Origin of the sequence: Desulfovibrio sp. 3_1_syn3, assembly GCF_000145315.2 — a bacterium.
In the GTDB taxonomy this organism is placed as follows: Bacteria; Desulfobacterota; Desulfovibrionia; order Desulfovibrionales; family Desulfovibrionaceae; genus Desulfovibrio; species Desulfovibrio fairfieldensis.
In genome coordinates, this window is sequence record NZ_ADDR02000002.1 from 516,484 (window position 1) to 628,157 (window position 111,674).

Consider the following 111,674-nt stretch of genomic DNA (forward strand, 5'->3'; position numbering starts at 1 on the left):
GAGAGATTTTCCACCGGCGTGGTACCCCTGGCACCGGCAAAAGCCTGCTCAAGCGGCGTCATGAAACGCCGCAGAGGCGCGAGGTCCGTTCCTTCAGGCGCATACCACTGCTTTTGTCGGCCGTCCCAACGGGCTCCAAGGGCCTTGGCGGCCTCCTTGTCTTTGTAGGCCACATGAAGATAGGTTTTTGCCAGGGCCGGGTCTTGCGCCGGGCCATCGGAGGGCGCGGCCATGCCTACGTCCGGGGCATCCCGCTCCGCTTGCCTTTCCTTGGAAAATTCTTTGTTCATTTCCAACCCCAGAACATAGTCGCGGATATGCTCCGCATCCCGGCAGGCGCGCATGATTTCCAAGGGGTCGTCCTCCAGAATATGTACCCAGGACTTCACATAGGCCACATGTTGGCCGGGATCATGGCCCACGCCGATGTCCTGGCCGATCATCCAGGAGGAGATTTCCGCGCGTAGCTCTTCCTTGGCGTAGGCATGGGTGCCGAAGGGGCCAAAAACCCGATTCATACGGCTTTCATGGCCGGTCCAATGCCCAAGTTCATGCAGGGCCGTGGCGTAATACTTGTCTCCCTGGTCGAAACTGTCTTTGGGCGGTAAATGGATTTCGTCCGTCCAGGGACGATAAAAAGCGCGGTCATGCTGGTCATGCGTGATAACCGCGCCGGAATTGGTCAGCACGGCCTCGGCCTTTTCCTGCGGATCCCATGCAAAGGCTTTTTCGTGTTCCGGAAGCGGAGGGAAATTCTCCACCTGCTGCGCGTTGAAAACGCGCGCCATGCGCATGACAGGCCGTTCCAGCGACACGGTTTCACGCACGGGCTTGCCGTCTTCACCCAGGACCGGCTGTTTATTCTCATCCAGCTTGTCCTGTTCCTTTGTGAACTGGTAATAGACCACGGCCGTGGAGCGGCTGCCCGCCTTGATACGGTAGCCCGCGTCATTGGCCTGTTTCAGCGTCATCCAGCGCGGATCTTCATAGCCGGCCATCGCCAGATGCAGACGATTCACCCCCTTGTAGACCGTGCCGGAAAGAGGATTGCGCGGTGCAAGGTTCTGGGCCGGCGTCCAGGGCTTCTGCCAGGGAGCCGTGCCTTCCTCCAACATTTTGATGACCTTGCCGGCGAACTCCTCATGAAACGGAATCCGCTCTTTCTTATCTTCGGCCATCTTCCTCTCCTTCAGCCGCAAGAAGGGCGTCGTCCAGGATATCCTTCAGCGTCAGGGCGTCGTCCGGGAAAGCTCCCATACCTTCCGCCAGTTCAGGGTCAAGGGGCACGGCCAGGCCGTCCTGGGCCTGGTTGAAAGCATCCGTGGCCGCAGCATTCAGTTCTTCCTTGTTCATGACAGTTCCTCCAGGGCTGAAGCTCTCCACTTCAGAAGTTGAGTATTCACTGTTGATAAAATGGCCGCCTGTTCCTGATCATCCGCTGCGATGCCTGATACATGGTTGCGCAGGGCGGCAATGAGTTCAGAGTATAACAGCGTCCTGTTTTCCTCTTTGCATTGCCGCATCAGGCAGGACAAAATACTCTGAAGCCGTTCCCTTGCCTGTTGTGTCCAGTAATCATCCACGCTTTCCCTGAAAACATTGTCCATGAACAGCGCGACATCCTCTTGTTCATGGACTGTTCCAGCGCGGATGAAGGACATCTGATCACGATTTTTTTCCGTCATATCCGTCCTCTCTCCATAGTTTGATTAGAAGGTGCATACAGGCACGACCCTGGTCATGCCGGCCAAAGGAACGAGCCCGAAGAAACGGCCGTCAAAGCTGCCCGGATGCCCTGCCAGGGCCAGGGCCAGGCCGTCTGGGATCACGCCGGCGCGCAGCGAGCTTTCCGGCAACGGACGGTCCATACTGTCGTTACGCCTGGCCGGAGCCAACCAGACGTGGGCCGATCCGGCGGCGGACTTGATCTGTATGCCGTCAGGCGTGACCGTGACGGCATCACCGGGAAGCCCGGCCAGGCGTTTGAGCAAAGGCCGAAGTCCTGAAGGACAGGAGCCCGCCCCAAGGTAGCCGCGCTCCCTGGCCAGAGAGGTCCAGACCGGAGACTCCAGGCAAAAGGCGACGAGATCGCCGCGCTCCGGAGCGCCGGGCGCGATGCGGTAAATGCCTTTGGGCAGGGATGGCGTCGGGTTGAAACGGAGCCCCGCGCGATGCAGCAGCGGCAAAAGCAGAAAGAAAGCGGCAACAACGGCCAGCAGCGCCTTCATGGCCGCTCCTCCAGAAAGCTCTCGAAGCTGGCGGGCCGGACTTGCGCCGGCGCATCCAGCGGCTTTTCCTCCTGGGGTTTTTCCACCGGAGAAAACCATTCCACAGGGCGGGGAAAATACAGGGAATCCGTGATGCCGGCGGGATACTCCTCCGAAACGCCCGGCGCGGGCATCCTGGCGCGCTGCGAGAACGTGGGATCCTTGAAATACAGGATCTGCATTCCGAAAATGGGATACTGCCCGGCGGTCAGAATCAGCATGTCGCCGGGCTTGGTGATCTTGCCTTCACTGTCCTTTTCCGGGCTGCGCAGACGTCCACACTCATCCGGCGTCAGCAGAGGCCGGGCCGTTTCCGCCATATTGATGGAGCGGGTGCGCCCGCCCCTGCCGATGGAAATGGAGGTTTTCTTTTCCACCACCGTGGTCTTGCCGACCAGCTTGGAAAGCATCTCCGCAGTTTCCGACTTGTTGGGCGCATAAGCGATGCGCACATGGCAGTTGGCCATGATGGAGTTTTCCTTGCTGTACTCCTTGTTCAACTGTTCCGGATCCTGGACGATGATATATATCTTGCCGCCATAGCCGGCGATATAGGCGATGGCCTTTTCCATAATGGGCAACTTGCCCAGGCTGGTGAACTCGTCCAGCATGAGCAGAAGGCGGTGTTTGTAGCCCGCCTTACTGCTTCCGTCGGCAAACTCCATCTTGGCGCAGACGCGCCGGATAATCAGGTCCAGCATGAGCCGTATCAGCGGCCGCACCCGGTCTATGCCGTCCGGCGGCATCACCAGGTAGAGATCCACGGGATTGTCGGCATTCATGAGATCATGGATATGGAAATCGGATCGGGCCGTATTGATGTTGATGATGGGATCGCGGTAGATGGCCATGTTCACCAGGGCGGAAGACAGGACGCCTGATGCCTCGCTTTCCGCCTTGGAGGCCATTTCCCGCGCGGAGCTGGCGATAAAGATATGACAGGCATCGCCCACGCGCGCGTCAGCGTCCGGGGCGAACTCACGGAACAGCTCCGCGTGATCCGTGCCCATCATCTCATCCAGCAGCTCCGTAGTGGTGCGATCCGGATCAGACATCATGATGGTCAGTTCCTGGAGCGTGGGCATGCGGCCCTCCTTGTGCCGCACCATGACGCAGCAATGCAGGATCAGACCTGAGAAAAAGGCAAAGGCCGCCTTGGTCCAGTGGTCCGCCATGCCCTTGCCGTCGGGATCCACCAGCATCAGCGCCATGTTCTGCACGTCCTGGACGGCTTCCAGTTGTGCCAGGCGGACTTCATCCAGGGGATTGAAAGCGCAGCCGGATCCGGAGGAATCCGCAGGCGCAAAGCGCAGCACCGTATGTCCCTGAGACTTGCGCCAGCCGGAAGTCAGCGCCCAATTCTCTCCCTTGATGTCCAGTACGAGGCTGGACCCCGGCCAGGACAGCAGCGTGGGCAGGATCAGGCCGACGCCTTTGCCGGAGCGCGTGGGCGCGAAGCAAATAACGTGTTCCGGGCCGTTGTGGCGAAGATAGCGCAGGGTGTTTTTGCCGGCGTCGAACCAGCCCCCCACATAGACGCCCTTGCCGCCGAAATAGCCCATGCGCCTGATCTCGTTTTCCCGCGCCCAGCGTGCCGAGCCATGCAGGCTCCTGTTGCCCTTCAGTCGCCGGAAGGCCAGCACGCAGATCATGGCGAACATCAGCGGCACAATGAAAAATGCCTGGCCGACCGTCATGGCGTTGTCCATGACCACCGGGGAAATGCCTTCCCAGGTAAAGATGCTCCAGGGCGCGTAAACCGGGATGCCGAAAAGATTAAACCACGGCCGGCCCAGGGCCGACTGGAAGCCGTAGTCCGAGGCCGCCTTCAGCGTGGCCATGCTCATGCCCAGCAGCGCCAGCGCCGGCAGCAGGAGCAGCAGCCACCAGGGCGCGGCTCTGCGCCTGGGCGTTGATTCCTGAAGTCCGTATTCCTGTTGCGCCATGCTTCTCTCCAATAAAAACGTGTTACCGGGGATAACTGCCGCTGTGTGAAATTTCAGCGGGTTACTTGTATGGCCAGCCTGGTTCTGGATCTGCGACCGAAAGACCCTTTGTGTTACGCGGCGATCTTTTCCTTCCGGCAGGATTGCAGCGTCTGCGCGAAAGCCTGCCGGTAGGCATCCAGCAATTTTTTTGCGACGGCAGCGGCTTTTCGGGAAACGGCGGAATTGTGCGCGCCACGGTGCTGATCAAGGCTCACGCCATCCTTGCCGTTCAGCCATATGCCCAGAGTAGATCTTGTCCCGTCGGGCTCCTTCAGGGCGAAGACCCGGTATGTTCCCTGATGGCAGTGGACCGCATAACTGCTGATGCAGTGCGACATTTCAGAACCCTCCTCGGCCAGGGCCTTGCTATCCGTCAGCGGCGTACAGGCCACGCCGTCAATAACGGTTTCCGGGAGAAGCGAGTCCCATTTCAGGCGTTTGTCTTTTCCTTCCGGACGTTGAATTGCGACACGTCTGTGCCAGTCTTCAGATCTGCGCAGCAGGGAGGCCCATGAAGAATTTCTGTCCGGCAGGCCCTGCGCGAAGCCTTCCGCATGGAGGTAGTCCGCCATGAGCGTGAGATCCGACTCCGGATCATTCCGGAGCCATCGCCGCATGGCGGCAAAACCCCTCTCTTTCCATATCTGCGCGCAGTGCTTCAGAAAAACGCGGTAGAGCTGTCGCACAAGAGGCGACCCGGCCGGGAACCTGGTTCGGTTTGAAAAGCGGATGAGTTTCACATAGGCACAGACCGGCGCATGGATGCCGGCGCAATTGGCCAGGGCCAGATCCTCGATGACCGGGTTGTTTTTCACGCCCGCCCATTCGCGGACAATGAGCGACGAAGCTCTGGACAGCCAGCGCCATGGCGCGGCCGACTCGAAGCTGCGTAGTCTGTACCCCCAGCAGCATTCAGGCTGGACAGGCCTGCGGTCCAGGGCCGTGCTTTTTCTTCCGTCCCTGACCCAGAGCTTGCGTGAAAAAAGGTCATTCCGGCCCCATTGCTGCGGGTTAATCTCTCTCAGAACCGGAAGGAGGTTTCGGTGCTCTGCGGCCACCTTCAGTAGCGCCGGACGATGCCGGACATATTTCAGGTAGCCCGCAACGGTCCATTTGCGCCAATCCATGGCGAGCAAGGCGGAAAGCATCTCGCGGTCCACAAAATGATCCCACCAGACGGCCCGCAAGGCTTTGGCCCCGGAATCCGTGGAGGCATTCGTGAGCAGGCCCTGGCTCCTATGGAATTCGCCCTTCCGATTCCGGATCTCCCCGCCGAAGTATTTTCTGAAGAGAGCTCTGTATACTCTGGAGCTGGGCGCGCCGTTTTCTCCCGTCTCAGGGAGATCGTCGGCTCCGGCGGCGCGAAGAGCCTTGCCCAGAGCGTCCTTGCAGAGCCAGAAGCCCCAATCAAGCGAACGCGTCTTTTCCCCAATGGGGGCAAAGGGGATATCCGGCCATTTGTCCAGGTTGTCCGTTTCAAGCCACTCCCCGTTGCGCAGGTCGAATTCGAAGGTATGCAGCGCGCCATCCATTTTCCGCTCGATCCGCCAGAGATTGTAGATCGTCAGACGTTTCAGGCCGTTTTCATCAGAAAAGCGGCACATGCGGAGCAGCTTGTATCTGATGATGAAGTCTTTCGCCCGGCGGTAGACTTCCAGCAGATCCTTCCGCCCGAAAAGGGTGGAACGGGCTTTCTTCTCTGCACAGGATCCGTTCATGACAGATTCCTCAGCGCCGCCAACGGGTATAGGGTTCCTTGAAGATCACATCTTTGGTGACGACGATATTGAACTGGTAGCCGGGCCGGATCTCCAGCGTGGGCTTGATGCTCAGGTTCCGCTGAAGCAGCGTCGTGGTGGTCTGGCCGAGCTGCTGGGCCAGGGATGCCGTCATCTCGTCGGTCATGCGCGTTCCGTTGTCGGTTTTCGTACTGTCGTTCACGCCGTCCAGGGCGTATGCCATGCCGCCGGAAACCAGGGACATCATCAGCGCCGAGCCGAATATGCGCATGTAGTGATTGTTCACGTCGTCATTGAGGCCGGCCATGCCGCCCATGTCCGCGCCGGGCATCGCACCCAGGGAGATGGACGAACCGTCCGGAAAAATGAGACGGTTCCAGGCGATCAGGACGCGCTCCTGGCCATACACAATTCGGGAATCATAGATGCCGTAAATCCTGGTGCCCTGGGGAATAAGCAGGTTCCGGCCAGTGGCCGAGTCAAAGACGTGCTGGGAAACCTGGGCGATCATGTTGCCGGGCAGATCCGAGTTCACGCCCGTCAGCATGACGCCCGGAATGACCGCGCCGGTCTTCAGCTCCAGCGGCATGCCAGCCGTGCGCTGTTCCTGAAGTTGCCAGGAAGTGTCCTTGCGGGCGCGGTCAAAAAAGGCTTCCTTGTCCCGATCAGCGGCCGGGTCATAGTAGTTGTCGCTTCCGGCTGAAGCCGTCGCGGAAACGGCATTTTGACCGGCGGCCGACGCGGAGCCGCCCCCGGATGCGGCAACAGATACGGCAGCAGTGTTGGCATCGGTCATGCGCTTGGCGACCAGAGGCGCGCTGAGAGCGCTCATATACGCCTGCGTTTTGACGCGGCGGATGTTTTCCGCCTGCTGGTCCGGCTTCTCTTCGCGTTGGACAACCACCAGAGGCTCCGGCTTTGCCGGCTCCGGAGGCGCTGCAACGCCGCTCGTCTGATCCTTCTTGGGATCAAGCGCCAGGCCGCTCCCTTCCACCAGCCAGACGGGTTTTTCCTCTTCGCTCACAGCCGCCTTTTTGGCTTCTTCCTCTTCTTTCTTGGGGTCATGGGCAAAATTGACACTATAGATCAGCACGGCGAGCATCATGATGAGAACCGCCAGCAGAACGTAGAGCGGCCAGCGGCCCATTCTGGCCACCAGGGGCTTGGGCGACATGACAAGGGCGTTGGGGGATTCGTCGCTCATCGCTGAACCTTCCTGATGATCCGCACTTCTTCTTTTTTGGAGCCCACGCCCAGCAGAAGGGAAATGTCGTCGAACAGGCCGTCCACAACCAGGTTCTTGCCGTCCACGCGATAGTTGACCAGGACGTTTTCCCCATGTTTACGGGCCAGGAGCACGGGCATCTCCGTACTTTTCCGGGGCAGGTGGATGTAAATTTTCTGCCCGTCGTCAAAGACCCGCTCAGGCCTCCAGGAGGCCTTGCCTTTCACCTCGAAATTGAAGTTGAGGCCGGAGATATCGACCTCCTTCCCGTCAATGGTGGCTGTATTGCGCTGGATCTCCTGTTCCCTGGCGGCCTTCTTCTCCGCAAGCTGGAGTTTCATGGCGTCGGCATAGACAAAACCCACATACGGGGTATGTCCGGAGCGCTGGGAAATAAGTCGCAGATGGTAAATGCGGCGATCCGTGGTGACCACGGCGGTTGTTTCCAGCCCGGCGTCCACGGGCTTGATGAAGAGATGCGTGGTGTTGCCGGCAGTGCCCGTTTCCACCATCCAGCGAGCTGAATCGCCCACAATCACCTCATTGACCTTCTCCCCGGGCTGGAGCTCCACGTCACAGACCTGCATGGGACTCGCCAGGATGGTGGGCAGGGAAGCGCCATGCACGTAGACCAGTTTGCCGGACTGCGAGAGCACCGGAGCTGGGCCGCGTCCGGCCCAATCACGGCTCAGGTTGAGGGCCTGCCGCTCGCGTTTGCTCAACGGCACGGCGTCATTGCTGAGAAAGTCTGGAGGCGTGTTCAGGAAGTCAGGGGGAAGCGGCGGGGCCGTGGCCGGACCGGAAGGAGCGGACGCCGGGCCCCCCGTGGGGGCCGCGCCCGCACAAACTCCAGGGAAAAAGCAGCATGCCAGCAGCAGGGAAACAACAAACCTTTTCATGCGGAAAACTCCTATTGAGCTTTGGAAGCGGCCGGACCGGCGTTTTTAAATACGCGGCTGGCCGAAAGGCTGGTGATGTACACGCCGCCGGGATTGCGCAGCAGCACGGCTTCCGACGTGGGCGGGTTGATCTGGACGCTGACCGTGGCCTCGTAGGTATGGCTTTCCAGGGCCACGCCCGTATGCGCGCGGACTGTCTCCGTCCACTCCACCCGGTAAGACGTGGAACTCACGGGCAAAGGCAGGCTCTTGATTTCCACATGGACCAGCTTGCCGGACTTGGCGATTTCATAGGGATTGTTGGCCGTGAACCATTCCTTCAGAACCCCTTTGGCACTGCCGGCGACAAAGAAGCTCAGGCGTTGGATCATCTGCTTCTGAAGCTCAATGTCCGCCGTGACCGTGCGCCAGTCCGTGATGCAGGCGGCGATTTCCGCCTGGACCAGCCGCAGTGGGGCGGCGCTGGCCTGATCCGCGCGAGCTGTCACGGCGGCCTTGCCCAGCTTGTCCACCTCGATAATGTACGGGATGGCCTTGACCTGGTTCGCCTGGATCACATTGCCCATGATGGACCCGCCCAGGAGCATCAGGGCGATGAAGGCCGCCATGCGCCATTGCGCCGCGCGGTTGATATACGAGCCGTAACGCTCCAGCCATTCCTGGCGGGCATTGAGGTACGGGTTATGTCCTTCAGAGGGCTTGGGGGAGGACGCGGAAGCGTCAGTTTTCTCTTTTTTCTTGAACAGGCTCATGATGTTGTCCCTTGGCTACGGTATGACCCGATAGAAGCATTCCATTTTCGGAGTACAAATCCTCTCGGTTGGAGTATTTGCATAATCTTTATAGATTTCATGAGAAGGCGATCCATTGACGCTAACTGACTTTCAATAAATGTAACTTCCAACAGTTCTGGAGCCTCTAATTTCAATATGTCGATGATTTCTCGGATATCATTGACGCAATTCCAGATATTGCAGTTTGTAGTTTTTCCGGAAAGCACACGGTACAATTCACCGGCCTGTTTGCTGGAAATAGTCTGCTTGGGACAAGGAGTTAAAGGAACTGCATCGCCCCAATCACACCAGCTTTGTGGAAACCCAAAATCACATTTGCCAAACAAACCGCGACGGCGCAGTTCTTCATCTGGCATGCTGGGGTCTGCCAAGCCTGCTGGCCACACAACATCCTCACGGGTTAAAGCGGCAAGCGCCATACAGCCGTGGCATGTCTGGTGCTGCGAACAGTGAATGCCTTTCGCTTCCAACTGCTCCACTGAAAGCTGCTTACTCTTGCTCATGGGGTTGATCCTTCCCATCTTTTTCTTTTTTAAGGCGGGCGGCTTCGATCCGCTCCCGCAGAGACGAAGCAACAGTGCCGTTGCGCTGCCCCTTGTTGTGGCTGGCTTCACGGGTGGCGTTCCAGAGATTGCCGGCCGTGCCCTTGATCATGCCGCCCACACCCTGAGCGCCCTGGGCCTTTGCGGCTTGGGCGGCCCGGCCGATGTTGGCCACGCCGGATCCGGCGGCCATGCCCAGGCCGGCCATACCCGCGCCCATTGCTGTGACCGTGGAAGTAAGAGCATTCCCCGTGCTGACGTGCGAGCCCTGGATGATCCCGGCCACTACGTCGGGGAGGGTTTTGACAAGGCAGTAGAAAATGACGCAAAAGCAGATGGTGAGGCCAATCTGGTCCCAGCCCATATCTTCTGTTGTCTCAAGTTGTTGTATAAAATTGATGCCAACCCCCATGACGAGCTGCATGACCATCAGCTTGAAGGCCACGGCAAAGACATAGCGCAGGGCGTTGATGGCATAATCTCGCAGGAAGGAGGTCGCTCCAAGGCCAAGCAGAACTGATGAAGCACACATGGCCACTATGCATTCACATTTGATAAGAATAAGTTGCAGAGTGATGAGCGCAAAGCAGAAGAGAATTGCCATGCCTGCTAAAACATATACAACTAAATTGATAGGATTAATTCCTCCCATATCAAAAACATCTTGCGCCAGCTTAAGCCCGATAGTGAACGGTTTGTCAGAAGCATCGCTAATAGTTGTCGCCTCACCTGCAATTGCCTTCAGGCCATTGATGACGTTCCAGGTCCAGGTGTGATAGTTGTTGATGACAGCGAGGAAAAACCCGGCAGCCAACAGCACAAAGCAGAAGTTTTTGATTGTTTCGCGGATATCAGAAGTACCAAGAGCCATTTTTACACCCAGCCAGGCAACCTCAAGAACCGCACACCAATAGAAGAGAGCCTTCGCATACTTGAGCATGACAGATTCATATTTAGACAGCTCATTATTAAATTTTGTGACAATATCAGATACAATTGTATCACCTTGCGTTGCAGCAAGAACAATGCTAGTATCATTCCAATATAAAATGAAAAGGAGTGCTCCAATGAAGAAAGTCATTTTAATGATTCTCATTATTTTCATTTTTATTCCTTCAACTTCTTTCGCTTTTGATATCTGCGGATGGTGGCAATCACAAAAATATACCAATGCAGTTATAAAAATTACAAACAATAAAATTGCAGCATTTGATTATAAAATAATATCTGAAACTGATAACAAAATTGAAATGCTTGTTGACAAATCTAAAACTCCAAGTTTTTTTGAAAAAAAGAATAATAATATTATTACATTTACCAATACATTTGGTGAAAAAACTGATTATAAACTCGTAACACGTGACACCAATCTCAAAAAGAAGGATGTAAGAAAGCTCTGTGGCATAGATTAAAATGGATCAGAACGTGAGTTTGTGCCCAATCTTTTCTTGAGCATATATCTTTCGCGTTCCTGTCCCATCTGACTTTCCTTCTCTGCCTTTTCCTGGCTCGCCAGATCCGATTGAACTTTAGTTGCAATGAGTTCGCGGAGCTGGCGGGCCTCTTGTATTTGCAGGGCGGCAAGCTGATTACCGGCCATGAGCGCCTTCTGCTGGCCGTCAGGACTGGACAGCAGTTCATTCATGTAGTCTTCCAGCTCGCCGGACTCTTCCAGTTCCTTGAGCTGCTGGCCTGAGAGCTGGAACGTCGCCCTGGTGGAATTGTCCACGCGCCGGCTCCAACTGTCCCAGCTCGTGCGATAGGTCATGCCGCCCTGGGAAAGCATGCTCCTGGGCATGTTGGCCAGATTCTTCAGCTCCCCTTGCGCCTGATACAGACCGTCAAAAACGCTGCCCATGCCCATAACGTCGTTGCGCATAGTGGTCAGGGCGTTTGTGATCTTGCCCACTCTGGACAGTTCGCCGGCAATCTTCCGGATGATGTTCGCGGGCAGCATAACGGTGTTCTGCACCATATTGGTGTATTGCTCGATATTCTGCTGCACCATCTGGAGTTGGGCGGCAGTCTGCTCTATGGCTTCATCGTATTCCTTGAGCAGCGTTTTGAGCTGTTCAAGGCTGGTGGCCTTTTCTATGGCCTGCGTCACCCTGTCGCTGCAATTTGTGCAGTACACAACTTTGGCGTGGGCATTCATGGGAATACAAAAAGCCAAAAGGAAGATCAGAGGTAATGACGTACGCATATCTTTCTCCTTGGAGTTAAGCGGCGTTGCGTTCCTTGAGCCAGATCCAGGGCCAGTCTTTCCCATATTGGTTTTTAAGAGCCTTGATCCGGGCAATGCCTTCCTTGTCGGAAACGCCGGTGAAGGACAGCGCCACCGGACCCAGACCGAGCTGGAAGAGACGGCGGCCGGAAGGATTGACCATGTAGTAGTCCCGCTTGGGCGTGGCGTTGGCCAGAATCCCGATCTGGCGGTCATTGAGTCCGCAACTCCGGTAGAAGGCGTATTCGTCGTCGTTGCGGGCCTGCCTGTTGGGCAGATAGATGACCGTGGGGCAGGACGTCAGGATGACGTCCATGATGCCGCTGTTTTTGGCATCGGAAAGGTTTTGCGTGGCGATGATCACACCGCAGTTGGCCTTGCGCAGCACCTTGAACCACTCGCGGATCTTGTCTCGGAAAACCTTGTGACCCAACATGATCCAGGCCTCGTCCAGGATCAGGAGCGAGGGCTTGCCGTCCAGGGCCTTTTCGATCCGATGGAAGAGGTAGGTCAGCACGGGGATCATGTTGCGGTCCCCTTTTTTCATCAGCTCTTCCATTTCAAAGACGATGAAGTGCGATGTGCCCAGATTGTCCGTCCGTGCGTCCAGCAGCATGCCCATAGCGCCGCGTTGTGTGTAATAAGCGAGGGACTGACGGATGGAGATATCCTGTACGGCGTCCATGTAATGCGACAGGGTGCGCATGTGCTCCGGCTGCGTGGCCAATCCGGTCATGGCGTTGTGGATGGCCTCGCGGTGCGCGGGAAGCACGGCCATGCCCTGGAGTTCCAGCAGGCTTTCAATCCAGTTTTCCGCCCAGGCAATTTCCGTGGAGCCCTCACCAATGCGCTGAAGAGGCGTGAAGCAAAGACTTCCTTCCGTGGCGATCTCATAGTGGTCGCCGCCCGTGGCGTCGCAGAGCGGGAAAAGGGAATTGCCCTTGTCAAAAGCGAAAATGCGCCCGTGCTCATAGCGCAGGAATTGCGCGGCTATGGTGGCCAGCAGCGTGGATTTGCCGGAGCCGGTGGGGCCAAAGATGGCCGTATGGGCCAGATCGCCGTCGTGGAGGTTGAACCAGAACGGCGTGGAGCCATCCGTCAGAAAGACAGCCAGCGGTGGAGAGTCCGGCGGATAGAAGGGGCACGGGCAGACCGGGCTGCCCGTCCAGACCGATTGCAGGGGCAGCAGATCCGCCAGGTTCAGAGTGGTCAGCAGCGGACGCCGGACATTGGCATAGCTGTTGCCGGGCAGGCTGCCCAGCCAGGCTTCCAGGGCGTTAATGGACTCGATACGGCAGCCGAAGCCCTGGGTCTGGATCATCCGGCGCAGCTCGCGGGCATTGTCCTGGAGGACATTAACATCTTCATCCAGAAGAATGATGGTGGAGGACAGATAGCCCGCACCCACATAGCCGGACTGCACTTCGAGCTTGGCTTCTTCCGCGTCTTCACGCATCCGGAGGGCGTCGCGGTTGACCTTGGCGTTGGGATTGCTGAGAAACTGGTCCAGAAAGCCCAGAACGCGCTGGTTCCAGCCCTTGACGTAAGTCGTTATCTCTTTTTCGGCGTCATACTGGTCCAGGCAGATGAAGCGCGTGGAATAGCGAAGCTCAAAAGGCAAGGTGTCCAGGCCCGCAAACATGGCAGGCCAGGACTCTTGCGGCAGGCCGTCTATGGAGAGAACGGCCAGATGCTTTTTCTCCAACTTGTCTTCCAGGCGCGGAATCAGGCCGCCGACGAGATGGCGGCTGCCGAGCATGGCGTCCAGATACATGGGCGCGGTCGGAACCCGCACGGGTTGCAGGACGCCGGAAATGCAGGCTTGTAGGTGGGCCAGCAGGTCAGAGTGCAAAAAAGGACTGTCTGAGTCGTCGTACAGTTCATATTCCTGAAGGCGGGTCATGCGCAGCACGGCCGAACAGCCGTCTTCCAATTCAAGAAGCGTGTCCTTGAACGTCTTGAGGCCTTTTTCCAGGACTGACATGGTTTCCACGCCGACCTTGGCAGCGCCGGCCATTTTGGTCGCATTGTAGTTGGGCAGAAAGGTGGCGGTCAGGAAAGTGGCCGTGTTGTAGCACAGGCCTTCGCCAAAAAAGGCGCGGCGCTCATCCTCGATGGCCTGGGAAACGGGGTCTGGAAAATGCGAGCGCGAAGCGTCCGGGTATGCCCGCTGCCGTGTGCGGCAGGCGTCCACATGGAGCATCCAGCCGGTGCCGAGACGGGCCACGGCATTGCTGAACTGCTGCGAGACATAGGCGAGTTCATCCGGCGTGGCGCTGGCCGTGTCTTCCCCACGGATCTCCCAGGCGGCCAGGAAGGAGCCGTCTTTCTGGAGTATGATGCCCGGCTCGATCAGGGCCGCGTAGGTCAGAAGGTCAGGCAGGCCCTTGGCCTGGGAGCGGAAGTCCTGTAGCTTCAGCATGTTGTTGGCTCCAAAAAGAGAGGAATATTGATGCGGCTGATACCAGGCTTTATCAGGAAATGGCTGTTCATTTCTGAACTGCCGACTTTTCCAGAGGAAACATACAATCGAGTTGTCCCGCTTTTTGCAAACATCAATGCATATCTCCTGACTTTTCTAAGTGTATATACGACTTCAGTAATAACTATTGACGCGGCATTGATTATTTTAATTTTGTCATCAAAAACTATAAATGCTGCTTTTATACTTGGATTAACATTTTTCCTTGTTGCATTATTCTTATACTTGACATCGTTTATTTCTTTAATAAAGTTAAAAAAAGATATAATTAAATTGTCTATAGATAAAAATGTAAACATTGAAAAAATATCATATAAATTTGAAGATTCCATGACTGAAAAAATAATTTTTTCATTAACTCTATCAATATTTCTTTTCATTTCATTTATTTTATTTTTAATTTCAGCTTCAAATGTTATAGTAAAATAAATGTCAAACTAATAAGAAAAATTGTAAAAATTCCTGATGCTATACCGAAAAAATAATAATGTTTTCTTATCTCGACATATTCACATATATGTGCATTTGCAAATGACATACATGTCAAAATAAATAAAATTGTCTCGCCAAAAGTAGTAAGCACCATCAGTAAGCTGACGCCACAAATCAGTGCTTGAATCACAAACATGCATACGAAAAATAATAATCCGATCCGACAAAAGATGCCGTGATAATTCACACGCAGATATGGTTGCGGTGTGTCTTCCGCTGTCCGCGCCATCCTACTTTCCCCCCAAAATCTTCTTCACATGCCCGACGATGGAACGCGCGTAGGCCCTACCCCGCTCCGGGTTACGGTGCAGCGGCGTGTGATAGTAAGCTACGGCCCGCCAGTTGAGGCCGTGGCGCTGGATTTCCTGGGCCAGGATCCAGACGCCGATCTTGACGTTGTTGGCGGGCTCCAGCACCTGTTCCAATGGCCAGCCGTGCTTCCGGATCCAGTAGGAGTTGATCTGCATGATGCCTACATCGATGGAGCGCCCGGCGCGCATGGCCCAACGGGCATAGCGCAGGGCTTCTTCCTTGGAGCCGGCCAGCACGTCGCGGCCTGAGATATTGAGTATCCAGGGCTGGCAGCCGCTTTCCTGGCGGGCGATGGCCAGGGCCAGCACCTTAGGCACCTGATAGCGGGCGCAGGGCGCGTCAAACAGCGGTTCCAGTTCCTGCTGACGGTCCAGTAGCGCGCCGGCATGGGCCGGATGGCAGCAAAGCAACGCCATAAGAAAAAGCATGACGCCCAAGCCCTTATTGAAACTATAGATATTTTTAATCAAAGTACCTCCAAGCCCTCCACCAAAACCATAGACAAAACACTAGAAATACTAGTATGCATGGTATTAAATTGATATATAGTTCAAATAATATCCTCATATCATGCACAATAACTTTCATAATACTTTTCATCATTCACCCTATGGCGTTTCCACCTGCTTGATGCACATAGCCAGCACCATGATCCGGCCATAGTCCGCTTCCGGGAACACCCAGCCGGAATCATCGCCGTCGGTGCTTAATCTCTTGTTGGTAGTCTGGACACGCATGTGGACCTGCCATTCCGTGTCCGTCAGAGACGTTGCCCAGGTCTGAAAGGATGTGAGGGGCGGCGCTTCCGGCCCGGCTTCCGCGATGGAGGGCGCGGTGAAGATGGCCGGAGCCGTCCCTGTGCTGGGGGCGCAGACCGGCTTGGTGATCCGATCACCGTTTTTGGCCACGGTGACGTTTTTCAGCAGCGCGGAATTGCCGGAATCGCCGATGATTTCCAACGAGCCGTTCCGGCAGAGATAGAGGCCCTGAAGGCTGTCCAAAAACAACCGACCCTGTTCATCGGCGTTGGTGCAGCTTTCGTCCGTGATTTCCCTCTCCTCAAACTGGAGTTCCGAGACATTGCGGATGGCATGATCCGTCATGTCCAGTTCGGTCTGCATAGCGTTCAGTTCAGGCTGACCGGGCACGGCCACCCTGTAGAGGAAATCCTGGCCAAGAGCTGAAGAATCATAAGACGACACCGCTCCCAAGTGTCCGGCACCCGGAGAAGCAATACCCACGGATCCCAGATCAAGGATCCAGCCATTGCCGGCTCCTTGCAGCATGTTTTCCGTTTGTCCGGGCAACACTCCGGATGGAACATAACCGCCGGCACCGCCCACCAGGGCGGCGGCTCCGGGAACAGTCACGTTCCGGAATTTGTCCGTTTCGTTGTTCCGGCCGCCCGTTGTCAGGACAATGGCTTGCAGTGTACCACTTTGCGGCTGCCGGACATGGATCTGATACTCTTGCAGCCAGACGTTACGCGGCTGGAAGCCTTCAGCCAGGAAGCCTTCATTGATAAGATCCGCAATGGCTACAGACGGCCCGGCGCTGGCCGAGGCCTGCGCCAACAGCGTGTCCTGATGCCGGTTCACATATTGCCGGGCCGCCCGTGTCACCACCATCATATGATTAGCGACTATCCGCTGCTGAGTGGCCGTATGGCCGCTTTCCCACCAGCCGAGAAATCCCGGCATCATGATGATCAGGACAATAATTGCGCCGATTGTGCCGAACAGGTGCATCAATCCACCTCCGTTACGCTGACCAGATACCCGTTGGGGATGAAGCCCGGCACGGCTATGGCATTGCCGAGCACCGGAACCAGGCGACCGGAATCAGCCATGCCCAGGGCGAAACTGCCTTGGAAAAGCCGGCGCACGGCGGCAATCTCTTGCGGAGAAGCTTCGCCATAGACGTAGCAGCGGCCCGCATCCACACGGGCGCGCCATGCGCGCAGCGCGCGCCAGCTTTCGGGCATGTTCAGAGATGCAAGCGGGATGTCGCCGGAAAGCCCCCGGTGCTCATAGACGTAGCGGAAGACCTCGTTGCGGTAGACGGCATAGTTGACCGCCACGGCCCGGTATGAGGCATCTTCCTGGGAAATGTCCGCCATATGCGGCAGCAGGGCGAGCACTCCAAGAAGAAAGGCGAGCACGGCGAGGGCTTTCATGGCAATCTACCGCGCGGTATAGGTTACAGTGTTAGTATCGCCGCAGGCGTCGGTCACAGCCACGGGATCGGAGGGATCAATCTCAGCCCCGTTGACGCTCACGGCCGTCCATGAATCAGCCTGGAAACGGGCAAGCTGGGTACAATCCGCCTGCGGGATATTGGCCAGCTCAATGGAAAACTGCCCGTTGGCCTCATCAGCGCTCAGAGTAATATCGCCGCCCCAGGCGTTGCGAAGCGCGCCTCCTTTGATGAACGTGTCCGGTACAATGCCGGCCTTGATGGCGACATCATTGTCCAGGCCGTCATAGTTGGTGCCTGCAAAGAACTGTTGAGCCTGCATCCGCAGGATGATCAAACCTTCCTGTGTGCTGGCCACATTGGATTTGCTGAAGGCCGACGAGAGGCCGCCGGCGGAATAGGCCAGGATGATCAGGCCCACGAGCAGGCCGCCCAATGCTCCCAGAATGTGTCCCATTTCAAAAACCTCCTGTCTGAATCTGATCCTGAAAAGTTGTGCCCACGATGGCCACCAGAACGAGCTGGGCCAGAACAAGCAGTTGAACGACAACGCCGATGACGCGCGCGTAGCCGGCGACGCGCTCAGCGCCTTCAGTTATCCAGGTATCGGCGATTTCCATGATATGGGCCTGGAAACCGGGCATCCGGGCATAGACGCGCAGGTCGTCCACAATTTCCCGGCTGGGAAAGTCCATGCCGGAGGCCTGGAGCGCGCTCCCGAAATCCTCCCCGTGCCGGCTGTGCCGCAGGATGGCCGTGACAATTTCCCGCAGGTACGGGGAGGATTTCTGCTTCACCATATTTTCCAGGATCTGGGAGAGCTGATGCCCGGCCTGCATGCGGGTGGCGATGGTATAGAGCCAGACCGTGCCCACGGTGAGCCGATAGATGGACCAGGGGATGCAGCGGTCCGCAAGGCGGCGCAACTGGCCAGTCCATAACGGGAAGGAAAGACAGATGGCGACCAGCGCCGCCAGGGAACAGATACCGGTCAGGGCTCCGGCCCAGGAACCGACAAATTCCGAAAGCGCGTAAAGCAGATATGAAGCTCCGGTCCAGGAGCTGGGGTCTGAAACCATAACCAGTTGAGGCATAACCTGGACCGAGATCATGGCCAGCATGGCGATGCAGGCCGCAAAGTACATGCACGGCCCCGTAAGGCTCGACAGCAGACTCTTACGGATGAAGCCCCTGGCCTTGAGTACCCTGGCGGCCAGAGTCAGACCTTCGGCCAGACGAGCTGAGGTCTGGGCCGAAGCGATGAGCATGATTTCCTCCTGGCCGGCCAGACCGGCCAGGGCGTCGCCCAGAGTGCGTCCCTGGCCGACAGTCCCGATGATATGCGTATAGATATCCGCCAGGGGCGAACGGCTTTCCACGGCCTGCTCGCGCAGGCGTTGCAGGGATTCTTCCAGCGTCATGCGATTGCGAATCTGGGTGGCCAGCTTGCCCCAGACCCGCATGCGCACGTCCGCGCCGAACCACACAGCGGCAAGAATTTTCACAGTGGGGCTAAGCACGGCGCTTCCCCCGGTCCTGAGCATGCTGTTGGCGGGACCGTTCCGAACCGCGCGGGCGACGCGCCAGGTCCGCGTCAATGGGCATGGCCAGCATTTCTTCCGTGATGGCCGGTCCGATCACGCCCGTGGCAATGAGATGCCGTGCATGCTCCAGATAGGTCATGCCCTGGAGTTCCGAGAGCCAATAGCGCCTGGCATCATCCTGCTTCCTTTGGCGCAGCAGGGTCAGGAGCCAGGGATCCGCGGCGATGACTTCCGCCACGACCGTCTGCTTGTAAAGGCCGGGATGCCCGGACCCCTTGCAATGGTCGCAGCCGTGACCGCGCACGAAAATGCCCTCTCCCCTGGATCCGCCCCAGATGACTTCATCCGGCATGGTTCGCCGCAGGCGCGTGAGCAGATCCGGACTGATGGAATCTTTATGATCCCGCAACGGAATCTTGCAGTGGGGACAGAGCTTGGGCACCAGGCGTTGGAAGACCAGGCCGGAAAGTACAATCGGATCGCAGACGATGTTGAGCGGTTCCGCAAGCCTGGAGCGGAGTTGCACGTCCAGGCGCTGGATGATGCCCAGAGCATCAGCCGCGTGGATAGTGGCCCAGACGGCATTGCCGGACAGCGCCACCTCAATGGTGGCCAGCGCCGCTTCCGCATAGCGGATTTCACCGATCATGACCGTGTCGGTATCGTCTCGGTTTGTGCCGGCAATGGCGTTGGTATAGGCGTCGCCACGCTCGTCGCCTTCCTTGGAAATGACCGGGATCTGATACATACCCTTGATGGGCTTTTCCGGCGGATCTTCGATGGAAAGAAAGTTGTCACCAGGCCGCTCTTCTATGAGAGCTTCCATGCAGTGGGCCAGAGCCGTGGACTTGCCCGATCCCGTGGGTCCGGAAATGAAGACAATGCCCGTGCGCCCGGACAGCGCCCGGAAAAGTTCCGTCTGCGCCCTGGCTGTGCGCTCATGTCCTTCATGGTTCACAAGCGTCGCAGCCTGGTCCGTATAGCCGAGCTTGGCCAGACGCTCTTCCAGGGAGCCGGAAGCGCCTGTAGTGTCGTGCATGAGGCGCAGGGGCATGAAGGTGCCCTTGCCGTCCGGCGCTCCGTCGCATTCAATAGGCTCCGAGTGGATGCGCACGGAATACAGGCCTTGGGGCAGATAGTCCCGATTGATAATACGACCATCCAGGCGGGATATGGGATCAAAGGCCGGCGCGTCCTGGGCCGCGCCCAGATGCTCGTAGATAGTGCGGATCATGCGGCTGCCCGTTTCCACATCCAGCTCCATATCGTCGCGCAACAGCCCCAGCACCCGGAAACGGATGCGGACATGCGTTCCCATGTTGGCAACATGAATATCCGTCGCGCCGCACTCATAGGCGCGGGCGATCATGTCGATGGCCAACTGCTGAACCTCATTTTCGCCTATGCCGCTTCTGGAGGCGTAACGGGAAAACTCCGCGTCGAAACGGCTGGGAGGCACAAACTGAAAGTCGCTGACTCCGCATGATCGCAGAGGCATGACAAGGTTGACCACAGGCATCTGGCCTTGCAGCTCTTCCGAGATCATCAGGGCGTCTTCCACCAAGGCGACACGGGCGCGGATATGCTCCGGCAAGGCATTGATCAGAGACGTGCGGCTTAACATGAGCACACCTACTCAAAGGGGATAGATGAAAGTTTGCCGTTACGCCTGACGGAAACGCCCTGCCGCGTCACCTGGAGAATGCCGCCGCCGAAGGCAGATCCATTCTTCACAGTGACAGTGCGCCCTTCCGACGTGCGAATGGTGGCTGTGAGCTTGCCGGCCACGCCCTGGACTGACACCACCACAGGCTCGCGCCTGGGTGCGGCCACAGGAGCGGCGACCGGCTTTTCCTTGCTCTTGGGCGGCACCAAGTCAGGCAGGATGATTTCCGGCTTTTTGGTCCCTTGGGACAGATCCTTCAGCCGCTGTTCCAACTCCGCGATCCGCACCTGTTGTTCCAGGATGATTTTTTGCCCGCGATAGCGGGACAGTTCCCCCAGCGTACTCGGCGAATTTTGCGCCTGATGCACCATTGGGCTTTTCCCGGCGGCTTCCTTCATCGCTTCGCGGGGCGTCGCCGCCGTATCCTTCGGCTTAGCTGGGGTTTTGGGCTTGGCGGCTGGCTGGGCCGGCCTGACGGCCGGCGGAAGCGACGGAGCAGGGCCTGGTCCGAACTTCTGGAAAAGGATGAAGCCGGCTACGCCAAGGCAGGCCAAGCCGAGTATGCCGGCCGCAAGCATCTGGAGCTTCTTTTTAGTGTCTTGCATAAATGCTCCCTTTCATGGACCAGCCGTTATTGAATGTGATGGATTCAATGCTCAGGCCGGGGATTTCCGCCAGCATGGCGAAGAGGCCTACGCCGTCAGGCCCGGTCCTGGGCTCCATCAGCAGATCCGGAATGCCGGAAAGCTCCCAATCGGCCTCATGCCACGGGGCCAAGACATTCACCTTGTCGATGGTGCGCTTTTTCTGGGCCTTGAACTTGGGCGGATTCAGTTTTGTAGCCGTGGACTGCGTTATTTCCGCAAGCAGGCCCAGGGATTCTTCCCTGTTCAACAGCATGGAGTGGTCCGTGCCGATTCCGTCAGGGCGTCGGGAATCCACAGGCCTCAGCGTGATGGAGGAACGCGCTGTGCGCAGATCCTTTTCATCCAGGCGCGCCCCGTCCGGCAGGCGGATAAAGTCCGCTCCACTGGCGTGTTTCCATTCCAGATTCACCCTGTTGCCATTGCAGACGGCCGATTGCAGTTCCCAGCCATTGGAAGACAAAGGCAAATCCATCATCACCGGCAGGCAGGCCGCCGCGAAATCCGTGGCCAGGGGTTTTTCCTGCCAGGCCATCGGAAAGAATTCTTCCGGATGATTTTCCAGATCCGCCTTGCGCTGGATCCTTTCCTGACGCACCTGGCGGGCCTCTTCGCGCGCGGCCCGATCCGCGTAATAGCTCCAGAGAAAGGCAATGCCGAGTATAATTGTCAGGATTGCGGCAAGACCGGCCACGCGCCGGACAGTGCTGTGCGAGGCCAGTTTCTTCAGGTTCGAGAGGTGCCCTTTGCCGAGCGCCCATTTTTCCAGCGGTGTGAGCCGCACCCGGTCTTCCAGAAACATGGCGCTGGCCATCGGGCTGTCTCCCATCTCCGCTTGCAGCCCGGCGATCTTCTTCATCAGGGCCAGAGCGTCCTTGGCTTCCTGTTCGGAGTAGAAAACCTGATCCCCGAATTCGGCCACAGCGCCGTCGATTCGCAGATGAAGCCACCAGAATTCTTTCCCTTCCGTGGAGCGGAGGCTGAAGAGTCCAAGAAAATCAGGCGGCACATCAAGGCACGGGCAGAGCACGGGCACGGGCGCATACCGCGCCCAGGACTCGCCCGTAGCGCCGAAGCCGAACTGGACGCCCTGTTTGCCATGACAGCGCGCTGAAACGTCAAAGGTGTCATCCATCTCCTGTGCCTGGGCCAGCAACGCCTTGTGTCCGGCAAAGCGGCGTTTGGCGGGAGGCAGCCAGCGCAGGCCCACGGCCCAGGGATGATTGTTGATGATGACCAGTTCCATCGTTAATCCTCAGTCCCGCCGCCGGCGGCTTCCACCTCAATGGTGATGACCAGTAGAGTCTTGCCGTACTTGGCTCCGCGCCCAAAATTGAGCAGGCCCAAGGAGTTGGCCAGTTTTTGTGACTGATCCTGAAATCCGGCCAGCACGAGAGTCTGCCCCATCTGCATGGTGCTACGCTGACTGAATGCGCGCGTACTGGTTTTGGGCAGTTGTACCGTCAGATCGCTGGTGGAGAACTCGGTCAGCTCATCCAAGCTGGAGAGGTTGATGCTGTACTGGAGGAGCACACGCCGACGATCCAGGATATGCGGGATAATGGTCATGGCGAAACCCGTTGTGACTTCGCCGGGCGTAATCTCCGTGGTCTGCCCATAGTCGGATTGCGATGAGGATGATCCCGCCAGATAGGCAATGCGCTTGATAGCCTGAATGGGTACGGGCTGGTTCGAGAGGATCAAGCCGCCGCCGGAAGTGACCTGTGTGGCGTTGCCCCACTCCTTGAGGGCTTTCAGAACGCCCGTGGAGTTCTTCAGCTTACCGGAAACGATGGTGGCCGAGGCCGAAGACGGGCTCCCCAGAGAAGCAAGGCTGCCGGCGACGATGGAGACATTATCGTTGGCAAAAAGCACCTGAAAATCCAGGCCCGCCTCGTTTTCGTCGGTGACTTCCAGCGCCCAGACATGCACCGTCAATGCGACCTGGCGGGACAGCCTTTTGTTGATTTCGGCAATATAATTGCTGACCTGGCGGACATTTTCCGCCCGGTCACGGACTGTCATGGTTCCGGCGGCCTGGTTGCCCACCACGCTGCCTTCCGGCGAGAGCAGAGCCTTGACGGCCTTCTCCGTGTCCGCCCAAATGTCGAATTTGTAGTCCGTGGTGTTGGCTTGCGCCGTCTGGCTGGATGTATCCGACGTTGCCACTGTCGCATTGACATTGGAGCCGCCAATGCTGGAGCGCGTCGTTTCCCGCGACTTGTTGGTGATATTGTCCTTATATTCCCGCTTGCCCGGCGCGCCCAGAATCGTGAACGTCCGGACCGACAGCCGGGAGAAGACGACGGTATTTGTCTTGGCGTCGAAATCCCAGCCATAGCCCGAAGCAATGGCTACGTTGTCCAGCAGGCCGCGCAGAGAGCCTTCATAGGAAATATTGAGCAGCCGTGACGTGCCGCCGGCAGCGGGCACGTCCAGCAGATCCGGCAGGGCCAGGCCGCTATCGCCCGAGCCTGATTGGCCGGCTCCCTTCTTCTGGCCGCCGGAAAGCGGAGCCGGATCCGCGCCCACCTGGACGGTCAGCGGCGTCATGTCCGCTATGGCTGCGGCAATGTTGGCCAGAGTGCCGCGCTTGCGCAGCGTCACATGAGTGTTAAGGGCCGCCTGGGACTGCTCGTCGGCCCGGATCGGCACGGCCTTCACGCCCACGTAGGGTTCGGCCACCACATCCACGGCCTTGGAGCGTGAGAGCGTGGTGAAGTCCCGGCCCTTGCCCTCTATGAGGTCCTGGTCCGGCGCGCCCTTATGGGCGCAGCCGAACAGGATTACGCCAACGCCAAAGAGAAGAAAGGCTATGCTGCGAAAGATGCGGTTCGTTTTCATTGCATCATCCAGTTGAATTGATTTTTCAGTGCTTATTCGTTAAATTTTACCTGCGAATTGTATCGGAAAATCAAGCATATTCTTCAACTCTTCTCTGGCTTCATCAGAGATTTTGTATTTCTCACAAAAATCATACAATGCGTCATGCGATGGCATAAGATCATAAATATCGTCGTGCTTGACAAAAGCGTTATCCATAGCTTCTGACCCACCGTGTTTATTCACGAAATCAAACAGGCCCCTGGTGCATGGCCAGCAGTTCACTTCCCACGATTCACGGAGATTTTTGAAGCAATCCTCATAGGCTTCATCTTCGCTTTCCCCGATGCCCCAGATGTTCTTTTTCTGAATCTTATCCAGAACGACGACATAGTATTCCTTCTCTTCATTATCGCTCATTGCTTGACTCCACGCTTGTGCCGCAGTCCGCCTTCCTCTTCATGCGGGCGCGGCATGGCTGCCTGGCTTTCCTTCGCTGCGCGTAACGGAGATCCGACTTCCCCAATAATGGGCAAGGCATTGTTGGGCAGCATGGTTGTGGGAAGGCTTCCGTTCCAGCGCTCCGCTTGCAGCAGATGCACATAGGCCGGGTTTTTGGCCATAGCCGCCGACTTCGCCTCAATGGCCCTGGCTTCAGCCTCGCCGCGCAGTTGTATGGCTTTTGCGTCGGCTTCCGCCGCTACGATCTTCGCATCAGCATCGCCCTTGGCCCTGATCCGCTTCATATTCGCTTCAATTGCCGTGCGCTTTTCATTTTGAAGCACTTTCTGCACTTCAACTTCCGCACGCATGCGCTCTTCCACGGATTTCTCATAGGAATTTGAAAAATCAATATTTTCAATCTGCACGGATTTAATATCTATCCCCGTGCCGTTAAATACTTTGGAAAGGCTCACAAACATTTTCGCCGTGAGTTCTTCACGATTCTGGACAATATCCACAGCATTGTATTTGCCGAAGACATCTTTGGGCTGGGCCATGAGCTGGGGAATAATGATCCGCTCCAGGTAAGATTCGCCGTATTTTCCGTAGATCGAAGCGACAAAGGCCGGGCTCAGGCTGAAGTTGAGCGATATTCCCGCCTCAGCCGCCTGAATGTCCTTGCTGTAAACCTGGAGCGTGATGGTTTCTTTTTGCGTGCGCACGCTCATCTTGATCACAGAATCAATAAAAGGAATTTTGAAATGAAAGCCGGGTTCGGCCACGTACTTCACTTCGCCAACCCGCAGCACAACTGCCCTGACGCCCTGGTCAACAGTAAAGAAGGAGCCATAGAGAACGGTCAGAATACACAGCATCAGGCAGCAAGGGCCAATGAGGGCTTGTCTGATCTCTTTGGAAGAGCCCTTTTGACCTTCATTTCCATCGCCACTGACGTGAGTCTGAATGCCGCGTTGAACACTGCGATATTTTTCTTTCCAGCTCATTTTTCTCTCCTCAAATACACTTGTGCTTATACGTTTTGCGTGTTACCTTTATGGTATGATACTAAGCTATAAAGACAGCCGGGCGGAAAGCCTCTTTTTGGGCATCCGCGTGGCTGGTCTGCCGCCGGATATTCAGCGCGCCGCCATGCGCAAGCTCAAAATCCTGCACAACGCTTTTTCTCTGAACGACTTGCGCATTCCCCCTGGAAATCGGCTGGAGGCCCTGAAAGGCGACCGGGCCGGGCAATACAGCATCCGCATTAACAGCCAATGGCGCATCTGCTTTGCATGGAACGAGGGAAACGCGCATGGCGTTGAAATCGTTGACTACCATTAGGAGGCCATGATGTATGACCGCATGCCGCCCGTGCATCCGGGCGAAATTTTGAATGAGGAATTTTTGAAGCCTATGGGCCTGAGTCAGACGCGTCTGGCTCTGGACACGGGCATGCCGCAGAGCCGTATTCAGGGCATCATTGCCGGAAAGCGCGGCATCTCCGCAGATACGGCAGTGCGGCTTGCCGCCTATTTCGGCAACAGCGCGGAGTTCTGGCTCAATTGCCAGATCAGCTATGAGCTGGACATGGTGGCCTATTCCGGCAAGCGCGCTGAAATTCTGGCTCGTGTACATCCTCATTCCTCCGCCTCTAGTGCTCCGATACTTCCATGACCTTATTGCCTTGGTAGATGGTCACGCGCAGGGCGAGGCCATTGGCCTGGAGGGCCGCGAAGAAGTTCTTCACCGCATCCACGAAGACACCGGAGAAGGTCGCGGAACTCCGCATTTCATAGTCATTTTGCGCATTCCAGATCAGGCTGTAGCCGGCTATGGCGGCCCAGCCTTCCATCAGGCCACGCAGCATTTCACCCTTGTGGATCTCCCAGACGGGCACAGCCTCGATGGCCGTGGCGGCTACCGGCGTGAGGGGTTCGCTGGAGGACGCGGCAGGAGCGGGAACCGCAACAGGAGGTTCCGCAATCGGCGTGACGGTGGGCTGAGGAGCGGGCGTAGCGGGTATGCTCACGGCGACCGGCGTATAGGGCACGGGGGCATTGGCCTTGGGCTTTTCCAGGGTCAGCGCCGGGGAGGTCTGCGCACGGCTGGGCAGAGATACGGGTTCCGGCGTAGGCGCGGGCGTTGCGGCTTGGGGAGCGGGCTGATCTTCGGGAACATCAGCAGGCGAGGGAACAGCGGAAGCTACGGGAATGATGCCGGTGGGCGGTTCAGACAGATAAACCGGAGAACCTTTGGCCAGCGTTGCGGTGGGGCCGACATCATTCCAGCGGCAGAATTCCTTTACTGAAACTCCGTTCCGTCTGGCCACAGCGGCGGCAGTGGCCGTTTTGCGTACTGGATACACCCGGACACCCGCAGCCTTGGCCGTCATAGCCGCAGTGGGTGCCTGATCAGGAGCGGCCGCCTGGGGAGCGCGCTCCGGGAGCGAACGAGATTCCAGCGGGTGCTCTTCCGGCACGGGGGTTGAAAACGGCGGCTCCGTGCCTTTGAAAATCTCGCGGGTGAAGCTGAATATCTGCCCGTCAGAGCAGGCTACCTGTACATATCCCAGCATGGGGGTGCCGTCGGCTTCCAGCGTATCCAGCCTGTAGCTCACGCCAAGGCCGGAGGACGTCAGGGCAAAACCGTCCGCCCGGAGCTTTTGCTCCAGCACGTCACCGAAAACACCCGGCGCGCGGTCCAGGGCAACGGACGTATGCGCAGGCGCATGCCGACGGCTCAGTTCCTCCGCCGTCTGAGCCGCAAAGGCCTGGGCGTCCGCACCGTAATCCGCGCTGAGGGCGTCAAAGGAGCCTGAACCGCTCTTGTGCATCACGCAGCCGGAGGCAAAGAGCAGACAAAGTATCAGAGCGCGTGTTGTTTTCTTCATTGGAGTAATCACTTTGCCTTGAACCCTTCCAAAGCCCGCCAGCGGCTGGCTTTGGCGCTGTAAAAATCCTGCTGTTTTACATGCCGTCTCCAGACCTTGCTCATGAGCGGATCCGCTTTGGCCATGCGCCGAAGTACAAAGATGCTGACAAGCCAGAAGCTGAAAGCCGTTACCGCTGAGATCAGCGTCAGGCCGCCAACTCCTACAAGCAAGGCGATCAGAACGCTGCTCATGGCAAGTTCCCGTTCCGCGCCCAGCACGAGATTTGGGCGATGCAACGCCTGGTGGACAGGGATACTCCGGGTTTCCATCAGATCACCGCTCCGGAAAAGCTGAATGTGGAAGTGACGATGCCGCCCGCAAACGCGATGAGGGTAATACCGGCCACAACCCCAAGCAGCATTTTGAAGGCCCCGCTGACATCATCCCGGTTCATGAGGTAGATTATCCCGCATATACCCACGGCTGTGATGCTGATGTATTTGCCCGCAGGGCCGGTAATGGTATTGACCACTTTCTCAAGCGGGCTGGAAAACTCCGTGATGCCGCCGCTGGCCAGTGCCAGCTCCGGGCAGACTCCAAGGAAGAAAATCAGAAGAATGAAGAAAAAGGCCTTATACATTGTGCCCCCCATTTTCACGCAGCAGAATAGAGGGGCGTTGTTTCGTAACGTCCCTCTTTTGCATTGAATTTGTTGACGGAAATAATGGAGGCGAGACGGCGCGTGTTCTCGCGCGTCTTCTCCATATGGATGATCAGGTCAACGGCGCGGCCGATCAGCTTTTGCTTGGGGCCGACGCCCGCTTCTTCCACCAGCTCTTCCAGGCGTTCCAGAGCCTCTTCCGCGCTGTCAGCGTGGAAGGTGCCGATGCCGCCCGGATGGCCGGTGTTCCAGAGCTTGAGAAGTTCCAGGGCCGCCGCGTCTCGCACTTCGCCTACAATGATGCGACGCGGCGCGTAGCGCATGCTGACCTTGGCCAGTTGGCGCATGCCGATGCCGGCCAGTTCCGACGTCAGGAAAAAAACGGCATTGGGCGCGCGGGATTGCAGTTCCGCCGTGTCTTCCAGAATCAGCAGACGATCATGCGGGCAAAGTTTGTCCAGTTCATGAATGATGGCATTCACGAATGTCGTCTTGCCGCTGGAGGTTCCACCCACCACAACGATATTTTTTCGGTCAAGAATGGCGGCACGGATAATGGGCGGTACTTCCGGCGTTATTACTCCCTGCGCCAGGTATTCCTGCATGGTGATGACCCGTGACGCTTTCTTTCGGTCCGAAAAAGATGCGCCAGGTCCAACCAGGGGCGGGAACGTACCCTCAAAACGGGAGCCGTCCAGCGGAAAACTTCCTTCAACCACTGGATGAAGGGCGTCCACCGTGATGTCCAGGGCGCTGGCAACCAGCGAAAGGATCTGCTTGCTCTGAGCCGGCGAGAGCTCGCCAATGCACTCTTGTTCCTGGCCATAGCGCTCAATCCACAGCTTGCCGTCCGGGTTGAGCATGATCTCAATGACCGTCTCATCCCGTAGCGCCTCCATGATCAGCGGGCCACAGTTGTATTCCAGGCTTTCCAGCAGGCGCTCATCCATGCTGCACCGCCTTCAGGACAAAGACGGCCACATTGACCAGGGCGGAAAGCGCCATGACGGCCGTGCAGAGGTACAGCGTGGATTTGAATTCGGACAGCGTGGACGCGAAGTCCGAGGCCGCGTCCCGGATGCCGTTGATAGTCACGTCGGACAGCGTTTTCTGTAATTCGGACACGCTGTTTTCCACGCCCTGGACGTAGGCCGCCGTCTGTTCGCCCATGAAAGCGGCCAGGGCCTTTTCATGCTTTTTCTGGAGTTGTGTCTGGGCTCCAAGGAAAGCATTCTGGATCGTGACCATCATCAGCAGCGGATCGTCCTTGGGCACGGCCAGATCGTGCTTCCTGGCCAGCAGCGCGCGCACGTCCTCCACGGACAGGCCGAAGCCGTCCGGCAGGCACTGATCAGGTTCGGGCGCGGGCGGAGATTGCGGCGCGTTGTCAGCAACGGCGGAAGGAGTGATCACTTCATCCGGCCAGTCCTGCGGAGTTTCTTCAGGGGGCAGATCGTCGCTCATACGCCCGCCTCCTACAGGATGTCCGCCTGCTCAACGCAGGAGAGAATCTGGTTCCAGTAGCGCCGCAGGCGCGCCTTGACCGCGATGGAAGTGGAACTGCCGTTGATCCCGGCCTCGAAGCTCTGGCGCTTGGCAAGCAGTTCTTCCAGGTCCTTGCCGATCAGCGCCCGGTTGCCTTCCGGCAGCCGGATCAGGGCGTGAAACTGGTGCGCGTGTTGCGCATAAATCTTGAAGTCCTCAAATCCTCTGGTCCCATTGTCGATGGAAATTTCTCCAAAGAACGGGTTGAGCCAGACAATCAGAGGGGAAGCAGGGAAACCTTTGGCGAGTTGATCCAGCCCCTGGAGCGTGTCGCCCAGAGCCTGGCCGCCCGTGACAATGGAATGGAAAAAAACCGAATGCCCGGCCTCGGCCAGCAGCGAGAGGACATCGTTTTCCTGAAGGTATGCGCCCAGGGCGATGAAGGAGGAAGCGCCGTTATCGACAATAACGTGCGAACCTTCCGGGGCCATTGCGAGCGCCTCAAGCAGCGTGTCGAATTTGCGGGCGTCAATGTTCCCGTCCTTCATGACGTCCAGCGAGGTCACACTGAACTCTTTGAACGAGGTCAGCGTGGCGTTTACCGGGTCCGTATCGTAGGCAATGACATCTTTTCCGAAATGCCGGAGAGCCTGATACAGCATGACGGCGATCATGGACTTTCCCACCCCGCCCTTCCCTTGCAGTATAAAATGAATTGTGGCCATTGGATTTTTCCTTGCTTGTGGCCCTGCTACATCAGCGCGTCAGGGTCGGATTTGTCTTTGCCGAATTTCGAGGATTGCTTGTCCCCGACGACGATAGGGCCGTTGCAGGCCGGAACTTTTGTTTGCCCCGATACGTCTGGAGAAGCGGCGGCATCGTCTCTGGGAACGGACGGCGCGCTTGCAGGCGGAGGAGCCGTGGAGGATTGAGCCGCCGGGGGTAGCTTTGCAGGCTTGCTTCCATGTTCCGGATCCGGCTTTGGCCGACGCCCCCCGTGGGCATAGCCCCGGAACGCGCCGTAACACATAGTGATCTTTCCCTCTTTCTTGAGCAGGTCATAGGCGCTGGCATAGGTATGCCCTTGGGCGAGCAGAGCCATGACGTTCTCTTGCACGGCAAAAAACTCGACCCGCGCCATACCATGTCTAAGCCGTGGCATGGGCACCTCGTTGCCAGCCCTGGAGGAACGAAAGCACTCCCACGTCCGAGGAACTGGACGCTTGTGCGACAGTCGGAGCCTTGCCGAGCCGATAGAGCAACGACCACAGCCCCCAGGCCGGGCCGCGTTTCCGCTGGCCATCGGCAAAGTGCGAGAGGAAATTTTCAAAGAGGGGTCTGGCCGCTGCCAGGGCCGGATCTGTGCGGTGCTGATCTTCCAGGCGCTGCATGCAGCTCCGGACCTGTTCGGCTTTTTCTGGAGTGATGGCCGGTTCGGTCACAGCAGTAACGGGGGCCGCTGGTGCTTCATCCGCCCAGCGCTGGCCACGGAGCCAGTTCACGAGATAGGGGACAAAGCGGCCATGTTCCCGGTTCCAGCCCGTGGAGGCCCGGAATCGCTCCAGGGCTGCCAGCAGATGATCCAGGGCCGGAAGCGCGCCGCGCCGCCAGAGCTGATGCCACACGGAGCGGGCGGGCTCTTTGGCATCCTTGCGCGGATAGGCAGCAAAGAACTGCTCAAACAGGCCGTTGGCCGCCTGGAACGTCGCAACCTTGGTACGTCGCTTTTCCCTGGAAGAAGAATCCCCCCACCCATCGGCTTGTGGGCATGGGACGGGCGTTGTGCTTGGGAAAGGCTTGCGAGCGGAGGGTGCTGACTCGCGGCCTGCCGATGCGTGGGGGGAAAGGGGGGTATTCTTAATACTCTTATTACTCTTATATATGGGCGAAGAATTTTCGCCCTCCATGCGAATATTTTTCGCATGGTCAGATGAAAATTCTTCGCCCTGATCGTTACCGCCGTCCTGGTCGTGACCGGACTCATCCTGAGCGATGAAAAAGCGTACCCGCCGGCTCAGAAGCAAACGGTAGACGTTGCGGCCATCCTCCTGTTGCTCAATGCTGATATACTGAAGCGCGGCGAGCGCCCGGAGGTAATGCTGAATGGAACGCACAGTGCATTTGCAGGCCTTGGCCAGCGAGAGCTGCGAGGGCCAGCAGAGGCCGCCCTTGTAGGCTTTACGGAACAAAAGCAGGTAAAGCAGGACCGGCCCAGGGCGCACGGCGGCGTCACGGCAGATGAAATCGCCGAAAAATTTATCGGATACCCGCAGAAAGTATGCGGAAGGATTCAGGGTTTCCATGCGTTACCGCCCTCTTTTTGTGGCGGGAAAAAGGCAAAGAAGTAGCCCCCCAGGCTTGACGCCTGGCTCTCTTGCGGGTAATGTCACTCTATCGTGTTTTGAGAGAGTGACCCCGCGAGGGGCGGCCGTGCATGGTATTGGCGTACCGTGCACGGTTTTCTTTTGGCTTTTCCCTAATTCATATGTTCCGTTGCCTCACAGCATTGTGTTCAATTCGCTTCCATTCCTCAGGCGCAAAAACAGATCAGGCCGACGCCGCCAGAGCCGTCACCGGATACTGCGCGGCAAGCGCCTGCTGCATCTGGGGAGAGAGCAGGTGCCGGAACCGCTGGGCAACGCGAATAGTTGCGCGTTCATGGGCCTTGTCCATCTCCTCCGCCACGACCTGCAACGCATACTTGACCACGGCGGGATTCTTGGATTCATAAATATCGTCCAAAAGCAGTTCATTCGTGTTTTCCTGATGCCTCTTCATATTGTCCTCCTTATATTGGCTGCTCATCAGGACGGAGCCACCACGCTCCGACGACCGCCTGGAAGGGCGGTTTCGCTGGCTGAAGTTACGCGACGGTGGCGTCTTCTTCCTCATATTCCTCCTGCTCAATTTTTTCTTCGATCCTGCCCACGACCTCGTTGATGCGTTTAGCGGCCACAGGATCGGCGCACAGCAGGAACAGCCCAGTGGCTGCGCCATCCTCCTCCAGAGCATACTTGACGGAGCGCATCCCCGACTTTCCAATCTTGTCAATGACTGTGGCGAGGCTGTCCTTCTCCACATCAACGCCGACCACTTTCAAGAGATCAATCATTGCCGCTATACCTCAGATGACGGCATATCTTCGAGAAACGCGCCCAGAGCGTCCGCCAGATCAGGATCAAGCGGCACGGCAAAACCTTCCTGGGCTTGGGCAAAGGCATCCGTGGCCACGGCGTTCATCAGTTCCTTATTCATTGCTGCCTCCTTCATGGGCTTGTGTGGATACAAAACGGGAGCGGGCATTTTCCAGCTTTTCTTTCAGATACCCGTTGATTTTTTGCAACTGATCCAGCGCGTTAAAGTGTCGCTGGCCTTCGCCAGTGCATATCCAGTGCGGAGCAAATGCGAACTGCTCCAGCAGCGCCAGCAGAATCTCCGCTCTGATTTCTCCACGGCGGCGACTGTCGGAAATGAGCGCCTGGGGAATTCCGAGTTCCTGGGCCAAATCCGCTTGTCCGTCGCAGCCCGTAGCTTCCAGAATGCGGGCATAGGCCTCAGGAAAGGCGATTTCCATCACTGTTCTCCTCATGTTTACCGACAAACGTTTTTTTAATACTGACCGCCCTGCTACAGGCCTCAACTCTTGGGTCACAACCCTTGCCAGGCCAGGGACGGGGAAAAAATTGTGTCGGGCTTGGCTCCTTCAGATCTAGCAGTTCAGCCAGGCAGTTGAGAAAGTAGTCGGTATCGCCCACCCAGCTTTCTATGAAGAAGGCCCGCTCCTTCACTTCCGGAAATTCATCAAACAGGAACTGGAGCAGTTGCCGGTTCTCGTCGATCTGTTTCCAGATCCCCCGGCCACAATCAAATTTTTCACAGAAGAATCTGACGCAGGCCAGCCGTGCATCTTTATTACGTAGCTGCCTGTTACAAATCTCTCGCACGTCATCCGTCTCTTGACGCCAGTAAGAGACTTCCCACTCCAGCCGTTCCACCAGGTTCTGTAATCGTTGAAGCTCGTTTTCCATTGTCAGGCCCCTATACTCAGAACCATACCGGATTCGTCTATCGGGCGGTCCAGACTGACAGTCTCTCCTTCGCGGTAGCCAGCCCGTATACTGGCTTGGTCGCTGCTTGCTTTACAGGCACGCGCCCAGGAAATGTCATATTTTTGCCGGAGATAAGCCTCTACTGCGCCCTGGCGGGACTGAACGAGAGCTTTTTCCTGGACTATCTTTTGCTGACGATCCTGGGCCTGCTTTCTCAGGCGCTCATATACCGTCAGCGAAAACCCTTGAAGGAACGCCGAGCGTCTGGCTCCCGCGAATCCATGTTCACGGGCCTTGCGCGATGCAAATTCCATCAAAAATTCAAAGAGCTGCCGGGCAATATGACAATCTGGCACTGTTCCCACAAAACTTACTGCCCTGCTGAACTTGCTTACAGGAGAGAATATGCCCTCTACGCTGAAATTCTGTTCAATGGCTAGCACCAGAAATTTGATGTGCGTGGGAATATAACCCGTGCGCAGGACATAATATTCGCTTTCGTCGCAGTCATACTCCTCATTCAGATCACCCATGTCAGACATTGTCAGATGATACTCGCACAGAAGCTCCTGAGCCTTTGCGGCGGCAGCCTGCGCCTCGCTCTCAAAAGGAGAGTTGGCGGCAAGCCGCAGAAGCTTTTTTACCTTCTTAATGATTTCAGTCTGCTTTTCTGTCATGACTGAATCCCTTCAGGCGCAATCTTGTAAAATACCATCCAATGCGTTTTGAGATTCGCCGTGGTCGTGTGCCCAAAAATCGGGCGTTGCGGAAAGCACGCCAGGACTTGGTGCACGCTGATTTGCGTTTCAGCCCATTTGAAAATCAGAGTCCCGCCTGGCTTGAGTACCCGCCAGCACTCCGAAAAACCGGCAGCCAGATCCTCACGCCATGTGCCCTTTGTCAGCTTTCCGTATTTTTTCCTTTGCCAGGACCGAGGTCCACACCGATCAAGGTGCGGGGGGTCAAAGACCACCAGATGAAAAGAGTCGTCAGGGTGGGGAAGCACCCTAAAATCGGCGATGGAGTCCGGGGAGACCGTGAATATGCGACCGTCACAAAGCACATGCTCTTCCCGGCGGATGTCGCTGCACAGTACGCGGGGATCATGCTTGTCAAAGTAAAACATGCGACCGCCGCAGCAGGGATCAAGAATCTGCGGTAGATAGCCCAAAGGCTTGGCGATGCTTTCAGACTGCTTTTCCGTCATGGCTGAGTCTCTTCCCCAACGTCAGGCAGTAGCAGCGGGGGGAATTAAGGTCATTTGGTTCGGCGGTTTCCTCAATGCTCATCAATTCAAAATCCATCGTTGTGCTAGTATATCCGCGCCTGAACCGCACTGTGTCGTATGACTTGGCGAACAGCCGCCGTGTCCAGTACGGCTTGATTTCCCGGTATTCATGACGTTTTTGGCCCGTAGATATTTTATCGTACCAGTGATGAGTCAGCACAAGGTCGAGTACAGACATCATTCCTCCACGGCCCGGCGGGCGGTTTGCACCATATCGCTTTCCCTGAAGGCATCCGCGTGGTCACAGAATTCATCTTCCTCGGCAGAACACCAGCAATTGAAGTGAGCTGGAGTAATATAGCTGTCAATTTCACGAAACAGAGAGAGCGCTTTTTCAATATTTTGAACATCTGCCTGCGCTATACTATCTTTCTCTTTCCGCTCCTCTTGCAGGATACCCTCAAGGATCTTTTGGGCAGCCTGTATATGATTGAAACACTGGCTGTAGCGATCCAGACGATCACGATAACCTAAAGGCTTTTCACTCGTAGCGGATTGCTTTTCCAGCATGGCCGTCTCCCTTCACCTCAAAAAATTTTGACCATTCCCTCAAAAATCGTTTGTCAAGTAAAATTTTTATGACTATTCTTGTAGTAATGTCAATAATTTCATCATGTTATGCTAATATCGCCAGAAATTATCAAGAACTTAGCAAAAGCAAAAATGGGGGTTATGCCACGTCGGCATAACCCCCATTTTTTATTTAATATTTCCCCGTATTTCTATTTTGTTGTCGTCACTGGCAAGGAAAATGGTGCTTTTTGCGCGGAATGTACTCAAGTACATGAGCAGCAAAAAGCGCCAGATGACGCCGCCAGCGCCAAAAAGGCTGGTTTTGACGGATAATCTCGTCAAACAAGAGGTCAGCAAAAGCTGAAATTAGATGCGTCTGCCCTGCCTTGGCCGGTCAGGCCGTCTGCATGATCCTCCGGCCAGTGGATTTTACCGACGCTCAGGCCGTTGCGGCGGGCATGCGTCCCAGCAGGCGGACCAGCAAGGCGCGCCTGCTTTTATCCGAAGGAGGTGTATTGGGGTGCAGATATTGCATTTCCATGCAGAAAAACAAAAAGAGGCAGCTCAAGCCCGCGAAGGGGGCGAGCAAAGGCACCAGAAGGGCAAGAGCCAGAGTGATCAGGGCGGTGACGGCAAAGGTTTTCAGAGCCGGACGGTAAACGCCGTCGGCAGCCAGGCGTTGCGCGGCTTTCTGATTGGCCCGGAACAGGAACACAAGCGGCAGCACGCAGGCCAGAGTGAGCGGCGCAGCGCCCGGCGGGTCCGTCAACAGACAGAGCAGAACCAGAAGGCCCCAGAGGCCGTCGAGGAGCAGGCCTCCCCAGCGCAGGGTGAGGGTCATGTTCGGACGCGTCGGCACCAGTGCCAGCATAAGGCAGTTGCAGGCGAAATAGCTGATCAGAAACGGCGGGAAATCCCAGCGCAGGCCGAGCCAGATCAGCCCGAGATTAAGGGCGACGCCGAGCCAGCGCGTCCAGCGCAGCATACGGTAGCCCGAGAGCAGCAGAAAAATGAACATGGCCGCCGCCAGCGCGACAAAAGGGCCGCTGAACAGCACGCCTCCATCGGCCAGCAGGCATAAAAGAATCAGGGCCTGAGACGTCGCGCCGCCGATGTGCAGGGCGAATTCGTTGAGCAGGGAGGCGACGGCCGCTCCCAGCGTCATCAGAATAAATGCCTGCAGAAGCAGAAAGAAGATGCGCATAACTGGCTCAGAGCAGATTACCTTTGAAAGGCTTTGCGTTTCAAAGGGTTCATTCCGTCAAAGGGCGCGATTATCGCTGCTGTCGACCCCCGTATAACGGGGACAGCCCTTCGGGCTGCCTTCGGTCGCTTTTCCGGAATCCACGCCGCGTCGCTCTCAATGCCTGTACGCCCTTTGGGCTACCGGCACGGCCCTACGGGCCGCCCGTCGGGTCGGCCTTCGCGGCGTGCCTCACCGTGTTCGGCATTAAAGCATTTCAACGTTGAAATGCTCTAGGTTGCCGTCGCCTCCTGGGTGTCGATCCAGGCGTTGGCTTCTTCCAGGTGCAACGTGCCCGCGTACAGGGCGCGGCCGCTGACGGCACCGGCCAAACGGCTGTCGCGGCTCAGGGGATAGAGTTTCCGCACGTCTTCCAGCGTGGCGACGCCGCCCGCGGCGATGACCGGCACGCGGGCGGTATGGGCCAAATGGCTCAGGGCGGCCAGATTGACGCCGCTCTGCATGCCGTCGCGCTCAATGTCCGTATAGATGATGAAGGCCGCGCCGTCGTCCTGAAGCCGGGGCAGCACGTCGTCCACAGTCAGGCCGGTGTCCGCCACCCAGCCCCGGCTTTTAAGGCGTCCGGCCTCGGCGTCCAGCGAGACGCCGATTCGGCCGGGAAAGGCGCGGCAGAGGCGGGCGAACAGTTCGGGCTGCTCCAAGGCCAAGGTGCCGATGATCAGGCGGGTCACCCCGGCCTCCAGATAGGCGCTGGCCGTGGCCTCGTCGCGGATGCCGCCGCCCAGTTGCACGGGAATGCTGAGCTCCCGGCAGATGCGCTGCACAATGGCCCGGCTCTGCGCCGCGCCGTCAAACGCGCCGTCCAGGTCCACCACATGCAGCCAGCGCGCGCCGCGCGCCTGCCAGGTGCGGGCCGCCTCCACCGGATCCTCGGCGAAAACCGTGGAGTCCTGGGCGCGGCCCTGCTTGAGGCGCACGGCCTTGCCGTTCTGAATATCCACCGCCGGGAAAATGATCATAAGCCCAGATCCTTGACCGCTTTGCGCATGCCGTCCACGGTGAGGTCTTCGGCCGTGACCCAGGTGCCGCGGCGCTTGAAGAAAGAACCCACAGTGAGCAGGTTTTCCGTCAGGCCCACTTGCTTTTCCTCAAAGATGGAGCGGTTCATCAGCGAGCCGTCGTCCACCTTGAGTAAAAAGAACTCCACGCGCACGTGGGCCGACTCGGTAACGCCCGCCTTGGAGCCTTCGCGCTGGTGCCAGTCCAGCACCTGGGGGATCAGCAGCAACTGCGCGCCCTGCTTTTTGCCGTAGGCCACCCAGAGGGGCAGGGCCTGGGGCTGCTCGGAACTGTGAAAGGTGGTCAGATCCGGCGGCAGATTCTGGCGGGCAATGAAGGTATACTGGCGTTTGGTGCCGCTGATCAGCACTTCGCGCAGTTTCATGTCCAGAGCCGACAGCATATCGGCGGGAATGCGGCCCTGGTCTTCAGGGATGCGGCCCACAATGAGCTGGCTGGCGTTGGTGGGCTGGGTAAAGGGCGCCACGGAGATTTTGTAGGTGGAGGAAATGGAGCGCGGCACCTCGGCCGTGCTGCGCGGCCGCCTGGCGCAGGAAACGGCCAGGACCAGGCAAAGCAGAATCAACAACGATATATGCAGGCGAGTACGCATTAATCAAGGCCTCCCTTGGTGCTTCTGATGGTTGTGCCCTGGCGCTGCACGGCCTGGCGCAGGGCCAGGCCCAAGCCTTTGGCGGCCGATTCCAGCAGATGGTGGCCGTTTTTGCCGTATAAAAAGGCAATGTGCAGATTGCAGCGGGCGCTGCTTGCCAGAGCTTTGTAAAATTCACGCCAGAGGTCTTTTTCCTCTCCGGCCATGACCGGCGGCAGCAGCTCGTCGCCGCGCCATTCCAGCCAGGGGCGGCCGGAAAGATCCACTGTAACTTCGCTGAGCGCCTCGTCCATGGGCACGCGGCCGTAGCCCACGCGGGCGATGCCCGCCCTGTCGCCCAGGGCTTCCAGCAGGGCGCGGCCCAAGGTCAGGCCCACGTCTTCCACGCTGTGGTGGGCGTCCACGTCCAGGTCTCCCTGGCAGGAGAGCTGCAAGTCCATGCCCGCCCAGAACATGCTCAGGGTCAGCATGTGGTCCAGCAGGCCGAAACCGGTTTGGATCCGGGTCTTGCCCTCGCCGTCCAGATTCAGGCTCAGGCTGATGCGGGTTTCCGCGCTGTGCCGCTCTTGCGCGGCTTCACGCGGGGCGTGCGCGCTCATGCTTCCTCCGCGTTTTTTTCATCGCTTTCAGCCTGGTTTTCGGCGTTTTCCTCGGACTCGGGTTTTGTCTTTTTGCGTCCGAACGTGGCTGCCACCAGAATACTCAGTTCATAGAGCACCAGCATGGGGCAGGCCATCAGGAGTTGCGAAACCACGTCCGGCGGGGTCAGGATGGCGGCCACCACGAAGATGGCCAGGATGGCGTAACGCCGGGCCTTGCGCATCATGGTCGCGGTGATCAGGCCCATGCGCGCGAGGAAAAAGGCGAACAGCGGCATTTCAAAGATCAGGCCGAAGGCCAGAATCAGTTTGAGCACAAAGCCCAGGTAATCGCTGACCTTGGGCATGGCCACGATGCTTTCCGTGGCGAAGCTCACAAAAAAGCTGAAGGCATAGGGAAAGACCACGAAATAACAGAACGCGCCGCCGGCCATGAAAAACAGGGCCGAAAGCACGGCCACCGGGATGATGTAGCGTTTTTCCTCTTCATACAGGCCGGGCGCGATAAAAGACCAGACCTGATAGAAAATGACCGGGCTTGCCACAAAGACACCGGCCACGAAGGCGATGTACATGCGGGTGAAAAAGCCTTCGGGCAGGGTGGTGTAGATGGCGTGTGAACCCTTGGGCAGAACGGCCAGCAGCGGGTCCACCAAGGCGTTGAAAATGGGGTCCACCACGGCCCAGCAGGCCAGAAAACCCAGGCCCACGGCAATGCAGCAACGCACCAGGCGCACGCGCAATTCGCCCAGATGATCCATGAGGCTCATGGGTTTGCCCGCGGCTTCCTCGCCCTCTCCGCCTTCTGCCGGGGCCGGGCTGCCGTCCGGCCTGGGCGCGGGCGGTTCAGCGGGGGATCCGGCGGGCGTGTCCGTGGGAGGGGAGGGCGGCAGCGGCGGCGCGCCGTTCATGCCGTCGGCAGCGGCGGCATTGGGCTCCGCCGTATGGGCCAGCTCGGCGGCCAGTTGGGCGGCCACGTCCGGAGACGGCGCGTCAGCGCCGCCCGTATGATTGGTTTCGGTGGCGGGCGCGTCGGGTTGCCATTCGGGCCCGGAAAACGTGGAACTTTCAAAATCCGCGAAATCCGCGGCGCCCGTTTCGTTCTCCGGGCCGGATTTTTCCGCGTGTTCAGCCGGGCTTACGGCCGCCGTGCCGCTTTCAGACCCCGAGGGCCTGTCAGTCGTGGCGGCAGCGTCCGCAGGAACAGCGGGGGCGTCGCTTTCCACTACGGCTTCCGGGGCGCGCAGCTTGTCTTCCGGGCCGCTCATGCCTTGCCGCCGTTGTCAGGGGCCGGAACGGCATTGTCGGCTTTGGGCGCGGCGGCTCCGCTCTCGGCTTCGGCTTTGGTCCTGGCCAGGGCTTCGGCCAGAGGGCTGCCCGCCGGTGGCTCCGGCGGCGCGGGCGTCACGTCGATGGTGGGGCCGGTTTCAGAAGCTTCCGGAGCCGGGGTTGCCGTGGCCGCGGAGGGAGCCTTTGTTTCAGCCTGAACCGTCGCGGCTTCCGTGCCGGAGGTTTCCGGGGCAGTTGCTTCTTCCGTCGGCGTTCCTTCGCCGGACGCAGTGCGCTCCTGCCTGGCGGCCTTGGCCGCTTCAGCCTCGGTCGCTGTTTTGGCGGCTTTTTCCGCCGCCTTTTTGCGGCGCTCTTCGTCCTCTTCCTGCGCTACCTCGGCATTGAGCGTGCGCTGAAAGTCCGTGGAAACGCGCCGGAATTCTCCCATGGCCTTGCCCAGGGTGCGCGAGATGCTGGCGAGGCTTTTGGGCCCCAGCACAATCAGCGCCACCACCAGGATGACCAGAAGTTCCGTGCTGCCTATGCCGAACATAGAGCCTCCTTATTCCCACTCAATGGTGCTGGGCGGCTTGGAGGAAACATCGTAAACCACGCGGTTGACGCCCTTAACCTCATTGATGATCCGGCCGGACATGCGCGCGATGAGATCCGCGGGCAGGCGGGCCCAGTCAGCGGTCATGGCGTCCACGCTGTCCACCACGCGCAGGGCGATGACGTGCTCGTAGGTGCGGCCGTCGCCCATGACGCCCACGGTCTTGAGCGGCAGCAGCACCGCGAAGCCCTGCCAGACTTTGCGGTACCAGCCGGATTCGCGCAGTTCCTCCTGCACGATCCTGTCGGCCAGGCGCAGGATGCCCAGGCGTTCCTCGGTGATTTCGCCCAGCACCCGGATTGCCAGCCCCGGACCGGGGAAGGGGTGCCGCCAGACAATGGAGTCGGGCATGCCCAGCTCCGCCGCTACTTTGCGCACTTCATCCTTGAAGAGTTCGCGCAGCGGTTCGATGAGCTTGAGCTTCATGGTATCGGGCAGGCCGCCCACATTGTGGTGGCTTTTGATCACCGCGCTGGGGCCCTTGTGCGAGACGGATTCAATGACGTCGGGGTACAGCGTGCCCTGGGCCAGAAAGTCCACCTGGGGCAGTTTTTTGGCTTCCTCGTCGAAGATTTCAATAAAGGTGTGGCCGATGATCTTGCGTTTTTTCTCCGGGTCTTCCACGCCCTTGAGGCGGGAGAGGAAGAGCTCCTGGGCCTGCACGAAATCGAGATTGAGATCAAAGTGCTCGCGCAGGTAATTGACCACTTCCTCGCCTTCGTTCAGGCGCAACAGGCCGTTGTCCACAAAAATGCAATGCAGGCGCTTGCCGATGGCCCGGTGCAGCAGAACCGCCACCACCGTGGAGTCGATGCCGCCGGACAGGGCGCAGACCACATGCCTGTCGCCCACCTGTTCGGCCATTTCCTTGACCACGCGCTCCACAAAGGAGGACATGGTCCAGTCCGGCGTGATATGCGCCACCTTGAACAGGAAATTTTGCAGAACGCGCTCGCCGTCCACGCTGTGGTGCACTTCGGGATGGAACTGCACGGCGTAGATTCCGCGTTTTTCGTCGGCCATGGCCGCCACGTCCAGGGTGGGCGTGCGTCCCGTCACCGCGAAGCCCGGCGGCGGGGCCAGCACCTTGTCGCCGTGGCTCATCCAGACCCTGGAAGGGTTCCGGGCGTCCAGGCCGTCCCAGAGCGCGCAGGGCGCGCTGAAGGTCAGTTCCGCCGGGCCGTATTCCCGCGTCAGGGACTGGGCCAGTTGCCCGCCCATGTTCTGAGCCAGAAGCTGCATGCCGTAGCAGATGCCCAGCACCGGTACGCCCAGTTCCAGAAAGCCCGGATCCAGGGCCGGGGCGTCGGCTTCGCCCACGCTGGCCGGTCCGCCGGAAAGAATCAGGGCCGAGGGATGCATTTCCGCCACCTGCGCGGCGGTGGTCACACAGGAATGGATTTCGGAATAGACCCCGGCCTCGCGCACGCGGCGGGCAATGAGCTGGGTGACCTGGGAGCCGTAGTCGATGATAATGACTTTGCTGTGCGGCATGTTCCATCCTCGCCCTTGCGGGCTAGTTCTCGATGCGGTAGTTGGGCGCTTCCTTGGTGATGACCACGTCGTGCACATGGCTTTCGCGCAGACCGGCGGCGGAAATCTCGCAGAAGGTGGTATTCTGGAAAAGGTCGTCCAGAGTCTTGGCTCCCACATAGCCCATGCCCGAACGCAGGCCGCCCATGAGCTGGTACACGGCATCCATGACCGGGCCCCGGTAGGGCACGCGGCCCACAATGCCTTCGGGCACCAGCTTTTTGGTCTTTTCCTGGAAGTAACGGTCCGAGCTGCCTTCCTTCATGGCGTCGATGGAGCCCATGCCGCGATAAATCTTGTAGGTGCGGCCCTGGTAGAGAATGGTTTCGCCCGGGCTTTCCTCGGTACCGGCGAAAAGGGAGCCGATCATCACCGAGTGCGCGCCCACCACCAGGGCCTTGACGATGTCGCCGGAGAACTTGATGCCGCCGTCGGCCACGCAGCAGCGGTCCATTTCGCGCGCGGCGCGGCTGCCGTCCGTGACCGCCGTGACCTGGGGCACGCCCACGCCCGCCACGATGCGGGTGGTGCAGATGGAGCCGGGCCCGATGCCCACTTTCACGCTGTCGGCCCCGGCTTCCAGAATGGCGCGCGCGCCTTCATAGGTGGCCACGTTGCCCGCGATGAGCTGGCAGTTGGGGAAGCTCGACTTGACCTGGCGGATGGCGTTGAGCACGTTGACCGAATGGCCGTGGGCCGAGTCCAGCACCAGCACGTCGGCCCCGGCTTCCAGCAGCTGTTCCGCCCTGGCTTCGGAATCCTTGCCGATGCCGATGGCCGCGCCCACGCGCAGGCGGCCGTTGGCGTCCTTGCAGGCGTTGGGATATTTCTGGACCTTGTCGATGTCCTTCATGGTGATGAGGCCGCGCAGGCGTTTGTTTTCATCCACCACCAGCAGTTTTTCGATGCGGTGCTCGTGCAGATGGCGCTTGGCCTCGGCCAGGGAGGTGCCCATGGGCACGGTGATCAGCTTGTCGCTGGTCATCACGTCGGCCACGCGCACGGCCTGGGCGTCTTCCACAAAGCGCACGTCGCGGTTGGTCAGGATGCCCACCAGGCGTTCGCCGTCCACCACCGGCAGGCCCGAAACGCGGAAGTCGGACATCAGATCCAGGGCTTCCTGCACGGAATTGCGCGGTGAAATGGTCACCGGGTCCAGGATCATGCCGCTTTCGCTCTTTTTCACCCGTTCCACTTCCAGGCGCTGGCGATCCACGGGCATATTCTTGTGGATGATGCCGATGCCGCCCATGCGGGCCATGGAAATTGCCATGGCCGATTCCGTCACGGTGTCCATGGCGGCGGAGAGCAGGGGGATGCGCAGGGGGATGGAGGGCGTGAGCCAAGTCGTGATGTCAACGGCGTCGGGGGTTACTTCGGAATAGCCGGGAATCAGCAGAATGTCGTCAAAGGTCAGCGCCTTGCCGCGATTGGTGAACATGACTTCCTCGTAATGGGCTAAAATAATTGCATAAACTTTAGCAAATTATCTTATCCGCTTGCGGGGCCTCTGTCAATGAGGGTCGCGCGTCCGGATCAGGGCAATCGAATGAATAGAGCGAAAGAGAAAAATACTCTTGCGCCAGCCTTGTTGTACCTTTGCGGTTATTTTGCAAAATCCGCCTTTTCCGCGCGGGCGGCGTTATCGGCGCGTTTTTGCTGCTCACATACGTGAGTATGTTCCGCGCAAAAACGCGCCGCTGCCTTGCCCGCACGAAAAAATCGCCAATTTTGCAAAATTCCCGCAAAACCAGCCCCCCGCTCACTTGCCGACTGCGTCGGCTGCGTTCGCGGGAATGAGGAAGGAAGACACGCTGCTGAAAGCAAAGGAATATCCGACGATTGAGGCATTCATTCGTCTGCCCCGCGTTTCAGCCCTGCCCGGACGGGATGGCCCGCGCCCGCGTGCCTAACCGGCGGGCTGAATTTTTCCTTGCCTTTTGTCGAGGTCTGGTATAAAAATTTTTACAAAAAATGGATACATTCATGCGGATAACTATGCAGCAGCCTATTTCCTCCCGCAGCACCTGCCTGTACGCCGTGTCCGGCGTCTTGGGCCGTGCCGTGCTCGCGGCGGACGCCGCCCGCTCTTTCGCCTGTCCGGCTGCTCTCTCTCTCTCTCTCTCTCTCTCTCTCTCTCTTTATTAAGTAAGTGTAATTTTCAACCGTTGCGGCGGTTGACCCGACATTTCGGCCCGGAAGCGCGTCCTGTGCGGCGTGTTTTCGGGCTTTTCGCGTTTTCCGGCGGCGTCTGCGCGCGCCGGAAGGCGCGGCAACATTTTTCTCTTGCGCATGGGGCGCGGAGAATCTCCGGGCTGGCCCGGCAATTATAACGAGAAGGAAGGCGGAAGATGAAGAAGATTCTGACAGTTCTGCTGGCGGCGGGCATGCTGCTGGGCGCGGCCTCGGGCGCGTCGGCCATCGATTTCAAGGCCAAGGGGCAGTGGCTGATGGGTTTCGGCGTGGGCGACAAGAATCTTATGAGCCATTATCGCAATCGTGCCGGTGAAAAAATCAAAAAGAACACCAGTGATACATTTAATGCGACTCAACGTATCCGTCTGCAACTGGAGGCTGTGGCCTCCGAGTCTTTGTCCGGTACAGTGCAGTTCCAAATCGGCAACCAGCCGTGGGGCAAGGCCGACAAGGGTGCCGCGTTGGGGGCCGACGGGGCGAATCAGATCGGGGTACGCCAGGCTTATATCGACTGGATGGTGCCGCAGACCGATCTCAAGGTGCGCATGGGCCTGCATGAGGTCATTCTGCCCAACAAGGCTGGCGGTACCGCAGTTATGGATGCCCCTGTGGCGGGCGTGGTGGCCTCCTATCAGTTCAACGAGAATCTGGGTCTGACCGCTCTCTGGATGCGTCCGTTCAATGACAACTACAGCCAGGAGACGAAGAACAGCGATGGGACGTCGCGTGTATGGGGTTCTGATCCTGATAATTATTTGGATAACATGGATCTTTTTGGTCTGATGGTCCCGGTGACGCTGGACGGTTTTGAAATCACTCCCTGGGCCATGTATGGCATGAAGGGGAAAAATACGGACAAGTTCAACGCCTATAAAAATGGTTTCGCCGACGGTAATCCCTATTACACACTGGCACCTTATGCCGGTCTCAACGGCTATCCGGGAAATCTAGGCGGTACCGGTAAAGCGTACGGTTCCATGTTCTGGGCTGGCCTGCCTTTCGCTATCACTGCCTGGGATCCCTTGAATATCGAAGTGGATATTAACTACGGCTATGTGGAGTCTATGGGGCGTTATACAGCCTGGAAGGGCGGTTACAACGATGTGCCCATGGCCAGTAAACGCAGCAGCACCGAACGCCAGGGCTGGTTGGCCAAGGCTCTGGTGGAATACAAGATGGACTGGGGCGTGCCCGGTATCTTCGGCTGGTACGGTTCGGGCGACGACGGCAACCCCAAAAACGGTTCTGAGCGTATGCCTTCCATCGCGCCTTACGGCAATTTCACCTCCTTCCTGGGTGACGGCGGCCCTTATTCCTGGGGTGGTGCCGGCGGCAACGACATGGGAGCGCTGAGCTATGCGGGTACGTGGGGCATCGGTCTGCAGATCCGCGACATGAGCTTTGTGGAAGACCTCAAGCACACCTTCCGCGTGGCCTACTGGGGCGGCACCAACAGCACCTCCGCCGTCAAGTATATGGCAACATCATATGCGTGGGACGATGGCCGGGGCAACTATGATGGTCCGTATCTGACCACCAATGACGGTTTGCTGGAATTCAATCTGGTCAACGAATACAAGATGTACGAAAACTTCAATGTGTATCTTGATCTGGGCTACGTTGCCAACTTCATGGACAACGACACCTGGAAGAAGGCTGGCCAGCGCAACACCAGCTTTGAAAAGCAGGATATGTGGAAGGCGCAACTGGTCTTTGGCTACAGCTTCTAGAGCAGATTAGCTTTGAAATTTTACAAATTTCAAAGTCGGCATTCCGGCAAAAAACGTGGTTATCGTTGCTGTCGATCCCCGTATGGCTCCGTTGTCGCCAACGGGGACAGCCCTTCGGGCTGCCTTCGGTCGCTTCGCCGGAATCCACGCCGCGTTGCTCTCAATGCTTGTACTCCCTTTGGGCTACAGGCACGGCCCTACGGGCCGCCCGTCGGGTCGGTCTTCGCGGCGCGCCGCACCGTGTGCGGCGTTAGAGCAATTTCAAAGTGAAAATGCTCTAAGCCTCGTTTCGTCCGGCAACGGACAAAAATTCGGGGAGGGGCGTGCGCCCCTCCCCGGCAGCCGACGTCCCATCAGAGGGGTGGTCCCTTTGAGTCGGCGGCCCCGCCCGCGCCCGTCTGGTTCCTTCCTCTTGGGCGCGCGCGGGGTTTTTGCTGTTTCAGCGCCGCGGCCGAGCCTTACCGCACCGGCGTGTACGCAATGCTCGAAACCTCGTCCGTGGCTTCCAGCTTGAAGATGACCGGGCGCAGGCCGTCGTTGCAGCTACAGATGGCCACGCCCGGCGTTCTGATCCAGTCGCCGTAATAAAAGACGCCCTTGCCCGCGCCGTGGGCCAGGGCGAAGGCATACTGATAGACGGCTTTCCAGGCCTCGTCACAGAAGCCTTCCGGCTTGGCGTAGTCGGCGTAAAAGACCTGTCCTTCCCTGTGCATGGGACAGGCGTCCAGGCCTTCCGCCCCGTATTGGGCGGCAAGTTCCGCGTCAAAGGTGGTTTTCAGAACCGTGATTTTTACCTTGTTCATTATTGTCTCCGTGCATCGAGCGGGTGCAAGCGTTGGTGGGGCTAAGCCGCATACGGCTTTATCTGAAAAATAGACGCCGTGCCGGAGGCTGTCAACGCCGCGTCAGGGTCATTCTGTTCTCCGTCTGTTGTTTTATTCTGCCCTGCGGGCATGGAGATTTTACGCCTTCCGGCGTTTGGGCCGCCTATCGTTGCTGTCTTTATCCGTACGGCTCGCAAGCTCGCCTACGGCTAAAGCGCGCGGCGCGCGGCAGGGGGCCGGGGACGGCTGTCCCCAGGCCCCCTGCAACCCCCTGCCCCTGCTCTGCGTTGTAGCGCGTTGACGCGGCGTCCCACGGGTCTTGCTCGCGGGGCTCGCTGCGCCCCGAAATCGCCGCGCGTCAATTTTCGGCAGCGGACGGAGTTTTGACTCGAAGCCCAGCCGTCAATGGCAATTGCGCGGCGCGAAGGGAGGCTTCAGCCGTTGGCGGCAAGGCCGCCTTACGGATGAAGACAGCAGCGATATCGCCTGAGCGTAGCGAAGGAAGCTCCCGCAGCAAACGCCGCGCTGCCCTCGGAAACCTACAGCGCTGGAAAACCCAAGCGGGGTATAGGGGTTGCAAGGGGGGCGAGGGGCGGCAGCCCCTGACCCCCTGCCCGCGCCGGAGGCGGCCCAAGCCACAACGTGGCGAAAAAAGCCGTGCCCGCAGGGCTCGAAATACCTCATTCGTATAACAAGCCCATAAAATAATTGCTTTTGAACGCTAACCTACTATAAATACAAAATAATTATTCATACAAGCGGAGAACGGAAGGACCCTGCAACGCCGCGCTCCCTGACTTGACGAAGCGCCGCAAACAGCCTATGAATCTCCACTTCGTCCGCGTGTCGCGGCGCGAAAACAGACGCTTTGTGGCTGCCGTCCCCTACAGGGGCGCGGCGGCGGATGCGGGGTCTTCATGTTCGAGAGCCTTTCCGACAGACTTTCCGGCGTATTCCGCTCTTTCGGCGGGCGCGGCCAGCTCACCGAGGAAAACGTGCAGGCCGGCCTGCGCGAAGTGCGGCTGGCGCTCCTGGAGGCGGACGTCAACTTCAAGGTCGTCAAAGACTTTGTGGAAAGCGTGCGCGAAAAGTGCCTGGGGCAGGAAACGCTCAAAGGCGTGAGCCCGGCCCAGCAGGTGGTTAAAATCGTCCATGACGAGCTGGTTTCTCTGCTGGGCGGCGAAACCACGGGGCTCAACCTGCAGGGCCGCGAACCGGCGGTGATCATGCTGGTGGGCCTTCAGGGCTCGGGCAAGACCACCTCGGCGGGCAAGATAGCCAATCTGCTGCGCAGGCAGAAAATGCGGCCCTATCTGGTCCCCGCGGACGTCTACCGCCCGGCGGCCATCGACCAGCTCACGGTGCTGGCCAAGCAGCTCGACATGCCCTGCTTTCCCTCCACCACGGAGATGAAGCCCGTGGACATCGCCACGGCGGCCTTGGCTCAGGCCCGTGAGGAGCAGGCCACTGTGCTGCTGCTGGACACGGCCGGCCGCCTCCACGTGGACGAACCCCTGATGGAAGAGCTTTCGGCCATCAAGGCGGCTGTGCAGCCGCAGGAAATCTTGTTCGTGGCCGACGCCATGACCGGCCAGGACGCCGTGACCGTGGCCGAGGCTTTCAATGAGCGCCTGGGCCTGACCGGCGTTGTGCTGACCAAGATGGACGGCGACGCGCGCGGCGGCGCGGCCCTGTCCATCCGTTCGGTGACCGGCGCGCCCGTGAAATTCGTGGGCGTGGGCGAAAAATTATCGGAGATGGAGGTCTTCCATCCCGACCGTATCGCCGGGCGAATTCTGGGCATGGGCGACGTGCTCACCCTGGTGGAAAAGGCCCAGTCCACCATTGACGCCGAAGAGGCCGAGGCCCTGGCCCGCAAGATGCAGAAGGCCAGCTTCGACCTGGAAGATTTCCGTACCCAGATGCGCCGCCTAAAAAAATTGGGTTCGCTGGACAGCATTCTGAAAATGATTCCGGGCTTGGGCGGCCTGCGCGAAAAGCTGGCTGAGGCCAACGGCGCGGTGCCGGAAAAGGAGATGGCGCGCACCGAGGCCATCATCAATTCCATGACCATGCGGGAACGCCGCAATCCGGATATCCTCAACGGCAGTCGCCGGGCGCGCATCGCCAAGGGCGCGGGCGTGACCGTGGCCCAGGTCAATCAGATGGTGCGCCAGTTTGAGCAGATGCGCCAGATGATGAAAGGCATGATGGGCGGCAAGGGCGCTAAGGGAGGCCGTCCGGCCATGCCGAAAATGCCGCGCGGCATGCCGCCGGGCATGATGCCCCCCGGCATGGGCATGCCCGGTATGGGCGGATTTCCGGGCATGGGTGGAATGGACGGCATGGCTCTGCCGGGCGGACGGCCCGGAGGGGCGAAATCCGCCGCTGCCAAGAAGCGGAAAAAGAAAGAGCGCCAGAAGCGCAAAAAGAAATAGGGAAAGTTGCTTAATGGGCTTTTTGCCTTTTGCCTGCGTCAGGCTCACCCCGTGCGAAGCTTATGTTGTCCTGGTACACTGCGTTCCGCCCGGCATCGGCCTTTCTCGGTAAAAAATAAAAATCCTCATTAAACAACGCTTCGCAGGGCCTTATGCGGCCTTGGAAATCGCGTTTCCCTCTTGCCCTTTTACGGGCGCGACGCTAACATAAAACCAAAGGGAGTTGGACTCATGGCTGTGAAGTTGAAATTGACCCGTCTCGGCAGCAAAAAGCACCCCTTCTACCGGGTGGTGGCCGCCAATGACGAGACCCGTCGTGACGGGCGTCCGCTGCAATTGCTGGGTTACTACAACCCGATGACCAATCCGGCGGAAGTGAAACTTGACGCGGATAAAATTAAGGAATGGCTCGCGCGCGGCGCCGAACCCACGGACACCGTGCGGGCGCTGATCAAAGCGCATCTGTCCTAAATCTTACGCTTGCGATGCTTGCTTGCGGCGGATCAAACCCGCCGGGAAGCATCTCGCGGCAAGGATTTGCCTGCAACTCCTTGCGGGCGGTTCGGCTTTGAAAAAGTTGAATTGCTCCAGAGCAGATCAACATTGAAATGCTCTATAAAACCTTGTGGAAAGGCGGGGAACCGCCTGCCGCAAGCGTTATGCTGTTGCGGGACCAGCCCGGAGGACAGTGCGGCACGGGAAAGACGGACGGATAGCTGCCGATTGCTCCGAAGGTTGCGCGTTATTTAATCCTTGCCCGCGCTGCCCGCGGGCAGCAAGGTATCTTTGGGAGGTACGCGATGAAGGCTCTGATCGAATATATTGCCAAGTCTCTGGTGGATCATCCCGAAAAAGTGCAGGTCAGCGAAGTGGAAGGCGAGCAGACGTCGGTGCTGGAGCTCAAGGTTTCCAAGGAAGACTTGGGCAAGGTCATCGGCAAGCAGGGGCGCACGGCCCGCGCCATGCGCACTATTTTGAGCGCGGCATCCACCAAGTCGAAGAAACGTACGGTTCTGGAAATTCTGGAGTAGCTTCGGCTTCCATGGCGGATATGCTGATTCATATGGGCACGCTGGCGCGGCCCCACGGTATTAAAGGGGAGATCTGCATCGACTGGCATGCGGACTCCCCCTTGCTTTTGGACGCGCCGCTCTGGCTTCAGGCCGGGGATGAGCCGCCCCGGCTCGTCCGGGCCCTGTCCTGCCGCCGGCACAAGGGCCGCCCTCTGCTTCTTCTGGAAGGCGTGACGGACCGCACGGCGGCTGAGGCCCTGCGCGGACAGAAAATTCTGGTGTCGCGCGACAGCCTGCCTCCGCCGGACGAGGATGAGGCCTATCTGGAAGATCTGCTGGGCTGCGAGGTGTTCTTGCCAGACGGCCGCCGTCTGGGACGCCTCGACCATGTGGAATATCCGGCGGACCAGGAAATCTGGGTTATCGTCACGGAACAAGACCAGGAAATTCTTTTTCCGGCCCAGCCCTGTTTTATTGTTGGTTTTGACCTGGACGCCCGCACCGTGACCATTGATCCGCCCGAAGGTTTGTTGGAAATTTATCTTAGAGCAGATTAACTTTGAAATTTTACAAATTTCAAAGTTGGCATTCTGGCGAAAAATGTGGTTTTCACCAGAATCCACGCCACTTCGTGGCGACTGCCGCCTTCGCGTCAGCAGAGCAATTTCAAAGTGAAATTGCTCTAGCTGAAAAACTGTTGCTGATTTTTCGCGTTGTTTTTCCTTGGCATCCGGGTTTTTGTTTGCCGGCAAGGCAAGCAAGCGGCGCGCCGCAGTGGAGCGTAGCCGCCTACGTGACCAAGGCGCGCCGCGACGCTTAACGAAGCCGGCAACAAAAAGATGGATGCCAAGTGCCTGAACTGCCCGAAGTGGAAACAGTAGCCCGCACCCTGCGCCCCCAGGTACAGGAGTGCCTGATTGAGGGGGCGGAAGTTCTGCGGTCCGGCAGCCTGCATCCCTTGAGCCTGCCCCCGGCCACTTTGGCGGGCCGTCGTATCGCGGACGTGGGCCGCAGGGGCAAACTGCTGCTGGTGCATCTGGCCCCGCCGGAGAGCGGGCGCACTCCGGAAGAGACCGCCCCGGATCTGCTGGCCGTGCATTTGCGTATGACAGGCCGTCTGATGGTGTACGCGCCGGGCACGCCGCCCGGTTCCCATACCCGTTGTGTCTTTGATCTGCGCACTCCGGACGGCGACCGGCGCCGTCTCTTTTTCGACGACACGCGGGCTTTCGGCCTGGTGCTGGCCGCCACGCCGGAGATTTTGCAGGCCTGGGATTTCTGGCGGGAGCTGGGACCCGAGCCGCTGGAGATCGGCGAGCGGGAGTTCGCGGCCCTGCTGCGAAGCCGGGGCGCGGCGCTCAAGGCTGTGTTGCTGGACCAGAAGGTCATTGCGGGCATCGGCAACATCTACGCCGACGAATCCCTCTTTCAGGCGGGCCTGGACCCGCGCCGCAAGGCTTCCAGCTTGAGCCCGGCTCAGAGCCGTTGCCTGCTGGCGGCCCTCAAGGACGTGCTGCGCCGCTCCATCGCCCAGTGCGGCAGCTCCATCCGTGATTACCGCGACGCCAACGGCGATGTGGGCGCGTTTCAGAACAGTTTCGCGGTCTATGGCCGGGGCGGCGCGGCCTGCGTCCGTTGCGGCCGCCCGCTGCAAAAGATCCGCGTGGCGGGCCGCGCCACCGTCTGTTGTCCGCACTGCCAGAAGTAAATCCGGTCAGCCCCGCGCAAGACAACGGCCCAGCTCAAAAGCCTTTCGGCAGTCCAGAGGGAACTGTGTTTCCCTTTGGAGCGCCTTCTCCTGTTCGGAAAAGCATTCCACCATATACTTGCTGTAGTCGCTGAACTGATAGGTGTCGTTGATGTAGAGCACGGCGGGCCTGGAGAAACTTCGTTCAATAAAGAATTCCGTGCTCCCCAGCTTTTCCGGGTAGTGCTGCTCCAGCATAACCTCGCGCGTCACATTCATGGTGTAGATGCAGGCCGTGGCCGGTTTTTTGAGAGCCAGTGAGGAATAGTCGCGGTCATAGGCAATGCAGGGAAACAGCAGGCGTTCCAAAAAAGAGCGCATCATGCCGGTTATATTGTGAAAATAGACGGGGGAACCGAAAATGATCCCGTCCGCCTCACGGCATTTTTCCAGCACCGGCGTCAGGCCGTCGCGCACGGCGCAACGGCCATAGTGCTTCCCTCCCTTGTGCTTGCATTGAAAACAACTCACGCAGCCCGTATCACTGTAGTCGTAAAGGTGGATCATTTCCGTCCGGACGTTTTCTGCGCCCGCCGAAGCCGCGCCGTCCAGGGCGCTTTGCAGTATGGTGGCGGTATTCCATTTTTTTCTGGGGCTGCCGTTGACGGCGCAGATGCGCATGTCTTTCTCCTTACGCGTTGTGGTTGTGCAGGCTTTTGTGCCTGAATATCCTGAAGCGGACGGGAAAAAGCAAGTACGCAGTTTTTTCTTACCTGGTTGCAACTGCTGCTTGCCAACAGCAAGACGGCAGCGGAGGCGGAGGGATTGTATGAGTGAACCCGAAAACGTCGGTTATGACATAACGTTGCCCGCGGTCAATATTTATGAAGTGCCGTGCCCTATTCTGCGCGCCTTGGAAGTCATCGGCGGCAAGTGGAAATTGCCGTTGCTCTGGCATCTGGCCGATGGGGCCGTGCGTTTCAATGCCCTGCATCGCGAGGTGAGAGGCATCACCCATATGATGTTGAGCAAATGTCTCAAGGAATTGGAGGGGGACGGCCTGCTGCGCCGGAGCGAGTGCGGCGGTAAAGTCCGGCATGTGGAGTATGCCTTGACCGAGCGGGGCAGGCGATTGCTTCCGGCCCTGCGGGAGTTGTACCGCTGGGGAGAAGAGCAATTGTCACAGGACGGCGGCGGGCGGACGGGAGATGCCGGGCAATCCTAAAGCATTTTGAGTGGTACATGCTTTAGAGCAAGTTTACTTTGAAATTGCTCTGGCGGCTGCATATGCAGACGCCCGCCACGAGCGTCAGCCGTTGGCGGCTATGCCGCCTGACGGATGACGACAGCAGAGACAGGCGTAAGCGCAATTTATTTGCGCGGTTGCCTCGCCCGTTAGCGAGTCTTCGAGCTTTACGGGCGAGGACAGCAGGGCTAAACGCCGGAGGCCGACCCGAAGGGCGGCCCGCTGGGCCATGGCCGTAGGCACGCGAAGCGCGCCGTACGGACATCGAGAACAGGGCGAGCGGCTTAAAAACTTTGAGAATGTCAATTCTCAAAGGTAATCCGCTCTAGACCTCAGGCTCAACTCTCAGGGCGGACTGCGCGTACGCGCATCGGCCCGGTCCACGGCCAGCTGACGCTGATCTGCCCGGATTCGCCGGTATGGAGCAGGGGAATGCCGTGCCGTGCCAGCCAGGCCCGCAGGCGCGAGCCCGGATAGTTGTAACGATTCTGAAAACCACAGGAAGCCAGCACCAGTTCCGGTTGCACGGCCTTGTAAAAGGCGGCCAGAAAACTGCGGTCCGAACCGTGGTGCGGGGCCAGCAGCACCTGGGCGCGCAGATCCCGGCCCGATGCCAGCAGACGGCGCAGGCTGCGACGCTCGGCGTCGCCGGTGAACAGGGCCAGCCCTTGGCCGTGACGGGTCAGGCGCAGAATCAGGGATGCCTCGTTGCCGGTCCAGGCGGCCTCCTCTTCGTCGGCGGCACGCGGCGGGTGCAGCACTTCCAGACGCAGGCCCAGAGCCGGATCGCCCACAATCAGCACATCTCCTTCCGCCAGAATGCGGCCCGCCAGGCTTTGCCGCAGTTCCCGCCACATGGGCCCGTGCTGCCCGGCGGCCTCACGCCCGTTATGGAACAGGGCCGACACCTGAAAATCTTCCAGCAGATAAAAAAGACCGCCCAGATGGTCCAGGTCCGGATGGCTGCTGACGACGGCGCTCAACCGGGGCGCGTCGTTGTATGCCAGCACCGGCCCCACCAGGGCTTTGCCGGGGTCAAAGCGGGGCGAGGCGCTGCCGCCGCCGTCCAGAAGCAGGCGCAGATGGCCCGGAGCGCGCAAGGCCAGGGCCTGCCCCTGGCCCACATCCAGCACGTCCAGCCGGGTGTCGCCGGAAAAGCGGCCTTCCAGGCGCAGCAAGGGCCCCACGCAGAGCAGGGCCAGACCTGCCAGCAGCAGTCGGCGGGCCGCCTCCTTCCCTGTGGGCGATGCTTTGCCCCGTCCGGCCAGGCAGGCCAGAGCCGCCAGCAGGGCGGCAAAAGCGGGCAGGGCCGTCCAGTGCGGCCGCAGCAGGACGGGATTGTGCAGCAGGCCCAGGCCATTGAGGCCCGCCAGCCCGTCTGTCAGCCACTGGCAGGGCAGGGCGGCCAGATCCAGAACCAGCCGCGCGGTCCCGTCCAGGTCCGCGCCCGCCAGAAGCAGGCCCAGAGCCGCGCCGGGCAGCACCACAAGACCGGCCACGGGCAGCCAGAGCACATTGAGCGGGAACCAGAAGCCCGCATTGCCGAACAGCAGGAGGTTCAGCGGCAGCAACGCTATCTGAATCAGCAGGGAAATCAGCAAAATGCGCGCAAGCCAGCGGCCGAGCCCGTGTATGGCCCGTCGCCGGGGGGATTCGGCTTTATGCGCGGACGGCGGCAGGATGCGGCGCAGCCAGGGCAGGGCAAGGCCGATGACCGCCACGCACAGGGCCGAGAGCTGCAGGCCCGTGTCCAGTATGCTCAGCGGCGCGACCAGGCAGATACAGAGCAGGGCGGCGCAGAGCACGTCGAGGGAGGTGCGCGCCCGGCCCCGCGCCAGCCAGAAGGCCAGGATGAAAAGCATGCACACGGCCCGCAGCAGGGAGGCCGGAGCGTTGCCCAGCCAGAGGTAGGCCAGGGCGGGCGGACAGGCCGCGGCCACGGCCAGGACCACGCGCGGCTGCCGGAGATACAGGGACGGACGAAGGCGGGCGGCGGCCAGCACGCAGAGCAGGCCCAGCAGCCCGGCCACGGCCAGATGCTGGCCGGAAAGCGCCAGACTGTGCGCCAGGGTGGCGGCGGCGAAATTGTCCAGGGTGTTTTGCGTCAGATATCGGCGGTCCCCGAACAGCAGAGCAGGCAGGATGGCCTTGCCCTGCGGCAGTTCCGGGGCGGCGGCATCCTCCGTCAGGATTTTTGCCTGATGCTCCGTCTGTCCCCCAGGCAGGAGCGCGCTTAAAAACGCATGTCGCAGTTCCTCACGCCGGCGGGCCGCCAGCGTGCCCCGGCCGGAGGCTTTTGGTTCGCCGCGTTCACCCCGGCTCCAGAGCCGCCAATATACGTTTCGCGCGGCCCACCATATTTCCCGGTCGGCGAGGCCCACGTCGGCAAAGCCATGCATGGGACGCGGGCGGCGGTTCAGACAGATTTCCTGTCCGGCCAGGGGGCGGAAAAGGGGGGCTTCCCAGGTCCAGGCCACAAGGCCCGGCAGAACAGCGGTGGTGGAACTTCCGGCGGGATGGACCCGCTCCAGCAACAGGCGCAGGCGTTGATCCGGCAGGTCCTGTACGTCCCGCACCCGGCCGCAGAACCGCGCCGGGGCTTTGTCCGCATCCGCCGCCAGCCGGGCGGGAGACGCGTCGGCTGACGGGTCCGGCGGCGCAAGCTGCCAGCGGGCCACGGCCAGACCGCCCAGAACCAGAGTCGCGGCCAGGGTCAGCCGGGCACCGCGCCAAAGGCGTTTGTCCGCCAGGGCCAGCAGCAGGGCGCAACACAGGGCGGGCAAGAGCCAAACCGCCGCCGCCACGCCCGCGATCCAGAAGCCGAGATAGACTTGCCAGAGCAGTGGCGCTTGCAGGGGCGGGTGGCGCATGGCGCTCCTCGGCCTTTCGCGGGTGGATTACGTTTTGTTGAAACAGCGGGCGTTGAGGGCTGAGCCTAGGCCAGTTCGCGGGCCAGATCCCGTTCTTCCGCACGCCGTTTGAGCGTATCACGGTGGTCGTGCAACTTCTTGCCCCGGCCCAGGGCGATTTCCAGCTTGACCTTGCCGCGTTTGAGATAGACGCGCACCGGCACCACGGTCAGGCCCTTCTGGGCCACCAGGCCCGCCAGCTTGGCGATCTCACGGGCGTGCAGCAGCAGGCGGCGCGGCCGGTCCGGCTCCTGCGGGGCGTAGCCGGCGTTGGCGTAGGGGGCCACATGCAAAGAGAGCAGCCATGCTTCGCCGCGTTTGAATTCAACATAGCTGTCGATGAAGTTTACCTTACCGGCGCGGATGCTTTTGACTTCCGGGCCGGTCAGAGCGATGCCGGCCTCCAGAAACTCGGAAAGTTCGTAGAGATGACGGGCCTTTTTGTTGGCGGCAATGGTGGAAGGCGGTGTTTTCTGGCTCATGGCTGATTGTGGCTCGAAAGGCTTGTGGTGTGGAAGGCCAGCTCCGGTCCCAGAGACTGGTGGAGCTTTTCACGCACCATACGCTTGGAGGCCATGACGTCGGTGCTCATCAGAACGCTGTGGGCCAGCTCCACGCAGGTTTCGGCATTGAGCTGGCGGATCATATGTTTCATACCCGGCACAAAACGCGGCGCTGCGGACACCGCATCCACGCCCATGCCCAGCAACAGGGCCAGGCCGCAGGGGTCCGAGGCCAGTTCACCGCAGACCGAAACGCCGATGCCCTCGCGGTGGGCCGCGTCTATGACCCGCTTGAGCGAGCGCACTACCGCCGGGTGCAGGGGCTCGTGCAGATAGCTCACATGGCGGTTGTTGCGGTCAATGGCCATCAGGTAGTGGATCAGATCGTTGGTGCCGATGCTGAAAAAATCGCATTCCCGGGCCAGGGCGTCGCAGACCAGCACCGCCGCCGGGGTTTCCACCATGATGCCCAGGGGCAGGTCCGGCGCGTGGGCCAGGTTCTGGGCCTGCAATTCCTGGCGCAGTTCCTGCAAAATGCGGCGCACGCCCTGCACTTCGGCCAGGCCGGAAATCATGGGCAGCAGCAAAGCCACGTTGCCTGTCACCCCGGCCCGCAACAGGGCCCGCAACTGGGTGCGGAAAATGCCCTGATGCCGCAGGCAGAAGCGGATGCCCCGCAGGCCCAGCGCCGGATTGGGTTCCTTGAGGGCCGCCTGGGAACGCAGCATCTTGTCCGCGCCCGCGTCCAGCGTGCGGAAGACCACCCGGCTCGGCGCGGCTTTGGCCGTCACGGCGGCGTATTCCTTGAACAACTCCTCTTCCGTGGGCAGATCGCCCCTGAGATAGGCGAATTCCGTGCGGTACAGGCCCACGCCGTCGGCTCCGCACTCGGCCAGGGAATCCAACTCTTCCGGACTTTCCAGATTGGCCTGCACGTCCACGCGCACGCCGTCGCACATCTCGGCGGGCCAGTGGGCCGTGAGCCGGGTATGGCTTTCCCAGGCCGTGTATTCGTCACGGCGGGCCGTGTAGAGGGCCAGATCCCCCTCGTCGGGACCAAAGAGCACGCAGCCGCCCAGGCCGTCCACAATAATCCTGTCGTCCTCACGCGCCGTGTCCAGCAGGCCGGTCACGCCGACCAGGGCCGGAATGTGCAGGCCGCGCGACAGGATGGCCGTGTGCGAGGTGGGCCCCCCCTCGGCGGTCAGAATGCCCAGCACGCCGTTCAGATCAAGTTCCATGACGTCGGCGGGCGAGAGATCCTCCGCAGCCAGCAGGCTGGGGCCGTTGCCGCCGCGCCGGGGCTTCGCGCCGGCCAGACATTCGCGCAGGCGCAGACCCACGGCCCGGATGTCCTGGGCGCGGTCGCGCAGATAGGGATCATCCATGCCCCGGAACAGGGTGCAGAGCTCTTCCACCGTATGGTCCAGTGCCCAGGAGGCGCAGATCTGCTTGTGCTCGATGCGCGCCAGAGCGGCGTCCAGCAGCTTGGGGTCGCGGGCCAGTTCCATCTGGGCCGCGATGACGTCCCGGTATTCGGCCAGCTCCTCGGGCACGCCGCGCATGGTCGTTTCCAGAGCGGCGCGCACGCTGGCCGCGGCACTGCGCAGGGCTTCCTGCTCTGTTGCGATTTCGTCCGGGCCGATGCGGCGCTTGTCGCTCGGGCGCGTGTCGTGCATGAAACGGATGGAGCCGATGGCTATGCCCGGGGAAACCGGGGTGCCGAATAAAACCGCGCGGGCCATGTCATTCCTGCAGGGTGGTTAAAAAACGGGCCAGGCCGTGAAGCGCTTCACGGGCGTCGTCGCCTTTGGCCAGGAGGATCAGTTCCGCATTGGCCGGCGGCGCCAGAGAAAGGATGTCCAGCATGCTTTTGGCGTCAACCTCGCCCGTTTCGCCGATGAGCTGGATGTCGGCCGCGTAACGCTGGGCTTCCTGGGCCAGGCGGGCGGCGGGCCGGGCGTGCAGGCCGCCGCGCAGATTGAGCGTGAGCCGCAGGGCGAGCCCGCGCGGGGTTTCTTCGATGACGTCTTCCATGCGTATACCTTGGAGCAGGGGTGTTCTGAAATCGGGGATAATTTCAAAACATACGCTGCCTGCAATCTGCGGCGGATATGCGCTCCCGCCTTGCTTTGCGTCAGTTTTCGCTGCCGCCGGAGCTTTTCAACAATTTACAGCGGGTGACACTTGAAATGCTCCTGTCTCCCGTCGTTTCGACGAAAAGGGGCGCAAGCCCGTTTTCTTTCGGGCGGGATCATCTTACATGCTGATGAGCCCCTCGTCCATGAGAATGAGCGCGCCCAGAACGAGCGCCCAGAGCAGGATGCGCGGCAGGCGCATTCGCCCTACCAGCCAGGCCGCGCCCAGTATGGCGGCCGTGCCCGATCCGTAATGCAGCCAGGGAAAGGGGGCCTTGTGGGGGAGTGGGAGTTGCCAGACCACCAGGGCCACCACGACCGCGTTGAGCATTTTGAGACGGTCCACCCAGTTGATGAGGTTCAGGCGCTTGAGCCGCGCCAGTACGGACATGCCGTGGCGCAGTCCGGCGAAAAAGGCCAGAATCCGGAAGAGCAGCAACAACGCCAGAAACAACGCTGCCAGGGCGGCAGTAAGCCAGATCTGCCCGGCCAGCAGCAGGCAGACGCTGACCAGCGCCCAGAGCGGCAGCAGGGTGCCGCTGAAAAAAGAATCCCCCAGGGCGGAGAGGGTGGTCGCCAGGGTTTCGCGCACCACGCCCACGGCGCCTTCCGGCAGGGAACCACGGGCGATCTGCTCTTCCAGGGCAAGCACGATGCCCACATAAAGCGGGACCATGAAGACGTGGGTATTGCTGTGCCCGCCGTAACGGGCAAAGGCGCGGGCCCTGGCCGAGCTTTCCGGATAGAGCCGGTTGAAGGCCGGAGCCAGCACAAAGGCAAGGCCGATCTGCTGCATGCCTCTGGCGGTGACGGCCGCGTTGATGCAGCAGGTACGCGCAAGGCAATTGAGGACAACACGTCGGGGAAGCATGGCATCCCTCAGCTTCAATGTTGGTCTGCTTCAGGGCCTTTTACCATTGAAATCGTCGCCGCCATGCGCAAGGCTTTTCATCGCCTGACGGATTTTTCAGTGCTTCCCCGGAGCAATTTCACTGTGAAATTGCTCTGGCGGACGGGATCAGGGCGTACAATTCCTTGCCGTTCCAGCCGCGCACGGCGCTCTGAACCCGGCGGGCCACGTCACGGGCCTTGCCGCCACGCGCCAGTTCCGCGCGCAGCAGGCTTTCCACTTCCTCGCGCGGCGTGCGTTCCGTCACTTCGGGCGGGCCGATGATAACCGTGATCTCGCCCAGCAGTTCGTCGGGCAGATCCATACTATTTTCCAGACGATTGAGTATAAATTCCTCATGAGTTTTGGTCAATTCACGGCAGACGGCCAGATCTCGCGGGCCCAGGATGCGGGCCGCCGTAGCCAGGCTTTCCTTGAGGCGGTCCTTGCGCTCGAAAAAGATCAACGAGCCGGGCACCTGGGCGTAGGCCGTGAGCAGGGCTTCGCGCCCGGCCGTATCGCGGGGCAGAAAACCCAGAAAAGTGTGGGGCAGGGGCGCGATACCGGCCGCGGACAGGGCGGCGGCCGGGGCGGAGGGCCCCGGCACCGGGGAAACCGGCAGACCTTCCTTGCGGCAGGCCCGCACCAGGCGGTAGCCGGGGTCGGCCAGCAGGGGGGTGCCCGCGTCGGAAATCAGGGCCAGATCGCGGCCTTCGCGCAGCAGGCGCAGCACTTCTTCCTGGCGCTCGGCCTCGTTGTGGTCGTAAAAACTCAGGAAGCGGCGGCCCTGAATGCCGCAGAGACGGCAGAGCTGGGCCGCCCGGCGGGTATCCTCGGCCAGGATCAGGTCCGCGTTTTCCAGAATTTCGCGGGCCCTGGGCGACAGGTCACCAGGGTTGCCAAGAGGCGTGGCTACTATCCAGAGACGGGGTGAAGTCAAAGGCATGGCGGTAATGCTCCGCGCTGAAGGTGTCGCCGTGGCGCAACAGGCAGACCACGTCAAAGCGGCAGGGTGCTTGCCAGGCGTCGTGCGCCGCCAGCCAGGCCTGCGCCGCGCGCGTGAGGACACGCTGTTTGGCCGGGGTCACGGCCGCTGCCGGGCCACCGCGCTCGTCCGACCGCCGGGTTTTGACCTCCACAAAGACCAGAACGCCGCTTTCGCGGCAGACCATATCCAGCTCCAGGCGGCCCTGCCGCCAGTTGCGGTCCAGCAGCTCAAAGCCCGCGCGCCGCAAAAGCGCGGCCGCAACCTTTTCGCCGTCCCGTCCCAGGCGGATGTGGTCCGGCGCGTCCTTGCCCGGCGCGGGAGGCGTTCGCGGGCCGGTTTGCCGGGAAAAAAGCCATTTCAGCACAAGCTGCCCTGCAGCGGGGCGGCGGCCTGGGGCAACACCCCCCGGAACGTCAGGCGGTGCTGCGGGCAGGGGCCCAGACGGCGTAAGGCCGCATAGTGGGCTTTTGTGCCGTAGCCCTTGTGCTCCTCCAGGCCGTAGCCGGGCCAGCGGCGGCCCAGATGCAGCATGAGCCGGTCACGAAAGGTTTTAGCCAGGATGGAGGCGGCGGAAATGACGTCTTCGCTCTTGTCCCCGCCCACAACGGCTTGCTGAAGCGGCGGCGGGGCAGTGTGCCCGGTGCGCCAGAACAGAGTCAGCACCGCGTCGGGCAGAACCTTGTTGCCGTCGATGAGCAGGCGGCCGGGCGTAAGGCGAAGCACGCCCACGGCCCGGCTCATGGCCTCGAAGGTGGCCTGCAGAATATTGATGCGCTCGATGCGCCGGGGCCAGACCACGCCCAGCCCCCAGGCCAGAGCGCATTCCCTGATGCGCGGGGCCAGGATGTCGCGCGCTTTGGCGCTCAACGCCTTGGAATCCGTAAGGCCGGGCAGCTCGTAAACAGCGGGAAGGATGACGGCGGCGGCCACCACCGGCCCGGCCAGACAACCGCGTCCGGCTTCGTCGATACCGGCCACGGGTCCGGACCGGCGGCCGAAAGGAATGTCTTCCGGGCCAAACAGGCCGGCCTGCGCGGCGTGTCCTTTCACGGCTGCCTCAATTTCGATGGTTGCGGTAGGGGCCACAGACAAAAAACCACGCTTTAGCCGACAGAATGGACAAAAAATCCATTCTGTCGGCTAAAGCGAGCATTTACGCTGTTGCCATCAGCCCGTGCATCGGCACCGGGCTGATGCGACGCCGCCGACGGCAAAAAGGCGCGAATTCCGATCAGAAGCGGCCGCGCGGCTTGATACGGGCCGCCTTGCCCTTGAGGGCGCGCAGGTAGTAGAGGCGGCTGCGGCGCACGCGGCCCTGGCTGACCAGTTCCACATGGTCGATGAAGGGCGAGTTGATCGGGAAGATGCGTTCCACGCCCACGCCGTCGGAAACCTTGCGCACCGTGAAGCTGGCGTTGGTGGTGCCGCGCTTGATGCGGATCACGTTGCCCTGGAAGATCTGGATGCGCTCTTTTTCGCCTTCCACAATGCGCAGGTGCACTTTGACCGTGTCGCCGGAGCGGAACGCGGGCATATCCATGCGCATGTTTTCCTGTTCGATTTTCCTGATGATGTCCATCGTGAACTCCTTGCAAACCCGCGGGCGGATTGTTGCGTCGTTGCGAAGCGGCCCGCTGTGTGCGGCCCGTGGTTTCAGCAGTAGTCGCCTAAAATTCTGTCGGCCAGGATGGCGGCCGCGCTGCGCACCGAAAGATGATTGTAACCCAAAAAACGCAGAGGCCTCAATTGGCCGTCGCAGCGTTCCAGCACTTCCGGGGCCAGCCCCTGGGCTGTCCCCAAGCAGAGCAACACCGGCCCTTCCCGGCACCAGTCGCGTACCCGGCCGGGCGTCAGCGGCGCGGGCGCGCGCTTATGCGCGGGCCAGACGGCGGAACTGGCCACCAGCCTGGGAGGCGCGCCGGCATGCTCGCGCAATTGCGCCACAGCCGCGTCCAGTGAGACCGCCGGGCGCACCAGCTCCAGGGCTCGCGCCCTGTCCGGATTGCCCCGGCCGCCGGGACCTCGGGTCCAGTGCCGCAAAATATCCTCAAGCACCCGCAATTGATCCTCCAGCGGCGTGACCGCATAGAAGGGCCCCATGGCATAGCTGCGGGAAATTCGGGCTATATCGTGAATGTCCAGGTTTGTCAAAGAGGAAGCGCCGGAATTTTTTTCTCCGAGCAGGACCGGATAGTGCATGAGGCAGAAGGAAAGGTTGCGGCCGGGCCTCTCGCGCGGCTGGCCGGCCAGGACTCGGGCGTCCTCGCGGTCCAGGGGGGCGTCGTCCAGCATATCCGGGCGCGCCGCCAGGGTGGCGGCCAGAGAGGCCGCGCGCCGCCAGGCCGCGATACGGGCGTGGTCCCCGCTGAGCAGCACCTCCGGCACGGGCAGGCCTTCCAGCGTCTCGGGCCGGGTATAATGCGGATATTCCAGCAGGCCGTGGGAAAAACTCTCTTCCTCGCCGGACTCTTCCTTGCCCATGAAACCCGGCATCAGCCGGGCCACGGATTCGACGACGGCCAGGGCCGCCGTTTCCCCGCCGTTGAGCACGGCTTCGCCCACACTCACCGGTTCCAGAGGAAAAAGTTCCAGCAGGCGTGCGTCCAGGCCTTCATAGCGGCCGCAGACCAGGGTAAGATCCTCTTCCAGGGCCAGTTCGCGCGCCAGGGCCTGGTTGAACGGGCGGCCGCCCGGCGTCATGAGCAGCATCCGGCCGGGGCGTTCGATGGAACGCAGGGCCCGGGCCACGGGTTCGCCCTGCATGACCATGCCCGGCCCGCCGCCGTAGGGCCTGTCGTCCACATGGCGGTGCTTGTCCGTGCTGAAGGCGCGCGGGTCGTGAAAGCTGAACGTCACCACGCCGGTTTCGCGGGCGCGGCCCATGAGGGCGGTACTCAGAGGCGAATCAAAAAATTCGGGAAAGAGCGAAATCAGATGAAAGCGCGGCATGGCCGGCAGAGTGCCGCAAAAGGACGCGGCTGGCAAGACGCGCTGTCAGGATTGGGATATTTCGATAGATTCTGGGATGGCACGATTACATAAATTGTACGATTTGCGTTATTATACGTGGAAATCTGTATTTTTAGTAAAAAATTATTTTATATAATAACACGATTCGATAATTCGAGTAAGTTGACAAATGTTATTCTTCATATCATATAATCAAATGAGTGACTGTGGGCTAAAATAAATCTAGTTATCTGCATAATTATGAATAGGATGGGGGAAATGGTGACCGATAAGAATGCCTGGATCCATGAACTGCTCTATATTTCCTATAAAGATTTGCCCTTGCCGGATGTATTAAAAATTGTTTTTGAGTTTCTATCTGTTCATATGCCTATTACCTATTTGGGAATTTATAAGTTTTTTTCAGGCACAATGACAAGGATTGCGATATATTCACCATATGAAAACCTCTTGCTCTCACCTGAGGTTTTCCGAATTCCGGATGAATTTGTGACAGCGGTCCGGCAGGATAATGACAATTCCGGGACATGGGCAGGCTGCCGGGTTACCTACACGGAGGGGGATTCCCCCCATGAAAAAATAACCAAGATGCTCCACCCGTCGGGCGGCACGGGTATTTATATGCCGCTTGACTATTGGACTAATTATCATCAGTCACGATTCATCAGCCTGCACTGTGTCGGCGCATGTGACTATACGCAGGAACAGGTGGACCTTTGCGAAGAGATCAGAAAGCCGTTGGGTGCCGCGTTGCATGACATCTTTGACCGGGAATCGGGAACACGCTCCCGCACGCCCGGCGTCTTCCCCCAGCGGGTTGAAAGCCAGGGCCAGGCACAGGTTTTTCACAGCCTGGACGAACATATCGCGCAGTACATCCGTCACGTCATCCAGCATACCAACGGGCGCATCAGCGGCAAAAACGGCGCGGCGTCCATCCTGGGGCTGCCGCCCACCACGCTGTGGTCCAAAATGCGCAAACTCAAGATCAACAGCGGCCATTTGTGATCTGTCCGGCGGCCAGCCAGCGCAGGCTGACCGCCGGAGTCGTGCACTCGTCGTTTCGTGCCAGGCAGAGCCAGTGGCCTGGGCAGGCCAGAACCCGCCAACGCAGATTTTGGCTGTGGAAACGCAGCAGGCCCGTGCGTCCTCCGTACCGGCCGCTGCAAATCAGGGCCGGGTCATGGCTGAGCCCCAGCCCCAGCGTCTTGAGCACAGCTTCTTTAATGGCCCAGCGTCGCAACGCGTCGCGGGCCGTTTTTTTTGTATCACGGTCCGTAAAGGCCCGCGCCGCCGGGGGCGGGCTGTCCAGCGCCTCGGCGTCCAGCCCCAGGCCGGGATGCCGGCCGGGCGCATCCAGCCGGGCATCCGGCTCACAGGGGCCGCCCGGCATGCGCTCCAAAGCGCAGAAGGCGGCCCGGCCGCTGTGGCTGAAACTCACACCCCAGCCGGGGAGCAGCGGGCGGCCTGCCATATCCCTTTCAAGACACAAATCCGGATGTAACGCGTCCTGGCTCTGAAGGCCGCGCAGCAGCAGCAGGCGCGCCAGCAGGCGGGAGACCCGCGCGGCCAGCGCCTGGCCGTCCGGGGCAAAGCGCTGGATATGGGCCATCTGTTCCGGCGCAAGCCAAGGGGCCAGCGCCGTTTCCCAACGCAGGCACAGGTCGCGCAGCCCGGCAGGGGACACGTCGGGCAAGGCAGCGCCCAGAATCAGGACGACACCCTCCAGGCACTGCTTGCCCGCTATTTTCCCCATGCGGGCAGCCAGTGCGCCAGCCAGGCGGGCGCGCCTTCCTTCCAGAGCCAGAAGGCCAGACCCGCAGCCAGCAGAACCAGAACGGTCAGGCCCGCCGCCAGCAGCCGACCCAGATACTTTTTGCGCAGCAATTGCGCGTGCAGGCTGTAGGGATCGTCCAGAGAGCGGTGCGCGCCGGGCGGCAGCTGGCCCACGGCCGTGAGGGCCGCGCCCATGACGATGTTGATGGGCGCGCCGTTGTTGACGGCCCAGCCCGAGGCGTCCAGCAGGGGGCCCAGGCTGCGGCGGCGCAGCTTGAACCAGGCCAGGAGCATGGACGGCCCGGAAATGCAGGCAAAAAGGATCAGCAGGGCCACGGGCCACCACCAGCCCAGGGAAAAGACGGAATTGGCGATGTAGGCGAAGGCCGCGCTGACCACGCTGATGCCCACGCTGAAGGCCGCGAAGATGCCCGCCCCCTTGGCGAAGTCAAAGCTCGCCTTGGGCGGCGTGCCGGAGGCCGCGGCCGAGGCGTCGGCCTTGATGTCCTTGTCCAGGACGGTGACAGCCTTGCTGGAGGCCTTGCTCAGGGCGTCGTCCTTGGCGGCCACCAGTTTCTGCAACTGGTCGGCCACCAGGTTGCCGAAACGTATGTACGGGGCCCACATGGCCTCGCGCAGGCTGATGGGATTGCGCACCAGGCGGAGCACGCCGGTGTCCCAGTCCCGGCCCGCGTTGTCCACGAACACGCCGTGGCGGCCCTCAATAAGGGCGTCGGTGCCGCCCGCCGTCAGGGCCGCGGCGATGACGGCGGTCTTTTCCTCGCCGTTGTTGTTCGTGCGGCGGCATTGGCTGTAGACCAGGCAGAGATGGCTTTGCGAGGCCAGGCGCACGTGGGTGTCCAGGTCCGTCACCGGCACGCAGAGAAAGCAGGCCCGGCTGTCCAGATAGAGCGTGCCCGCCAGAAAGATGGCCCGCCGCTCCGGATCGTAAAAATCCGCAAAGGACACGAAATTCATCAGCAGGGTATAGAGATGGATGTGCAGCAGGGTCAGTTTTTCCAGGTCGCGCACCGCGGCCATGCGCGGCGCGGCCAGATCCCGCCGCACATACTCGGCAAAGGACTGCTCCACCTTGCCGTCGAGCAGGGCGTCCAGCTCGGCGGCGGAGAGTTTGTCCAGGGCCTCTTCCGGAGCCGTGGGCAGAAAGGCGCGTTGCAGGGGATCGTCCTCCCCGGCCAGAGCCAGAGGCGGCAGGCCGGGAAAATCCACGCGTTTGGCGTCGTCCGGCGGGCGCTCATAACCGGGCTTCTGGGCCAGCAATTCGGCATAGGGCGCGAAGCGCTCCTGAATGGCGCGCCAGTTCTTTTCGCTCAGGCTTTCGGCCGGGGCGTCCGAGGCGGATGCTCCGGTGGAATCGGCCGCATCCGACGTCGGAGCCGGGCAGCCGCCCCTGCCTTCAACGGGCGCGGTGGGGTGGATCAGCGGGGCCAGCAGTTGGCGGAAGGCGCTCAGATCGTCATCCCAGGCCGGATTGACGCCGTGCGCCAAGGGCAGGGGCTGATCCGGAGCCACCCGTGCCAGCGGCAGACGGGCCAGGGCTTCCAGTGAAAACAGGGCTTGGCCGCCCTCGTCCGAGGGCGTGAGTTCGTCATCTTCGTTGAGGGCCGCCAGGGCCTGCGGGGCAAAGGCCGCCATGCGGCAGCGATTGAAATAGTCGTCGATCTTGGGACCCAGGCGTTGCAACAGGGTCCAGGCGGCGGAGGTCTCATGGCCCAGGGGCAGGGCTGCCTGATGCACGCTTTGTCGCCAGTCGCGGGCCGCGCGCAGCCGGTCCAGAAAAACTCCGGCCAGTTCGGAATTCAGGCCGGGACGGCCCGAATCGTCGCGTTTGCCGCCCACTATCGAGAGACCCAGGCGGATGAAGCGGGCGGTCCGCTCATCCCCTTTGTCCACGGAAAGCGGCGGCACGACCCCGTCGCCGTTGAAAGCATAGTCCGTGACGGCGGCCAGGGCCGCTCCGGCCAGCTCCGGAGAAATTTCCCCGGTCTCGGCCCGGCCGCCCTTTTCCTGTACCAGGCGGGCGGCGGCCAGCAGCTCCGCGCCCTGGGGCGTGTCGTCGCGCAGATTGTCCAGGGGCAGGCCGGTGCTGGGTTGTGTGAGCCGGGCCGGATGTTTGACCCGCTCGCAGACCCAGGCCACGGCCTCCAGAATGTCCGCCGAGCGGATGCGGCCGTCATGGTCCGTATCCAGCAGGGCCAGGGTGCGGGCGTCGAATTCCAGGCCGCTCGTGGGGCAGCTCAGGGCCATCCAGAGTTTGGGGTCCAGTTGATCCAGTTGCCGCCATTCCTCATCCGTGCTCAGAAGCACCTGATCCAGGCCGCCCATGCGGCGGAAGGAAAAGATGGGGCCGGTGGAGGCGGCGGAAGTGTCAGTCGTGTTCATGTGCGCTCCATATATAAAAAGGGCGTCCGCAACGCCCCTTCCTGTTTCCGTATCGTTTCCGTAAAGCCGCGCGAGGAACGGTCCGGCGTGCCCGGCCGCGCAAGGCGGCCGCCGGAGGTCTCGTTTGCGGCTCTTGAAGATAAATGGTGGCAGGAAAAAGAAAGAGAGTCAACAAACGTGCCCCTGCCCCGCTGTCCGCGCCCGCGGCCCATGTTGACTTCCGATTGAGTTATGGTACCCCCTATAGAGCATTTCAGTTTGAAACGCCGCGCGCTTCACGCATGGTCCGCGTACGTGCGTTGAAATTGTGTTTTTACCGCCGCCACAGGATATCGCCTCAACCGGATCTCCTCCCATCTTGAGCCGTTTCCGGCTTCCGCTTCCCCCTGTGGCGGACACGCAATCCGCCATAATTCCCGTGATACGGAGTCTCTATGAAAAATCGCAATGTTTTTTTTGCCCTTGCCCTGGCAATATTGCTGCTCGTGTTCGGTGTCTGGCTGCTGACCTTTTTCCGTTCCACGCTGGTGACCAAACGGCTGGCCGCGGAAGACGTGGGAACCTCGAAACAGAGCTTTGCCGCGCCGTCGGGCCAGCCGTTTTTCAATCCGCCGCGCCCTGAGGACGCGCCGGAAAGCATCCGGGCGGAAGTGATGCTCGGCTACAAGATCATGACCGAAACGAAAAAGTACGCCGGGGAATACGTCAACAATGATTTGTCCTGTTCCAGCTGCCACTTTGACGGCGGCAGAAGTCTGAACACCATTTCGCTGGTGGGTGTGGGCGCCACGTATCCGCGCTTCCGCAGCCGCCAGGACTATACCGTGGATCTGGCCATGCGCGTGCAGGACTGTTTTCAGCGCAGCATGAACGGCGTGGCACCGGCCCTTGACAGCCAGGTCATGCAGTCTCTTCTGGTCTATATGCAGTGGATATCCAAGGATATTCCCATTTATGCCAAGCTGCCCTGGGCTCTGCCGAGCGATCTGGGCAATCCCCACAAGCCCGACGCGGCCAACGGCGACAAGGTCTATGCCGACGTCTGCGCCCGCTGCCACGGCGACAACGGCCAGGGCACGCCCATCGCGCCGCCGCTCTGGGGCGACGGCTCTTACAACGCCGGGGCGGGCATGCACCGCGTCAGCACGTTCTCCGTCTTCGCCTGGCGCTTCATGCCCAAAAACGCGCCGTCCCTGACCCAGGAGCAGGCCCTTGACGTGGCCGCCTTCGTCAACGGGAAACCCCGGCCCAAATTCGTGTCCACCGGCCCCGACAAGATCAAGCGGGTCATCCCTCTGCCGGAGGGGAAGTGAGCCATGATCTTTCCCATCCTGCATATTCCCGGCCTCGGCGACGGCATGACCATCGCCCTTGACGCCGTCCTGCATGTGTTCATCAGCCACGGCCTGGCTATCGGCCTGGCGAGCATGCTTGTCCTGTTCCAGACATTGACCTGGCTGGGCAAGGGCGCGTTCTGGGCGCAGATCAGCCGCAGCCTGCTCGGCCCGGTCGTGGTCATCACCACCTCCATCGGCGCTGTCACCGGCGTGGGCATCTGGTTCATCACCGGCGCCCTGGCCCCGGAGGGCATCGGCTCGCTGATTCACCTCTTTTTCTGGCCCTGGTTCATTGAATGGGGCGCGTTCACCACGGAAGTGGTGCTTCTGCTGATCTACTACTATCTCTGGGACCGGCTGGCCCAGGACAAGCCGGGCGTTCTGGCGGCTCTGGGCTGGGGCTACGTGGCCGTGGCCGTGAGTTCGGCCTTTCTGATTTCGGGCATTCTCGGCTTTATGCTCACGCCCGACGGCTGGCCCTGGGGACAGACCTTCCGCGAGGCCTATTTCAACCCCACCTTTATCCCGCAATTCCTGCTGCGCGTGGCCGGCGGCCTGAGCCTGGGCTCGCTGTGTCTGCTGGGCTGGACGGCCTGGCGCTACAAAGGCCCCCGTGAGGACCGCAACCGGGCCCTGCGCCTGACGGGCGCGGTCTTTCTCGGCGCGGCCCTGGTCACGGCCGTGTGCGCCTTTGTCTATTTTTCCAGGGTGCCGCAGACCTATCTCACCCACTGGAAGTTCGCGGTGGCCACCTCCTATTTGTCCCAGTTGCCGTATTTGCTGCCCGCGTTCAACGGTCTGGCCGCGCTCTGCATTCTGGCCACGGCCCTGGCCGCGCTGTTCCGGCAGCGCCGCTTGTGCGGGCTGCTCTGCATCCCCACCGTTATTCTCTGCGTGGGCCTGGTGATGGAGTTCGAGCGCATCCGTGAATTCGTGCGCGGTCCCTATCTGCTGCCGGGCTATATGTACGCCAACCAGATTCCCATGGCTGAAAATCTGGCCCTGGACGACAAGCATGAAGGCCTGTTGCCCCGCATGCACTGGATCAACAACGACGCCGGTCTGTCCCCGGAAAACAGGGCCGGTCGGGCGCTGTTCGCGGCCAACTGCGGCGTCTGCCATACCGAGGACGGCATCAACGGCATCCGTGAGCGCCTTGCCGGGCGTACGCTGGAAGGCATCAACGCCATCACCGGCATCACCCAGAATCTGGCGCCGTTCATGACGCCGTTCACCGGCTCCGAGCAGGAACGTCTACTTCTGGCCAACTACCTGTACTCATTGGCCAACCAAGATTCGCGCCTTCACGGGCAGAGCCCCAAGGAGAAGTAGACATGACCCAATGGAACGATCTTTTTCTCAGAATGCCCCTGCCGGAATCATGGCAGAACGGGCTGCTTTTCGTCAGTTTCGGCGTGCATCTGTTGTTCGTGCTGCTCATGCTCGGCACGGCGCTGCTCGGCCTGTTGTTTTTCCTGCAAAAATGTCTGACCGGAGAGGGCGGCGCGCAGCTCTGGAACAAGCAGATCGTGCACACCCACCTGGGCCTCAAGAGTCTGGCCGTGGTGCTGGGCGTGGCCCCCTTGCTCATCGTGCAGGTACGCTATTCCCACGCCTTTTTTACGGCCACGGGCCTGTTTTCCTATGCCTGGCTGGCCATAATTCCGCTGCTGATCGTCGCTTTCCTGCTGATCGACGCCTTCGGGCACAAGATTGAGGTCAATACCTGGCTGGCGTTCATCTGCGGCGTTCTGGGCGTGGGCGCGTTGCTCACGGTACCGGCCGTTTTCACCGGAGCCCTGGCGCTGATGGAGCGGCAGGCCCTCTGGCCCGCCTTCGCGGCCGAGGGATTCAGCCCGGACGGCGCGTTCGCGGCGCACTGGCTGTTGCGCTATCTGCACATCCTGGGGGCGGCGCTGGTTTTCGGCGCGGCCTTTCACCTTTTCTTTTCCACCAGAAAACACCCGGAAAAAGCGCCTCGCCTGCGCAACTGGCTGTTCGGCGCCACCCTGGCCCAGGTGGTCATCGGCCTCCCCCTGGTTTTCTCCGTGGCCGCGGATCTGAACTGGTCCATCCTCTGGGCCGTGACCGTGGGGGCGGCGGCCGCCATGCTGGCGCTCTGGGCCCTGCGGCCCGCCGCCGCGCCGTCGACGGCCATCGGGCCGCGCAGCCTGCTGGTTCTTCTGCCGGTGATCTTTGTCGCCATGCTGGTGGCCCGGCAGTTTCTGCAAGACCGGGTTCTGGCGCCGGGCCATGCCCAGGCCGTGGCGGTGCGCGAGGCGCGCTCCAAAGCCTTGGCTCCCTTCCGGCAGCAGGCTCTGGCGGCCTTTACGGTCAAGCTGGAGACGGTCTATGACAACGGCGAAACCATCTATGACGGCGCTTGCCAGCCCTGCCACGGCACGGCCGGACACGGGGACGGCCCCGTTGCCGGCCGCCTGCTGGTACCGGCTGCGGATCTCGCCGCCATCCGGGCGGACCGGGAGTATATCTACGGCATCCTGAAAGACGGGACGCCCGGCTCGGCCATGCCCTATTTCCGGCTGTACGACAAGGAAAAGCTGGACAAGGTGCTGGACACGCTTTCCACGCGTTTTTCCATGTTCGCGGCCGCGCCGAAACCCGCGCATGAGCCTGACCTGGAGGCCCAGACGGTCTGGGAGGAAACCTGCTCCGTATGCCACGGCACGGACGGCGCGCCTACTCCCTTCGGCCGCACGTTACGGCCTGAGCCGCCGGATCTGCGCCGCTTCTCCCTGACGCCCGAACGGGCGTTGACCATCATTACGGAGGGCTATCCGGGAACCGTCATGCAGCCTTATCGGGCCCTGCCCGAAGAGGTGCGCCGGGATCTCGTCGCCATCAGTAATTCATTCCGTATCGTTCCCGACAGTAAATAGAAAAACGCCATAGAGACGCTCGAATCGCGCCCCTTGCTCCGGCCGCACGCCGGACAGGGGGCGCGTTGCGTTACGCGTGCCGGAATGCCCGGCACGTTGCGGATGGCGGTACGGGATGCGTATGTCAGAGCACTTCACGTGGTAAATGCCCAGGTGCGGAGAAAGCTCAGCATGTGTCGCCGGGATTGCGCAGGCGCTCGGTGAATTTTTCGGCGGGCATGGGCCGGGCAAAGACATAGCCCTGCACCATATCGCAGTTGGTGTCCTTGAGGAAGTTCACCTGCTCCAGGGTTTCCACGCCTTCGGCCACGGTAGCCATCTGCAGCTCACCGGCCATGTGCACGATGTTCTGGATCACGACCTTGTCGCGGCCGTTGGACTTGAGCGAGCGGAAGAAGGCGCCGTCCAGTTTGAGCACGTCCACGGGCAGGTCCTTGAGAATGTTGAGCGAGGAATACCCGGCCCCGAAATCATCAATGGCGCAGGAAAAGCCCGCCTGGCGCAGCTCCTGGACAGCGGTACGCAGCAGTTCCACGTTCTCGATGAAGATGCTTTCCGTGAATTCCAGCTCCAGCAGGCCGTCGGGGATGTCGTACTGTTTCTTGATGCCGATGTAGGTTTCCACAAAGCCCAGGGTATAAAACTGCACCCGTGAAACGTTCACGGCCAGGGGACAGGGGGCCAGACCGGCGTCCAGCCATTGCCGCAGCAGGCGGCAGACGGTTGTGAACACGTATTGATCCAGCTGGATGATAAAACGGTTTTTTTCAAACAGGGGGATGAATTCGGCGGGCGGCAGAAAACCGTGGTCCGGGCTCTGCCAGCGCACCAGCGCCTCCCCTCCGGCCAGCTCCAGGCTGTCCAGGCGGTATTTGGGCTGGATGTGAACCTGGAATTCTTCGTCGCGCAGGGCTTGGCCCATGCGCATTTCCAGTTCCTTTTCGCGCAGGATCCTGACGCGCATGCCGGAATCATAGAAGTTCCAGGGCGGCGCGCCCTTGGCCTTGATGGCCTTGAGGGCGATATTGGCGCGGTCCAGCAGATCGTTGATGCCGGTGGCCGCGTCGCCGTCCTCCGCGCAGCAGATGCCCGTGCGCAGCTCTATATGGTAGCTCCCGGCCTGGGAACGCACGTATCCATTGAGCGCACGCAGCAGCGCGTCGCAATAGGCCGTCAGTTCCTGCTTTTTGTCGTAGGGAAGCAGAACCACGAAATGATCCCCGCTCACGCGCGCCGTGAGCGCGCCGGGGCGGGCCGACTCGCCCAGGAGGAGGGCGAGGCGTTGCAGCAGCGCATCTCCGATATTGTAGCCCAACACCTCGTTGACGACCTGGAAGTTCAGGATGTCAAGGGCAAGCACGGCATAGCGCGGCGCGCCAGGGGTCTGCAACAGCGTGTCGCCGTCGATTTTGAATTTGGCGAAGTTCCGGATGCCGGTGAGCGTGTCCGTAAAGGCCAGGGCGCGGATTTCCCGCTGATAGCCGCGCTTAAGGCGGCGGTAGATGAAAAAGACCGCGAGCAAACCGGCGAAAAGCAGCCCGCAGAGGAACAGCGTCCGCAGGATGATTGCGTTGGCCTCTTTCATGATCACCGCATTGGGGATGATCGAGACGAGATACCAGCCTTCCAGATCCGGCATGGGGACGTAGCAGAAGACGTTTTCGCCGTCGGCGTCGTTGAACACGGCCACGCCGGTTTTGCCGTTTCTCAGGGAGTCGCGGAAGGATTCAATGACCTCGGGCTGGTTGCCGTTTCCGTTGATGATGTCGAAGAGGCTGGTAAAGGTTTTATTGCTGGCCGGATGCAGCGACCGCATGATGATTTCGCCGCCGGGCAGGGTCACATAGGCGAATCCCGTGTTGTTGTAGAATGAAAGCGCGTATGCCGCGTACAGGCTTTCCACGTTGTAGCCCTTGAACAGGTTGGCCCTGCGTCCGTCGGCAAACTCCACCGGCGCGTAGATGGTAAACGTGCGCCGCCCGGTGCCCCGGTTGTGGTATGGGGGAAGTATGCCGCCTTGTTTTTTCAGGTCCTGGACAAGTTTCCTTTCCTCGGGGGTGAGGGTGACGGCCAGCCCGGTATCCGTATAGCCCGTGCCGTTCTCGAAGATCAGAGCCGCGAGGTTGCCCGTGCCGGAGAGGTAGGTTTGCAGCTTGCCGATGATCCGTTGCTCGTCGGAGGACTTGCCCTGCTCCAGGTCCAGGGCCAGCATGCGCAGCAGTTCCAGATCTTTGACGGCGTTGCGCTGCAGGGCGCTGGCGCCCCGCGCGGTGCTTTCCATGACGTGCTTGACGGCGTTGTCCCACAGGGATTGCTGGACGAAGCTCATGAAGTTCAGCGCCGCGGCGCAGAACAGCGTGAAAAGCAGCGCCAGGGCGGCGGCGATAAAGATGTTCTGCTTTTTGGGGCTGATCATTCGGAACGTCCCCGGCGGAGCGTCCGCATGGTTTCGGCCGTCGCCTCCCCGGCGCCGCCGCCGGACAGGAATACGTCCAGGCCCGCCTCCAGGCCGTCCTGGAGCGGCCATGCCAGGCGGATGTCTGATTTGAAGACCACATTCCCGGCGCGCAGACTCTCGGCCAGCGGCCTGATCGCCGCGTCAGCCGGTGGGGGCGCGTCGCGCAAAGGGCTGAGAAGGCCTTGTGCGTCGACATAGCGCCGGATGCTGTCGGGGCTGGTCAGATACGCCACCAACTGCACGGCCTGCGGAATCTGCGGGCTTGACGCGCTGACGGCAAGCGGCGTGTCCAGGCTCAGTACCGTCACGGGCGCGTCTTCTCCCAGCGGCAGGGGGAAGACCTTGAACTGAAATCCGAGCCGCGCCTGGGCGAGACCGGAGGAAAGCCATGCGCCGCCGATCATGAAGGGGCGCCTGCCGCCGCAAAACAGCCCGCCGGGATAGATAGGGCCGATTCCCCTGACGTCCTCCATACAGATGTAGCCCTTGTCCCGCAGCAGGGCCAGAAGGCTGAAAGCTTTGCTTACGGCCTGCTCCAGGCGGTCCGGGGAGGCGTTGAGCGCGGCGGGAAAGGCGGCGGTGTTTTTCCGCATGGGGCCGCCGGGCGGCGTCAGGCTCACGGCGGTCAGAACGATTTTCAGAGCTTCCCTGTCGGCGCTGATAGGGGTAATGCCCTGGGCGCGGAAGGTTTCGCAGGCCGCCAGAAAGGCCTTGCCGTTCCGGGGCGTGCTCACGCCGTATCGGGCCAGCAGGTCCAGATTGGCGAACAGGCCTCGGGCGCCCAGGCTGGTTGTGGCGATATAGGCGCGACCGTCCACCTGCATTTGTTCAAGCACCTCCGGACGGTAAGCGGAGAGCGCGGGCAGGCCGGACAGGTCCGCAAGCCGCCCCCGGCTTTGATAGGGCCGCAGGCAGTCCGGCGGCAGCATGAAGACGTCGTCCACGCTGTCATCTTTTTTGAGGCGTTGATTGAGCAGCTGGGAATAGGCGTTGAGCGTTACGCCCTCATAGCTGACGAGCATATCATTGTGCGCCGTGCTGTAGCCGTTCAGAATCTGTTCGATGCAGGCCTGATTTTCAGCGTCGTACTGAATTCCGAGAAAGGTGATCAACGTTTTCTGCGTCAGGGCGTCGTCATACTCCATATTTCTGTTGCCCACGTGAAACAGAAAGCCGGACAGGAAAAAAGAGCTCAACGCGATGAGCAGCACAAGCGCTATCCTGTGCGGGCCGGGCTTGGCAGTGTCAGGAAAAAAGTTATGCCGTCCGCGCATTACCTTTTCTCCGAAAAGTATGGCGGGCCGTGCATTCTGAATAGACGGTCATGATTTCCAGAATTGCAAAAAAATAAGTAACGATTTTGCATAAATCTACGATAAATGGAGAAATTCCGATATATGAGGATCGGCTTCTATTATCCTTAACGGACGCCTGATGCAAGCATTTGTTCGAAGTCAAGTCCTGCGGCAGGGCATTCTGTTCCGCCTGTGGCGGCCGTTTTTTTCTGCCGGGCGTATGAACGACAGCGTCCACCGTTGTACTGCCATTTTCGTCCGTCTTGCCATAACCCGGCGGCTGGCTTATCAGAAAGGATAATTTTTATTTGGTATTAGTGGGAGGCAAGTATGGCGGAACGGGCGCTTGCGCCGCTGGACGGGTATTTCCCCATCCCGGTCGCGTATTTCGGCATGGTACTGGGCATCATCGGCATGGGCTCGGCTTGGCGTTTCGCCGCGCAGCACTGGGCCTTGCCCGCTGTTGTGGGCGAAAGCCTGATGGCGCTGGGGGTGGCCGTCTGGCTGGCTCTTACCTGCGTGTTCATCTATAAATGGCTGTTCCGCCGGGCGGCGGCGCTGGCCGAGGTGCGTGACGCCATTCAGTGCTGTTTCATCAGCCTGTTTCCCGGCACCACCATGCTGGTGGGCGTGGCCGTGGCTCCGTATGCCCGCCCGCTGGCCTTCTGGCTGATCGTGCTGGGCACGGTGGGCCAACTGGCCTTTGCCGCCTACCGCAGCGCCGGGCTGTGGCGGGGGCAGCATACGCCCGAGGCCACCACGCCGGGCGTCTATCTGCCCACGGTGGCCAGCAACCTGATCAGCGCCATTGCCCTGGGCAGCCTGGGCTACGGCCATTGGGGCTTTCTCTTTCTGGGCGCGGGCATTTTTTCCTGGCTCAGCCTGGAGCCGGTGATTCTCGCGCGCCTGCGCACCATGGGCGAACTGCCCAAGCCGGTGCGCCCGACCATCGGCATCCAGCTCGCGCCGCCCCTGGTGGCCTGTACGGCCTATCTTTCGGTCAACGGCGGGGTGGCGGACATTTTCGCCCAGGTGCTCTTCGGCTATGGCCTCCTGCAACTGATCTTCCTGGCCCGGCTTCTGGTCTGGACCTTTGAGCAGCCCTTTTCCCCCTCCTTCTGGAGCTTCTCCTTCGGCATTTCCGCCTTGTCCGCGTCCGCGCTGCGTTTTCTGGCGCACGATCCGACCAGTCCCATTTCGCTGCTGAGCTGGCCGATCTTTATTTTTTCCAATCTGGTTATCGGGCTTTTGATCATCGGCACCCTGATCCGTATCGTCCAGGGCAGGTTTTTGCTGCCCCGGCCTCGCTAGGGTCTGTTGCCGTTATGCCTTTTTGCCCGCCTGTCGTGTAGCGGCTTTCTTGTGTCGTTCACGGCGAATAACAGTGCCTGACATCTAAATAAGATATACCCGGCTTGCGCGATGCGTTCTTGAGACTTGAGAAGCGCGCGCGCCGGGTGTACACAACAAAGATTACGCGCACGACCCGGCGCGCCGCACTCCGGCGCGGGATTCCGGCCCTTCGGCGCGGCGCATCCCAAGTCAAGGATATATCCATGCACGATCACAGCGAGTATCTGAACCGCATCCTGTTGAGCCGCGTCTATGACGTGGCGGTGGAAACGCCCCTGGACGAGGCCGTGAGCCTGTCGCGGCGGCTGGGCAACAAAGTGCTGCTCAAACGCGAGGACTTGCAGCCGGTCTTTTCCTTCAAGCTGCGCGGCGCATACAACAAGATGGCCCGCCTTTCGCCCGAGGAACTGCGGCGTGGCGTCATCGCCGCCTCGGCGGGCAATCACGCCCAGGGCGTGGCCCTGTCGGCCCAGCGCCTGGGCTGCGAAGCCACCATCGTCATGCCCGTGACCACCCCGGCCATCAAGATTTCGGCCGTGCGGCGCCTGGGCGGGCAGGTGGTGCTTTCCGGCGAGTCCTTCAGCGACGCCTGGCGGCACACCCAGGATCTGATCGGCCAGAGCGGCGCGGTGTTCATTCCTCCCTTCGAGGACCCGGACGTGATCGCCGGGCAGGGCACCATCGGCATGGAAATTCTGCGCCAGCATCCGGGCGAGATCCACGCGGTCTTCGTGCCCATCGGCGGCGGCGGCATGGCCGCCGGAGTGGCCGCCTACATCAAGCACCTGCGCCCGGAAATCCGGGTCATCGGCGTGGAGCCCGTGGATTCCGACGCCATGCGCCGCTCGATCATGGCCGGGTATCCGGTGGAGCTCAGCGACGTGGGCCTGTTTGCCGACGGCGTGGCCGTGAAGCTGGTGGGCGAGGAGACTTTTGCTCTCTGCCGCGATCTGCTGGACGACATCATCACTGTGGATACGGATGCCATCTGCGGGGCCATCAAGGACATTTTTGAAGACACCCGCGTGGTGGCCGAGCCCGCCGGGGCCTTGTCCCTGGCCGGTCTGCGGGCCTATGCCGCCAACGGCGGGGTCAAGGACGCCACCCTGGTCGCCATTGTCAGCGGCGCGAACATGAATTTCGACCGCCTCGGCCATGTGGTGGACCGCTCTGAAATCGGCGCGGAACGCGAAGCCCTGCTGGCCGTGACCATTCCGGAACAGATGGGCAGCTTCCGGCGGCTCTGCACGGCCATCGGCAAGCGCAGCATCACCGAGCTGTGCACCCGCTTCGCGGACCCGGAAAGGGCGCGCGTGCTGGTGGGCATCAAGATTCAGGGCAAGGGCGACGTGGCCGAGGTGCTGGCCGATCTGCGCGAGCAGGGCTTTACGGTCATTGATCTCAGCGACAACGAGCTTGCCAAGCTGCATCTGCGGCATATGGTGGGCGGCAATGCCCCGCAGGTCGGCAATGAGCGCCTGCTGCGCTTTGCCTTCCCCGAGCGGCCCGGCGCCTTGCTGGACCTTATTGACGCCATGCGCGTGGAATTCAACATCACCCTGTTCCAGTACCGCTATCACGGGGCCGACTTCGGCCGGGTGCTGATGGGCTTTGACGTGCCCGATGAGCAGAGAGAGGCTTTTGAGGACTTTTTGGCTCGGGTGGAGCGCATGGGCTACCCGCATGTGGATGAGTCGGACAACCCGGCCTACAAGATGTTTCTGGGCTGGCACGACGCCTAGAGGGGGGCGTCAGTTTTGTCGTTCCCAAGTCATTTCTACGCTCTATTGCCGGGTGTTGCGGTTATGTCCAGGCCGAAAGTCTAAAGGCCGCAAGCCGCTCGTGGGCGGTTGTGAACACCCGGCATGGCCCAGCCGTATGCCTCGCCGCTTCCAGAGTGCCGCTCTGAGGCCACACCCTGTACCATTCCCTCAAGGTCATTCTGTTCTCCGCTTGTAGGCAGAGGAATTGTGTCTTTAGAGTAGGTTACCTTTCTTAAAGATAATTGTTTTAGTGGGCTTGTCGCACAGGCGACGTTTCTTGCTGCCCTGCGGGCACAGTGTCTTTACGCCTCCCGGCGTTTGGGCCGCCTATCGTTGCTGTCTTATCCGTACGGCTCGCAAGCTCGCCAACGGCTGAAGCCTCCCTCCGCGCCGCGCAATGCCATCCGCTGATGGTGGTTGAGAAGGAGATGTTCAGCCGTTGAACGTTGACACGCGGCGATTTCGGGGCGCAGCGAGCCACGCGAGCAAGACCCGTGGGACGCCGCGTCAACGCGCTACGACGTACAGCAGGGGCAGGGGGTTGTAGGGGGCCTGGGGACAGCCGTCCCCGGCCCCCTGCCCCGCGCCGGGGAGGCGGCCAAAACGGCGCACGCCGTAAGCACCCGTGCCCGCAGGGTTCGAAATTCCTCATCCGTATGACAAGCCCATAGAACAAGTACCCTTATAAGGTAATACCCTATAAATAAAGAATAATTCTGCCTACGAGCGAAGAACGGAATGCCCTTGCATTTCCTCTGACTCCTTGACTCGTGTCACGAGCTGTGCTCTTTATTTCGCATACGGTGCTTGAAAACACCTTCGCAGGCGGTTTGCCGATCCCGAAAGTCTTTGGCTTTTCTTTTGCCTTGCCGAAGGAGTTACAATGTCCCATCATCAGAGCGCCGCTCCACAGCCCCAATCGTCAACGCCTCCCCCTCAACGCCCTTCCGAACTGGCGGAACGGATCGAACAGTTCCAGAACGCCGCCCGTGCCCTGCTCGCCGTATATGAACCGGCGGGACAAGGCGGCTGCGCGCCCGCCGCGCGCCCGAGCCCGGACTCGCCCGGCGAAACCCGCTGCTATTATTTTTCACCGGGAGCGGTGCAGCACGAGCGCAAACTGCTGGAACACTACCACGCGGAAGACTTTCGCGGCCTTCTGGCCCGAACCTATATGCTGCTGGCGGGCGTGGTCAAAATAATGAAAAGCACGCACCATGACGTGCGCGTGAAAGGGGACGCCATCGCCAGCCTGGGATGCCTTCTTGAGCAGACGTGCAGCCTGGTGCTGCGGATGCGGAACGTCTACGACAGGGTGGAAAGGGTACGCCCGTAATCTTTCAAGAAGCCCCCGGTCGGAAACGGCCGGGGGCTGTTTCCAGAGCGGATTACCTTTGAAAAGTTACTTTGCCCTATCTTCCCAGCAGGGCCTTGGCCTCGGGCGTCACGCCGCTGAGTCCGGCCACAACCTTGTCCGCGCCGATCCTCTCGGGGTCCTGGGAGATGATGATCAGAATCCGCTCCGGCGTGGTATTGACCATGGTGACGGCCCGGCCTTTGACGGTCTGGTTGCGGGGCACGCCGGTGAAGGTCCAGAACAGGCCTTCCTTGCGCGGCTCGGAGGCGTCGCCCTGCAATTCGGTCATCTTGCGGGCGAAGTCCTCGGCCGTGGCCTTGGGCGTGTTGGGCAGCAGATAGATGCTGACCTGGGCCAGAAAGCGCTCCTGCTCCCGGTCCTGTTTGCCCAGCACCAGCATGTATTCGTCCTGGCTGCCGCTGCTGAAGGCCGTGCGCTCCTGGCCGTCCCAGCCTTCCGGCAGGTCCGCGCTGAACTGGGCGAAAACGCGGTTTTCGGCCTGGGCCGCGCCTGCGCAGCAGAGCAGAAGCAAAAATGTAAGAAGACAGCGCGCCATATGGTCCCTCCGTGGCAGCAATGGGGAAAAACGGGGCAGGCCCTGAACGCCAGGATAAACGCTGAGAAGCCGGGGGGCAAGCCCGGCGGTCAGAGGCTGTGAAAGCAGACGCCCCCGCCTATTCGGCCCACTGGGCGATGGCCGCGAAAATGAGGCGATCCACCTGGTTTTTGTGGGCGTCCAGGCGGCCTTCCTTGCGTTCTTTGGCCAAGGCCAGGTGCACGGCCAGCAGATTGTCCCTGGCTTCCCGCCGGACCTCGCTCTCCCTGCCGAGACTCAGGCGGCAGACCCAGTCCAGGCTGGGACTGCGCGCGGCCAGCGCCGTAACGTCCTCGAACAGGATCACTTGCCAGAAGGTTTCCCAGTTGATGAACATTTGCCGCAGAAAGGCCTGCTGGCGCTCCTGGTCCAGGGGGCTCCAGCGGGCCAGGCAATAGGCCGCGAGCGCCTTGCGTAACGGCGTGTCCTCCGGGTCGGCGTGTTTGAGCAGCCAGGCCCGCAGGGGGCCGGGGGCTTCCAGGCGCGCGGCATAGAGCATGGCCGTGGCGCTGACGCCGGGGTCGGGATCGGCGAAAAGGGGCAGCAGGGCCCGGGCCAGTTTGCGGCCGCTCACCGGCGCGGACGGCAGCAGGGAGGCCCGGCGCAGGGTGCGCGCGCCGCGCCATTTGGCGTCGGCCGCCATTTTGAGGTCCGGCGTGCCGTCGCGGGCCAGGTCGCGCAAAAGGCTGAGCGTCAGGCTGTCCTCGGAGCGGCAGAGGGAATTTTCCAGGGTCAGCAGGCGGGCCAGATCGCGCGGGTCGTCCGGGAAGGCGCGCACAAATTCCCAGGCCGCGTCCGGAACGGCGGCCTCGCCGTTCCAGGCCACGACGGCGGCCAGCTTGAGCAGGCGGATGTCCGGCCCGTCGCCGGGCCGCAGGCTGTCCAGCGCGGCGCGGCCTTTTTCGGGCCAGGCCATGTTCCAGGCCAGCAACAGCGCGCCCGCGCTGACAACCGGGTCAGGAGAGCGGGCCAGTTCCAGAAAATCCCGGCAGGGCCAGGCGTTGACGGCCGCATAAATGCTGTCCGCGGCCCGGATGTGCCGCACGGGGTCCACGGCGCGCAGGCGTTGGCGAGCGGCTTGGCGCAGGGCGCGGTTGTCGGCCTGGGCCAGGCCCAGCAGCCAGTCCAGGGGGGCGTCGCCGGTCAGGCGCATACCGGCGGCAAAGGCCGCCTGGTCCGTGGGAAAGGCGGCGATAAAGGCCCGCTGGGCCTCGCTGTCGTCCGGTCGGCTTCGGGCCGGGGCCAGAACGGCCAGCAGCCGGGCCGCCGCCGTCATTTCCGCCAGGGCCGCGTCAGGTCCCGCATGGTGTTCTCCCACGGCCGCCGCGCCCCGCGCCGCAGGAAGGCCGGTCAGGCAGCAGAGCAGCCCCCAGAGAACTCCGCAGGTCAGGCAGAGAACAGGGGCGCGGCACAGGCCGCGCCGTTCGCGCTGTTCCGAGGAGCGGGGCATTGCTATCCGTGGCCCGCCAGCCGCAGGATATGGGGCAGGCTTTCCCTGAGCGCCAGCAGAATGAGTCCCAGGCCGATGAGCCAGGCCCGGCGCAGCGGTCTGGGCATGGCCAGCAGCGCGCCCCAGCAGGCGATGGCCGCCGTGAGCGGAATCAGGGCGTAGATCTGGGGCATAAGCCGGTCCGGCACCGCGCCGCGCAGCAGGTAGCCCAGGGCCAGGCCCCAGCGGTCCAGGCAGAAGGGGATATAGCCGATCGTGGCCCAGAGGGCGCACCAGCGCGCGGCCCGCTCAAGTTCATTCTCGCCGAAACCGGCGGCGGCCGCGTCCCGCCGCGCGCGCAGCAGAAAGAGCAGGGCCAGGGCCCCGGCCGGGGCAAAGGCCATGAAATAGTTGTGCAGGGCGTCGGCAAGGATAACGGATGCCACCTGGCCGAGGTCCATGCCCGACGGCAGGGCGGCAAAGGGCCAGTAACGGCTGATCCAGGTGGCGAAGAAACACAGGCCGGCCAGTCCGCAGAGCCACAGGCGGCCCTTGACGTCGCCCGCCGTGTAGCGGTCCTCTTCCGGCCTGCGGCGGACCGGGGGCAGGGGCACGCGGGCGCAGGCGCGGCTGAGCAGCCCGGCCCAGAGCATGCCGGTCAGCCAGAGCAGCAGCGTGAGGCTGTAGGGCAGCATGACCGGGGCCCAGGGCGAGAGCGCGCCCGGCGCGTGGCCCGTGTCGCGCAGGGTGTACAGCAGGCTGAGCAGGCCGCCGAGCATGACCGGCAGGCCCAGCCAGGACAGGACAAAACCCAGCCGGGCCAGCAGGCCCGCGCCGTAAGCGCAGAAGCGGGCCTGGCCGCGCCGTCCGATCAGCAAGGTCAGCGCCGTGATCAGAGGCAGGGCCGCCGCGGCGTTCACGCCGATGAGCAGCAGGCCGCCGCACCATTGCCAGATGATGAGCCAGGATGGAAGAATATGCATGGGCCGTTTTGTACCCTGTGACGGGGCGGTCCGCAAGCACGGGCTTGCTCCCGGACGAGGCTTTATCTATACTCTTCTACCCGTATTTGTAAGGATGCGCCGCAACGCGCCATGGGATGACGCATGCCCTTGTACACTGTTTTTCTGCTGGCCGTGGCCCTGTCCATGGATGCTTTCGCCGTGGCCGTGGCCACGGGCTGCGCCGTGCGCGCGCCGCGCCTCAGCCATTACGTCCGGTTGGCCGCCTGTTTCGGCGTATTTCAGTTTCTGATGCCCGTGCTGGGCTGGGCCCTGGGCCTGTCCGTGCGCGATTATATGGAGGCCTGGGACCACTGGGTCGCGTTCGGCCTGCTGGCCTGGGTGGGCGGCAACATGCTCCGTTCCGGCCTGGCGGCGCTGAAACACCGGGAGACCTCCTGTCCCGCCACGGACCCCACCGCCGGGCGCAATCTGCTGATTCTGGGCGTTGCCACCAGCATTGACGCCCTGGCCGTGGGCCTGTCCTTCGCCCTGCTGCAAACGCCCATCTGGGGGCCCGCGGCGCTCATCGGCGCGGTCTGCGCGCTGATCACGGCCTGCGGCGTCTATCTGGGCAAAACCCTGGCCCGGCTCTGCGCCCTGAACGGCTGGGCCGAACTGCTCGGCGGTTTGACCCTGCTGGCCGTGGCCTGCAATATTTTACGTGAACATCACGTCTTTGACTGAACGATCCTACGCCGACCTGCAACCATAAGGAGAACGCATATGGCTACCATCAGCGCCACGTATCTGGGAGATCTGCGCGTGGAATGCACGCATAATCAAAGCGGCACGAAAATCATCACCGACGCTCCGGTGGACAATCACGGCAAGGGCGAGGCCTTTTCGCCCACGGACCTCTGCGCCACGGCGCTGGGCACCTGCGCCATGACCATCATCGGCTTGTACTGCCGGAATCACGGCGTGGACGTGACCGGCGCGAAAATGGAAATCACCAAGACCATGGTGACGGAACCGCGCCGCATCGGCAGGGTGGAGGTGGTTTTCATCATGCCTGACCGGCCCTACAGCCAGAAGGAAAAAACCGTTATAGAACGCGCCGCGCAAACCTGCCCCGTGCATCTGAGCCTGCATCCGGACGTGGATCAGATCTTCAGTTTTATCTGGCGGCAGTAGAGGCGGGGTTTTCTCTGATTTTCCCACGGCGACCCGGCCTCCGGATGATGAGGCCGGGTCGCGCGCCCGGAGTGGGAAGCGGGCCTTTCCTGTGACGATCCTCGGATAAGAATGCCGCTGACCCGCCGTAGGCTCAAGCCCTCATTAGAGCGCCTGCCGCAAAGCCGCCTTTTTCCGTACAGCGGCGTTGCCAAGGAAAAATTGACCTCGCAGTATGTAGATACAGCTTCACCCAATTTCCCCTTGGCGCCTTGCTGTCCGAAAAAATTCAGCTTTTCGCGGGCGGCGTTTTAATGAGTCCTGAACCTAGAGCGGATTAACTTTGAAATTTTACAAATTTCAACGTTGGCATTCTGGCGAAAAACGTGGTTATCGTTGCTGTCGATCCCCGTATGGCTCCGTTGTCGCCAACGGGGACAGCCCTTCGGGCTGCCTTCGGTCGCTTCGCCAGAATCCACGCCGCGTTGCTCTCAATGCCTGTACGCCCTTTGGGCTACAGGCACGCCCCTGCGGGCGGCCCGCAGGGGCGGTCTTCGCGGCGTGCCGCACCGTGTGCGGCGTTGAGCAATTTCAATGTGAAAATGCTCTAAGCGGCGCGGTTCATACCGGTTTACGAGAAGGCTGATGACTATGACGTCTTTGCGCGGCGCGCATTCCGGCACAGGGGAAGTACTCCGTCTTTTTCCCTGCCCTCTGATAATTCTGGACATGGAACAGCGCGTGCTTTTCGCCGGTCCGGAACTGCCGCCGCCGTTCAGCGCGGACCATTTTCCCGTGGGCGGCTTCTTCGGCGCGGCTTTGAACGGCCCGCAGCGGAAGAGCTTCCATGCCGCCTGGGAAACCGCCCTGGCCGGAAAGGCGGCTGAAATCCTGCTGGCCATGGGCGGCGGCGCGCAAGAGCGCTTCTTTTTTCTGCGCCTGGTCATGCGCCGCGTGGCCGGGGAGCTCTGCTGCTGGCTGATGCTGCACGATGTCACCTCCTTCCGCGCCCATGCCTCCGAATCCCTCAGTGAACGCCTCAGGCAATGCCTGGATGCCGCTCCCATAGCCTACAGCCTCTGGGACGCCCATATGCGCGTCGTGGATTGCAATGAGGCGGCCGTCCGTTTATTCGGCCTGCCGGACAAACAAAGTTTTCTGAAACGTTTTTTTGCGCTTTCGCCGGAGCGCCAGTACGACGGAAGCCTTTCCGAGGCGACGATTTTGCAGAAACTGCGGCAGGCTTTCGTGGAGGGGCATGCCAAATTCCCCTGGACCCATTGCACCATCACGGGCGATCCCATGCCTGTGGAAGTCTCGCTGGAGCGGCTGGAAATCCGGGGCGAGTGCTATGTTGCCAGTTATGTCTATGAACTGCGCGAAATCCGTCGGCTGGAAGAGGCGCTGCGCAAGCGCAACGAGGACCTGCGGCACAGCAACAGCCTGTTGCGGGTGGTCAATAATGCCGCCGAGATGCTGCTGCTGGGCGAGGACAACGACGAGATCGGCGGCATGGCCTACCGGATGCTGGCGGCCCTGGGCACGGCGGCCAGGGCGGACAGGGCCTATGTCTGGGCCAATCGGGTCGGCGAGGACGGCCGTCTCTACTGCGACCAGCTCTATGAATGGTCCGGCGGCGCGATACCCCAGCAACGGAAGGAACTGGTCAGAAATGTTTCCTATGACGACGCGATGCCCGACTGGAAGCGAGCCTTCGGCGAGGGCCGGGTGGTGGCTGGTCTGGTGCGCGAAATGTCCCCGAAAGAGCGGGAAGTTCTGGAGCCGCAGGGCATTCTTTCCCTGCTGGTGACGCCCATTTTGCTGGACGGCGGCGTCTGGGGCTTTATCGGCCTTGACGACTGCCATCGGGAACGGGAGTGGAATTGCGCGGAAGAGGAAGCCTTGCGCGCGGCGGGCATTCTGCTGGGCGCGAGCATCCGGCGGCGCGAGCTCAACCGGGCGTTGCGTCTGGCCAAGGAAGAGGCGGAGGCGGGCACCAGAGCCAAAAGCGATTTCCTGGCCCGCATGAGCCATGAAATCCGCACTCCCATGAACGCTATTCTGGGTATGTGCCACCTGCTGCTGAACACCGGGCTGTCGGAGCAGCAGCGCGACTACCTGTGCAAAACCCGGCAGGCGGCCCGCAATCTGTTGGACATCATCAACGACATTCTGGATTTTTCTAAAATCGAATCCGGCAAATTCGATGTTGAAACAGCCCCTTTCCCCCTGGCGGAAATGCTGGACGGCATCCGGAACGTGGCCGGCGTGCGCGCCGCGGAAAAGGGCATTCGCCTGTCTGTCGCGGCGTCGCCGGATATGCCTGGAGAGCTGGTGGGCGATGCGCTGCGGGTGAGCCAGGTGCTGATCAACCTGGTCAGTAATGCCGTGAAGTTCACGGAGAGGGGAGAAGTGGCGGTATCGGTCTCTCCGCGACACCGCCGGGAAGACAGCCTGCTGGCGCTGTTTGAGGTGCGCGATACGGGCATCGGCATGAGCCGGGAGGAAGTGGCGCGTATTTTCCGGCCCTTTACGCAGACCGATACCTCCATCACCAGGCGCTACGGCGGCACGGGCCTGGGCCTGGTGATCTGCAAGGAGCTGGTGGAAATGATGGGCGGCAAGATCAGCGTGAGCAGCGAACCGGGCCGTGGCAGCATTTTTTGTTTTGAGCTGCCCTTTAAACTGCCTGACGCCGCTATTCCGCCTGCGGTCTGGCCGGACGGGGAGACCGCGCCCGCCGTCCAGCTGGCGGGCCGCCGCGTGTTGGTGGTAGAAGATAATGAAATCAATCAGGAAGTGGCCACGGCCATTCTGGCCGAGGCGGGCCTGGAGGTGGGCATTGCCGCCAACGGCGCGGACGCCGTGCGGGAGACCGCCGCGAACCGCTATGACCTGATTCTCATGGACGTTCAGATGCCGCTGATGGACGGCCTGGAGGCCACCCGACGCATCCGCGCCCTGCCGGGCGTGCCTGCTGATCTGCCGATCATCGCCATGACGGCCCACGCCATGCGCGGGGACTGGGAAAAAAGTCTGGCCGCCGGTATGAACGACCATCTGACCAAGCCCATTGATCCGCGCCGCCTGTTCGCGGTTCTGGAACGCTGGCTCAAGGCGTGAACCGCCTTCCGGAACCGTCCTCTCATTCCGACTTTCTGGCCTCCCGCAGCAGGGCTGCCAGATCGCCCGTCATTCGTACGAGATATTCCTTTTCGTGGATATTGAGACCGGCCAGGGCGTCTTCGAGCGCGCGCGTCAGGGCATGGTCGTCCGCGCCCGACGCGCGGAAAAGATCCGCCACGGAGCAGCGCAGGGTGGCGGCCACATCCGGCAGCCGCTCCAGTTTGGGGGCGATGTCGCCACGCTCCATACGCGAAAGCGACTGCTGGCCCACGCCGATTTTTTCCGCCAGACATTCCTGAGTCAGTCCCAGCTTTTTGCGCCGTTCCTGAATGTTGGTTCCGACCAGTTTGGCTAATTTTCGAGTCGCCTGGGACACCTGAACCTCCTGCGTATCCTTTTTACGCATACTTTCAGTTGGAGGCGTGAAAAAAAATGCACTAAAACACGTATTGACTATATCTAAAAACTGTATTAGCCAAAAAGACAGCACAAAAGGCGTATTGTCGGCGTGGCGGCCTCTTCGCCCGTCCGGCTCCGACAGCAGCCCCCGTGCCGAGCCGGGAGGCCGTCAGGCCGCCCGCGCTTCGCGGTGAACAATCAACAACTGTTGTCATTGTGCTGAAAAAGAGCTTTCCCGCGCAGGATTTCCGCCTGCCTCCCGCACCGGGCTATGACAAGATTCCCCCCAGGCTTCCGCTGGAGAAGGTCTATTTTGCGGCCTCACGGGTTTTCAATTCCCTGCGCGCCTTTTGCGGCGACATGCTGCGGGAATTCAACACGGCGCGGCAGCCGCCTCTGGAGCGGGCCCGCGCCCTGCTTGACGAGACTGCCGCTGTTTTGAGCCTGAATTACAATGCCCTGCTCGGCGTCATGATGGGCGACCTTGACGGGGAATACAGGCCCGCCCACTGCGCGCGCACCTCCATTCTCGCTCTTCTGGCCGGGCTCCAGCTCGGTCTGTCGCCGGAACGGGCGCGGAATCTCGGCCTGTCCGCCATGTTCTGCGATGTGGGCATGGCCCTGCTCCCGGATATTCCCGACTGCCCGCATCCTTTGACGCTCCCGGCGGAAGGCGGCGTCGACGCCTTGCGGCAGCACCCGGTGCTGGGTCTCGGCTGCCTGGCCCACAACGTCCGGTGCCGGGAAATATTGCGGGGCATTGCGGAGCACCATGAACGGGTTGACGGCACGGGCTATCCCGTGGGCCTGAGCGGGGAGCGGATCAGCCTGGCGGGGAAAATCCTCGCCGTGGCGGACAGCTACGACGCCCTGATCTGTGCTCATCCGCACAGTGCGCCCCTGCCGCCGCACCTGGCTCTGGCGCGTCTGCGCGACCTGGGCGGCGCCGCTTTTGACCGGGACGTGCTGGAGCATGTTATCCGCTGCCTGGGCGCATACCCTGTGGGCAGCGTGGTGGAAACGGCCGACGGCCGACGCGCCGTGGTGGTCGGAAACAGCCCGGATACCCCCCTGCAGCCCGTGGTCAAGCCGTTGCGTTCTTTCTCTGGGAACGCCGCCGGGCCGGGTGCCTTTTGCGCCCAAAAGGCTGGACGTATTACAACTGTTTTTTCCTTGAGCGGCCAATGGGGCGGACCTGGGGAATTTAATGCTTGAAGTGCTCGTTTCCGGCGAGCAAAACCCGCCCACTCGCATTTCCTCGCATTTCGTAGTCCACGCATGGAATGCGTCAACCGCTCTAAGCGATTTTGCGCATCGGCCCGCCGCTGTAAGTCCCTTGCCGTCCCCGCCCGGTCGGCTGCGTTTCGCCGCCAAAACGCGCGCAATCCACGTACGCCGCTATACGCCGGAGCGAGCGCGCCTTTTGCCGTAATTTGGGCCATTCCCTCTGATAGCCGGGCAGGGAAGTGATCGACCGTTGTCCATATGCTCTTTCAATAGATATCTGTGCACACAATTATTATGAATAAGTGAATGCTATATTGATTTATTTATGCAAAAAATATGAATAAATATATACACATGTCTCTGTATATAAAGTAATAGTATGGTACGCATCTACATTTTTACATACATAGTTGTCAATTAAAAAAATAAGTTACCATGCTATAAAATATATATTTATTTTTTATGCCTGCAGTTGCTTCGAGCAGGCGATGCTTTTTGATGATTTTTGAATGATTTTACGGGAATAAAGTTTTTTAATTATAAATGGATATAAAAATATATATTATTATTTATAGTTGTCCGTTTTGCTTTTATAACTATGATTCTACTGTACGTCTTGATATTGGGACAGAATAAATTTTATTTTTACGCAGTATTTCTTCAACGCGAAAGATTTATAATTTTCCGGGATGTGGTGCCCGATTAAACTGTGCAGGGCGGCGTTTGCATTCTTTCTAGAAAAAAAATTCTTTTGCCCTAAACCTTTTCTAGAGAAAAAATTTTCTACTTGTGGACTTTTTTATTTCGCTTGTGCTAAAGCTAAATCCAACACTTGCCGTATAAGTGTTCAGGCCGCCATAAAGACAGTGGCGGCAGCATGGCATGCCGTTGCCGGTGCGGGATTGACGGACCCCGCCTGTCCCGGCGGTAATGTGGGCCATCGTGGCTGACATGCCATCAGCGGGAAAACGCCGCAACGGGGTGATTTTCCCTTATTTTGGAGTGAACCGTGAAACTATTATCCTTCTCCCTCTCTGTTTTGGCACTGCTGCTTCCCGCGGCAGTCGCGGCGGCGGAAGCCGCCTACCCCCCTCCGCCTCCCCCCGGTCAACCCATTACCGTCGAGGACACGGTGTACGGCGTTTTACGCACGCACCGCAGCCTGCGCGGCATGCTGGAAAACCGCCAGGTGCTGGAGCATGAGGTGGACCGGGCCAAAGCCGGTTTCGGTCCGCGCGTGGACGTCACCGGCCGGGCCGGCGGCAGCATTTTGAGCGATTCCACCACCAGAGGCCAAAATCTGGACGAACAGATGTGGGGCCTGGCCGGTGTCAGCGCCAAGCTGGTACAGCCCATCTGGGACGGCTTCGCAACCCGTTCGAGAGTGCGCAGCGCGCAATCCACTTTGGATTCGGTCAAGGAGCGGGTGTTTGATACCGCCACCTCCCTTTCCCTGGACGGCATCATTGCCCATATTGACCTGCTGCGCCGCCGCACTATCTATGCTCTGTCCGAGAAAAACGTGGCCCAGCACAAGGCCATTCTGGGGCAGGCCGAGGACCGCGCCAACCTGGGCGCGGATACGGCGGCCGACGTGAGTCAGGCGCAGTCGCGCCTTTCCCGCGCCTTGTCGAGCCTTTCCGAAGCCAAGGCCTCCCTGCTGGTGGCCGAGGAAACCTATACCCGGCTGACCGGCATGCAGGCCTACGGCAAGCTTATGCCGGTGACCATGCCGCCCGAGATCTTCAAGGGCCCTGAACCGGTTTTTGAGCTGGCCGAGAAGAACAATCCCAAGCTGGCGGCCTACATGCAGGACATCCGGGCCGCCCGGGGCGAACGGGAACTGGCGGATTCCGCCTTTTATCCCACTTTCAACCTGGAGGCCGGGCCGGACTATACAGACCGGGGCGGCGCCAGTGACCGCTGGATCTACAGCTTCGACGTGCTGGGCACCGTGCGTTGGAACATTTTCAACAGCGGGGCCGACCTGGCCGAACGGAAGGCCGCTTCGGCGCGCATCCGCCAGTCACGGCAGGTGATGTACAATTACATCGACGACCTCAAACTGGATATCGAGAGCACCTGGACCAACTATCAGGCCGCCCAGGAGCAGTACAAGCACTACTCCAAGGCCATCGAATACAATAAATATACCCGTACCGCCTATCTGGAGCAGTTCCAGATCGGCAAGCGCAGCCTGCTGGACGTGCTGGACACGGAAAGCGAGCTGTACAATTCATCCACTCAGGCGGAAACCGCGCGCGGCAATATCCTGGTGGGCGCATACAGACTGTGCGCGCTCACCGGCAATCTGCTGCCGCAGATGTCCATAAACACCGGGCCGCTGGGGCAAAAACCTCCGGAGGACCGCGAGGATCCGCGCGAGGCATTCGCGCCCGGTTGGTTTAAGTAAGAGGGGATTCAGTCCGGCGCTGGCGCGCCGGGCTGAATCCGATTTTGGCCTTCCCGCGTACGCATATGGCGGCGTACGCCAGGGAGGGAGCTTGTGCTGCCTTCCCCCTTGGGATAGGTTCCAAGCGGTTGATTTGCCTCCGGCGTTCAGGCCGTCGGAGTTTGTTGACGGAATCAGCATTGCCCCGCGCGGACGGAGTTCGCTTCCGGGCAGGGGCAATGGGGCGGCAACAACACCGCTCCGCAAAAGCCCGCGGGCTTTTGCCCCACAGCAACGGAAAAATCATGGATAAGCCCAGTACGACACACATCGGGCGGATGTCTTCCGCCGTTCCCGGCAATCTTGAAGGACAGGCCCCCTCCGGAGCGACCCGATCCGATCCGGCTGCGCGGTCCGTCTCCGGTCAGGCCGCTTCCCCCGATACGCATGATGCGCATGGCGCGCCGCGTGAGGACGGGCAGCACGCCGCGCCGCATGCCGCCACGCTCACGGGGTCCGTCGCCTCAGCCCTGAGGGCGCGTTCCGCCGTGGCGGGCATGGCCGCCCCTGCTTCCGGGGAGGAAGCCAAAGTCCCTCCGGCCGCAAGCGACAAGGCTGCCGCTTCCCACTCCGGCGAGACCGGCGCGCCGTCCGCCCCTGATGCCGCTGCCCCTGATGCTCCCGACGCCCGCGACGCGGCGCAGGCCCCGGCCAAGGGGAAGGCCATGGGGCCGTTGCGCCCCTCGGATGTGGATTTCATGCCCGGCCTGCTGCGCAGCCTGTCCGTGCTTTTGCGCCTGCGGGGCAAGGCGGTTTCGCCGCAATTTCTGATGGCCGGGCTCACCGGCAGCAGGGTGACGCCGCAGGCCTGCCTGCGAGCGGCGCGCAAGGCGGGGCTTTCGGGCCGGATTGCCTTCCGCCCCGTGCTGGAAGACATCCCCACCCTGGTGCTGCCCTGCATTCTTCTGCTTACCAAAGACCGCTCCTGCGTGCTCACGGCTTTGCGGGGGGACACGGCGGAAGTGATCTTTCCCGAAATCAGCGACAGCGCGCAAAGCGTGCCCCTGGCCGCCCTCAAGGAGGAATATTCCGGGTATGCCCTCTTTGCCGCCGTGCAGGCCGCGCCCGACGAGCGCGCGGAAAAGCTGACCCTGTCCAAGGGCAAGCGCTGGTTCTGGGACGTGTTGCGCTACTACGCGCCCATTTACCGCCATGTGGCCCTGGCAAGCGTGGTCATCAACCTCATCGCCGTGGCCAGCCCGCTCTTTGTCATGAACGTCTACGACCGCGTGGTGCCCAACAACGCCACGGAGACGCTCTGGGTGCTGGCCGTGGGCATTCTGATCATCTACCTGTTCAACTTCCTGCTCTCGTCCCTGCGCACCCATTTTGTGGATGTGGCCGGGCGCAACGCGGACATCGTGCTTTCCAGCACCTTGGTGGACAAAGTGCTTTCCATGCGCCTGGACGCCAAGCCGGAATCCACCGGGGCCATGGTCAACAATCTGCGCGAATTCGAGCAGTTGCGCGAATTTTTCAGCTCGTCCAGCCTGCTGGCCTGCATCGACCTGCCGTTTCTGGTGATTTTTCTGCTGCTGATCGGCTTTATCGGCGGGCCGCTGGTCTTCCTGCCCCTCGCGGCCATCCCCATACTGCTGGGCGTGGGCCTGCTCCTGCAACACCGCTCCCGCCGGTGCGCCGAAGCCAGCTACAAGCAGAACATGCAGAAAAACGCCCTGCTGGTGGAAATCGTGGGCGGCCTGGAAACCCTCAAGTCCTGCATGGCGGAAAGCCGCATGCAGCGGCTCTGGGAGTCGGTGGTGGGGCTTTCCGCCAAATCCACCAGCGAGGCCCGCAAATACAACAACCTGGCCATCACGGCCTCCATGCTCATCACCCAGATCGTGACCGTGGCCATGATCGTCTGGGGCGTGTACCGGATCACCGACGGCCTGATGACCATGGGCGCGCTCATCGGCTGCAATATTCTGGTGGGCCGGACCATGGCCCCGTTGCTCCAGATGGCTTCGCTGCTCACCCGCATGCAGAATTCGCACGTGACCCTCAAGGCTCTGGACATGCTCATGGAGCTGCCGTCGGAGAATCAGGCCGAGCGGACCTGCATGGATTTCGGCATGCTGCGGCCTTCCTTCACCATGGAGAACGTCTCCTTCGCCTATCCCCGTTCCGAGCGGCTGGCTCTGGACCGCGTGTCCCTGCACATCGAGCCGGGCGAACGGGTGGGCATCATCGGGCCCATGGGCTCGGGCAAGAGCACGCTGTCCAAGCTGCTGATCGGCCTGTACCAGCCCAAGGATGGGGCCGTGAAATTCGGGGATGTGGACATCCGCCAGATTCCCAGTTCGGACCTGCGGGGCAGGGTGGGCGTGCTGCCGCAGGACGTGGTGCTTTTTTACGGCAGCGTGCGGGACAATATCGCCCTGGGCGACCCCTCCATCAACGACCATCTGATTCTGCGCGCCGCGGCCCTGGCCGGGGTGACGGACTTTTTGCGCAACAATCCCGCGGGCTTCGCGGCCCAGGTGGGCGAGCAGGGCAAGGCGCTTTCCGGCGGGCAGCGGCAGTCCGTGGCCCTGGCCCGCGCCCTGGTGCGCGACCCGGAAGTGCTGATCCTGGACGAGCCCACCAGCAATATGGACACGGATTCCGAACTGATGCTCCAGAAGCGCCTGCAAACCGTTATGGACGGGCGCACTGTGGTGCTGGTCACACACCGTTTGTCCATGCTGCGCATTGTGGAACGCCTGATCGTCATGGAAAACGGCCAGATCAAGATGGACGGCCCGCGCGACATGGTGCTCCAGCGCCTGCGCGAACGCTCCCGGCAAAGCATGAACGCCGCCGGCAACGGTGAACGGCCCGCGCGTACGCGACCGGTGGAGAACTGAGATGCAGCTGAGTTCCGGTAAAAAGAATGCTCCGGCGGCCGTGGAGGAAGAACGCCGTCCTCGGGCGGAAGCGGACTCCGGCGGGGAAATGCCCGCCATGCCCGGCGCGGCCCATGCGGCTGATGCCGCTACGCCCTTTGCCGCCATGCTGGACGAACGCGCCGCGCGCGCCACGGATCTTGCCGCCTGGAAAGGGGAAAAATCCCCGGCTGCGGAGCCCGCTCCGACGGCATGGGCTCCGCAGCCGGGCGGTTCCGTGCCGGAACCGCCGCTGGAAGTTCCTGAAGGCGGAATTCCGCAAAAGCTGACGGATTTCATGCCGCTGATGCCCGGTGCTTCAGGCGCGGCAGGGAAGAGTGCTTCAACGTCCCGGACCCCGCAGAGCCCGGAGGCCGGAACCGATCTTCCGCCCATGCCCGAACCCATGCTGCCGTCCGAGGATGAGCTTGCGGCCCTGGCTCTGGCCGGGGCCAAGGACACGGCGGCAAAGGGCGGCGGCGCGCTGTCCTTTTTGCGCGCCCTGTTCGTGGGCGACGAGCATGAGCAAAGGCCGGACCATAGTCTGATCCAGTCCATCCGCGAGGCCGTGCTCCACAAGGGCAAAAGCGGCGAGACCGGCGGGGAGGGCGGAGCGGATGCGCCCGCCGGACCCGGAACGCCCGGGGCCGGGCCGGGTTCCCATTCCGGTCCGAACGCGGGCCCGGATGCGGGCCCCAATGCCGGTTTGTTCGCGGCCATGGACGCGCCCCTGCACGGGCTCACCCCCGACGACATCCAGTTTGCCGGCGAAGTGGACGCCGCTCTGGCCCGGCGGCCGCGTTTCGGCGTGCGCGCCCTTTCGATCACCGTGGCGGTGATGTTCGCCTGCCTGCTGGTCTGGGCGGCTTTTGCCAAGGTCGACGAGGTGACCCATGCCGAGGGCCAGGTGGTGGGCTCGCAACGCACCCAGACCATTCAGAACCTGGAAGGCGGCATTCTGCGCGCCGTGCTGGTGCGTGAAGGGCAGATCGTGAACAAGGGCGACGTGCTGGCCCAACTGGACAATGAGCTGGCCGAATCCTCCTACCGCGACGCCGTGAACAAGGCCATGGAAAACAGCCTGGCTATTGCCCGCCTGGAAGCGGAACTCAAGGACCAGCGCCCTGTTTTCCCCGAAGACCTTCAGGACTGGGCCGCCAGACTCACCGGCCACAAGGTGGATGAGAACACGCTGGCCCGCGCCCGGCAGATCATCCGCGACCAGGAAAACGCCTGGCAGTCGCGCCAGAACCAGCTCAATGCCGAAATCGAGGTGCTCAAGTCCCAGTATGATCAGCGGCGGCACGATGTGGAAGAGCAGATTGCCCGCAAGACCCAGCTGGACCGCAGTCTGGCCCTGTCCATCGAGCAGCGCGACACGGCTTATGCCCTGGTGCAGCGCAACAACTTTTCGCGTATGGAATACCTGGGCCTGCAACAGAAGGTCGTGGAACTCCAGGGCCAGATAGACATGCTGGCGGCCAGCATTCCCAAGGCCCAGGCCGCCGCCGAGGAATCGAAGCAGCGCATCGCCTCGCGCAGGGCGGAGCAGAATGCGGCCATCACCGAGGAAATCAACAAGCGCCGTCTGGAACTGAACTCCCTGCGTGAAACACTGGCCGCGGGCAGCGACCGCGTGACCCGTACGGAACTGCGCACCCCGGTGCGCGGCACGGTGAAGCAGATCTACATCAACACCGTGGGCGGCGTGGTCAAGCCCGGCGAACCCATCATGGATATCGTGCCTCTGGACGACACCCTGCTGGTGGAAGCCAAGGTCAGCCCCAAGGACGTGGCTTTTCTGCGGCCCGGCCAGGAGGTGATGGTCAAGGTTTCGGCCTATGATTTCTCCATCTACGGCGGCCTGGAGGGCAAGCTGGAGTCCATCAGCGCCGACACCATCGAAGACAAGAAGGGCAACTATCATTATCTGGTCAAGGTGCGCACGCAAAAGACGGCCATCACCTACCACAATGAAGTGCTGCCCATTATTCCCGGCATGATCGTGACCGCGGACATTCTGATCGGCAAAAAGACGGTGCTCGACTATCTGCTCAAGCCCATTCTGAAAGCCAAGCAGAATGCGCTGCGAGAGCGTTGAGTCGTTACGTAAGGAAAACATCATGGCACAGGATTCCTCAACTCAAAGCTCGCGCCGCAAGCGGCGCACCGCGCTGATCATGCTGGCCTTGCTGGTGCTGGTGGCGGTCGCCGCGGCCGTGGCCGCGCACTGGATTCTGCAGACTTCCCAAAAGCGGCTGCTGCGGGACATGGAACAGAACATGAGCACCCAGGCGGGCAACAAGGTGGCTTTGCTCACGGTCTGGTCCGGCACGCTCAAGGGCCAGGTGGAAGCCTTTGCCGGCCTGGACCTGCTGCGCCTGTTCGCGGCCGAGGCGGACGCCTCCAGGATTCCGGCGGAAAAACTGCTGGAACTGGCCCAACGGCCGGAGCATGACGTGCCCCCGCCGCCGGAAATTCTGCCTGAAATGCCCTCGGGTTTTTCCACGGATTTGACGGAGCCGGGCGGCGCGGCTTCAGGCGGGGGCGGCTACGCGGGCGATCCCGATCCCCTGGACAGCCTGGCTCCGCGCCTGCCCATGATGCTCAGGCAGTTGAAGGATTTTATCGAGAAAAACAGCCTCTGGGGCGCGTATCTGCTGAACGCGAATCTTGAGGTTTATCTGGCTCCGTCCGATGCGCCGCAATTCAGCGAGGACCAGCGGTCTTTTCTGGCAACCGTGCTGCAAACCCGGCGGCCCGTCATGCTGCCCGTGCGCCGCCAGGAGGGCGAACTGGTCATGGACATGGCCTTTCCGGTCTTCGCGCCCCTCTATGTGGATGCCTCGGGCGAGAGGGTGGTTTCCATCCTGGTGGCTACCTATAATGTGCTGCCCGTGGCCAGGGCCATCACCCGTACCGGCGACGACGGCATATTCAGTTCCGGCATCGTTCAGGCCCACCGGCAGGACGTGCGGCTCATCAATCCCGCCGCGCGTTCCGGTTCGCTGGAGCTGCCCGGCTGGCGCCTGGACGGCGGCCGTCTGCCCTTGAGCCTGCGCGACGAGCCCACGGCCAAGGGCGGGGAAGTGCGGGCTTATACCCTGGCCCTGCCCGTGCCGGGCATGCCCTGGCTGGTCATGCAGGGCGTGGACGCGGCCCAGGCCGAGGCCCAGTACGCGGACTTCCGCAAAAACGTGCTGATCGCCGCCGGACTGGTGACGGCCCTGGCCGGCATCGTACTGGTGGCCCTGTGGTGGTGGCTGGTGGGCCGCCAGGAACGCGCCGTGGCCGACCAGATGCGCCGCCTCTATCTGGTGGTCAACCAGCAGAAGCAGATCATGGACGGGGTCAATTCCGCGCTGTCGGCGGGCATTGTGCTCAATGACCTGAGCGGCGTGATCTATTATGCCAACCAGAGTTACGCCCGGATGACGGGCCTGAGCGTGGAGCAATTGCGCGGCCTGCCCCACAGCCAGTTGCCGCCGGATCTGGCCCGCAGCCTGGTGACGCATACCCTGGCCGTGAACCAGACGGAAGGCATGGCCAGCTTTACCGAAGCCCTGCCCGTGGAAGGGCAGGCGCGCCATTTCCTTACGGCCTGCTCGCCCTTCCGGGACGACAAGGGCCGGATGTCGGGCGTGGTTTCGGTGTACAGCGACATTACCGAACTGGTGCTGGCCCAGCAGCGCGCCCAGCATATGATCACCCAGACCGTGGCGGTCTTTGTGCGGGCCATCGAAGCCGTGGACCCCTATCTCTGCGGCCAGTCAACCTTCACGGCCCAGCTTTCCGTGACCCTGGCCTACTGCCTGGGCCTCAACGACGCCGAGACCCTGGCGACCCTGCGCACGGCGGCCAGCCTGTCCCAGATCGGCATGATCCAGCTGCCCAGTGAACTGCTGAACAAGACAGGCGCGCTTTCCGTCGAGGAACGGGCCCAGTTGCAGCGCCATGTGGACTACGCCCGGCGAGCCCTTACCGGCATTGATTTCGGCCTGCCCGTGCTGGAGGCCATCAGCCAGATGTATGAGCGGCTGGACGGCTCGGGCTATCCGGACGGGCTCAAGGGCGACCAGATCTGTCTCAACGCCCGCATCCTGGCCGTGGCCAATACCTTCTGCGCCCTGGTGCGGCCGCGCTCCTACCGCACGGCCCACGGTATGGAGCGGGCCATGGCAATTCTCAATGAGACGCCCCGCAAATATGATCCGCAGGTGGTGCGGGCTCTGCAGGGCTTTTTGCAGACCGGCCAAGGCCGGGAATTTTTGCAGAAGCTGCGCGAGGAAAAGAGCGGCGGCGGGGAGGACGAGGCCCGGAACAGCGGGGGAGAAGCGAGCGCTCAGCATGGGGCGGGCGGCATTCCGACATAAGGCGGCCATATGCGTATTTTATTTCTACACGGCTCCTTTCCCGGCCCGTTCCGGCTGTTGGCCCACAGTTTCGGGGCCGAGCAGGAAAACACGGTGCTCTTTCTGTCCGAAACCGGCCAGAAGGGGGGGCTGCCCGGCGTGCGCCGTCTGCGCCTGGCCCCGCCGCTCAACCACGCCGGCGACGACCCGGCCGAGCGCGAGGCCGTGCTCCGTTTCCGGCGCGGGGCCAGGGCGGGCAATGCCATGCTGGGCCTGCGCAAAGACGGCTTTGCGCCCGATCTGGTCTGCGCCTCGTCGTCCGCGGGCGGCAGCCTCTATGTACGGGATATTTTCCCCGAGGCATTCTATCTGGTGCGGGCGGACTGGTTTTACAACCAGGGGGAGAGCCATTGTTTTTTCAATCGGGGACGTCCCCGCCCCCCGGCGGACTTTGCCCCGGCCAGGGTGCGCAATCTCTGGGAATACAATGCCCTGGGCGACGCGGATCTGGCGACAATCTCCTCGGAATGGCAACGCGACCAGTACCCCGAATTTCTGGCGCAACGCCTCCGGGTGCTGCACAGCGGCGTGGACACGGCTTTTTTTTCACCCGCGCCCGTGGCGGGTTTTGCGGGCGGCGGCCTTGACCTTGCCGACACGGACGAGTTGATAAGTTTTTCCGGCCCGCTGCACGACGCGGCGCGCGGTTTCGCGCAGTTTACGCGTTGCCTGCCGCGCCTGCTGGAATTGCGCCCTTCCTGCCATGTGCTGGTGGCCTGGCCCGCGCCGGAGAGCCGTGGCGGCCGTTCCGGCGAGGAGGCCAAGCGGGGCGAGGCGGAAGCCCTGTGCCGGTGCCGCGAGGAACTGCCGCTTCCGCCCGAGGCCCGCGCCCGGGTGCATCTGCTGGGACCGCGCCCGCTGAATGAGTACCGCCGGATGTTGCGGGCCTCCACAGTGCACGTCTATCTGACGGCCCCGTATGCCCTGTCCACCGGCATTCTGGAGGCCATGGCCTGCGGCGGCCTGGTGGTGGGGTCGGACACCGCGCCCGTGCGCGAAGTGATCAGCCATGGGGTCAACGGTTTTCTCTGCGATTTCTGGGATGCGCGGGCCATGGCCGAAACCGTGGCCGGAGTGGCGGAGCGCGCGCCCCGGCTGGCCTTTATCGGACAGGAGGCGCGCAACGCCGTACGGCGGGACTATGACGCCGCCGTCCAGGTGGAACGTTTGCGGAAGCTGGTGCTGGAAAGCATGGCAGCGCGGAACGGAGCTGCCTGAAAATCTTCTTCGCCTGGAAACGGTTGCCCTGAAACGCCGAGCCGCCCGGCACGGATTCAAAAAAATCCGAGCCGGGCGGCAATTTTCAGCATCCTGAGGCAAACCAGCTCAGAGGGGACTTACACCGGCAGCCGGGCTCCCTTTTGCAGAAGTTGTTCAAAATCCCGTCCGGGCATGGGCTTGGCGTAGAAAAAGCCCTGGGCGTTGCGGCAGCCCAACTGGATGAGGATCTCCGCCTGCTCCCCGGTTTCCACTCCTTCGCAAATGACCGACATGCCCAGTTCCGTAGCCATGCGGATGACATTGCTGAGCACGATCTGTTCCCGCGTGCCGAGGATGTTGCGCTGGACAAAGCTGCGGTCCAGCTTGAGCACGTCGGCCATGATCTGCTGGATCTGCCCCAGTGAGGAATAGCCGGAACCGAAATCGTCGATGGCAATCAGGAAGCCGCGTTCCTTCAGTTGCATGATCTGGGCGCAGGCGGATTCCGGGTTGCGCATGATGGAACTCTCGGTGATTTCCACTTCCAGCAGCGCGTGGGGCACTTCATAGCGGGCGGCGATGTCCGCCAGTTGCTGCGGGAAATCCGCACGGTCGAAATGCAGGCTGGAAAAGTTGCAGGAAACCCTATGAATGGGCAGCCCCTGCTTGCTCCACTGCTTCAGAGCCTTGCAGACCTGTTCGAAAACGTAGATGTCGATCTGGACCACCGCGCCGTTGCGCTCGAACAGGGGCATGAAGCTGCCCGGCATGAGCAGGCCGCGCGCCGGGTGGTTCCAGCGCACCAGTGCTTCGCTGCCGTTGATTTCACCGCTGGGCATGTCCACCTTGGGCTGGAACCATGCTGTCAGTTCGCCCTGTTCCAGGGCATTTTCCAGGTGGCCGCTCAATTCCTGTTGCAACAGGGCGTCTTGGCGCATTTTTTCGTCATAGAGCACCAGGGGGCCGCGCATGGTCAGCTTGGCGTTTCTGCGGGCGTAGTTGGCCAGGTCCAGCATGAGATGGATGTTGTGCTTTTCCGCGGCATTGACCAAGTATACGCCGAAGACCGTGCCTATTTTGTAGGGCATGCCCCAGGCGTAGCGCCAGACGTCCAGAGACTGGGCCATGTCCTTGGTCCGGGCCGCCAGTTGTTCCCAGCCGTGATAGCGCAGCATCAGGATGAAGTGGTCCGCGGACACGCGGGCGCAACGCTCGTCCTGGCCGACGCTGTCCCGCAGAATGGCCGCGTAGGCGCGGAGCAGTTCGTCGCCCACGGCAAAGCCGAAGTTGTCGTTGATGATCTTGAACTGGCTGATGTCGCCGTAGAGCAGGGCATATTCATGTTCGGTTCCGCCCAGCAGGCGGCCGCATTCCGTGTAGAATTTGTCGAGATTGTCCAGGCCGGTCAGGCGGTCGCGATAGAGCAGGGACTGAATCTGCGCGCTGTGTCTGGACTTGATGGCCAGACTGTAGGCCAGCAGCAAAATAATCAGCCCGCACACCGCCCCGATGCCGCTGATGACTTCCGCCGGGTGTTCGGCCACAAAATCCCGCAGTCTGATGCTGCGGGGTTTGATGGCGTTTTTCAGCACCAGATCGTCCATCTCTTCCGTGGACGTGTACTGGACGCATTTGTCCAGAATGGCGAACAGCCTGGGATCGGCATGGCGGGAGACGCCGATGCGCAACTCGCCGGTGAAATTGCCCAGGGGCGTGGCGTCAAGGACGGCGTAGCGCGGCTCGGCCCGCAAGTAGTTGACGATGTGGGTGTTGGCGTAGGCGGCGTCGGCCTTGCCCGCCAGCAGGGCGTCAAAACACTCCTCCACGGTGTCATAGTAGAGAATGCGCTTGCCGGGATTGTCCTGGGTGATTTTTTGGGAAAGCCAGTAGCCCTCTTGCAGGGCGATGGTTTTGATCTCACCGGCCCCGCGCGGGCGGACCAGCAGGGCGGGCGTGCTCAGATACTCGCCGGTGGCGTTGAGCTGATAGCGCTCGTTCCAGAGATAGTCGCCGGTAAGCGTGCAGACCACGTCGATTTCGCCCTTGGAGGCCATCTCCAGGGCCTGGTTTTGGGGCATGGGCTCAAAATGGAAGGTCAGGCCGCTTTCATTTGTGATATGTTTGAAGAGGTCCGCCACCACGCCGGAAAAAAGTCCTGTTCTGGGGTCCGTGTATTCCAAAGGAGCCCAGGTCGGGTCATAGGCGGCCCTGATGACCGGCTTGCGCGCGATAAAGGCTTCTTCCTGCTCGGTAAACACAGGTTTCTGCTCCGCGCTGACCGAAAAATATTTGGCGTGCAGGCGCAGGGCGTAATAGGGATCGCGCAGCGAGATGACGTTCATGGCCTTGTTGATGCGGGCCAGGAGGTCCGGCCTGTCCTTGGCCACGGCAATGTACATGGGTTCCGCGGAGAACTGGGCCACGCTGCGGAAGACGCTGTTGCGGCCGAGGTGGGTAATGGCCACGCCGTCCAGGGTTTTGTCCGCCAGGGCGGCCAGCAGCGTGCCGGTTTCCGCATAGGGAATAATGGTCAGGTCGAGATTGTTGTCCCGGCAGTACTGGCGGAATTTTTCGCCGTCCTTGCTGTTGGCGATGATACCGACTTTCATGCCCTGGAAGGAGGCGAAATCTTCATAGGCGTAACGATTGTCGCCGATCCTGACATTGAGCGTGGTGAACAGGCTCAGCATGGGCAGCTCGGAAAAAAGCATCTTTTTGGCCCGCTCCGGCGTATAGTACACGGCAGGCAGGATGTCGATTTCGCCTTTTTCCAGCAGGGACAGGGTGTTTTCCCAACTCACGCCGTCCACCATGCGGTAGCGCAGACCGCTGAACTTGGCGATTTCCTGTAGATATTCAAAGTTGAAGCCGACATATTCGCCGGCCTGGTTACGGGACATGTAGTCCCCGTCCTCATAATAGCCGACGCGGACGGTTTCCATGCCTTCCGCGGCGCGCAACGGGAAAGGGGCCGACAGAACACAGATGGCCAGAAACACGCTCAGAATGCGCGAAACGGGAAACGTCATATGCCGGCTCTCTTCACTATGCTCTCTCTCTCTCTCTCTCTCTCTCTCTCTCTCTCTCTCTCTCTCTCTCTCGGCGTTCACGCGTCCTCCAGATCAGGAAAGCGCTTGCAGATGGCGGTAATCACTTCGTGGATTTCCATGAAAACATCCACCAGTTCCGGGTCGAAATGGCTTCCCGCGTCGTTGCGCAGGATGTCCAGAGCGTCTTTCACATCCCAGGCCTCTTTGTAGCAGCGCCGGGAAATAAGCGCGTCATAGACGTCGGCGATGGCCGTGATCCGGGCCTCCAGAGGAATGTCCGTACCGGACAGCAGGGGGTGCTTGTCCGAACCGGTATAGCCCGAGCCGTCCCATTTCTGATGGTGGTGCAGGGCGATGGTGTGGGCCAGCATATCCACATCCTGCGTGGCGTTCTCAAACAGCCGGGCGCCCATGACCGCATGCTTTTCCATGGTTCTGCGTTCCTCGGGCGTGAGGCGCCCGGGTTTTTTCAGAATGGCGTCGGGTATGCCCACCTTGCCCACGTCATGGAGCATGGCCGCCAGGCGCAAGCGGCCCTTGGCCGCGCGGATTTCCTCGGCGGTCAGGCCGTGTTTCTCCGCCCAGTGGTGGTAGATTTCAGCGGCCATGGCCCCCACCCGGCGCACATGGCTGGCCGTCTCGCGCGGGTCGCGCAACGAGGCCGTCCTGAGCATGCGCAGGATCAGGTCATTGGCCAGGCGCGCCCGTTCCAGGGAATTGCCTGCCAGCATCACCAGGCGGCCCACATAGCGTACCGTGTTGGGCGGGAAGGCCTGGATCCGGCCGTTTTTTACGCTGTTGATCAATTGCAGGACGCCGAGAATCCTGTTCTGCACGTCCGTAAAGGGCACGGTGAGCATGGAAACCGTGCGGTAGCCCGTGGCAAGGTCAAAGGCGTCGTTGAAGGCGTAGGGTTCGCTCTGGGGAATGGCGCGCACGTCCGGGATGTTCAGGACGCGGCCCGTGCAGGCCACAAAACCGGCGATGGAACCGGTGTCCAGGGGCAGGCTGGCGTTAAGGTAGGCGTATTTATTGGCTTCCGAGCCGGGAAACAGCGTGTCGTTGGCCGCGTAGGAAAAAACCAGGCTGTTGTTTTCCACCAGGTAGATGGTGCCCGCGTCGGCGTTGCTCAAGGCGCGGGCCTGGTTCAGAACGCTGTCCAGAACGACGTTGGTGTCGGAAAAGTGTGAAATGCGGTGGAAGAAATCGCAGAGCTTGCAGTTAATGGACTCCAGGCTTTCTTCCCGTTCTTCCATTTCACCGCCGTCAGCCGTGATCAGCATGCCCTGGCAGCCCAATTGGAGGGAAATGGGCAGACGGCAGTTTTCGCGCAGGGCGTCAAAGACCTTATCCAGCTCCCGGTCGCAGTAGGAAGGGTCGTAGTGGGTGTAGACCAGATGCTTGACGCCGCGCCCGGCCAGGAGCGCGGGCCATTGCTCCAGGGCGCTGTGCCCCCAGCCTTGGTGCAGGGGGTAGTCCTTGAGAAAATAATGCCCGTCCACCAAGGCCACATCCGCGCCGGCCATGAAATCCAGCAGGCGTTTTGTGGCCTCGCTGTCGCCCTTGTCGCCGCATTCGTGGTCGCCGGTAAAAACGAAGCTCCAGCCGTCGGCCTCAATGCGGTAGGCCGCGCAGGAACCGGGGTGGACCGTGGGACAGGTTTTCACCGTCATGTCGCCCACCTGGAATTGCTCGCCGGGCGTGAATTCCAGGATGGGCCGCCGGGGCAGTTCCCGCCAGGGCACGGGAAAATGTTTTTCGTCAAAAATTTCCAGCAGGTTTTGGGAAAAAGGGACGTCCTCGGCCAGAACGGGGCCGCGCAGGCTCAGTCGCCAGTTGGGATTGTAAAGCGGTTTGAAATGCGGCAGGCCCTGAAGGTGGTCCCAATGGGCGTGGCTGAAACAGATGGTGCAATCCGTGGGGATTTCATGGTCCATGCTGTCGCCCAGGGCGTGGATGCCGGTACCGGCATCCAGAATCAGGCGGCCGCCTGATTCGCTCCTGACTTCAATACAGGTCGTGTCGCCCCCGTAGCGCGTCATTTGCGGCGAGGACACGGGGACGGAACCTCGCGTCCCCCACAGCCGGATTTTCATATCAATCTCATTTGCTGTTAAATGTCCAGATACCATCCCAATTTTCGGGCGGGTCCGCACAAAGCGCCGCGCAACGGCCGCTGTATAATTCGTAAAGTACGTTACTCTCCGCAGAGGATTCGCGCAAGCGATCGAATAGTCGTCCGGCGTCGGCGAAATTCCCCCGTATATAGAGTTGCAGCGCTTCCCGGGCTGTGGCGAATTCCGCTTCGCGGCGCCGGGCCTCCTCCTGCTCATGCACGGAAAAGATGGCTACCGGCCTGGATTTGCCTTTGACCCGGATGCTGTCCAGGGCGCGGAAGTAAAAGGCCGCGCCGCAGCGCTCCGCCACGGCGCCGCTGACCATGACGCTAACCCCGTATTTGGCGCACATGCCCTCCAGGCGCGAGGCCAGATTGACCGTGTCGCCGATGCAGGTGTAGTCCAGCAGGTCCTCGGAACCCATATTGCCCACATAAACCGGTCCGCAGTGCAGGCCCGCGCCGATGCGCAGGCGCACGCCGAATTCCTTTTCCAGCGCGGGATTGAGCTCGCGCAGCAGGGCCTGCATGCGCACGGCGGCGGCCACGGCGCGCCGGGGATGGTCCGGCACGTCCAGGGGGGCGTTCCAGAAGGCCATGATGGCGTCGCCGATGAACTTGTCCAGCGTGCCGCCGCTGTCCCGCACACAGGCGGTCATGGGTGTGAAATAGCGGTTGAGCAGGGCCACCACCTGTTGCGGGTCCAGTTTTTCCGAGAGGCTGGTGAAGCCGCGTATGTCGGTGAACAGCACACTGACGTCGCGCTCCTCACCGGCGAAAATGTCGCCTTCGCGCGCGGCGATGCGGGCCACGACCTCCGGAGCCACATAGCGGCTGAAGGCTTGGCGCAGCACGCGCTTCTGTTTTTCCTCCTGCCAGAAGCGCATGGGCAGGATGCAGAGCCCCTGAGCCAGAATGGTCAGCACCACGTAGAGCGGGGAAATGAACTGGCCCTGGGCGAAGAGATGGCCGGAGCCCCAGATCGCGCCCCCTGCCAGGAGCAGACAGGCCGGGCCGTAAATAAAAGCCCGGGTAAAACTGAATATCAAAGCCGCGGCCAGACCGGCCAGCAGAATCGCCAGGGCCTGGATGCCGGGCGTGGCGTCCGGCTGCACGATGTGGTCCTGGTTCAGGATGGCGTCCACCACAGCGGCGTGCACCTCCACGCCGGGATAGACCGCGTCGAAGGGCGTGGCCCGAATATCCTGAAGTCCGGCCGCGGACGTGCCCACGAACACGACGCGCCCCTCCAGATGCTCCGGCGGCACGCGCTTTTCCAGAATGTCCACGGCGCTGTAATAGGGATAGACCCCGCGCGGGCCCTTGAAGGGCACGCGCATCAGGCCTTGCGCCGAAACCGGGACGCGGTAGGGCCCCAGCCGGATTTCCGTGAGGCCCTCGGGGCCGGAGCGCAGAATCATGGTTTTGACGTCCAGGCCGCGCATCAGGGCTCGCAGGGAGAGGTTGGCGTAAATATTGTCGCCCAGGCGGTAGAGCAGGGGCACTTCGCGCACCACGCCGTCAGTGCCGGGGGCCACGTTGATGGCCCCCACCGGCGCGGCCCGGCTGAAAGCGGGCAGGGGCAGCAGGGCCGACGTGGCGCGCAGCACGGTGTCGCGCGGCGGCGGCGCGCCCGCGGGCGTCTGCTCGGCCAGGCCCGTGGGCCGGGGCAGGGAGGAGGGCGGGCCTTTATACGGGTCGAACCGCATGAACACGCCGAGTACCGCGGGGCTGCGGGCCAGCGTCGCGGCCAGCACGGCATCGTTGTCCGCCAGGTCGGGAGGCAGTTTTTCCAGGTCGAGCTCCACCCCGAAATCCCTGTGCAGGCGCTGGCGCAGCAAATTGGGCGAACTGCGGTCCGGCTCGGCCAGCAGAATATCCAGGGCCACGGAGGCCGCGCCGTTTTGGGTCAGATTGTCGATAAGCCGGGCCACCAGGTAGCGGGGCCAGGGCCACTGGCCGTATGCGGCCAGGCTTTTTTCGTCGATGTCCACCACCACGGGCGCATCCGAGGGCGGCGGCGCCTGCCGGGAGGTCAGGAAAAGATCGTATATTTCATTGTCGAGCTGCCGGAGCAGGGGGGGCTGCAACAGGTACAGCAACAGCATCAGGCCGCTGACGGCCAGGCCGGGCAACAGGGCCTGGGCCGTGCGCCGCAAGGCCGGATGTCGGGATAATGGTCTGGACATGCTCCTCCGGCCCTCCTGGTGGCTGGTGCCTCACTCTGCCTCAAGGACGGCGAAGGTTCAAGGACGCGGTTCGGATACTCCTGAAGCCAAACTTGGGACGGGCGCGTAAAACTGGGGATAAAGGGTATGGAGCATTCTTGCACGCTGCTTCGAGCCGTGCGGAGATACCTGTTCCGATACGGCGCATGCGAATGCGCGGAGAGAAGCAGGCTCTTTGATGTGACAGGCAACGTTGCCTATGTACAGTGCGTTATTAAGCGGCGGAGTCCTTTCTGCCCGGTGGTTCTGTCGGGATGCGGGATAGTTGACAGTTTTTGATTTGTTATTCTATAATTATACAAGATGTGCTACTAGGCTGTGATTATGTACTAAAATTTTGAAGTACGGAGGCCGTCATGGAAAACGCCCTGGAATTCAAACCGGCAAGTACGCGTTATGATACGGGCAGAAAATTTAACGGCCGCATCATCTGGGGGCAGGATTTTCATTGTCCCCGCCTGCCCGCCTTTGCGGAAGGCGGTTTCGCCCATGGCATTGACGATGCGTATTTTTTCTGCGGCGCATCCGGAATCGGGCTGAGTTCGGTCAATGGAGAAAGTTTCATTTTCCCCTTTGCCGCGCCCGCTGATGGTGAAAATGTGGGCCTTATCGCAACTCCTACCCATGTTTTTGTAACTGTGGGAAGAGATCGCTCGCAATATTCCGCCTGCATCAGTGTCTTTTTCGTCACCAAAGGCGACTGATGTCGGAGTGAAAACGTGTCTTTTATCGGCGTGACGGCATGTATCCTCATCACACGGGCGGGGCCTGCGGCTCCGCCTTTTTCTACCGGTGCGGCGCTGAATAACGCCGTACTGTTCCAGAGAGCGGACACGCGAGGTCGTCTCTGGTTTTCAGTGCGCCGCCTCCGCGCCGTCAGCCTCAGAACGTCCAGGCCAGGCCCATATTGAAAGTATACTGCCGGTAAGTATAGAGCGGGGAGGAGGAGCGGGTGTCCACATACTGCACGCCGGCCTCCGCCTGGAGGCTGGAGGTCAGGTTGTACAGGGCGAACAGCCCGGTACGGCAGACCGTATCCCGGCGGTATTCCTGTTCCAGCACGGTGGCCGGGCCGTCATAGTTTTCGCGGCGCATGCTGGCAAAGGGCAACAGTTGAAATTTGTCCGTAACGTTGAGGCGCAGGCGCAGACTGGCCTCCAGGCCGTGGTAGCTGTAATCGGGGGTGTCCACGGCCGAGCCCAGGGCGCGCATCCCCAGGGTCATCTCATGGCCCGACGAACCCAGCAGCACACGCATGTATTCCCCCACCCACCAGTAGGTGCCGTCGCGGCCGATATCCTGCGTATAGACGCGTTTTTCCAGGGCGGCGCGGGTAATCATCTGCAGGTTGGGCAACACCGCCCAGACGAATGTGCCCTCCGGTCCCAGCACGCTCACGCGCTGGTCCAGGCTCTGGTCGGCCATTTCTCCCTTGATGCGCAGCTCGGCGAGGGTTCTGGAGGACATGTGCCGCAGGCCCAGCGCGGCACGGCCCCAGGAAAAGTCGTTGTTGACGGGCAACTTGGGATTGCCGTTCCAGCGCTTGAAAAAGGCGATGTCCGAAACGAGCCACCAGGGGCTGTCCTCTCCCAGCCGCCAGCCTGTGTCCAGCATGCCGTTGAGGTAGGAACCCCAGCTGTCCACGGCCTTGACCCCGTGCACGGTCAGATTGTCGAAAAGCCCGAGGCTCATCTTGTCCGAGGCCGGCCCTTGGTTGGCGTTGGAGTCGTACATGACGCCGCCGCTGATCCGGCCGTGGGCCTGGAAGCGGGATTGGGAATTTTCCAGATTGTCCAGAATGCGGGCAATGCGCGTTGCCGTAAGCGTCGGGTCGTACTGGCGGGCCAGGTCCAGTTCGCGGCGGGCCGCGTCCCTGTCGCCCAGGCGCAGATACACGTCGGCCAGGGAGCGGCGCAGCTTGGCGTCCGCCGGGTAGCGGTCGATAAGTCGCTCAAAGGCCAGCAGGGCCTGGGAATAGCGCCGGGTGCGGGCGGCAGCCAGGGCCAGGCCGTAATTGATCTCGTCATTGTCCGGCTCTTCGCGCAGCAGGCGCATGTAGAGCTGATAGGCCTCCTCGTAGCGGCCTTTGTTGACGAGCGTTTTGGCCTGGGCGCGGCTTTGGTCCAAAGCCAGATGGAGTGCGGGCAACGGTGCCGCCGTCGCCCGCAGAGAAAAGAACAGTAAAAGCACAACCCAGAGCGCGCAGAGATGCGGATGGCGAAGCATACGCCAACGCCACAAGCTTACGGAGAAACCTTGTCGCCGCTACCCACGCCGCTGACCTGACCTCCCGGTATGCCCGGATCACGAACTTCCCAGTGATTTACCTCCACATGGTCATTGTTGATGCTGCCGTTCATGGAGGCGCTGGCATTGGGATACAGGGAATCCAGGGTCGGCGTGAAATTTCCCACGTCAAAGGCTCCGTCGGTTCCCACCTGACCGGTGCCGTTGGTGCCTGTATAGGTGTTCTCTGGTCCACTGCCGGGATCAGCGGAGAGCGCGCCGACATGCATAAAACCGTTATCAATATTGCCGCTGCCCAGGTTGACGTCAAAGCTGAAGCTGCCGCCAATCCCTGAACTCTCGCTGACTCCATGAAGCCGGCCCTCGTAGCTGGCTTTGAGCGCGCCGGGGTTGTCCACTACACCGGGGGTGAGATCACCGCCGGCAATGACGTCCTCCACGGCGTTCCGCAGGGCCGTGTCATTACCGGCCTGATGCAGCGTGCTTCCGCCCTGGCCGCCCATATCGGAACCGGCGGCACTTTCTCCATTGGAGGCAGCGGGCGTGCCGCTGTCCGCCATTGCCGGAGCCGCGGCTTCGGAGGACGGCGCGGACTGCGCGCTTGCGGCCGCCGTGTTGCCCTGAGCGGCATTGCCGGTTGCGGCGGCGGTTTGCGGCGTCTGCGGGGCTTGGCGGGTCTGGCGCGTCACGGTCTGGACAGTGTTCATTTCAGCGGGCGTGGCCGGGCGCAGCACGTTGCCCGTGGCCCCCGCTTCCGTGGTCAGACCGGCTTTGGGCATTTCCGTGTGCTGGCCCGTTGCGGTATTGAACACACTGACACTGTGCCCCGCGCCCAATTGGCTGAGGATGAATTTGCTCTGGGAGGGGCTGCGCACGTCGGCGGTCAGGATAGTGCCGCGAATGCCCACCGTGGCGTGCGGCGTGGTGACTTTGAAACCTTCGCGGTTCCGCTCCACCACCTTCCCGGTGACCACCCGGGCCAGGCCCCGGCCCACGCCCAGGGCGAAGCTGGCCTTGGCCGGTCCGCCGAAGCTGAAATCAGCGATATTGACCATGCTGTCCGGTGCCACGGCCACCGTGGTGTCGTCGGCAAAAAGCACTTGCAGTTTGCCGGTGGCGTCGGTACTGACCTGGTCCTCTTTATACAGCGGATCTTTCAGTTTGAGGGGTGTGCGCGCATTCCCGCGCTGCACAAAGGCCCCCGGCGTCACGGCGATGACGCGCGCGGCTTCGGCGGGCCGGGAGGACGCGGCAAAGCCCGGAGCGGCAAGAGACAGGCTGAGACAACAGAGTGCTGCCCAGAAAAAGAGACGCTGGATAAACATACATGCCTCCGCGAAGGAGAAGAGTGCATCACGTTTGTTTCGTAGGAAAGAAACGGCAACAAGCCGACATTATTCACGCAAGGCACGATTGAAATGAGTGAATTGCTCTGGTGCCCGTGTAAGCGGACACCCGCGTTCGAGTGCAAGGAAAAACAGCCTGTCAGCGTTGCTGCCGGTATCCATACGGCTCGAGGACTCGCCAACGGCTAACGCTTCCGCGGCACGCGGGCGGCGTGGAGTTTGAAATGTATGACATTTCAAACGTAACATACTGTCAAAGAAGGAACACGCGTAAAGCTCCGTCGGTGCCGCATGAAAGCACGGAAACCACGGCCGCAAAGCCGGAACGGACAGTTTTTTAAGGCCTATACCCGGAACAGTGCCGTGTCAAGGCGGCGTCCCGGACGGCGGGAAACCGAGCTCAAGCCCGATTCCCCGCCGTCCGGCATCAGCTCTGCTTCATTTCCTGGATCAGAAGCGTAAGGCCCTGCGCCTGAGCAGCCAGATCCGAAACGGCCTTGGCCGCTTCGGCCATGGCATCGGCCGTCTGTCGGGACATGTCGTTGACCTGGACGATGGAATGGTTGATTTCCTCGCTGGCCGCCGATTGTTCCTCGCTGGCCGTGGCAATGGCGTTGACCTGGTCCGCCGTGCCCTCCACCGTGGTAACAA

106 protein-coding genes and 1 other RNA gene (2 of these 107 only partly in view) are annotated in these 111,674 nt (G+C 61.1%); 31 read left to right on the forward strand and 76 right to left on the reverse strand.

The genetic code is table 11. The features are described from left to right. The 11 genes from HMPREF0326_RS13465 to trbL all read right to left on the reverse strand — a co-directional run. Window positions 1–1,178 carry the 5' portion of a zincin-like metallopeptidase domain-containing protein gene (locus HMPREF0326_RS13465; RefSeq protein WP_008685769.1) on the reverse strand. It extends 958 nt beyond the left edge of the window, so 1,178 of the gene's 2,136 nt are visible here — the first part of the coding sequence; it begins with the start codon at window positions 1,176–1,178; its stop codon lies beyond the left edge, outside the window. Then, complete coding sequence (locus HMPREF0326_RS13470) at window positions 1,165–1,353, reverse strand: hypothetical protein (RefSeq protein ID WP_020990629.1); 189 nt, start codon at window positions 1,351–1,353, stop codon at window positions 1,165–1,167. Before HMPREF0326_RS13470 ends, HMPREF0326_RS13465 begins: the two co-directional genes overlap by 14 nt. Then, window positions 1,350–1,685, reverse strand: coding sequence for a hypothetical protein (locus tag HMPREF0326_RS13475; protein WP_008685767.1), 336 nt, complete (start codon window positions 1,683–1,685; stop codon window positions 1,350–1,352). Before HMPREF0326_RS13475 ends, HMPREF0326_RS13470 begins: the two co-directional genes overlap by 4 nt. A 24-nt stretch (window positions 1,686–1,709) precedes the next feature. Further along, on the reverse strand, window positions 1,710–2,228 hold the full coding sequence (traF, locus tag HMPREF0326_RS13480; RefSeq protein WP_008685766.1) for a conjugative transfer signal peptidase TraF: 519 nt from the start codon (window positions 2,226–2,228) through the stop codon (window positions 1,710–1,712). Continuing rightward, complete coding sequence (locus HMPREF0326_RS13485; RefSeq protein WP_008685765.1) at window positions 2,225–4,213, reverse strand: type IV secretory system conjugative DNA transfer family protein; 1,989 nt, start codon at window positions 4,211–4,213, stop codon at window positions 2,225–2,227. The genes traF and HMPREF0326_RS13485 overlap by 4 nt, the downstream gene beginning before the upstream one ends. Before the next feature lie 113 nt (window positions 4,214–4,326). Next, window positions 4,327–5,973, reverse strand: a complete 1,647-nt coding sequence (locus HMPREF0326_RS13490) for a PcfJ domain-containing protein (RefSeq protein ID WP_008685764.1) — start codon at window positions 5,971–5,973, stop codon at window positions 4,327–4,329. A gap of 10 nt (window positions 5,974–5,983) precedes the next feature. Next, window positions 5,984–7,198 carry a TrbI/VirB10 family protein gene (locus HMPREF0326_RS13495; RefSeq protein ID WP_008685763.1) on the reverse strand — a complete coding sequence of 405 codons (1,215 nt, stop codon included), beginning with the start codon at window positions 7,196–7,198 and terminating at the stop codon, window positions 5,984–5,986. Next, window positions 7,195–8,118 (reverse strand): P-type conjugative transfer protein TrbG, encoded by a 924-nt coding sequence (trbG, locus tag HMPREF0326_RS13500; protein WP_008685762.1) that lies wholly within the window; start codon window positions 8,116–8,118, stop codon window positions 7,195–7,197. The genes HMPREF0326_RS13495 and trbG overlap by 4 nt, the downstream gene beginning before the upstream one ends. A gap of 11 nt (window positions 8,119–8,129) precedes the next feature. After that, window positions 8,130–8,870, reverse strand: coding sequence for a type IV secretion system protein (locus tag HMPREF0326_RS13505; protein WP_008685761.1), 741 nt, complete (start codon window positions 8,868–8,870; stop codon window positions 8,130–8,132). After that, window positions 8,867–9,415 carry a hypothetical protein gene (locus HMPREF0326_RS17025; RefSeq protein WP_147568337.1) on the reverse strand — a complete coding sequence of 183 codons (549 nt, stop codon included), beginning with the start codon at window positions 9,413–9,415 and terminating at the stop codon, window positions 8,867–8,869. The genes HMPREF0326_RS13505 and HMPREF0326_RS17025 overlap by 4 nt, the downstream gene beginning before the upstream one ends. Continuing rightward, window positions 9,402–10,550, reverse strand: coding sequence for a P-type conjugative transfer protein TrbL (trbL, locus tag HMPREF0326_RS13510; protein WP_232224954.1), 1,149 nt, complete (start codon window positions 10,548–10,550; stop codon window positions 9,402–9,404). The genes HMPREF0326_RS17025 and trbL overlap by 14 nt, the downstream gene beginning before the upstream one ends. On the opposite strand from trbL, the gene HMPREF0326_RS17030 reads away from it, so the two are divergent. Continuing rightward, complete coding sequence (locus tag HMPREF0326_RS17030) at window positions 10,522–10,866, forward strand: hypothetical protein (RefSeq protein ID WP_020990631.1); 345 nt, start codon at window positions 10,522–10,524, stop codon at window positions 10,864–10,866. The genes trbL and HMPREF0326_RS17030 overlap by 29 nt on opposite strands. On the opposite strand, the gene trbJ is transcribed toward HMPREF0326_RS17030, so the two are convergent. The 14 genes from trbJ to HMPREF0326_RS13575 all read right to left on the reverse strand — a co-directional run bounded on the left by trbJ (window position 10,863) and on the right by HMPREF0326_RS13575 (window position 25,285). Further along, the gene (gene trbJ, locus HMPREF0326_RS15640; RefSeq protein WP_020990632.1) at window positions 10,863–11,657 is read right to left on the reverse strand and encodes a P-type conjugative transfer protein TrbJ; all 795 of its coding nucleotides are present in this window, start codon (window positions 11,655–11,657) and stop codon (window positions 10,863–10,865) included. The two genes, HMPREF0326_RS17030 and trbJ, sit on opposite strands and share 4 nt — an antisense overlap. Before the next feature lie 16 nt (window positions 11,658–11,673). Further along, window positions 11,674–14,100 (reverse strand): TraG/VirB4 family ATPase, encoded by a 2,427-nt coding sequence (locus tag HMPREF0326_RS13520; protein ID WP_008685757.1) that lies wholly within the window; start codon window positions 14,098–14,100, stop codon window positions 11,674–11,676. Beyond that, a complete protein-coding gene (locus HMPREF0326_RS17035) occupies window positions 14,094–14,540 on the reverse strand; it encodes a hypothetical protein (protein WP_008685756.1) in 447 nt (148 codons plus the stop codon). The genes HMPREF0326_RS13520 and HMPREF0326_RS17035 overlap by 7 nt, the downstream gene beginning before the upstream one ends. 342 nt (window positions 14,541–14,882) lie before the next feature. Next, window positions 14,883–15,392 (reverse strand): lytic transglycosylase domain-containing protein, encoded by a 510-nt coding sequence (locus HMPREF0326_RS13525; protein WP_084493649.1) that lies wholly within the window; start codon window positions 15,390–15,392, stop codon window positions 14,883–14,885. A 180-nt stretch (window positions 15,393–15,572) separates the two neighbouring features. Next, the gene (gene pilV / locus HMPREF0326_RS13530; protein ID WP_008685751.1) at window positions 15,573–16,712 is read right to left on the reverse strand and encodes a shufflon system plasmid conjugative transfer pilus tip adhesin PilV; all 1,140 of its coding nucleotides are present in this window, start codon (window positions 16,710–16,712) and stop codon (window positions 15,573–15,575) included. After that, window positions 16,712–17,140 carry a type IV pilus biogenesis protein PilM gene (gene pilM, locus HMPREF0326_RS13535; RefSeq protein ID WP_008685749.1) on the reverse strand — a complete coding sequence of 143 codons (429 nt, stop codon included), beginning with the start codon at window positions 17,138–17,140 and terminating at the stop codon, window positions 16,712–16,714. The genes pilV and pilM overlap by 1 nt, the downstream gene beginning before the upstream one ends. 6 nt (window positions 17,141–17,146) lie before the next feature. Beyond that, window positions 17,147–17,617, reverse strand: a complete 471-nt coding sequence (locus tag HMPREF0326_RS13540) for a type 4 pilus major pilin (RefSeq protein ID WP_008685748.1) — start codon at window positions 17,615–17,617, stop codon at window positions 17,147–17,149. 1 nt (window position 17,618) lies between these two features. Beyond that, window positions 17,619–18,680 (reverse strand): type II secretion system F family protein, encoded by a 1,062-nt coding sequence (locus HMPREF0326_RS13545; protein WP_008685746.1) that lies wholly within the window; start codon window positions 18,678–18,680, stop codon window positions 17,619–17,621. Beyond that, a complete protein-coding gene (locus HMPREF0326_RS13550) occupies window positions 18,673–20,328 on the reverse strand; it encodes an ATPase, T2SS/T4P/T4SS family (protein ID WP_008685743.1) in 1,656 nt (551 codons plus the stop codon). Before HMPREF0326_RS13550 ends, HMPREF0326_RS13545 begins: the two co-directional genes overlap by 8 nt. Before the next feature lie 8 nt (window positions 20,329–20,336). Further along, on the reverse strand, window positions 20,337–20,975 hold the full coding sequence (gene pilP / locus HMPREF0326_RS13555) for a type IV pilus biogenesis protein PilP (RefSeq protein ID WP_008685742.1): 639 nt from the start codon (window positions 20,973–20,975) through the stop codon (window positions 20,337–20,339). After that, window positions 20,962–22,260, reverse strand: a complete 1,299-nt coding sequence (gene pilO2 / locus HMPREF0326_RS13560) for a type 4b pilus protein PilO2 (protein ID WP_008685741.1) — start codon at window positions 22,258–22,260, stop codon at window positions 20,962–20,964. Before pilO2 ends, pilP begins: the two co-directional genes overlap by 14 nt. Before the next feature lie 2 nt (window positions 22,261–22,262). Beyond that, a complete protein-coding gene (locus tag HMPREF0326_RS13565) occupies window positions 22,263–23,858 on the reverse strand; it encodes a secretin N-terminal domain-containing protein (RefSeq protein WP_008685740.1) in 1,596 nt (531 codons plus the stop codon). 39 nt (window positions 23,859–23,897) lie between these two features. Beyond that, window positions 23,898–24,257, reverse strand: coding sequence for a hypothetical protein (locus HMPREF0326_RS13570; protein ID WP_008685739.1), 360 nt, complete (start codon window positions 24,255–24,257; stop codon window positions 23,898–23,900). Continuing rightward, window positions 24,254–25,285 (reverse strand): prohibitin family protein, encoded by a 1,032-nt coding sequence (locus tag HMPREF0326_RS13575; RefSeq protein ID WP_008685738.1) that lies wholly within the window; start codon window positions 25,283–25,285, stop codon window positions 24,254–24,256. The genes HMPREF0326_RS13570 and HMPREF0326_RS13575 overlap by 4 nt, the downstream gene beginning before the upstream one ends. Window positions 25,286–25,340: 55 nt before the next feature. On the opposite strand from HMPREF0326_RS13575, the gene HMPREF0326_RS13580 reads away from it, so the two are divergent. Together HMPREF0326_RS13580 and HMPREF0326_RS13585 are read left to right on the forward strand one after the other, a co-directional pair. Continuing rightward, on the forward strand, window positions 25,341–25,622 hold the full coding sequence (locus HMPREF0326_RS13580; RefSeq protein WP_020990634.1) for a type II toxin-antitoxin system RelE/ParE family toxin: 282 nt from the start codon (window positions 25,341–25,343) through the stop codon (window positions 25,620–25,622). A gap of 9 nt (window positions 25,623–25,631) precedes the next feature. Then, the gene (locus HMPREF0326_RS13585) at window positions 25,632–25,955 is read left to right on the forward strand and encodes a HigA family addiction module antitoxin (RefSeq protein ID WP_008685736.1); all 324 of its coding nucleotides are present in this window, start codon (window positions 25,632–25,634) and stop codon (window positions 25,953–25,955) included. Here the strand turns inward: HMPREF0326_RS13585 and HMPREF0326_RS13590 are convergent. From HMPREF0326_RS13590 to HMPREF0326_RS13665, 17 genes are all read right to left on the reverse strand, one after another. After that, on the reverse strand, window positions 25,933–27,171 hold the full coding sequence (locus HMPREF0326_RS13590; RefSeq protein ID WP_020990635.1) for a TcpQ domain-containing protein: 1,239 nt from the start codon (window positions 27,169–27,171) through the stop codon (window positions 25,933–25,935). The genes HMPREF0326_RS13585 and HMPREF0326_RS13590 overlap by 23 nt on opposite strands. 8 nt (window positions 27,172–27,179) lie before the next feature. Beyond that, window positions 27,180–27,482, reverse strand: a complete 303-nt coding sequence (trbD, locus tag HMPREF0326_RS13595) for a conjugal transfer protein TrbD (protein WP_008685733.1) — start codon at window positions 27,480–27,482, stop codon at window positions 27,180–27,182. Beyond that, the gene (locus tag HMPREF0326_RS13600) at window positions 27,482–27,793 is read right to left on the reverse strand and encodes a TrbC/VirB2 family protein (RefSeq protein WP_020990636.1); all 312 of its coding nucleotides are present in this window, start codon (window positions 27,791–27,793) and stop codon (window positions 27,482–27,484) included. Before HMPREF0326_RS13600 ends, trbD begins: the two co-directional genes overlap by 1 nt. Before the next feature lie 14 nt (window positions 27,794–27,807). After that, entirely contained in the window at window positions 27,808–28,764 is a 957-nt protein-coding gene (gene trbB, locus HMPREF0326_RS13605) for a P-type conjugative transfer ATPase TrbB (RefSeq protein ID WP_008685729.1), read from the reverse strand. Next, a complete protein-coding gene (locus tag HMPREF0326_RS13610) occupies window positions 28,757–29,278 on the reverse strand; it encodes a putative glycosyltransferase (RefSeq protein ID WP_008685727.1) in 522 nt (173 codons plus the stop codon). Before HMPREF0326_RS13610 ends, trbB begins: the two co-directional genes overlap by 8 nt. 11 nt (window positions 29,279–29,289) lie before the next feature. Next, a complete protein-coding gene (locus HMPREF0326_RS13615; RefSeq protein ID WP_008685725.1) occupies window positions 29,290–30,024 on the reverse strand; it encodes a nucleotide-binding protein in 735 nt (244 codons plus the stop codon). Between the two features lie 26 nt (window positions 30,025–30,050). Then, on the reverse strand, window positions 30,051–30,401 hold the full coding sequence (locus HMPREF0326_RS13620; protein ID WP_147568338.1) for a hypothetical protein: 351 nt from the start codon (window positions 30,399–30,401) through the stop codon (window positions 30,051–30,053). Window positions 30,402–30,447: 46 nt separating this feature from the next. Further along, window positions 30,448–31,602, reverse strand: coding sequence for a helix-turn-helix domain-containing protein (locus HMPREF0326_RS13625; RefSeq protein WP_008685719.1), 1,155 nt, complete (start codon window positions 31,600–31,602; stop codon window positions 30,448–30,450). Between the two features lie 244 nt (window positions 31,603–31,846). Then, on the reverse strand, window positions 31,847–32,077 hold the full coding sequence (locus HMPREF0326_RS13630; protein ID WP_020990638.1) for a hypothetical protein: 231 nt from the start codon (window positions 32,075–32,077) through the stop codon (window positions 31,847–31,849). A gap of 13 nt (window positions 32,078–32,090) precedes the next feature. Continuing rightward, an RNA gene (locus HMPREF0326_RS16385) (hammerhead ribozyme type II) lies at window positions 32,091–32,155 on the reverse strand. Window positions 32,156–32,162: 7 nt separating this feature from the next. Next, the gene (locus HMPREF0326_RS13635) at window positions 32,163–32,411 is read right to left on the reverse strand and encodes a hypothetical protein (RefSeq protein WP_008685715.1); all 249 of its coding nucleotides are present in this window, start codon (window positions 32,409–32,411) and stop codon (window positions 32,163–32,165) included. Between the two features lie 5 nt (window positions 32,412–32,416). Beyond that, the gene (locus tag HMPREF0326_RS17250) at window positions 32,417–32,554 is read right to left on the reverse strand and encodes a hypothetical protein (protein WP_020990639.1); all 138 of its coding nucleotides are present in this window, start codon (window positions 32,552–32,554) and stop codon (window positions 32,417–32,419) included. Then, the gene (locus HMPREF0326_RS15645; RefSeq protein ID WP_020990640.1) at window positions 32,547–32,873 is read right to left on the reverse strand and encodes a helix-turn-helix domain-containing protein; all 327 of its coding nucleotides are present in this window, start codon (window positions 32,871–32,873) and stop codon (window positions 32,547–32,549) included. The genes HMPREF0326_RS17250 and HMPREF0326_RS15645 overlap by 8 nt, the downstream gene beginning before the upstream one ends. Continuing rightward, entirely contained in the window at window positions 32,854–33,327 is a 474-nt protein-coding gene (locus tag HMPREF0326_RS15650; protein WP_008685712.1) for a hypothetical protein, read from the reverse strand. Before HMPREF0326_RS15650 ends, HMPREF0326_RS15645 begins: the two co-directional genes overlap by 20 nt. Before the next feature lie 2 nt (window positions 33,328–33,329). Then, window positions 33,330–34,025 carry a DUF2786 domain-containing protein gene (locus tag HMPREF0326_RS13650; protein ID WP_008685711.1) on the reverse strand — a complete coding sequence of 232 codons (696 nt, stop codon included), beginning with the start codon at window positions 34,023–34,025 and terminating at the stop codon, window positions 33,330–33,332. Next, window positions 34,022–34,555, reverse strand: coding sequence for a class I SAM-dependent methyltransferase (locus HMPREF0326_RS13655; RefSeq protein ID WP_020990641.1), 534 nt, complete (start codon window positions 34,553–34,555; stop codon window positions 34,022–34,024). The genes HMPREF0326_RS13650 and HMPREF0326_RS13655 overlap by 4 nt, the downstream gene beginning before the upstream one ends. A 258-nt stretch (window positions 34,556–34,813) precedes the next feature. Next, entirely contained in the window at window positions 34,814–35,146 is a 333-nt protein-coding gene (locus HMPREF0326_RS13665) for a hypothetical protein (protein ID WP_008685708.1), read from the reverse strand. 108 nt (window positions 35,147–35,254) lie between these two features. Here HMPREF0326_RS13665 and HMPREF0326_RS17040 point away from each other — a divergent pair, with 108 nt between their 5' ends. Further along, window positions 35,255–35,482 carry a hypothetical protein gene (locus HMPREF0326_RS17040; RefSeq protein ID WP_156896234.1) on the forward strand — a complete coding sequence of 76 codons (228 nt, stop codon included), beginning with the start codon at window positions 35,255–35,257 and terminating at the stop codon, window positions 35,480–35,482. A gap of 106 nt (window positions 35,483–35,588) precedes the next feature. On the opposite strand, the gene HMPREF0326_RS13670 is transcribed toward HMPREF0326_RS17040, so the two are convergent. The 8 genes from HMPREF0326_RS13670 to guaB form a co-directional block, all read right to left on the reverse strand. Further along, complete coding sequence (locus tag HMPREF0326_RS13670; RefSeq protein ID WP_008685707.1) at window positions 35,589–36,353, reverse strand: hypothetical protein; 765 nt, start codon at window positions 36,351–36,353, stop codon at window positions 35,589–35,591. A 272-nt stretch (window positions 36,354–36,625) separates the two neighbouring features. Beyond that, entirely contained in the window at window positions 36,626–37,372 is a 747-nt protein-coding gene (gene hisA / locus HMPREF0326_RS13675) for a 1-(5-phosphoribosyl)-5-[(5-phosphoribosylamino)methylideneamino]imidazole-4-carboxamide isomerase (RefSeq protein ID WP_008685706.1), read from the reverse strand. Then, the gene (locus tag HMPREF0326_RS13680; RefSeq protein WP_008685705.1) at window positions 37,369–38,025 is read right to left on the reverse strand and encodes a hypothetical protein; all 657 of its coding nucleotides are present in this window, start codon (window positions 38,023–38,025) and stop codon (window positions 37,369–37,371) included. The genes hisA and HMPREF0326_RS13680 overlap by 4 nt, the downstream gene beginning before the upstream one ends. Next, window positions 38,025–38,624: an imidazoleglycerol-phosphate dehydratase HisB gene (hisB, locus tag HMPREF0326_RS13685; protein WP_008685704.1), complete on the reverse strand. Its 600-nt coding sequence runs from the start codon at window positions 38,622–38,624 to the stop codon at window positions 38,025–38,027. The genes HMPREF0326_RS13680 and hisB overlap by 1 nt, the downstream gene beginning before the upstream one ends. Beyond that, window positions 38,621–39,394, reverse strand: a complete 774-nt coding sequence (gene tatC / locus HMPREF0326_RS17640; RefSeq protein ID WP_008685703.1) for a twin-arginine translocase subunit TatC — start codon at window positions 39,392–39,394, stop codon at window positions 38,621–38,623. The genes hisB and tatC overlap by 4 nt, the downstream gene beginning before the upstream one ends. 494 nt (window positions 39,395–39,888) lie before the next feature. After that, window positions 39,889–40,446 (reverse strand): Sec-independent protein translocase protein TatB, encoded by a 558-nt coding sequence (tatB, locus tag HMPREF0326_RS13695; RefSeq protein ID WP_008685701.1) that lies wholly within the window; start codon window positions 40,444–40,446, stop codon window positions 39,889–39,891. A 9-nt stretch (window positions 40,447–40,455) separates the two neighbouring features. After that, window positions 40,456–42,000, reverse strand: a complete 1,545-nt coding sequence (gene guaA / locus HMPREF0326_RS13700) for a glutamine-hydrolyzing GMP synthase (protein WP_008685700.1) — start codon at window positions 41,998–42,000, stop codon at window positions 40,456–40,458. Window positions 42,001–42,022: 22 nt separating this feature from the next. Next, complete coding sequence (gene guaB / locus HMPREF0326_RS13705) at window positions 42,023–43,480, reverse strand: IMP dehydrogenase (RefSeq protein WP_008685699.1); 1,458 nt, start codon at window positions 43,478–43,480, stop codon at window positions 42,023–42,025. Window positions 43,481–43,616: 136 nt separating this feature from the next. Between guaB and HMPREF0326_RS17050 the strand changes: the two genes are divergently transcribed. The 3 genes from HMPREF0326_RS17050 (at window position 43,617) to HMPREF0326_RS13710 (ending at window position 45,965) form a co-directional block, all read left to right on the forward strand. Beyond that, entirely contained in the window at window positions 43,617–43,952 is a 336-nt protein-coding gene (locus HMPREF0326_RS17050) for a hypothetical protein (RefSeq protein WP_147568339.1), read from the forward strand. A gap of 73 nt (window positions 43,953–44,025) precedes the next feature. Then, the gene (locus tag HMPREF0326_RS17055) at window positions 44,026–44,187 is read left to right on the forward strand and encodes a hypothetical protein (protein ID WP_020990644.1); all 162 of its coding nucleotides are present in this window, start codon (window positions 44,026–44,028) and stop codon (window positions 44,185–44,187) included. A gap of 203 nt (window positions 44,188–44,390) precedes the next feature. After that, window positions 44,391–45,965, forward strand: a complete 1,575-nt coding sequence (locus tag HMPREF0326_RS13710) for an outer membrane homotrimeric porin (protein ID WP_008685697.1) — start codon at window positions 44,391–44,393, stop codon at window positions 45,963–45,965. A 458-nt stretch (window positions 45,966–46,423) separates the two neighbouring features. On the opposite strand, the gene HMPREF0326_RS13715 is transcribed toward HMPREF0326_RS13710, so the two are convergent. Further along, window positions 46,424–46,768, reverse strand: coding sequence for a TIGR04076 family protein (locus HMPREF0326_RS13715; RefSeq protein ID WP_008685696.1), 345 nt, complete (start codon window positions 46,766–46,768; stop codon window positions 46,424–46,426). A gap of 938 nt (window positions 46,769–47,706) precedes the next feature. Between HMPREF0326_RS13715 and ffh the strand changes: the two genes are divergently transcribed. From ffh to mutM, 6 genes are all read left to right on the forward strand, one after another. Further along, window positions 47,707–49,227, forward strand: coding sequence for a signal recognition particle protein (gene ffh, locus HMPREF0326_RS13720; RefSeq protein ID WP_008685695.1), 1,521 nt, complete (start codon window positions 47,707–47,709; stop codon window positions 49,225–49,227). 231 nt (window positions 49,228–49,458) lie between these two features. After that, window positions 49,459–49,698, forward strand: coding sequence for a 30S ribosomal protein S16 (gene rpsP / locus HMPREF0326_RS13725; protein ID WP_008685694.1), 240 nt, complete (start codon window positions 49,459–49,461; stop codon window positions 49,696–49,698). Between the two features lie 329 nt (window positions 49,699–50,027). Further along, window positions 50,028–50,258: a KH domain-containing protein gene (locus HMPREF0326_RS13730; RefSeq protein WP_008685693.1), complete on the forward strand. Its 231-nt coding sequence runs from the start codon at window positions 50,028–50,030 to the stop codon at window positions 50,256–50,258. Window positions 50,259–50,269: 11 nt separating this feature from the next. Continuing rightward, window positions 50,270–50,797 (forward strand): ribosome maturation factor RimM, encoded by a 528-nt coding sequence (gene rimM, locus HMPREF0326_RS13735; RefSeq protein WP_020990645.1) that lies wholly within the window; start codon window positions 50,270–50,272, stop codon window positions 50,795–50,797. Between the two features lie 2 nt (window positions 50,798–50,799). Then, window positions 50,800–51,060 carry a hypothetical protein gene (locus HMPREF0326_RS17060; RefSeq protein WP_147568340.1) on the forward strand — a complete coding sequence of 87 codons (261 nt, stop codon included), beginning with the start codon at window positions 50,800–50,802 and terminating at the stop codon, window positions 51,058–51,060. A 30-nt stretch (window positions 51,061–51,090) separates the two neighbouring features. Next, the gene (gene mutM, locus HMPREF0326_RS13740) at window positions 51,091–51,948 is read left to right on the forward strand and encodes a bifunctional DNA-formamidopyrimidine glycosylase/DNA-(apurinic or apyrimidinic site) lyase (protein WP_008685691.1); all 858 of its coding nucleotides are present in this window, start codon (window positions 51,091–51,093) and stop codon (window positions 51,946–51,948) included. A gap of 6 nt (window positions 51,949–51,954) precedes the next feature. Here the strand turns inward: mutM and HMPREF0326_RS13745 are convergent, their stop codons facing one another. Beyond that, window positions 51,955–52,608, reverse strand: a complete 654-nt coding sequence (locus HMPREF0326_RS13745; protein ID WP_008685690.1) for a flavodoxin family protein — start codon at window positions 52,606–52,608, stop codon at window positions 51,955–51,957. A gap of 148 nt (window positions 52,609–52,756) precedes the next feature. Here HMPREF0326_RS13745 and HMPREF0326_RS13750 point away from each other — a divergent pair, with 148 nt between their 5' ends. Then, the gene (locus HMPREF0326_RS13750) at window positions 52,757–53,152 is read left to right on the forward strand and encodes a winged helix-turn-helix transcriptional regulator (RefSeq protein ID WP_009302019.1); all 396 of its coding nucleotides are present in this window, start codon (window positions 52,757–52,759) and stop codon (window positions 53,150–53,152) included. 359 nt (window positions 53,153–53,511) lie between these two features. Here HMPREF0326_RS13750 and HMPREF0326_RS13755 read toward each other — a convergent pair whose 3' ends face one another. The 10 genes from HMPREF0326_RS13755 to trmD all read right to left on the reverse strand — a co-directional run bounded on the left by HMPREF0326_RS13755 (window position 53,512) and on the right by trmD (window position 63,549). Further along, complete coding sequence (locus tag HMPREF0326_RS13755) at window positions 53,512–56,043, reverse strand: ComEC/Rec2 family competence protein (protein WP_008685688.1); 2,532 nt, start codon at window positions 56,041–56,043, stop codon at window positions 53,512–53,514. Window positions 56,044–56,108: 65 nt separating this feature from the next. Continuing rightward, window positions 56,109–56,564, reverse strand: coding sequence for an SsrA-binding protein SmpB (gene smpB, locus HMPREF0326_RS13760; protein ID WP_008685687.1), 456 nt, complete (start codon window positions 56,562–56,564; stop codon window positions 56,109–56,111). Beyond that, window positions 56,561–58,330, reverse strand: a complete 1,770-nt coding sequence (ptsP, locus tag HMPREF0326_RS13765; protein ID WP_008685686.1) for a phosphoenolpyruvate--protein phosphotransferase — start codon at window positions 58,328–58,330, stop codon at window positions 56,561–56,563. Before ptsP ends, smpB begins: the two co-directional genes overlap by 4 nt. A 1-nt stretch (window position 58,331) precedes the next feature. Next, window positions 58,332–58,622, reverse strand: coding sequence for an HPr family phosphocarrier protein (locus tag HMPREF0326_RS13770; RefSeq protein WP_008685685.1), 291 nt, complete (start codon window positions 58,620–58,622; stop codon window positions 58,332–58,334). Between the two features lie 222 nt (window positions 58,623–58,844). Next, on the reverse strand, window positions 58,845–59,594 hold the full coding sequence (locus HMPREF0326_RS13775) for a PTS system mannose/fructose/sorbose family transporter subunit IID (protein ID WP_008685684.1): 750 nt from the start codon (window positions 59,592–59,594) through the stop codon (window positions 58,845–58,847). A gap of 118 nt (window positions 59,595–59,712) precedes the next feature. After that, the gene (rsmI, locus tag HMPREF0326_RS13780; RefSeq protein ID WP_008685682.1) at window positions 59,713–60,558 is read right to left on the reverse strand and encodes a 16S rRNA (cytidine(1402)-2'-O)-methyltransferase; all 846 of its coding nucleotides are present in this window, start codon (window positions 60,556–60,558) and stop codon (window positions 59,713–59,715) included. Further along, window positions 60,500–60,964 (reverse strand): YraN family protein, encoded by a 465-nt coding sequence (locus HMPREF0326_RS13785; RefSeq protein ID WP_008685680.1) that lies wholly within the window; start codon window positions 60,962–60,964, stop codon window positions 60,500–60,502. The genes rsmI and HMPREF0326_RS13785 overlap by 59 nt, the downstream gene beginning before the upstream one ends. Further along, complete coding sequence (locus HMPREF0326_RS13790) at window positions 60,958–61,623, reverse strand: ribonuclease HII (protein WP_198012631.1); 666 nt, start codon at window positions 61,621–61,623, stop codon at window positions 60,958–60,960. Before HMPREF0326_RS13790 ends, HMPREF0326_RS13785 begins: the two co-directional genes overlap by 7 nt. A 208-nt stretch (window positions 61,624–61,831) precedes the next feature. Then, on the reverse strand, window positions 61,832–62,179 hold the full coding sequence (gene rplS, locus HMPREF0326_RS13795; protein ID WP_008685677.1) for a 50S ribosomal protein L19: 348 nt from the start codon (window positions 62,177–62,179) through the stop codon (window positions 61,832–61,834). 74 nt (window positions 62,180–62,253) lie between these two features. Continuing rightward, window positions 62,254–63,549, reverse strand: a complete 1,296-nt coding sequence (gene trmD, locus HMPREF0326_RS13800; protein WP_020990646.1) for a tRNA (guanosine(37)-N1)-methyltransferase TrmD — start codon at window positions 63,547–63,549, stop codon at window positions 62,254–62,256. 279 nt (window positions 63,550–63,828) lie between these two features. Between trmD and HMPREF0326_RS13805 the strand changes: the two genes are divergently transcribed. Further along, window positions 63,829–64,578 (forward strand): helix-turn-helix domain-containing protein, encoded by a 750-nt coding sequence (locus HMPREF0326_RS13805; protein ID WP_020990647.1) that lies wholly within the window; start codon window positions 63,829–63,831, stop codon window positions 64,576–64,578. On the opposite strand, the gene HMPREF0326_RS13810 is transcribed toward HMPREF0326_RS13805, so the two are convergent. Both HMPREF0326_RS13810 and HMPREF0326_RS13815 read right to left on the reverse strand, forming a co-directional pair. Then, window positions 64,559–65,326, reverse strand: coding sequence for a 4'-phosphopantetheinyl transferase superfamily protein (locus HMPREF0326_RS13810; protein ID WP_020990648.1), 768 nt, complete (start codon window positions 65,324–65,326; stop codon window positions 64,559–64,561). The genes HMPREF0326_RS13805 and HMPREF0326_RS13810 overlap by 20 nt on opposite strands. Further along, window positions 65,314–67,749: an ABC transporter permease gene (locus HMPREF0326_RS13815; RefSeq protein WP_008685668.1), complete on the reverse strand. Its 2,436-nt coding sequence runs from the start codon at window positions 67,747–67,749 to the stop codon at window positions 65,314–65,316. The genes HMPREF0326_RS13810 and HMPREF0326_RS13815 overlap by 13 nt, the downstream gene beginning before the upstream one ends. A gap of 434 nt (window positions 67,750–68,183) precedes the next feature. On the opposite strand from HMPREF0326_RS13815, the gene HMPREF0326_RS13825 reads away from it, so the two are divergent. From HMPREF0326_RS13825 to HMPREF0326_RS13835, 3 genes are read left to right on the forward strand one after another with little or no spacing between them, the layout of a single operon-like run. After that, window positions 68,184–69,062, forward strand: a complete 879-nt coding sequence (locus tag HMPREF0326_RS13825) for a c-type cytochrome (protein WP_008685667.1) — start codon at window positions 68,184–68,186, stop codon at window positions 69,060–69,062. Between the two features lie 3 nt (window positions 69,063–69,065). Next, window positions 69,066–70,418, forward strand: a complete 1,353-nt coding sequence (locus tag HMPREF0326_RS13830) for a cytochrome ubiquinol oxidase subunit I (protein ID WP_008685666.1) — start codon at window positions 69,066–69,068, stop codon at window positions 70,416–70,418. Between the two features lie 2 nt (window positions 70,419–70,420). Beyond that, window positions 70,421–71,986 carry a c-type cytochrome gene (locus HMPREF0326_RS13835; protein ID WP_008685665.1) on the forward strand — a complete coding sequence of 522 codons (1,566 nt, stop codon included), beginning with the start codon at window positions 70,421–70,423 and terminating at the stop codon, window positions 71,984–71,986. A 166-nt stretch (window positions 71,987–72,152) separates the two neighbouring features. On the opposite strand, the gene HMPREF0326_RS13840 is transcribed toward HMPREF0326_RS13835, so the two are convergent. Together HMPREF0326_RS13840 and HMPREF0326_RS13845 are read right to left on the reverse strand one after the other, a co-directional pair. Then, window positions 72,153–74,402, reverse strand: a complete 2,250-nt coding sequence (locus HMPREF0326_RS13840; protein ID WP_008685664.1) for a bifunctional diguanylate cyclase/phosphodiesterase — start codon at window positions 74,400–74,402, stop codon at window positions 72,153–72,155. Further along, a complete protein-coding gene (locus HMPREF0326_RS13845; RefSeq protein WP_232224955.1) occupies window positions 74,399–75,655 on the reverse strand; it encodes an ABC transporter substrate-binding protein in 1,257 nt (418 codons plus the stop codon). The genes HMPREF0326_RS13840 and HMPREF0326_RS13845 overlap by 4 nt, the downstream gene beginning before the upstream one ends. Window positions 75,656–76,069: 414 nt before the next feature. Between HMPREF0326_RS13845 and tehA the strand changes: the two genes are divergently transcribed. From tehA to HMPREF0326_RS16400, 3 genes are all read left to right on the forward strand, one after another. Next, window positions 76,070–77,050 (forward strand): dicarboxylate transporter/tellurite-resistance protein TehA, encoded by a 981-nt coding sequence (gene tehA / locus HMPREF0326_RS13850; protein ID WP_008685659.1) that lies wholly within the window; start codon window positions 76,070–76,072, stop codon window positions 77,048–77,050. A 245-nt stretch (window positions 77,051–77,295) separates the two neighbouring features. Beyond that, the gene (gene ilvA, locus HMPREF0326_RS13855; protein ID WP_008685655.1) at window positions 77,296–78,834 is read left to right on the forward strand and encodes a threonine ammonia-lyase, biosynthetic; all 1,539 of its coding nucleotides are present in this window, start codon (window positions 77,296–77,298) and stop codon (window positions 78,832–78,834) included. Between the two features lie 904 nt (window positions 78,835–79,738). Then, window positions 79,739–80,191, forward strand: coding sequence for a hypothetical protein (locus HMPREF0326_RS16400; protein ID WP_008685654.1), 453 nt, complete (start codon window positions 79,739–79,741; stop codon window positions 80,189–80,191). A gap of 76 nt (window positions 80,192–80,267) precedes the next feature. Here the strand turns inward: HMPREF0326_RS16400 and HMPREF0326_RS13870 are convergent, their stop codons facing one another. The 3 genes from HMPREF0326_RS13870 to HMPREF0326_RS13880 all read right to left on the reverse strand — a co-directional run bounded on the left by HMPREF0326_RS13870 (window position 80,268) and on the right by HMPREF0326_RS13880 (window position 83,219). Then, complete coding sequence (locus HMPREF0326_RS13870) at window positions 80,268–80,768, reverse strand: hypothetical protein (RefSeq protein ID WP_020990649.1); 501 nt, start codon at window positions 80,766–80,768, stop codon at window positions 80,268–80,270. A gap of 118 nt (window positions 80,769–80,886) precedes the next feature. Further along, window positions 80,887–82,257, reverse strand: coding sequence for a hypothetical protein (locus HMPREF0326_RS13875; RefSeq protein ID WP_008685652.1), 1,371 nt, complete (start codon window positions 82,255–82,257; stop codon window positions 80,887–80,889). A 2-nt stretch (window positions 82,258–82,259) separates the two neighbouring features. Next, entirely contained in the window at window positions 82,260–83,219 is a 960-nt protein-coding gene (locus tag HMPREF0326_RS13880) for a hypothetical protein (RefSeq protein ID WP_008685651.1), read from the reverse strand. A gap of 123 nt (window positions 83,220–83,342) precedes the next feature. On the opposite strand from HMPREF0326_RS13880, the gene HMPREF0326_RS13885 reads away from it, so the two are divergent. The 3 genes from HMPREF0326_RS13885 (at window position 83,343) to HMPREF0326_RS13895 (ending at window position 87,476) form a co-directional block, all read left to right on the forward strand. Beyond that, entirely contained in the window at window positions 83,343–83,924 is a 582-nt protein-coding gene (locus HMPREF0326_RS13885; protein WP_008685650.1) for a manganese efflux pump MntP, read from the forward strand. 39 nt (window positions 83,925–83,963) lie between these two features. Continuing rightward, on the forward strand, window positions 83,964–84,374 hold the full coding sequence (locus HMPREF0326_RS13890) for an OsmC family protein (RefSeq protein WP_008685649.1): 411 nt from the start codon (window positions 83,964–83,966) through the stop codon (window positions 84,372–84,374). A gap of 630 nt (window positions 84,375–85,004) precedes the next feature. Further along, entirely contained in the window at window positions 85,005–87,476 is a 2,472-nt protein-coding gene (locus tag HMPREF0326_RS13895) for an ATP-binding protein (protein ID WP_020990650.1), read from the forward strand. A gap of 22 nt (window positions 87,477–87,498) precedes the next feature. On the opposite strand, the gene HMPREF0326_RS13900 is transcribed toward HMPREF0326_RS13895, so the two are convergent. Then, window positions 87,499–87,855, reverse strand: coding sequence for a helix-turn-helix domain-containing protein (locus HMPREF0326_RS13900; protein WP_009302111.1), 357 nt, complete (start codon window positions 87,853–87,855; stop codon window positions 87,499–87,501). Window positions 87,856–88,028: 173 nt separating this feature from the next. On the opposite strand from HMPREF0326_RS13900, the gene HMPREF0326_RS13905 reads away from it, so the two are divergent. From HMPREF0326_RS13905 to HMPREF0326_RS13930, 6 genes are all read left to right on the forward strand, one after another. Beyond that, window positions 88,029–89,093, forward strand: coding sequence for an HD-GYP domain-containing protein (locus HMPREF0326_RS13905; protein WP_008685646.1), 1,065 nt, complete (start codon window positions 88,029–88,031; stop codon window positions 89,091–89,093). Between the two features lie 1,021 nt (window positions 89,094–90,114). Continuing rightward, window positions 90,115–91,518, forward strand: a complete 1,404-nt coding sequence (locus tag HMPREF0326_RS13910; RefSeq protein WP_008685644.1) for a TolC family outer membrane protein — start codon at window positions 90,115–90,117, stop codon at window positions 91,516–91,518. Between the two features lie 284 nt (window positions 91,519–91,802). Beyond that, on the forward strand, window positions 91,803–94,406 hold the full coding sequence (locus HMPREF0326_RS13915; protein WP_020990652.1) for a type I secretion system permease/ATPase: 2,604 nt from the start codon (window positions 91,803–91,805) through the stop codon (window positions 94,404–94,406). 1 nt (window position 94,407) lies between these two features. Beyond that, complete coding sequence (locus HMPREF0326_RS13920) at window positions 94,408–96,525, forward strand: HlyD family type I secretion periplasmic adaptor subunit (protein ID WP_020990653.1); 2,118 nt, start codon at window positions 94,408–94,410, stop codon at window positions 96,523–96,525. A 22-nt stretch (window positions 96,526–96,547) separates the two neighbouring features. Continuing rightward, window positions 96,548–98,797, forward strand: coding sequence for an HD domain-containing phosphohydrolase (locus tag HMPREF0326_RS13925; RefSeq protein WP_020990654.1), 2,250 nt, complete (start codon window positions 96,548–96,550; stop codon window positions 98,795–98,797). Between the two features lie 9 nt (window positions 98,798–98,806). Beyond that, a complete protein-coding gene (locus HMPREF0326_RS13930; RefSeq protein WP_020990655.1) occupies window positions 98,807–100,054 on the forward strand; it encodes a glycosyltransferase in 1,248 nt (415 codons plus the stop codon). Window positions 100,055–100,173: 119 nt separating this feature from the next. Here HMPREF0326_RS13930 and HMPREF0326_RS13935 read toward each other — a convergent pair whose 3' ends face one another. The 3 genes from HMPREF0326_RS13935 to HMPREF0326_RS13945 all read right to left on the reverse strand — a co-directional run bounded on the left by HMPREF0326_RS13935 (window position 100,174) and on the right by HMPREF0326_RS13945 (window position 107,391). Further along, window positions 100,174–103,065: an EAL domain-containing protein gene (locus tag HMPREF0326_RS13935; protein ID WP_008685632.1), complete on the reverse strand. Its 2,892-nt coding sequence runs from the start codon at window positions 103,063–103,065 to the stop codon at window positions 100,174–100,176. A 77-nt stretch (window positions 103,066–103,142) separates the two neighbouring features. Next, window positions 103,143–105,182 (reverse strand): HD domain-containing phosphohydrolase, encoded by a 2,040-nt coding sequence (locus HMPREF0326_RS15655; RefSeq protein ID WP_020990657.1) that lies wholly within the window; start codon window positions 105,180–105,182, stop codon window positions 103,143–103,145. A 7-nt stretch (window positions 105,183–105,189) separates the two neighbouring features. Next, complete coding sequence (locus HMPREF0326_RS13945; protein WP_020990658.1) at window positions 105,190–107,391, reverse strand: CHASE2 domain-containing protein; 2,202 nt, start codon at window positions 107,389–107,391, stop codon at window positions 105,190–105,192. 395 nt (window positions 107,392–107,786) lie between these two features. On the opposite strand from HMPREF0326_RS13945, the gene HMPREF0326_RS13950 reads away from it, so the two are divergent. Beyond that, window positions 107,787–108,134 carry a hypothetical protein gene (locus HMPREF0326_RS13950; protein ID WP_008685626.1) on the forward strand — a complete coding sequence of 116 codons (348 nt, stop codon included), beginning with the start codon at window positions 107,787–107,789 and terminating at the stop codon, window positions 108,132–108,134. 178 nt (window positions 108,135–108,312) lie between these two features. Here the strand turns inward: HMPREF0326_RS13950 and HMPREF0326_RS13955 are convergent, their stop codons facing one another. From HMPREF0326_RS13955 to HMPREF0326_RS13965, 3 genes are all read right to left on the reverse strand, one after another. Further along, a complete protein-coding gene (locus tag HMPREF0326_RS13955) occupies window positions 108,313–109,656 on the reverse strand; it encodes a tetratricopeptide repeat protein (RefSeq protein ID WP_008685624.1) in 1,344 nt (447 codons plus the stop codon). A gap of 17 nt (window positions 109,657–109,673) precedes the next feature. Continuing rightward, window positions 109,674–111,002, reverse strand: coding sequence for a FecR family protein (locus HMPREF0326_RS13960; protein WP_008685622.1), 1,329 nt, complete (start codon window positions 111,000–111,002; stop codon window positions 109,674–109,676). A gap of 448 nt (window positions 111,003–111,450) precedes the next feature. Beyond that, window positions 111,451–111,674 carry the end of a HAMP domain-containing methyl-accepting chemotaxis protein gene (locus HMPREF0326_RS13965; RefSeq protein WP_008685620.1) on the reverse strand. It continues 1,516 nt past the right edge of the window, so 224 of the gene's 1,740 nt are visible here — the last part of the coding sequence; its start codon lies off the right edge, out of view; it ends in the stop codon at window positions 111,451–111,453.

Coding starts and splice junctions, on each gene's coding strand:
- HMPREF0326_RS13470 (WP_020990629.1), bottom strand. CDS start 1,353: ATGAACAAGGAAGAACTGAATGCTGCGGCCACGGATGCTTTCAACCAG.
- HMPREF0326_RS13475 (WP_008685767.1), bottom strand. CDS start 1,685: ATGACGGAAAAAAATCGTGATCAGATGTCCTTCATCCGCGCTGGAACA.
- traF (WP_008685766.1), bottom strand. CDS start 2,228: ATGAAGGCGCTGCTGGCCGTTGTTGCCGCTTTCTTTCTGCTTTTGCCG.
- HMPREF0326_RS13485 (WP_008685765.1), bottom strand. CDS start 4,213: ATGGCGCAACAGGAATACGGACTTCAGGAATCAACGCCCAGGCGCAGA.
- HMPREF0326_RS13490 (WP_008685764.1), bottom strand. CDS start 5,973: ATGAACGGATCCTGTGCAGAGAAGAAAGCCCGTTCCACCCTTTTCGGG.
- HMPREF0326_RS13495 (WP_008685763.1), bottom strand. CDS start 7,198: ATGAGCGACGAATCCCCCAACGCCCTTGTCATGTCGCCCAAGCCCCTG.
- trbG (WP_008685762.1), bottom strand. CDS start 8,118: ATGAAAAGGTTTGTTGTTTCCCTGCTGCTGGCATGCTGCTTTTTCCCT.
- HMPREF0326_RS13505 (WP_008685761.1), bottom strand. CDS start 8,870: ATGAGCCTGTTCAAGAAAAAAGAGAAAACTGACGCTTCCGCGTCCTCC.
- HMPREF0326_RS17025 (WP_147568337.1), bottom strand. CDS start 9,415: ATGAGCAAGAGTAAGCAGCTTTCAGTGGAGCAGTTGGAAGCGAAAGGC.
- HMPREF0326_RS17030 (WP_020990631.1), top strand. CDS start 10,522: ATGAAGAAAGTCATTTTAATGATTCTCATTATTTTCATTTTTATTCCT.
- trbL (WP_232224954.1), bottom strand. CDS start 10,550: ATGAGAATCATTAAAATGACTTTCTTCATTGGAGCACTCCTTTTCATT.
- trbJ (WP_020990632.1), bottom strand. CDS start 11,657: ATGCGTACGTCATTACCTCTGATCTTCCTTTTGGCTTTTTGTATTCCC.
- HMPREF0326_RS13520 (WP_008685757.1), bottom strand. CDS start 14,100: ATGCTGAAGCTACAGGACTTCCGCTCCCAGGCCAAGGGCCTGCCTGAC.
- HMPREF0326_RS17035 (WP_008685756.1), bottom strand. CDS start 14,540: ATGAAAAGAAATATTGATAGAGTTAATGAAAAAATTATTTTTTCAGTC.
- HMPREF0326_RS13525 (WP_084493649.1), bottom strand. CDS start 15,392: ATGCTTTTTCTTATGGCGTTGCTTTGCTGCCATCCGGCCCATGCCGGC.
- pilV (WP_008685751.1), bottom strand. CDS start 16,712: ATGCACCTGTTCGGCACAATCGGCGCAATTATTGTCCTGATCATCATG.
- pilM (WP_008685749.1), bottom strand. CDS start 17,140: ATGAAAGCCCTCGCCGTGCTCGCCTTTCTTCTTGGAGTGCTCGCCCTG.
- HMPREF0326_RS13540 (WP_008685748.1), bottom strand. CDS start 17,617: ATGGGACACATTCTGGGAGCATTGGGCGGCCTGCTCGTGGGCCTGATC.
- HMPREF0326_RS13550 (WP_008685743.1), bottom strand. CDS start 20,328: ATGTTAAGCCGCACGTCTCTGATCAATGCCTTGCCGGAGCATATCCGC.
- pilP (WP_008685742.1), bottom strand. CDS start 20,975: ATGCAAGACACTAAAAAGAAGCTCCAGATGCTTGCGGCCGGCATACTC.
- pilO2 (WP_008685741.1), bottom strand. CDS start 22,260: ATGGAACTGGTCATCATCAACAATCATCCCTGGGCCGTGGGCCTGCGC.
- HMPREF0326_RS13565 (WP_008685740.1), bottom strand. CDS start 23,858: ATGAAAACGAACCGCATCTTTCGCAGCATAGCCTTTCTTCTCTTTGGC.
- HMPREF0326_RS13570 (WP_008685739.1), bottom strand. CDS start 24,257: ATGAGCGATAATGAAGAGAAGGAATACTATGTCGTCGTTCTGGATAAG.
- HMPREF0326_RS13575 (WP_008685738.1), bottom strand. CDS start 25,285: ATGAGCTGGAAAGAAAAATATCGCAGTGTTCAACGCGGCATTCAGACT.
- HMPREF0326_RS13580 (WP_020990634.1), top strand. CDS start 25,341: ATGATACTAAGCTATAAAGACAGCCGGGCGGAAAGCCTCTTTTTGGGC.
- HMPREF0326_RS13585 (WP_008685736.1), top strand. CDS start 25,632: ATGTATGACCGCATGCCGCCCGTGCATCCGGGCGAAATTTTGAATGAG.
- HMPREF0326_RS13590 (WP_020990635.1), bottom strand. CDS start 27,171: ATGAAGAAAACAACACGCGCTCTGATACTTTGTCTGCTCTTTGCCTCC.
- trbD (WP_008685733.1), bottom strand. CDS start 27,482: ATGGAAACCCGGAGTATCCCTGTCCACCAGGCGTTGCATCGCCCAAAT.
- HMPREF0326_RS13600 (WP_020990636.1), bottom strand. CDS start 27,793: ATGTATAAGGCCTTTTTCTTCATTCTTCTGATTTTCTTCCTTGGAGTC.
- trbB (WP_008685729.1), bottom strand. CDS start 28,764: ATGGATGAGCGCCTGCTGGAAAGCCTGGAATACAACTGTGGCCCGCTG.
- HMPREF0326_RS13610 (WP_008685727.1), bottom strand. CDS start 29,278: ATGAGCGACGATCTGCCCCCTGAAGAAACTCCGCAGGACTGGCCGGAT.
- HMPREF0326_RS13615 (WP_008685725.1), bottom strand. CDS start 30,024: ATGGCCACAATTCATTTTATACTGCAAGGGAAGGGCGGGGTGGGAAAG.
- HMPREF0326_RS13620 (WP_147568338.1), bottom strand. CDS start 30,401: ATGGCTCTGCTCGCCCAAGGGCATACCTATGCCAGCGCCTATGACCTG.
- HMPREF0326_RS13625 (WP_008685719.1), bottom strand. CDS start 31,602: ATGGAAACCCTGAATCCTTCCGCATACTTTCTGCGGGTATCCGATAAA.
- HMPREF0326_RS13630 (WP_020990638.1), bottom strand. CDS start 32,077: ATGAAGAGGCATCAGGAAAACACGAATGAACTGCTTTTGGACGATATT.
- HMPREF0326_RS13635 (WP_008685715.1), bottom strand. CDS start 32,411: ATGATTGATCTCTTGAAAGTGGTCGGCGTTGATGTGGAGAAGGACAGC.
- HMPREF0326_RS17250 (WP_020990639.1), bottom strand. CDS start 32,554: ATGAATAAGGAACTGATGAACGCCGTGGCCACGGATGCCTTTGCCCAA.
- HMPREF0326_RS15645 (WP_020990640.1), bottom strand. CDS start 32,873: ATGGAAATCGCCTTTCCTGAGGCCTATGCCCGCATTCTGGAAGCTACG.
- HMPREF0326_RS15650 (WP_008685712.1), bottom strand. CDS start 33,327: ATGGAAAACGAGCTTCAACGATTACAGAACCTGGTGGAACGGCTGGAG.
- HMPREF0326_RS13650 (WP_008685711.1), bottom strand. CDS start 34,025: ATGACAGAAAAGCAGACTGAAATCATTAAGAAGGTAAAAAAGCTTCTG.
- HMPREF0326_RS13655 (WP_020990641.1), bottom strand. CDS start 34,555: ATGACGGAAAAGCAGTCTGAAAGCATCGCCAAGCCTTTGGGCTATCTA.
- HMPREF0326_RS13665 (WP_008685708.1), bottom strand. CDS start 35,146: ATGCTGGAAAAGCAATCCGCTACGAGTGAAAAGCCTTTAGGTTATCGT.
- HMPREF0326_RS17040 (WP_156896234.1), top strand. CDS start 35,255: ATGCTAATATCGCCAGAAATTATCAAGAACTTAGCAAAAGCAAAAATG.
- HMPREF0326_RS13670 (WP_008685707.1), bottom strand. CDS start 36,353: ATGCGCATCTTCTTTCTGCTTCTGCAGGCATTTATTCTGATGACGCTG.
- hisA (WP_008685706.1), bottom strand. CDS start 37,372: ATGATCATTTTCCCGGCGGTGGATATTCAGAACGGCAAGGCCGTGCGC.
- HMPREF0326_RS13680 (WP_008685705.1), bottom strand. CDS start 38,025: ATGCGTACTCGCCTGCATATATCGTTGTTGATTCTGCTTTGCCTGGTC.
- hisB (WP_008685704.1), bottom strand. CDS start 38,624: ATGAGCGCGCACGCCCCGCGTGAAGCCGCGCAAGAGCGGCACAGCGCG.
- tatC (WP_008685703.1), bottom strand. CDS start 39,394: ATGAGCCTCATGGATCATCTGGGCGAATTGCGCGTGCGCCTGGTGCGT.
- tatB (WP_008685701.1), bottom strand. CDS start 40,446: ATGTTCGGCATAGGCAGCACGGAACTTCTGGTCATCCTGGTGGTGGCG.
- guaA (WP_008685700.1), bottom strand. CDS start 42,000: ATGCCGCACAGCAAAGTCATTATCATCGACTACGGCTCCCAGGTCACC.
- guaB (WP_008685699.1), bottom strand. CDS start 43,480: ATGTTCACCAATCGCGGCAAGGCGCTGACCTTTGACGACATTCTGCTG.
- HMPREF0326_RS17055 (WP_020990644.1), top strand. CDS start 44,026: ATGCGGATAACTATGCAGCAGCCTATTTCCTCCCGCAGCACCTGCCTG.
- HMPREF0326_RS13710 (WP_008685697.1), top strand. CDS start 44,391: ATGAAGAAGATTCTGACAGTTCTGCTGGCGGCGGGCATGCTGCTGGGC.
- HMPREF0326_RS13715 (WP_008685696.1), bottom strand. CDS start 46,768: ATGAACAAGGTAAAAATCACGGTTCTGAAAACCACCTTTGACGCGGAA.
- ffh (WP_008685695.1), top strand. CDS start 47,707: ATGTTCGAGAGCCTTTCCGACAGACTTTCCGGCGTATTCCGCTCTTTC.
- rpsP (WP_008685694.1), top strand. CDS start 49,459: ATGGCTGTGAAGTTGAAATTGACCCGTCTCGGCAGCAAAAAGCACCCC.
- HMPREF0326_RS13730 (WP_008685693.1), top strand. CDS start 50,028: ATGAAGGCTCTGATCGAATATATTGCCAAGTCTCTGGTGGATCATCCC.
- rimM (WP_020990645.1), top strand. CDS start 50,270: ATGGCGGATATGCTGATTCATATGGGCACGCTGGCGCGGCCCCACGGT.
- HMPREF0326_RS13745 (WP_008685690.1), bottom strand. CDS start 52,608: ATGCGCATCTGCGCCGTCAACGGCAGCCCCAGAAAAAAATGGAATACC.
- HMPREF0326_RS13750 (WP_009302019.1), top strand. CDS start 52,757: ATGAGTGAACCCGAAAACGTCGGTTATGACATAACGTTGCCCGCGGTC.
- HMPREF0326_RS13755 (WP_008685688.1), bottom strand. CDS start 56,043: ATGCGCCACCCGCCCCTGCAAGCGCCACTGCTCTGGCAAGTCTATCTC.
- smpB (WP_008685687.1), bottom strand. CDS start 56,564: ATGAGCCAGAAAACACCGCCTTCCACCATTGCCGCCAACAAAAAGGCC.
- ptsP (WP_008685686.1), bottom strand. CDS start 58,330: ATGGCCCGCGCGGTTTTATTCGGCACCCCGGTTTCCCCGGGCATAGCC.
- HMPREF0326_RS13770 (WP_008685685.1), bottom strand. CDS start 58,622: ATGGAAGACGTCATCGAAGAAACCCCGCGCGGGCTCGCCCTGCGGCTC.
- HMPREF0326_RS13775 (WP_008685684.1), bottom strand. CDS start 59,594: ATGCTTCCCCGACGTGTTGTCCTCAATTGCCTTGCGCGTACCTGCTGC.
- rsmI (WP_008685682.1), bottom strand. CDS start 60,558: ATGCCTTTGACTTCACCCCGTCTCTGGATAGTAGCCACGCCTCTTGGC.
- rplS (WP_008685677.1), bottom strand. CDS start 62,179: ATGGACATCATCAGGAAAATCGAACAGGAAAACATGCGCATGGATATG.
- trmD (WP_020990646.1), bottom strand. CDS start 63,549: ATGCCGCGCTTTCATCTGATTTCGCTCTTTCCCGAATTTTTTGATTCG.
- HMPREF0326_RS13805 (WP_020990647.1), top strand. CDS start 63,829: ATGGTGACCGATAAGAATGCCTGGATCCATGAACTGCTCTATATTTCC.
- HMPREF0326_RS13810 (WP_020990648.1), bottom strand. CDS start 65,326: ATGGGGAAAATAGCGGGCAAGCAGTGCCTGGAGGGTGTCGTCCTGATT.
- HMPREF0326_RS13815 (WP_008685668.1), bottom strand. CDS start 67,749: ATGAACACGACTGACACTTCCGCCGCCTCCACCGGCCCCATCTTTTCC.
- HMPREF0326_RS13825 (WP_008685667.1), top strand. CDS start 68,184: ATGAAAAATCGCAATGTTTTTTTTGCCCTTGCCCTGGCAATATTGCTG.
- HMPREF0326_RS13830 (WP_008685666.1), top strand. CDS start 69,066: ATGATCTTTCCCATCCTGCATATTCCCGGCCTCGGCGACGGCATGACC.
- HMPREF0326_RS13835 (WP_008685665.1), top strand. CDS start 70,421: ATGACCCAATGGAACGATCTTTTTCTCAGAATGCCCCTGCCGGAATCA.
- HMPREF0326_RS13840 (WP_008685664.1), bottom strand. CDS start 74,402: ATGATCAGCCCCAAAAAGCAGAACATCTTTATCGCCGCCGCCCTGGCG.
- tehA (WP_008685659.1), top strand. CDS start 76,070: ATGGCGGAACGGGCGCTTGCGCCGCTGGACGGGTATTTCCCCATCCCG.
- ilvA (WP_008685655.1), top strand. CDS start 77,296: ATGCACGATCACAGCGAGTATCTGAACCGCATCCTGTTGAGCCGCGTC.
- HMPREF0326_RS16400 (WP_008685654.1), top strand. CDS start 79,739: ATGTCCCATCATCAGAGCGCCGCTCCACAGCCCCAATCGTCAACGCCT.
- HMPREF0326_RS13870 (WP_020990649.1), bottom strand. CDS start 80,768: ATGGCGCGCTGTCTTCTTACATTTTTGCTTCTGCTCTGCTGCGCAGGC.
- HMPREF0326_RS13875 (WP_008685652.1), bottom strand. CDS start 82,257: ATGCCCCGCTCCTCGGAACAGCGCGAACGGCGCGGCCTGTGCCGCGCC.
- HMPREF0326_RS13880 (WP_008685651.1), bottom strand. CDS start 83,219: ATGCATATTCTTCCATCCTGGCTCATCATCTGGCAATGGTGCGGCGGC.
- HMPREF0326_RS13885 (WP_008685650.1), top strand. CDS start 83,343: ATGCCCTTGTACACTGTTTTTCTGCTGGCCGTGGCCCTGTCCATGGAT.
- HMPREF0326_RS13890 (WP_008685649.1), top strand. CDS start 83,964: ATGGCTACCATCAGCGCCACGTATCTGGGAGATCTGCGCGTGGAATGC.
- HMPREF0326_RS13895 (WP_020990650.1), top strand. CDS start 85,005: ATGACGTCTTTGCGCGGCGCGCATTCCGGCACAGGGGAAGTACTCCGT.
- HMPREF0326_RS13915 (WP_020990652.1), top strand. CDS start 91,803: ATGGATAAGCCCAGTACGACACACATCGGGCGGATGTCTTCCGCCGTT.
- HMPREF0326_RS13920 (WP_020990653.1), top strand. CDS start 94,408: ATGCAGCTGAGTTCCGGTAAAAAGAATGCTCCGGCGGCCGTGGAGGAA.
- HMPREF0326_RS13925 (WP_020990654.1), top strand. CDS start 96,548: ATGGCACAGGATTCCTCAACTCAAAGCTCGCGCCGCAAGCGGCGCACC.
- HMPREF0326_RS13930 (WP_020990655.1), top strand. CDS start 98,807: ATGCGTATTTTATTTCTACACGGCTCCTTTCCCGGCCCGTTCCGGCTG.
- HMPREF0326_RS13935 (WP_008685632.1), bottom strand. CDS start 103,065: ATGACGTTTCCCGTTTCGCGCATTCTGAGCGTGTTTCTGGCCATCTGT.
- HMPREF0326_RS15655 (WP_020990657.1), bottom strand. CDS start 105,182: ATGAAAATCCGGCTGTGGGGGACGCGAGGTTCCGTCCCCGTGTCCTCG.
- HMPREF0326_RS13945 (WP_020990658.1), bottom strand. CDS start 107,391: ATGTCCAGACCATTATCCCGACATCCGGCCTTGCGGCGCACGGCCCAG.
- HMPREF0326_RS13950 (WP_008685626.1), top strand. CDS start 107,787: ATGGAAAACGCCCTGGAATTCAAACCGGCAAGTACGCGTTATGATACG.
- HMPREF0326_RS13955 (WP_008685624.1), bottom strand. CDS start 109,656: ATGCTTCGCCATCCGCATCTCTGCGCGCTCTGGGTTGTGCTTTTACTG.
- HMPREF0326_RS13960 (WP_008685622.1), bottom strand. CDS start 111,002: ATGTTTATCCAGCGTCTCTTTTTCTGGGCAGCACTCTGTTGTCTCAGC.